This is a genomic window from Pantoea sp. SGAir0175, assembly GCF_043547855.1.
This window is the reverse complement of record NZ_CP028081.1, coordinates 980417-1095759: the sequence shown is the minus strand read 5'-3', so window position 1 is coordinate 1095759 and position 115343 is coordinate 980417. Positions and strand designations below refer to the sequence as shown.

Annotated in this window: 104 protein-coding genes, 7 tRNA genes, 3 rRNA genes, 1 other RNA gene, 1 pseudogene and 1 other annotated feature (2 of these 117 running past the window's edge); of the genes and pseudogenes, 45 read left to right on the top strand and 71 right to left on the bottom strand. The window is 55.7% G+C overall.

Translation table 11 applies throughout. The features are described 5' to 3' along the window. From lepA to rpoE, 5 genes are all read right to left on the bottom strand, one after another. Nucleotides 1-211 carry the 5' end (the start) of a translation elongation factor 4 gene (lepA, locus tag C1N56_RS04900; RefSeq protein WP_031279376.1) on the bottom strand. Its footprint begins 1589 nt before the window's first position, so 211 of the gene's 1800 nt are visible here — the first part of the coding sequence; the start codon lies at nt 209-211; its stop codon lies off the left edge, out of view. A gap of 218 nt (nt 212-429) precedes the next feature. Next, nucleotides 430-894, bottom strand: a complete 465-nt coding sequence (gene rseC / locus C1N56_RS04895; protein WP_394517192.1) for a SoxR-reducing system protein RseC — start codon at nt 892-894, stop codon at nt 430-432. Beyond that, nucleotides 891-1847, bottom strand: a complete 957-nt coding sequence (gene rseB, locus C1N56_RS04890; protein ID WP_394517191.1) for a sigma-E factor regulatory protein RseB — start codon at nt 1845-1847, stop codon at nt 891-893. Before rseB ends, rseC begins: the two co-directional genes overlap by 4 nt. Beyond that, entirely contained in the window at nt 1847-2503 is a 657-nt protein-coding gene (gene rseA / locus C1N56_RS04885) for an anti-sigma-E factor RseA (RefSeq protein ID WP_394517190.1), read from the bottom strand. The genes rseB and rseA overlap by 1 nt, the downstream gene beginning before the upstream one ends. A gap of 27 nt (nt 2504-2530) precedes the next feature. Further along, nucleotides 2531-3109, bottom strand: a complete 579-nt coding sequence (rpoE, locus tag C1N56_RS04880) for an RNA polymerase sigma factor RpoE (protein WP_010617748.1) — start codon at nt 3107-3109, stop codon at nt 2531-2533. A gap of 442 nt (nt 3110-3551) precedes the next feature. Here rpoE and nadB point away from each other — a divergent pair, with 442 nt between their 5' ends. Then, nucleotides 3552-5159 carry an L-aspartate oxidase gene (gene nadB / locus C1N56_RS04875; RefSeq protein WP_394517453.1) on the top strand — a complete coding sequence of 536 codons (1608 nt, stop codon included), beginning with the start codon at nt 3552-3554 and terminating at the stop codon, nt 5157-5159. Here nadB and C1N56_RS04870 read toward each other — a convergent pair. Further along, nucleotides 5156-5905: a tRNA(1)(Val) (adenine(37)-N(6))-methyltransferase TrmN gene (locus C1N56_RS04870; RefSeq protein ID WP_394517189.1), complete on the bottom strand. Its 750-nt coding sequence runs from the start codon at nt 5903-5905 to the stop codon at nt 5156-5158. The genes nadB and C1N56_RS04870 overlap by 4 nt on opposite strands. Nucleotides 5906-6042: 137 nt before the next feature. Here C1N56_RS04870 and srmB point away from each other — a divergent pair, with 137 nt between their 5' ends. Further along, nucleotides 6043-7371, top strand: coding sequence for an ATP-dependent RNA helicase SrmB (srmB, locus tag C1N56_RS04865; RefSeq protein WP_021506515.1), 1329 nt, complete (start codon nt 6043-6045; stop codon nt 7369-7371). Nucleotides 7372-7557: 186 nt separating this feature from the next. Here srmB and grcA read toward each other — a convergent pair whose 3' ends face one another. Beyond that, nucleotides 7558-7941, bottom strand: a complete 384-nt coding sequence (grcA, locus tag C1N56_RS04860) for an autonomous glycyl radical cofactor GrcA (protein WP_021506514.1) — start codon at nt 7939-7941, stop codon at nt 7558-7560. Between the two features lie 263 nt (nt 7942-8204). Between grcA and ung the strand changes: the two genes are divergently transcribed. Beyond that, complete coding sequence (ung, locus tag C1N56_RS04855) at nt 8205-8882, top strand: uracil-DNA glycosylase (protein ID WP_058775636.1); 678 nt, start codon at nt 8205-8207, stop codon at nt 8880-8882. Nucleotides 8883-8927: 45 nt separating this feature from the next. Here the strand turns inward: ung and grpE are convergent, their stop codons facing one another. Further along, nucleotides 8928-9506, bottom strand: a complete 579-nt coding sequence (gene grpE, locus C1N56_RS04850) for a nucleotide exchange factor GrpE (RefSeq protein WP_031279366.1) — start codon at nt 9504-9506, stop codon at nt 8928-8930. A gap of 122 nt (nt 9507-9628) precedes the next feature. Here grpE and nadK point away from each other — a divergent pair, with 122 nt between their 5' ends. The 3 genes from nadK (at nt 9629) to bamE (ending at nt 12786) form a co-directional block, all read left to right on the top strand. Beyond that, entirely contained in the window at nt 9629-10507 is an 879-nt protein-coding gene (gene nadK / locus C1N56_RS04845) for an NAD(+) kinase (RefSeq protein ID WP_058758272.1), read from the top strand. Between the two features lie 85 nt (nt 10508-10592). Beyond that, on the top strand, nt 10593-12254 hold the full coding sequence (recN, locus tag C1N56_RS04840) for a DNA repair protein RecN (RefSeq protein ID WP_394517188.1): 1662 nt from the start codon (nt 10593-10595) through the stop codon (nt 12252-12254). 184 nt (nt 12255-12438) lie between these two features. Continuing rightward, nucleotides 12439-12786, top strand: coding sequence for an outer membrane protein assembly factor BamE (bamE, locus tag C1N56_RS04835; RefSeq protein WP_021506509.1), 348 nt, complete (start codon nt 12439-12441; stop codon nt 12784-12786). A 51-nt stretch (nt 12787-12837) separates the two neighbouring features. On the opposite strand, the gene C1N56_RS04830 is transcribed toward bamE, so the two are convergent. Together C1N56_RS04830 and C1N56_RS04825 are read right to left on the bottom strand one after the other, a co-directional pair. Beyond that, a complete protein-coding gene (locus tag C1N56_RS04830; protein WP_021506508.1) occupies nt 12838-13128 on the bottom strand; it encodes an RnfH family protein in 291 nt (96 codons plus the stop codon). Further along, complete coding sequence (locus tag C1N56_RS04825; protein ID WP_021506507.1) at nt 13121-13555, bottom strand: type II toxin-antitoxin system RatA family toxin; 435 nt, start codon at nt 13553-13555, stop codon at nt 13121-13123. The genes C1N56_RS04830 and C1N56_RS04825 overlap by 8 nt, the downstream gene beginning before the upstream one ends. Nucleotides 13556-13714: 159 nt before the next feature. Here C1N56_RS04825 and smpB point away from each other — a divergent pair, with 159 nt between their 5' ends. From smpB to C1N56_RS04810, 3 genes are all read left to right on the top strand, one after another. After that, nucleotides 13715-14197, top strand: a complete 483-nt coding sequence (smpB, locus tag C1N56_RS04820) for an SsrA-binding protein SmpB (RefSeq protein ID WP_394517187.1) — start codon at nt 13715-13717, stop codon at nt 14195-14197. A gap of 43 nt (nt 14198-14240) precedes the next feature. Beyond that, nucleotides 14241-14605, top strand: a transfer-messenger RNA (tmRNA) gene (ssrA, locus tag C1N56_RS04815). 109 nt (nt 14606-14714) lie between these two features. Next, nucleotides 14715-15752, top strand: a complete 1038-nt coding sequence (locus tag C1N56_RS04810) for a hypothetical protein (RefSeq protein ID WP_394517186.1) — start codon at nt 14715-14717, stop codon at nt 15750-15752. Nucleotides 15753-16589: 837 nt separating this feature from the next. On the opposite strand, the gene C1N56_RS04805 is transcribed toward C1N56_RS04810, so the two are convergent. Beyond that, entirely contained in the window at nt 16590-16829 is a 240-nt protein-coding gene (locus C1N56_RS04805) for a hypothetical protein (RefSeq protein ID WP_394517185.1), read from the bottom strand. Here C1N56_RS04805 and C1N56_RS04800 point away from each other — a divergent pair. Continuing rightward, nucleotides 16822-18654, top strand: a complete 1833-nt coding sequence (locus C1N56_RS04800) for a primase-like DNA-binding domain-containing protein (RefSeq protein WP_394517184.1) — start codon at nt 16822-16824, stop codon at nt 18652-18654. The two genes, C1N56_RS04805 and C1N56_RS04800, sit on opposite strands and share 8 nt — an antisense overlap. 324 nt (nt 18655-18978) lie before the next feature. On the opposite strand, the gene C1N56_RS04795 is transcribed toward C1N56_RS04800, so the two are convergent. The 8 genes and pseudogenes from C1N56_RS04795 to C1N56_RS04760 all read right to left on the bottom strand — a co-directional run bounded on the left by C1N56_RS04795 (nt 18979) and on the right by C1N56_RS04760 (nt 25932). Further along, a complete protein-coding gene (locus C1N56_RS04795; protein WP_394517183.1) occupies nt 18979-20079 on the bottom strand; it encodes a hypothetical protein in 1101 nt (366 codons plus the stop codon). Between the two features lie 2 nt (nt 20080-20081). Continuing rightward, complete coding sequence (locus tag C1N56_RS04790) at nt 20082-21662, bottom strand: AAA family ATPase (RefSeq protein ID WP_394517182.1); 1581 nt, start codon at nt 21660-21662, stop codon at nt 20082-20084. A gap of 379 nt (nt 21663-22041) precedes the next feature. Next, entirely contained in the window at nt 22042-22299 is a 258-nt protein-coding gene (locus C1N56_RS04785; protein ID WP_394517181.1) for a hypothetical protein, read from the bottom strand. A 32-nt stretch (nt 22300-22331) separates the two neighbouring features. After that, a complete protein-coding gene (locus C1N56_RS04780) occupies nt 22332-23057 on the bottom strand; it encodes a toll/interleukin-1 receptor domain-containing protein (protein WP_394517180.1) in 726 nt (241 codons plus the stop codon). A gap of 606 nt (nt 23058-23663) precedes the next feature. Beyond that, on the bottom strand, nt 23664-23963 hold the full coding sequence (locus tag C1N56_RS04775) for a DUF1493 family protein (protein ID WP_394517179.1): 300 nt from the start codon (nt 23961-23963) through the stop codon (nt 23664-23666). After that, nucleotides 23960-24415, bottom strand: a pseudogene (locus tag C1N56_RS04770) (STM2901 family protein); the annotation flags it as partial. The pseudogene C1N56_RS04770 and the gene C1N56_RS04775, both read right to left, overlap by 4 nt. A gap of 264 nt (nt 24416-24679) precedes the next feature. After that, nucleotides 24680-25108, bottom strand: a complete 429-nt coding sequence (locus C1N56_RS04765; RefSeq protein WP_394517178.1) for a tautomerase family protein — start codon at nt 25106-25108, stop codon at nt 24680-24682. A gap of 68 nt (nt 25109-25176) precedes the next feature. After that, on the bottom strand, nt 25177-25932 hold the full coding sequence (locus C1N56_RS04760) for an SDR family NAD(P)-dependent oxidoreductase (RefSeq protein ID WP_394517177.1): 756 nt from the start codon (nt 25930-25932) through the stop codon (nt 25177-25179). Nucleotides 25933-26162: 230 nt separating this feature from the next. Between C1N56_RS04760 and C1N56_RS04755 the strand changes: the two genes are divergently transcribed. After that, a complete protein-coding gene (locus C1N56_RS04755; protein WP_394517452.1) occupies nt 26163-27077 on the top strand; it encodes an AraC family transcriptional regulator in 915 nt (304 codons plus the stop codon). Between the two features lie 105 nt (nt 27078-27182). On the opposite strand, the gene C1N56_RS04750 is transcribed toward C1N56_RS04755, so the two are convergent. Beyond that, nucleotides 27183-27572, bottom strand: a complete 390-nt coding sequence (locus tag C1N56_RS04750) for a hypothetical protein (RefSeq protein WP_127834463.1) — start codon at nt 27570-27572, stop codon at nt 27183-27185. A 448-nt stretch (nt 27573-28020) separates the two neighbouring features. Between C1N56_RS04750 and C1N56_RS04745 the strand changes: the two genes are divergently transcribed. From C1N56_RS04745 to C1N56_RS04730, 4 genes are all read left to right on the top strand, one after another. After that, the gene (locus tag C1N56_RS04745) at nt 28021-28374 is read left to right on the top strand and encodes a hypothetical protein (RefSeq protein ID WP_021506488.1); all 354 of its coding nucleotides are present in this window, start codon (nt 28021-28023) and stop codon (nt 28372-28374) included. A gap of 145 nt (nt 28375-28519) precedes the next feature. Continuing rightward, nucleotides 28520-28999, top strand: a complete 480-nt coding sequence (locus C1N56_RS04740; RefSeq protein ID WP_240656201.1) for a hypothetical protein — start codon at nt 28520-28522, stop codon at nt 28997-28999. A gap of 192 nt (nt 29000-29191) precedes the next feature. Beyond that, on the top strand, nt 29192-29377 hold the full coding sequence (locus tag C1N56_RS04735; RefSeq protein ID WP_127834464.1) for a YegP family protein: 186 nt from the start codon (nt 29192-29194) through the stop codon (nt 29375-29377). 214 nt (nt 29378-29591) lie between these two features. Then, complete coding sequence (locus C1N56_RS04730; RefSeq protein ID WP_031279356.1) at nt 29592-30248, top strand: epoxyqueuosine reductase QueH; 657 nt, start codon at nt 29592-29594, stop codon at nt 30246-30248. Between the two features lie 37 nt (nt 30249-30285). Here C1N56_RS04730 and C1N56_RS04725 read toward each other — a convergent pair whose 3' ends face one another. Both C1N56_RS04725 and mgtA read right to left on the bottom strand, forming a co-directional pair. After that, complete coding sequence (locus C1N56_RS04725; protein WP_058781696.1) at nt 30286-30963, bottom strand: SDR family oxidoreductase; 678 nt, start codon at nt 30961-30963, stop codon at nt 30286-30288. A gap of 159 nt (nt 30964-31122) precedes the next feature. Continuing rightward, a complete protein-coding gene (gene mgtA / locus C1N56_RS04720; protein WP_394517176.1) occupies nt 31123-33846 on the bottom strand; it encodes a magnesium-translocating P-type ATPase in 2724 nt (907 codons plus the stop codon). Nucleotides 33847-34597: 751 nt separating this feature from the next. Between mgtA and C1N56_RS04715 the strand changes: the two genes are divergently transcribed. The 6 genes from C1N56_RS04715 (at nt 34598) to speG (ending at nt 40188) form a co-directional block, all read left to right on the top strand. Beyond that, the gene (locus C1N56_RS04715) at nt 34598-36166 is read left to right on the top strand and encodes an ABC transporter substrate-binding protein (protein ID WP_058776471.1); all 1569 of its coding nucleotides are present in this window, start codon (nt 34598-34600) and stop codon (nt 36164-36166) included. Continuing rightward, nucleotides 36166-37218 carry an ABC transporter permease gene (locus C1N56_RS04710; protein WP_394517175.1) on the top strand — a complete coding sequence of 351 codons (1053 nt, stop codon included), beginning with the start codon at nt 36166-36168 and terminating at the stop codon, nt 37216-37218. The genes C1N56_RS04715 and C1N56_RS04710 overlap by 1 nt, the downstream gene beginning before the upstream one ends. Continuing rightward, nucleotides 37215-38072 carry an ABC transporter permease gene (locus C1N56_RS04705; RefSeq protein WP_031279350.1) on the top strand — a complete coding sequence of 286 codons (858 nt, stop codon included), beginning with the start codon at nt 37215-37217 and terminating at the stop codon, nt 38070-38072. The genes C1N56_RS04710 and C1N56_RS04705 overlap by 4 nt, the downstream gene beginning before the upstream one ends. Further along, nucleotides 38062-38895: an ABC transporter ATP-binding protein gene (locus tag C1N56_RS04700; protein ID WP_058781693.1), complete on the top strand. Its 834-nt coding sequence runs from the start codon at nt 38062-38064 to the stop codon at nt 38893-38895. The genes C1N56_RS04705 and C1N56_RS04700 overlap by 11 nt, the downstream gene beginning before the upstream one ends. After that, nucleotides 38888-39553 carry an ABC transporter ATP-binding protein gene (locus tag C1N56_RS04695; protein WP_021506479.1) on the top strand — a complete coding sequence of 222 codons (666 nt, stop codon included), beginning with the start codon at nt 38888-38890 and terminating at the stop codon, nt 39551-39553. Before C1N56_RS04700 ends, C1N56_RS04695 begins: the two co-directional genes overlap by 8 nt. A gap of 89 nt (nt 39554-39642) precedes the next feature. After that, entirely contained in the window at nt 39643-40188 is a 546-nt protein-coding gene (gene speG, locus C1N56_RS04690) for a spermidine N1-acetyltransferase (protein ID WP_021506478.1), read from the top strand. Between the two features lie 193 nt (nt 40189-40381). Here the strand turns inward: speG and C1N56_RS04685 are convergent, their stop codons facing one another. From C1N56_RS04685 to C1N56_RS04670, 4 genes are all read right to left on the bottom strand, one after another. Then, nucleotides 40382-40804, bottom strand: coding sequence for a hypothetical protein (locus C1N56_RS04685; RefSeq protein ID WP_058758247.1), 423 nt, complete (start codon nt 40802-40804; stop codon nt 40382-40384). 99 nt (nt 40805-40903) lie between these two features. Continuing rightward, entirely contained in the window at nt 40904-41836 is a 933-nt protein-coding gene (mmuM, locus tag C1N56_RS04680) for a homocysteine S-methyltransferase (RefSeq protein ID WP_394517451.1), read from the bottom strand. After that, entirely contained in the window at nt 41826-43241 is a 1416-nt protein-coding gene (gene mmuP / locus C1N56_RS04675) for an S-methylmethionine permease (protein ID WP_394517174.1), read from the bottom strand. Before mmuP ends, mmuM begins: the two co-directional genes overlap by 11 nt. A 133-nt stretch (nt 43242-43374) precedes the next feature. Then, the gene (locus tag C1N56_RS04670) at nt 43375-43713 is read right to left on the bottom strand and encodes a DUF2002 family protein (RefSeq protein ID WP_021506475.1); all 339 of its coding nucleotides are present in this window, start codon (nt 43711-43713) and stop codon (nt 43375-43377) included. A 149-nt stretch (nt 43714-43862) separates the two neighbouring features. On the opposite strand from C1N56_RS04670, the gene C1N56_RS04665 reads away from it, so the two are divergent. The 11 genes from C1N56_RS04665 (at nt 43863) to emrB (ending at nt 56427) form a co-directional block, all read left to right on the top strand. Beyond that, on the top strand, nt 43863-44180 hold the full coding sequence (locus tag C1N56_RS04665; RefSeq protein WP_150360891.1) for a DUF883 family protein: 318 nt from the start codon (nt 43863-43865) through the stop codon (nt 44178-44180). Between the two features lie 343 nt (nt 44181-44523). Next, nucleotides 44524-44766 carry a glutaredoxin-like protein NrdH gene (gene nrdH / locus C1N56_RS04660; protein ID WP_021506473.1) on the top strand — a complete coding sequence of 81 codons (243 nt, stop codon included), beginning with the start codon at nt 44524-44526 and terminating at the stop codon, nt 44764-44766. Between the two features lie 4 nt (nt 44767-44770). Then, nucleotides 44771-45175 (top strand): class Ib ribonucleoside-diphosphate reductase assembly flavoprotein NrdI, encoded by a 405-nt coding sequence (gene nrdI / locus C1N56_RS04655; RefSeq protein WP_021506472.1) that lies wholly within the window; start codon nt 44771-44773, stop codon nt 45173-45175. Between the two features lie 35 nt (nt 45176-45210). Further along, the gene (nrdE, locus tag C1N56_RS04650) at nt 45211-47292 is read left to right on the top strand and encodes a class 1b ribonucleoside-diphosphate reductase subunit alpha (RefSeq protein ID WP_233209844.1); all 2082 of its coding nucleotides are present in this window, start codon (nt 45211-45213) and stop codon (nt 47290-47292) included. An 8-nt stretch (nt 47293-47300) separates the two neighbouring features. Continuing rightward, nucleotides 47301-48260, top strand: coding sequence for a class 1b ribonucleoside-diphosphate reductase subunit beta (gene nrdF, locus C1N56_RS04645; protein ID WP_031279347.1), 960 nt, complete (start codon nt 47301-47303; stop codon nt 48258-48260). Between the two features lie 605 nt (nt 48261-48865). After that, nucleotides 48866-50062 (top strand): glycine betaine/L-proline ABC transporter ATP-binding protein ProV, encoded by a 1197-nt coding sequence (proV, locus tag C1N56_RS04640; protein ID WP_394517173.1) that lies wholly within the window; start codon nt 48866-48868, stop codon nt 50060-50062. Continuing rightward, nucleotides 50059-51249 (top strand): glycine betaine/L-proline ABC transporter permease ProW, encoded by a 1191-nt coding sequence (proW, locus tag C1N56_RS04635; protein WP_132464645.1) that lies wholly within the window; start codon nt 50059-50061, stop codon nt 51247-51249. The genes proV and proW overlap by 4 nt, the downstream gene beginning before the upstream one ends. A gap of 63 nt (nt 51250-51312) precedes the next feature. Further along, entirely contained in the window at nt 51313-52308 is a 996-nt protein-coding gene (gene proX / locus C1N56_RS04630) for a glycine betaine/L-proline ABC transporter substrate-binding protein ProX (protein ID WP_058770893.1), read from the top strand. Nucleotides 52309-53021: 713 nt separating this feature from the next. Then, on the top strand, nt 53022-53552 hold the full coding sequence (gene mprA / locus C1N56_RS04625) for a transcriptional repressor MprA (RefSeq protein ID WP_021506466.1): 531 nt from the start codon (nt 53022-53024) through the stop codon (nt 53550-53552). A 149-nt stretch (nt 53553-53701) separates the two neighbouring features. Next, nucleotides 53702-54874: a multidrug efflux MFS transporter periplasmic adaptor subunit EmrA gene (gene emrA, locus C1N56_RS04620; protein ID WP_058770894.1), complete on the top strand. Its 1173-nt coding sequence runs from the start codon at nt 53702-53704 to the stop codon at nt 54872-54874. 17 nt (nt 54875-54891) lie between these two features. Further along, a complete protein-coding gene (gene emrB / locus C1N56_RS04615) occupies nt 54892-56427 on the top strand; it encodes a multidrug efflux MFS transporter permease subunit EmrB (RefSeq protein WP_021506464.1) in 1536 nt (511 codons plus the stop codon). Nucleotides 56428-56469: 42 nt separating this feature from the next. On the opposite strand, the gene C1N56_RS04610 is transcribed toward emrB, so the two are convergent. Beyond that, on the bottom strand, nt 56470-57582 hold the full coding sequence (locus tag C1N56_RS04610; RefSeq protein ID WP_141496556.1) for a tRNA/rRNA methyltransferase: 1113 nt from the start codon (nt 57580-57582) through the stop codon (nt 56470-56472). Between the two features lie 156 nt (nt 57583-57738). On the opposite strand from C1N56_RS04610, the gene trxC reads away from it, so the two are divergent. The 5 genes from trxC to C1N56_RS04585 all read left to right on the top strand — a co-directional run bounded on the left by trxC (nt 57739) and on the right by C1N56_RS04585 (nt 63467). After that, nucleotides 57739-58158, top strand: coding sequence for a thioredoxin TrxC (trxC, locus tag C1N56_RS04605; protein WP_021313847.1), 420 nt, complete (start codon nt 57739-57741; stop codon nt 58156-58158). A 76-nt stretch (nt 58159-58234) separates the two neighbouring features. Further along, the gene (locus tag C1N56_RS04600) at nt 58235-58927 is read left to right on the top strand and encodes a tRNA-uridine aminocarboxypropyltransferase (protein ID WP_394517172.1); all 693 of its coding nucleotides are present in this window, start codon (nt 58235-58237) and stop codon (nt 58925-58927) included. Between the two features lie 86 nt (nt 58928-59013). Next, nucleotides 59014-61701 (top strand): bifunctional acetate--CoA ligase family protein/GNAT family N-acetyltransferase, encoded by a 2688-nt coding sequence (locus C1N56_RS04595; RefSeq protein WP_394517450.1) that lies wholly within the window; start codon nt 59014-59016, stop codon nt 61699-61701. Between the two features lie 83 nt (nt 61702-61784). Continuing rightward, nucleotides 61785-63143 (top strand): CDP-diacylglycerol--serine O-phosphatidyltransferase, encoded by a 1359-nt coding sequence (pssA, locus tag C1N56_RS04590; protein ID WP_193752257.1) that lies wholly within the window; start codon nt 61785-61787, stop codon nt 63141-63143. A gap of 3 nt (nt 63144-63146) precedes the next feature. Next, on the top strand, nt 63147-63467 hold the full coding sequence (locus C1N56_RS04585) for a YfiM family lipoprotein (protein WP_275028204.1): 321 nt from the start codon (nt 63147-63149) through the stop codon (nt 63465-63467). On the opposite strand, the gene C1N56_RS04580 is transcribed toward C1N56_RS04585, so the two are convergent. The 9 genes from C1N56_RS04580 to rluD all read right to left on the bottom strand — a co-directional run bounded on the left by C1N56_RS04580 (nt 63468) and on the right by rluD (nt 75192). Then, complete coding sequence (locus tag C1N56_RS04580; RefSeq protein WP_088516799.1) at nt 63468-64769, bottom strand: MFS family transporter; 1302 nt, start codon at nt 64767-64769, stop codon at nt 63468-63470. A 211-nt stretch (nt 64770-64980) separates the two neighbouring features. Beyond that, nucleotides 64981-65096 (bottom strand): 5S ribosomal RNA (gene rrf / locus C1N56_RS04575). Between the two features lie 197 nt (nt 65097-65293). Then, nucleotides 65294-68198: ribosomal RNA gene (locus tag C1N56_RS04570) — 23S ribosomal RNA — on the bottom strand. Between the two features lie 198 nt (nt 68199-68396). Further along, nucleotides 68397-68472: transfer RNA gene (locus C1N56_RS04565), tRNA-Ala, on the bottom strand. Nucleotides 68473-68621: 149 nt separating this feature from the next. Then, nucleotides 68622-68698: transfer RNA gene (locus tag C1N56_RS04560), tRNA-Ile, on the bottom strand. A 74-nt stretch (nt 68699-68772) separates the two neighbouring features. Further along, nucleotides 68773-70313 (bottom strand): 16S ribosomal RNA (locus C1N56_RS04555). Together the 16S, 23S and 5S rRNA genes with 2 tRNA genes alongside form the textbook arrangement of a ribosomal RNA operon. A gap of 474 nt (nt 70314-70787) precedes the next feature. Then, on the bottom strand, nt 70788-73361 hold the full coding sequence (gene clpB, locus C1N56_RS04550) for an ATP-dependent chaperone ClpB (RefSeq protein WP_021507314.1): 2574 nt from the start codon (nt 73359-73361) through the stop codon (nt 70788-70790). Between the two features lie 125 nt (nt 73362-73486). Continuing rightward, nucleotides 73487-74215 carry a purine nucleoside phosphorylase YfiH gene (gene yfiH, locus C1N56_RS04545; RefSeq protein WP_260642498.1) on the bottom strand — a complete coding sequence of 243 codons (729 nt, stop codon included), beginning with the start codon at nt 74213-74215 and terminating at the stop codon, nt 73487-73489. After that, a complete protein-coding gene (gene rluD / locus C1N56_RS04540; protein WP_132467020.1) occupies nt 74212-75192 on the bottom strand; it encodes a 23S rRNA pseudouridine(1911/1915/1917) synthase RluD in 981 nt (326 codons plus the stop codon). The genes yfiH and rluD overlap by 4 nt, the downstream gene beginning before the upstream one ends. Before the next feature lie 129 nt (nt 75193-75321). On the opposite strand from rluD, the gene bamD reads away from it, so the two are divergent. The 4 genes from bamD to pheA all read left to right on the top strand — a co-directional run bounded on the left by bamD (nt 75322) and on the right by pheA (nt 78064). Then, nucleotides 75322-76062, top strand: a complete 741-nt coding sequence (gene bamD, locus C1N56_RS04535; RefSeq protein WP_058759616.1) for an outer membrane protein assembly factor BamD — start codon at nt 75322-75324, stop codon at nt 76060-76062. A gap of 267 nt (nt 76063-76329) precedes the next feature. Next, nucleotides 76330-76656 carry a ribosome-associated translation inhibitor RaiA gene (gene raiA / locus C1N56_RS04530; protein WP_021507319.1) on the top strand — a complete coding sequence of 109 codons (327 nt, stop codon included), beginning with the start codon at nt 76330-76332 and terminating at the stop codon, nt 76654-76656. 97 nt (nt 76657-76753) lie between these two features. Next, nucleotides 76754-76878, top strand: a sequence feature (Phe leader region). Next, on the top strand, nt 76755-76802 hold the full coding sequence (pheL, locus tag C1N56_RS04525) for a pheA operon leader peptide PheL (RefSeq protein ID WP_121497579.1): 48 nt from the start codon (nt 76755-76757) through the stop codon (nt 76800-76802). It overlaps the preceding feature by 48 nt. A gap of 22 nt (nt 76879-76900) precedes the next feature. Continuing rightward, nucleotides 76901-78064 carry a bifunctional chorismate mutase/prephenate dehydratase gene (gene pheA, locus C1N56_RS04520; RefSeq protein WP_058776009.1) on the top strand — a complete coding sequence of 388 codons (1164 nt, stop codon included), beginning with the start codon at nt 76901-76903 and terminating at the stop codon, nt 78062-78064. A gap of 33 nt (nt 78065-78097) precedes the next feature. Here the strand turns inward: pheA and tyrA are convergent, their stop codons facing one another. Then, nucleotides 78098-79219: a bifunctional chorismate mutase/prephenate dehydrogenase gene (gene tyrA, locus C1N56_RS04515; protein WP_394517171.1), complete on the bottom strand. Its 1122-nt coding sequence runs from the start codon at nt 79217-79219 to the stop codon at nt 78098-78100. 6 nt (nt 79220-79225) lie between these two features. Further along, entirely contained in the window at nt 79226-80305 is a 1080-nt protein-coding gene (locus C1N56_RS04510; protein ID WP_021507322.1) for a 3-deoxy-7-phosphoheptulonate synthase, read from the bottom strand. A 303-nt stretch (nt 80306-80608) separates the two neighbouring features. Here C1N56_RS04510 and C1N56_RS04505 point away from each other — a divergent pair, with 303 nt between their 5' ends. Continuing rightward, a complete protein-coding gene (locus C1N56_RS04505; protein WP_394517170.1) occupies nt 80609-81130 on the top strand; it encodes a GNAT family N-acetyltransferase in 522 nt (173 codons plus the stop codon). A 57-nt stretch (nt 81131-81187) separates the two neighbouring features. Here the strand turns inward: C1N56_RS04505 and rplS are convergent, their stop codons facing one another. The 5 genes from rplS to ffh all read right to left on the bottom strand — a co-directional run bounded on the left by rplS (nt 81188) and on the right by ffh (nt 84700). Then, entirely contained in the window at nt 81188-81538 is a 351-nt protein-coding gene (rplS, locus tag C1N56_RS04500) for a 50S ribosomal protein L19 (protein WP_021507324.1), read from the bottom strand. Nucleotides 81539-81580: 42 nt separating this feature from the next. Further along, nucleotides 81581-82345, bottom strand: a complete 765-nt coding sequence (gene trmD, locus C1N56_RS04495; protein ID WP_021507325.1) for a tRNA (guanosine(37)-N1)-methyltransferase TrmD — start codon at nt 82343-82345, stop codon at nt 81581-81583. A 35-nt stretch (nt 82346-82380) separates the two neighbouring features. Continuing rightward, nucleotides 82381-82929, bottom strand: coding sequence for a ribosome maturation factor RimM (gene rimM / locus C1N56_RS04490; protein ID WP_021507326.1), 549 nt, complete (start codon nt 82927-82929; stop codon nt 82381-82383). Nucleotides 82930-82947: 18 nt separating this feature from the next. Beyond that, on the bottom strand, nt 82948-83196 hold the full coding sequence (rpsP, locus tag C1N56_RS04485; RefSeq protein ID WP_007893313.1) for a 30S ribosomal protein S16: 249 nt from the start codon (nt 83194-83196) through the stop codon (nt 82948-82950). A gap of 142 nt (nt 83197-83338) precedes the next feature. Further along, complete coding sequence (gene ffh, locus C1N56_RS04480; protein ID WP_021507327.1) at nt 83339-84700, bottom strand: signal recognition particle protein; 1362 nt, start codon at nt 84698-84700, stop codon at nt 83339-83341. A 166-nt stretch (nt 84701-84866) separates the two neighbouring features. Here ffh and C1N56_RS04475 point away from each other — a divergent pair, with 166 nt between their 5' ends. Both C1N56_RS04475 and C1N56_RS04470 read left to right on the top strand, forming a co-directional pair. Next, entirely contained in the window at nt 84867-85661 is a 795-nt protein-coding gene (locus C1N56_RS04475) for a cytochrome C assembly family protein (RefSeq protein WP_010617128.1), read from the top strand. A 13-nt stretch (nt 85662-85674) separates the two neighbouring features. Next, nucleotides 85675-86961: an HlyC/CorC family transporter gene (locus tag C1N56_RS04470; RefSeq protein WP_058759620.1), complete on the top strand. Its 1287-nt coding sequence runs from the start codon at nt 85675-85677 to the stop codon at nt 86959-86961. Nucleotides 86962-87018: 57 nt separating this feature from the next. On the opposite strand, the gene luxS is transcribed toward C1N56_RS04470, so the two are convergent. From luxS to mltB, 17 genes are all read right to left on the bottom strand, one after another. Beyond that, on the bottom strand, nt 87019-87534 hold the full coding sequence (luxS, locus tag C1N56_RS04465) for an S-ribosylhomocysteine lyase (RefSeq protein WP_010617126.1): 516 nt from the start codon (nt 87532-87534) through the stop codon (nt 87019-87021). Between the two features lie 150 nt (nt 87535-87684). Further along, complete coding sequence (gshA, locus tag C1N56_RS04460) at nt 87685-89289, bottom strand: glutamate--cysteine ligase (RefSeq protein ID WP_394517169.1); 1605 nt, start codon at nt 89287-89289, stop codon at nt 87685-87687. A gap of 31 nt (nt 89290-89320) precedes the next feature. Further along, nucleotides 89321-89749, bottom strand: coding sequence for a YqaA family protein (locus tag C1N56_RS04455; protein WP_021507330.1), 429 nt, complete (start codon nt 89747-89749; stop codon nt 89321-89323). Then, nucleotides 89746-90312, bottom strand: a complete 567-nt coding sequence (gene yqaB / locus C1N56_RS04450; RefSeq protein ID WP_058771641.1) for a fructose-1-phosphate/6-phosphogluconate phosphatase — start codon at nt 90310-90312, stop codon at nt 89746-89748. Before yqaB ends, C1N56_RS04455 begins: the two co-directional genes overlap by 4 nt. A 404-nt stretch (nt 90313-90716) precedes the next feature. Beyond that, a tRNA-Arg gene (locus tag C1N56_RS04445) sits at nt 90717-90793 on the bottom strand. 191 nt (nt 90794-90984) lie between these two features. Further along, a tRNA-Arg gene (locus tag C1N56_RS04440) sits at nt 90985-91061 on the bottom strand. Between the two features lie 192 nt (nt 91062-91253). Beyond that, nucleotides 91254-91330 (bottom strand) — tRNA-Arg (locus C1N56_RS04435). Nucleotides 91331-91429: 99 nt separating this feature from the next. Beyond that, nucleotides 91430-91506: transfer RNA gene (locus C1N56_RS04430), tRNA-Arg, on the bottom strand. 9 nt (nt 91507-91515) lie between these two features. After that, nucleotides 91516-91608 (bottom strand) — tRNA-Ser (locus tag C1N56_RS04425). A 307-nt stretch (nt 91609-91915) separates the two neighbouring features. Further along, nucleotides 91916-92101, bottom strand: coding sequence for a carbon storage regulator CsrA (gene csrA, locus C1N56_RS04420; RefSeq protein WP_058759760.1), 186 nt, complete (start codon nt 92099-92101; stop codon nt 91916-91918). A 249-nt stretch (nt 92102-92350) separates the two neighbouring features. Then, nucleotides 92351-94978 (bottom strand): alanine--tRNA ligase, encoded by a 2628-nt coding sequence (alaS, locus tag C1N56_RS04415; protein WP_215481437.1) that lies wholly within the window; start codon nt 94976-94978, stop codon nt 92351-92353. 135 nt (nt 94979-95113) lie between these two features. After that, on the bottom strand, nt 95114-95629 hold the full coding sequence (locus tag C1N56_RS04410) for a regulatory protein RecX (RefSeq protein ID WP_223815705.1): 516 nt from the start codon (nt 95627-95629) through the stop codon (nt 95114-95116). 107 nt (nt 95630-95736) lie between these two features. After that, the gene (gene recA / locus C1N56_RS04405) at nt 95737-96807 is read right to left on the bottom strand and encodes a recombinase RecA (protein WP_021507334.1); all 1071 of its coding nucleotides are present in this window, start codon (nt 96805-96807) and stop codon (nt 95737-95739) included. A gap of 93 nt (nt 96808-96900) precedes the next feature. After that, complete coding sequence (gene pncC, locus C1N56_RS04400; protein WP_058776003.1) at nt 96901-97395, bottom strand: nicotinamide-nucleotide amidase; 495 nt, start codon at nt 97393-97395, stop codon at nt 96901-96903. Nucleotides 97396-97497: 102 nt separating this feature from the next. Then, a complete protein-coding gene (gene tam / locus C1N56_RS04395) occupies nt 97498-98274 on the bottom strand; it encodes a trans-aconitate 2-methyltransferase (protein ID WP_394517168.1) in 777 nt (258 codons plus the stop codon). A 213-nt stretch (nt 98275-98487) separates the two neighbouring features. After that, nucleotides 98488-98823 (bottom strand): zinc ribbon domain-containing protein YjdM, encoded by a 336-nt coding sequence (locus C1N56_RS04390; RefSeq protein WP_021507336.1) that lies wholly within the window; start codon nt 98821-98823, stop codon nt 98488-98490. Nucleotides 98824-98909: 86 nt separating this feature from the next. Continuing rightward, nucleotides 98910-99992: a lytic murein transglycosylase B gene (gene mltB, locus C1N56_RS04385; RefSeq protein ID WP_127834480.1), complete on the bottom strand. Its 1083-nt coding sequence runs from the start codon at nt 99990-99992 to the stop codon at nt 98910-98912. A gap of 471 nt (nt 99993-100463) precedes the next feature. On the opposite strand from mltB, the gene mutS reads away from it, so the two are divergent. Continuing rightward, nucleotides 100464-103007, top strand: coding sequence for a DNA mismatch repair protein MutS (gene mutS, locus C1N56_RS04380; protein ID WP_262265115.1), 2544 nt, complete (start codon nt 100464-100466; stop codon nt 103005-103007). Nucleotides 103008-103102: 95 nt separating this feature from the next. Here the strand turns inward: mutS and rpoS are convergent, their stop codons facing one another. The 11 genes from rpoS to ispD form a co-directional block, all read right to left on the bottom strand. After that, nucleotides 103103-104095, bottom strand: a complete 993-nt coding sequence (gene rpoS / locus C1N56_RS04375) for an RNA polymerase sigma factor RpoS (protein WP_021507339.1) — start codon at nt 104093-104095, stop codon at nt 103103-103105. A 51-nt stretch (nt 104096-104146) separates the two neighbouring features. Beyond that, the gene (gene nlpD / locus C1N56_RS04370) at nt 104147-105271 is read right to left on the bottom strand and encodes a murein hydrolase activator NlpD (protein WP_058776000.1); all 1125 of its coding nucleotides are present in this window, start codon (nt 105269-105271) and stop codon (nt 104147-104149) included. 166 nt (nt 105272-105437) lie between these two features. Next, complete coding sequence (locus tag C1N56_RS04365; RefSeq protein ID WP_021507341.1) at nt 105438-106064, bottom strand: protein-L-isoaspartate(D-aspartate) O-methyltransferase; 627 nt, start codon at nt 106062-106064, stop codon at nt 105438-105440. A gap of 385 nt (nt 106065-106449) precedes the next feature. Then, nucleotides 106450-108294 carry a glycoside hydrolase family 9 protein gene (locus tag C1N56_RS04360; protein ID WP_394517167.1) on the bottom strand — a complete coding sequence of 615 codons (1845 nt, stop codon included), beginning with the start codon at nt 108292-108294 and terminating at the stop codon, nt 106450-106452. Between the two features lie 11 nt (nt 108295-108305). Next, a complete protein-coding gene (locus C1N56_RS04355; RefSeq protein WP_058775998.1) occupies nt 108306-109697 on the bottom strand; it encodes an OprD family outer membrane porin in 1392 nt (463 codons plus the stop codon). A 79-nt stretch (nt 109698-109776) separates the two neighbouring features. Then, the gene (locus C1N56_RS04350; RefSeq protein WP_394517166.1) at nt 109777-111144 is read right to left on the bottom strand and encodes a PTS transporter subunit EIIC; all 1368 of its coding nucleotides are present in this window, start codon (nt 111142-111144) and stop codon (nt 109777-109779) included. A 30-nt stretch (nt 111145-111174) separates the two neighbouring features. Further along, nucleotides 111175-112245, bottom strand: coding sequence for an SIS domain-containing protein (locus C1N56_RS04345; RefSeq protein WP_059010921.1), 1071 nt, complete (start codon nt 112243-112245; stop codon nt 111175-111177). 158 nt (nt 112246-112403) lie between these two features. Continuing rightward, on the bottom strand, nt 112404-113447 hold the full coding sequence (locus tag C1N56_RS04340) for a LacI family DNA-binding transcriptional regulator (protein WP_394517165.1): 1044 nt from the start codon (nt 113445-113447) through the stop codon (nt 112404-112406). A 15-nt stretch (nt 113448-113462) separates the two neighbouring features. After that, on the bottom strand, nt 113463-114506 hold the full coding sequence (gene truD, locus C1N56_RS04335) for a tRNA pseudouridine(13) synthase TruD (protein ID WP_394517164.1): 1044 nt from the start codon (nt 114504-114506) through the stop codon (nt 113463-113465). Then, nucleotides 114503-114985, bottom strand: a complete 483-nt coding sequence (ispF, locus tag C1N56_RS04330; RefSeq protein WP_394517449.1) for a 2-C-methyl-D-erythritol 2,4-cyclodiphosphate synthase — start codon at nt 114983-114985, stop codon at nt 114503-114505. Before ispF ends, truD begins: the two co-directional genes overlap by 4 nt. After that, a protein-coding gene (gene ispD, locus C1N56_RS04325) for a 2-C-methyl-D-erythritol 4-phosphate cytidylyltransferase (protein ID WP_021507349.1) crosses the window boundary here: on the bottom strand, nt 114985-115343 show its 3' portion. 358 nt of this gene lie beyond the right edge of the window; 359 of the gene's 717 nt are visible here — the last part of the coding sequence; the start codon falls outside the window, past its right edge; it ends in the stop codon at nt 114985-114987. Before ispD ends, ispF begins: the two co-directional genes overlap by 1 nt.

Sequence of the window (115343 nt, the reverse complement as noted above, 5' to 3'; positions counted from 1 at the left end):
AAGTTTCACCGTTTGGCGCGTGGTAATCGAGCGTAACGCTCTGCGCTTTAATGGTGATGCCGCGCTCGCGCTCAAGATCCATCGAATCCAGAACCTGCGCCGCCATCTCACGATCGCTCAGGCCACCGCAAATCTGAATCAAACGGTCAGAGAGCGTTGATTTGCCGTGGTCAATGTGAGCGATAATGGAGAAATTTCGTATGTGCTTCATTTATATGAATATCTTCACGTAGAAAATCAGTTGAAAACGTGAGCACAGACACATTCAGGCAAGTAAGCTTTACCCGGAACCCTGTCAGCCTCATTAATGACGACGCATATTACACTGTTAACGCCGCGCGTTAAAGAATGGAACTGCGGGGAATCGCAACAGAATTCAGCGATTAAGGCGAAATGAAAAGGCCGCGCAATACGCGGCCTGAACGGGGATCAACGGGGGTTTTCCACTCGTAGCGCATCAGGCGGGAGCGCAACGCTGAGAATCACCGGCTGGAACGCTTCGCGATCGCCAAACCGGCTGGAAACCCCTTTGGCAACAATAAAGCCGCCAACGCCCCCCAGCAGCGCACCGCAGGCCGCCGCGAGGTCGCTATGGAACAGCATCTGGAACAGGCCCGCGACCAGGAACAGACCAAACAGCGGCGTCATATACACCAGCAGCGCAGAACCGAGCAGGCTGCTTTCACGAATGCCCAGCTCAATGCGCTGGCCCGGCTGCAGCGGCTCCGGACTGGCGATGGTCATGACATGGGCGTTTTTCGGTCCCAGCTGGTTGAGCGCATGGCTGCCGCAGCCTTTGCGTGCTGAACAACTGTTGCAGGAGGTTTTCGCTTCCGAATGCAGGGTTGCAACGCCCTTTTCCCACGCCACCACGGTGGCCCATTCTCTCATCATTTTGTGGTACCTGAATCTATGCTGTCCGCGATACGTTTGGCGGTGTTCGGCGGCAATTCGCCCACCACGGTAATTTCACGATTATCGCGCACTTCGGTCTGCACCGTACGACGCCCAGTGCGCAATGACTGTGGCGAACTGCTTTTATCGGCAGGCGTGATGTTAATAGCGAAACTGAACAAGCCATCGCTGTACAAACGGGATTCCACGGTTTTGTTCATCTCCGGAATGTCACGCCGGCTTTGCGAAATCAGCTTCATGCCGGCCGGTAACCAGCCTGGCTGCCAGCTGAGCTGCACTTTGTCGCCTGCCGGTAACGACAGCGACGGCGGCAGATTGGCTTTTTCCAGCCCCTGCATCAGATTGCGCACGCCTTCATCGACGGCAAAACTGATGACGCGGAACTGCTCCAGCGTCTCGCCATCACGATCCAGCAAATCAATCCGCAGCGGCAGTTTGGTATCGACGTCCAGCCACACTACGTAGCTGTAGCGCGTGCCGTCACGCGACACGATGCGCACCACTTCGCACATCTGATCGGCCATGCGTGAGCGCCCTACCGGAATAAAATCGTAGGCATCGCCGAGGCGCGAGAAGTCAGCGAACATCAGCGCCGGCAGCGCATCAATAATGTGGTTGCCCGGCAGTGAGAACGGATCGAGACCCGGTTCGAAATAGCTGATGTCGTTGCCGCGCTGGATCACCTCACGGCGCGGTCCGTCCATCTGTAATAGCTGAGCGAACACGCGATTGTCGATGACCGCATGGCGGTAACGCAGGGATTCAATGCCCAGACGCGAGACATTGATATAGGCGAATTCGTAGTTGAGGTTCTGGCTGGCCTGCTCCATCTGCTGTAACAACGCCCCGGACGCAGATGTCTGCGCCGGGGCGGTAGATGACCAAAGCAGGCTGCCTGCCAGCAGGCTAACGGCACACCAAAGCTGCTTCATTACTGCTGTTGAGTTCCTAACGACTGAGTTCCGGGAACGTTAGCCTGCGCCTGTTGCGGCGCATTGCTTTCAAACTGCACCTGATCGGCATGCAGGCGGCGTTGCAGTTCGTAATCCTGCAGCATGGCATTCACGCGGCGACGCTGCTCCTGCACCTGCTGATTTGAGCTGTTGGTGTCAAAAGCATCAGACGGCACGCCCAGGCTGACCGGTGACGCTTTACCCATCATCGGTAAGGTATTAAAGGCTGGTGCATCCGACGTTTCCGTCGCGCTGCCCGCCGGTGAGCTGTTGTAGTGCTGCACACCGACGATCACCGCCAGCGACACACAGGCCGCCACACCGATCTGCGTGACCTGAGCAACCCAGCCGCCACCGCGACGCCAGAACGGCATTCTCTGCCAGCGCGACGGCTCCGGCTGTGCTTCCGGGATCAACGAAGTCACTTTGCGCACCGGCTCGTTTTCGATCGCGGCAGCAACGCGTGCGGAGATATCAAAATGCAGCACTTCGCCCACATCGCCCCGCAGGGTGTCGCGGATCAGATGGTAGCTCTCCCAGCTTTTTTGTAGATCTGCATCCTTCGATAACGACGCCAGCAGCTCGTTATCTAAAGTTTCACCATCCATTAAAGCGGAAAGTTTTTCTTTCTGCATGTTTTGGTACCCTTCCAGTAGCCGTTATCACTGACGTTGGATAAGCGGTTGAACTTTATTATCAATGGCTTCCCGGGCCCGGAAGATACGTGAACGTACGGTACCTACCGGACAATCCATGATGGCGGCGATCTCTTCGTAACTCAGACCATCCAGTTCCCGCAGGGTGATGGCCATACGCAGATCTTCAGGCAACGCCTCAATCGTCCGAAAAACAATTTGTTTCAGTTCGTCTGACAACATTAAGTTCTCAGGGTTCGAAATTTCTTTTAGCGCACCCGCACTTTCGAAATTTTCCGCGTCAATCGCGTCCACATCGCTGGACGGCGGCCGGCGCCCCTGAGCCACCAGATAATTCTTCGCGGTGTTGACCGCAATGCGGTACAGCCACGTGTAAAAGGCGCTATCACCCCGGAACGACTCCAGTGCGCGATACGCTTTAATGAAAGATTCCTGAACCACATCAGGCACATCGCCTGACGGGACATAACGTGAAACCAGGCTCGCCACTTTATGCTGGTATCGGATCACCAGTAAATTAAATGACTTTTGATCTCCTTTCTGAACCCGCTCAACGAGAACCTGATCCGTTAACTGCTCGCTCATCCGAGGTAATGTCTCCCCAAATCTCTTTTATGCGTAAGTGAACTGCCAGCACATCTCATTTATTGTGAGCAAGCATGCGCTTAGAGTCCCGTTCTGGCCTGAAGTTCACCACGACCTGATATTTTCTGTACCGGTGCCCTGACATCGTTGTTGTTGATGGTCTTTCAGTGTAGCGACTTACCGCACTGGTGGTGTCGTTGGCGGCACCGATAATCGCTGGCAGAGTACCCTATGACGCCGCATTTTTCACCTTTATTCCCTGAATTTTCAGCGTGTTTGGTATAAAAAACACTAATCGCTTATTTTCAGACATAACTTACTGAAATCGCATTACAATCTGATTATTGCGTCGAATTTTCCCGCGTTTTTTGTTCAAAATACTTCACACCAGCGGCGTCCGGGCTTATGCTCGGGGGACCTTTTGTTTAGTAAATTAAACATCATGAACCCCATTCCCGATCATAGCTGTGATGTACTGATTGTTGGCAGCGGCGCGGCCGGTTTATCTCTGGCGCTGCGGCTGGCACCGCATTATCAGGTAACGGTGCTGAGTAAAGCGCAGATTAGCGAAGGCTCCACGCTGTATGCACAGGGCGGGATTGCGGCGGTGTTTGATGAAAACGACAGCATTGAATCACACGTCGAAGATACGCTGATTGCCGGTGCAGGCCTGTGCGATCGCGAGACGGTCAATTTTATCGCCAGCAATGCGCGCCCGTGCGTACAGTGGCTGATCGATAACGGCGTAGCGTTTGATCGCGAGCCCCAGGATAACGGCAAGGCGCGCTATCACCTGACGCGCGAAGGCGGTCACAGCCATCGCCGTATCTTACACAGCGCCGACGCCACCGGGCGCGCGGTCGAAACCACGCTGGTCAGCCAGGCGCTCAGCAATCCCAATATTCGCGTTATTGAGCGCGCCAACGCGGTGGATTTAATCCTCTCCGATAAAATTGGCCTGCCCGGAACGCGGCGCGTGGTGGGCGCGTGGATCTGGAATCGCAATCGCGAACAGGTTGAAACCTGCCGCGCCCGCAGCGTGGTGCTGGCCACCGGCGGTGCGGCGAAGGTATATCAGTACACCACTAATCCGGATGTCGCTTCCGGCGACGGCATCGCGATGGCGTGGCGCGCCGGCTGCAGGGTGGCTAATCTGGAGTTCAATCAGTTTCACCCTACCTGCCTGTTTCATCCGCAGGCGCAAAACTTTTTGCTGACCGAAGCGCTGCGCGGCGAAGGTGCCTGGCTACTGCGCCCGGACGGTTCGCGCTTTATGCCGGATTTCGATGCGCGCGCCGAACTGGCACCGCGCGATATCGTGGCGCGCGCTATCGATCACGAAATGAAGCGCCTGGGCGTCGACTGCATGTATCTCGACATCAGCCATCAGCCGGCCAGCTTTGTGCGTGCCCACTTTCCGATGATCTATGACAAGCTGCTGACGTTTGGCCTCGATCTGACACAGCAGCCGATTCCGATTGTGCCCGCCGCGCATTACACCTGTGGCGGCGTGATGGTGGATCAGCATGGTCGCACCGATGTCGACGGGCTGTATGCGATTGGTGAGGTCAGCTACACCGGCCTGCACGGCGCTAACCGCATGGCATCAAACTCGCTGCTGGAGTGTCTGGTGTATGGCTGGTCGGCGGCCGAAGATATAGTGCGCCGTCTGCCGCAGATGCACGCCGTCGATCACCTGCCGGCGTGGGATGAAAGCCGCGTCGACGATGCCGATGAACGGGTGGTGATTCAGCACAACTGGCATGAGCTGCGGCTGTTAATGTGGGATTACATGGGCATCGTGCGTACCACCAAGCGGCTGGAGCGCGCCCTGCGTCGCATCACGCTGCTACAGCAGGAAATTGATGAATACTATGCGCATTTTCGCCTCTCCAATAATCTGCTGGAGCTGCGCAATCTGGTACAGGTGGCAGAGCTGATGGTGCGCTGTGCGCTGGCGCGCAAAGAGAGCCGCGGGCTGCACTTCACCCGCGACTACCCACATACGCTGCCCGAGGCACAGCCTACGGTACTGCAGCCGGTAGCCTAGCGGAACAGATAGAAATCGGTTACCAGGCTCAGCCAGTCCGCCGAATAGCTTTTATCTTCATCACGAATGGCGAGACGCTCCTGCACGAGTTCGCCTGCGGCAGGTGAAAAGCCCAGCACCAGCCGGTTCGGCGGTCGCTGCGCGTAAGGTGCCACATCATAGCGATAACGCAGATGCCAGCCTTCGGCACGCGCCAGTGCAATCAGGTTTTCGCCGGCATCCGCGGGCAGCACCACGCAAAACAGCCCCTCTTCTTCAATCAGCTGTGCCGCACAGCGCAGCAGGGTGGGATGATCAAGCGTTGCCGTGCTGCGCGCGGTATCGCGTTCGGCGCTGGCTGAGGCCATACCCGGGGTGAAAAACGGCGGATTGCTGACAATCAGCGAGTAGCGTTTTTCGGCCTGCTCACTCCAGCTGACGATGTCCTGCGCATGCACCGCGATGCGATGCGCCCACGGCGACGCGGCAACGTTCTCCTGCGCCTGCGCGGCGGCGCTGCGCTCCAGCTCGACGGCATCAATCCTGACATCATCCGGCGTGCGCTGCGCCAGCATCAGCGCAATCAGACCGCTGCCGCAGCCGATATCCAGTATGCGCCGTACGCCTGCCACCGGCGCCCAGGCGCCGAGCAGCACCCCATCGGTGCCGACCTTCATGGCACAGCGATCGTGCGCGACAAAAAATTGCTTAAACGTGAACCCATCTTTTCTTAACATCGCCCGCGCTGGCGGTTGCGGCTGAGACATACTTAACGACCATTGAATTTGCTCCTGCCGGAAGTGTAACGTGGTCGCGAAGTGAATTCACCTTCACCTGTGCAACACAAACAGATGAAGATTGTGGCTGAACTGTCTATAATCAGCGCCCCAAACTGAGGTAGACCATGACCGTAACCACATTCTCCGAACTCGAACTCGACGAAAGCCTGCTGGAAGCCCTGCAGGATAAAGGCTTCACGCGCCCGACTGCCATTCAGGCTGAGGCCATTCCTGCCGCGCTGGAAGGCCGTGACGTTCTGGGTTCGGCACCAACCGGAACGGGGAAAACCGCAGCCTACCTGCTGCCCGCTTTACAGCACCTGCTCGATTTCCCGCGTAAAAAATCAGGGCCGCCGCGCATTCTTATCCTCACGCCGACGCGTGAACTGGCGATGCAGGTTGCCGACCAGGCGCGCGAGCTGGCCAAACATACCCATCTCGATATCGCCACCATCACCGGCGGCGTGGCCTATATGAACCACGCGGAAGTGTTCAGTGAAAATCAGGACATCGTGGTCGCGACCACCGGCCGTCTGCTGCAGTACATCAAAGAAGAGAACTTTGACTGCCGCGCGGTAGAAACGCTGATTCTGGACGAAGCCGACCGCATGCTGGACATGGGCTTTGCGCAGGATATCGAGACCATTGCCGGTGAAACGCGCTGGCGCAAACAGACGCTGCTGTTCTCGGCCACGCTGGAAGGCGACAACATCAAAGATTTCGCCGAGCGCCTGCTGAACGATCCGGTAGCGATTGAAGCCGATCCAAGCAAAAGCGAGCGCAAAAAGATTCAGCAGTGGTATTACCGCGCCGACAACCTTGAGCACAAAACCAAACTGCTGGTGCATCTGCTTAAGCAGCCGGAAGTGAAGCGCGCCATCGTGTTCGTGCGCAAACGTGAGCGCCTGCATGAGCTGGTGACCTGGATGCACGAAGCCGGCCTGCGCAGCAGCTACCTCGAAGGCGAAATGGTACAGGCTAACCGTAACGAAGCGATCAAACGCCTGAATGACGGTCGCGTTAACGTGCTGGTCGCGACCGATGTCGCCGCGCGCGGTATCGACATTGATAACGTCACCCACGTCATCAACTATGACTTACCGCGCACCGCCGATGTTTATCTGCACCGCATTGGCCGTACCGGCCGCGCCGGACGCAAAGGTACCGCGATCTCGCTGGTAGAGGCACATGACCATCCGCTGCTGGGTAAAATCAGCCGCTACGTCAACGAGCCACTGAAATCGCGCGTAATCGATGAGCTGCGTCCGGAAACGCGTGCACCGAGTGCTAAAGTCACCGGTAAACCGTCGAAAAAGGCGCTTGAGAAGCGCAAAGAGAAGAAAGCGAAAGAAGAAGAGAAACCGCGCGTGAAGAAACGTCACCGCGATACTAAAAATATCGGTAAACGCCGCAAGCCAAGCGGCAGCAGCACACCGGAGAGCGGTGCGGAATAAAACAGCATCGCGGCAATTAAATCGCCTCCCTGAGGCGATTTTTTGCTTTCTGGCCTGCTGAAATCGCAGTTTCGCGGCGTAAAATCCCTCAGTCGGCCCTCTCCTCTCTTCAGGAAATAAAAAAAGCCGCGCCAGTAAGCACCGGCGCGGCTTGTATTGCTGTATGCGTTTTCGTCAGCCGATCAATTACAGGCTTTCGGTAAAGGTACGGGTGATAACGTCACGCTGCTGTTCTGGCGTAAGCGCGTTAAAGCGCACCGCATAGCCCGACACGCGAATGGTCAGCTGCGGATATTTTTCCGGATGCTTCACCGCATCTTCCAGCGTTTCACGGCGCAGCACGTTAACGTTGAGGTGCTGACCGCCTTCAACGCGCACCTGCGGTTTCTGCTCCAGTGGAATTTCACGGTAAGCAATCTCGCCAAGGTCGCTGACTGCAACAACCTGATCTTCCGTGAAATCGCCTTTTGCGCACAGGCAGCGGGCTTCGGCTTTCTCATTGTCCAGCAGCCAGAACGAATTCAGCAGCTGCGGATTTTGTGCCTGAGTAATTTGAATACCGGTAATCATAGAGGCCTCCAGGGCTTAGCGCTGCGTCAGGAGCACAGCGCGGTTCTTCGGGTTATGTGACGCTCTGGTATATCACCGCGCTGACCGGCTCGTTTTGACCTGTATCAATTTCGTCCGGCCAGAATTTTTGCCCCCACTCTAATAAATTGATTTATAATAATTTTTATCATTAACTTTTTCTGTAATTGTTCAACTTATTTTTACCCTTCTGCTGCCCCGCCGGACACGCTAAGCTAAAGACATCAATTTGCAGGGAGTCAATGATGGCTGAGAAGCTGACCTGGCACGATGTGCTGGCTGAAGAGAAAGAAAAACCTTACTTCGTGGAAACGCTGAAAGCGGTAGCCGAAGAGCGTGCGGCGGGCGTGACGGTCTATCCGCCGCAAAAGGACGTGTTCAACGCGTTCCGTCTCACCGAACTGGGCGATATTAAAGTGGTGATCCTCGGGCAGGATCCGTACCACGGCCCGAATCAGGCGCATGGCCTGGCGTTCTCGGTCCTGCCGGGCGTGGCCATTCCGCCGTCGCTGCTGAATATGTACAAAGAGCTGGAACAGGACATTCCTGGCTTTCAGCGCCCGCAGCACGGCTTTCTTGAAAGCTGGGCGAAACAGGGTGTGCTGCTGCTGAATACGGTGTTAACCGTGGAAGCCGGCAAAGCGCATTCGCACGCGCGTTTCGGCTGGGAAACCTTCACCGACAACGTGATCAGCGCCATCAACACCCATCGCGAAGGGGTGATTTTCCTGCTGTGGGGATCGCACGCACAGAAGAAAGGCAGCATCATTGATGCGCAGCGTCATCACGTATTGAAAGCACCGCATCCTTCGCCGCTATCGGCACATCGCGGCTTTTTTGGCTGTCAGCATTTTTCCAAAGCCAATGCGCTGCTGAGCCAGGCTGGCCAGACGCCCATCGACTGGACGCCGGTGCTGCCCTGAAAACAAAAACGGCCGCATCAGCGGCCGTTGTTGCACGGGAGCGGCTTAGCCTTTGGCTTTCGATACCGCAACCATCGCCGGACGCAGCAGGCGACCGTTGAGGGTGTAACCGCGCTGCATTACCATTAGCACGTGGTTTGGCGCCACTTCTTCAGACTCCATCATCGACATCGCCTGATGCACATCCGGGTTGAACGGCACATTAGTTTCGCCCACCACTTCCACGCCGAACTTGCGCACCGCACCCAGCAGTGATTTCAGCGTCAGCTCGATGCCTTCAATCATCGAAGCCAACTCGGTGTTCTCTTTATCCGCCACTTCCAGCGCGCGCTCCAGACTATCAATCACCGGCAGCAGTTCGTTGGCAAACTTTTCCAGCGCAAACTTGTGCGCTTTTTCCACGTCCATTTCGGCGCGGCGACGGATGTTTTCAATCTCAGCCTGCGCGCGCAGCTGGGCGTCACGCACGCCACCCTGCGCCTGCGCTAATTCCGCTTCCAGCTGGGCGATACGCTCATCACGCGGATCCACCTCAGTTGCTGTCTCCGCTTCCGGCTGCTGTTGTTCCTGTTGAATTTCGTCTGAGACTTGCTCGTTTGGGGTGTTCTGTTCTTTACTACTCATGAATTTCTCCGCGTTTTGCACATTCATCTCGCTGGTTGGCTTATTATGGGGATCAGTTTGACGGTTTCAAGTGAACCCATCACATTGCCTGGCCGTTTTGGCTTATGAGGAACACCCGCTAAATGAACAAACACTTTAACTGCATTGGGATCGTCGGCCATCCGCGCCACCCCACTGCGTTAACCACCCATGAAATGCTCTGGCGCTGGCTGACTGACAAAGGCTATGACGTGATCGTTGAACAGCAAATCGCCCGCGAGCTGAACCTGCAGGATGTGCGTACCGGCAGCCTGGCGGATATCGGCCAGTATGCCGATCTGGCGGTGGTGGTCGGCGGCGATGGCAACATGCTGGGCGCCGCGCGCGTGCTGGCTCGTTACGACATCAAAGTGATTGGCATCAACCGCGGCAACCTCGGCTTCCTGACAGATCTCGATCCGGATAACGCGCAGCAGCAGCTGGATGACGTGCTGCAGGGCGATTATTTCGTGGAAAGCCGCTTTTTGCTGGAAGCGCAGGTATGCAAAGAAGAGTGTTCGCCGCGCATCGGCAGCGCCATCAATGAAGTGGTGCTGCATCCGGGCAAAGTGGCGCACATGATTGAATTTGAAGTCTATATCGACGAAGTGTTCGCCTTTTCCCAGCGCTCGGACGGGCTGATTATCTCCACGCCAACCGGTTCAACCGCTTATTCGCTTTCGGCGGGCGGGCCGATTTTAACGCCGTCGCTCGATGCGATTGCGCTGGTGCCGATGTTCCCGCACACGCTGTCGGCGCGTCCGCTGGTGATCAACAGTAGCAGCACCATTCGCCTGCGTTTTTCCTCGCTGCGCAGCGACCTGGAGATCAGCTGCGACAGCCAGATCGCCCTGCCGATTCAGGAAGGGGAAGATGTGCTGATTCGCCGCAGCGCCAATCACCTCAATTTAATTCATCCCAAAAATTATAATTATTTTAATACTTTAAGCTCAAAACTCGGATGGTCAAAAAAATTATTCTGAAAAGGCCTGCCGGCTACTTTACTGGATAAAAAACCAGTTTATACTGTATGAAAAACCATATCTGTTTTTACATACAGGTGATTGTATGCTGGCACAACTGACCATCAGTAATTTTGCAATCGTTCGTGAACTGGAGATCGACTTTCATCGTGGCATGACAGCGATCACCGGCGAAACCGGCGCAGGGAAATCCATCGCGATTGATGCGCTGGGCCTGTGCCTTGGCGGCCGTGCTGAAGCAGACATGGTGCGTCAGGGGGCCAGCCGCGCGGATATCTGCGCACGCTTCCAGCTGAAAGCGTCACCCTCTGCCCAGCGCTGGCTGGTGGAGAACCAGCTCGACGACGGCAACGAATGTCTGTTGCGCCGCGTGATCAGTGCCGATGGCCGCTCACGTGGCTTTATCAACGGCACGTCCGTACCGCTGTCGCAACTGCGCGAACTCGGTCAGTTACTGATTCAAATCCACGGTCAGCATGCGCATCAGCTGCTGCTTAAAACCGATCATCAGAAACACCTGCTGGATGCCTACGCCGCGCACGACGATCGGCTGGCGGAGATGCGTCAGCACTATCAGCGCTGGCACCACAGCTGCCGCGCGCTGGCACAGCATCAGCAGCTGTCGCAGGAGCGTGAAGCCCGCCGCGAACTGCTGCAGTATCAGCTGAAAGAACTCAACGAGTTTGCGCCGCAGCCAGGCGAGTTTGAGCAGATTGATGAAGAGTACAAGCGCCTGGCGAACAGCGGTCAGCTGCTGTCCACCAGCCAGCAGGCGCTGCAAATTCTTGCCGACAGTGATGACACCAACCTGCAAAGCCTGCTCTACAGCGCGCGTAATATGCTGAGTGAGCTGGTCTCGCTGGACGATAAAGTCAGCGGCGTATTTAACCTGCTGGAAGAAGCCGCGATTCAGCTGAGTGAAGCCAGCGATGAGCTGCGCCACTACTGTGAACGGCTCGACCTCGATCCTAATCGCCTGTACGAGCTGGAGCAGCGTCTGTCGCGGCAGATAGCGCTGGCGCGCAAGCACCATGTTTCACCGGAAGCGCTGCCGGTGCTGTATCAGCAACTGCTGGATGAAGCGGAACAGCTGTCGCAGCAGGAGAGCGATCAGGAAAGCCTGCAGAGCAATGTCGTGGCTCATCATCAGGCTGCGCTGGCCTGTGCCGAAGCCCTGCATCAGCAGCGCGTTGCCTCGGCGCAGGAGCTGAGCCAGCTGATTACGCAAAGCATGCGCACCCTCGCCATGCCACACGGTGAGTTTGCCATCATGCTGGAATTCAATGCCGATCAGCTGACGGCCGAAGGTGCCAGCCGTATTGATTTCCGTGTCACCACCAACCCGGGCCAGCCGCTGCAGCCGCTGGGTAAAGTGGCCTCAGGAGGTGAGCTGTCACGTATTGCGCTGGCGATTCAGGTGATCACCGCACAGAAAATGGAAACTCCGGCGATGATTTTCGATGAGGTTGACGTCGGTATCAGTGGTCCGACGGCCGCTGTCGTTGGCCAGATGCTGCGCCAGTTGGGCGAATCGACTCAGGTAATGTGCGTAACTCACCTGCCGCAGGTCGCGGGCTGTGGTCATCAGCACTTCTTCGTCAGCAAAGAAACCGACGGTGCGATGACTGAAACCCACATGCAGCCGCTGGATAAGCGCGCGCGTCTGCAGGAACTGGCACGCCTGCTTGGCGGCAGCGAAGTTACACGCAACACGCTGGCGAACGCAAAAGAACTTTTAGCAGCCTGACACCGCACTTTTTTGCGGCCTGGTGGTCATATGCTTGCTCTGTAGAGGTTTCCAATAGCTCAAAGGTTTATTATCATCGGCAGTCATATCGCCATAATAAAGCCTGCCGTATGCAGAGTTCAGAATTCGATGGCAACAAAACTGCCTGATGAAAGGCGTTTGGCCCCAGAAAAGGAATGTATAGATGCGCTGTAAAACGCTGACTGCCGCGGCAGTGGTAATGTTGATGATGACCGCCGGATGTTCCACCCTTGAGCGCGTTGTGTATCGTCCGGATATCAATCAGGGGAATTACCTGGTCGCCAACGACGTTTCGAAGATTCACACCGGCATGACGCAGCAGCAGGTTGCCTACACGCTCGGTACGCCGATGATGCACGACCCGTTTGGCAGTAACGTCTGGTATTACGTGTTCCGTCAGGAGCCAGGTCATGAGAGCGTGAAGCAGCAGACGCTGACGCTGACCTTCGACAGCAACGGTACGCTGACGAACATCGATAACAAACCGCGCCTCACCGGCACTGAAGACTGAGTGAGCCGCAACAAAAAAGGCGCCTGAGCGCCTTTTTTAATGCCTGTAAACTTACTTTTTCGTTGCCGCGCGCTCTGCCCGCTGCCGGCGCATCTCTTTTGGATCGGCAATCAGCGGGCGATAAATCTCTACCCGATCGCCATCCTGCAGCGTATCGCTCAGCTTGACCGGACGGCTGAAAATGCCGACTTTGTTGCTGCTCAGGTCGATATCTTTGCGCAGCGTCAGCAGCCCGGATGCCTGAATCGCCTGCTCAACCGTGGCGCCCTCTTCCAGGCTTACCTCACGCAGATACTGTTTATCCGGTAGCGCGTACACCACTTCAACGCTGATGTCAGCCACGGTAAACCTCTTTGGCGCGCTGGGTAAACGCCTGCACCATGCTGTTGGCCAGCTCTTTGAAGATGCGTCCAAACGCCATCTCGACCAGCATGTTAGTGAATTCAAAGTCGAGGCTGAGCTCAACCTTGCAGGCATCGTCGCCGAGCGAGATAAATTTCCAGCCGCCGGTCAGCTTGCGGAACGGCCCATCGACCAGTTGCATATGAATGCTCTGGTTATCGGTCAGGGTGTTACGCGTGGTAAAGGTTTTACTGATGCCGGCTTTAGAAACATCCACCGCGGCGGTCATCTGGTTACCGCTGTTATCCAGCACGCGGCTGCCGGTACAGCCCGGAAGAAATTCAGGATAAGCATCCACATCATTCACGAGCCGGTACATCTGCTCAGCGCTATACGGGACCAGCGCTGAACGGCTAATCTGGGCCATAATGGTTCCTGTTGGTCACAAAACCGTTGAATTATACCATTTTAAGCTACTAAACAAAAATTCACGCCTTTGCCAGCTGTGCTAAAATAGTGTGTTTTTTACCGCCCCGCAGGACAGGGGATGCGCCCACAGACTGAGTGATGTAGACTACGCCGCACTATGACAAAGAAAAAAGCTCACAAAACCGGTTCAGCCACTATTGCCCTCAACAAACGCGCTCGCCATGAATACTTCATTGAAGAAGAGTTCGAGGCCGGCATGGCGTTGCAAGGATGGGAAGTCAAATCACTGCGCGCCGGTAAAGCCAACATCAGCGACAGCTATATTTTGCTGCGCGATGGCGAAGCCTATCTGTTCGGTTCCACTTTTCAGCCGCTGGCGGTGGCATCAAGCCACGTGGTGTGCGATCCCACCCGCAACCGCAAGCTGCTGTTGAACCAGCGTGAACTGGACTCCCTGTACGGCCGTGTTAACCGCGAAGGTTACACCGTGGTTGCGCTGTCGCTGTACTGGAAAAACGCCTGGGCCAAACTGAAGATCGGTGTGGCACGCGGTAAGAAAGAACATGACAAGCGCGCGGACATTAAAGATCGCGAGTGGAAGATGGACAAAGCACGAATTATGAAGAATGCCAGTCGTTAACCACTGGAATCTTTTATAATTTTTTGCTAGAGTAGGAAGTCTTGGGGCTGATTCTGGATTCGACGGGATTCGCGAAACCCAAGGTGCATGCCGAGGTGCGGTAGGCCTCGCTAAAAAACCGCAAAAAAATAGTCGCAAACGACGAAAACTACGCTTTAGCAGCTTAATAACCTGCTTAGAGCCCTCTCTCCCTAGCCTCCGCTCTTAGGACGGGGATCAAGAGAGGTCAAACCTAAAAGAGATCGCGTGGATGCCCTGCCTGGGGTTGAAGCGTTAAAACTAATCAGGCTAGTTTGTTAGTGGCGTGTCTGTCCGCAGCTGGCAAGCGAATGTAAAGACCAGACTAAGCATGTAGTACCGAGGATGTAGGAATTTCGGACGCGGGTTCAACTCCCGCCAGCTCCACCAAACAAATCAAAGGGTTACGTTCACGCGTGACCCTTTTTCTTTTTCTGTGGCGGCAAAATGACGACAGTAAAAGTCTCTGCAAATCGTATACGGTTGGGATGGGTAAACCATGAGCAAAGTTGCGGCCAAAAAATTAGATGCGGAAAAGCTTTACGAAAACGCAATCGTGTCAATCCAACTTGGCATTGAAGACTTCAAATTATCGCAGGCTTCGGCAGAGGCAGGCGGTAATCCCAATCGCGCATTATCATCGGTCCGCAATCTATACGCAGGATTGTTATTGCTGTTTAAATATAAGATAGCAACATGCGTTGATTCTGAGGAGTTAGCATATGAACTCATTCACAATCCTCCCCGCGATGTACTTCCTCAGCCAGATGGTAAAGGCGGAGTTATTTGGCTGCCTGACGGTAAATTTCAGAAAACTACAATTGATGTTCCTAAAATTGAAGAGCGTTTTAAAAGCTTTAAAATTGATGTTAATTGGGAAGCCGTAAGAAAAATTCAAGAATGTAGAAACCATTTGGAGCATCTACATCCTAATAACACACTTGGCGAAGTTGCAGAATTTGTTGCAGACTTATTCCCTGTCTTAGGTGACTTTATAATTAATGAGCTCGATAAATTCCCAAAATCCGTTTTAGGCCCGGCATGGGAAATAATGTTAGAGCATAATAAATTTTTCACTGAACAGCTTAACGCCAGTAGATTATCTTGGGATTATGCTGATATCCCCGATGGTATGAAAGAGTATTTGCTAGAATGTAACTGCTCTGAATGCGGCTCAAAACTTTTGACTGCTCGAATAGATGACATTGAATCCGGCTTAACCGTTTCAGATGATGAGCAGAAATTTAATTATATATGTGCAGCTTGCGGAGATGTAGATTTAATTGCCCCGTTATTATTCTCTGCTTTTGAAAACGAGTTCTTCTATTGGCCACCTGATGGCGGTGAACCCACTTATGAGAATTGCTGGAACTGTGGGCATGATACTTTTGTAATAGGCGAACAAGCATGTAGATGGTGTGCGTCGTCGTTGGATTATACTGAATGCAATGGGTGCGATGCTACGCTCAATCAAGACGACCAAGATAACGGCGGATATTGTGGCTATTGTAACTATAGGATGTTTAAAGACGATTAGTTTTTATCGACACGAAACTGACTTCAGATCATAAATATCTGAAAAAGCCGTCCACTATGATTTATTTTTGAGAGTTAATTTTATGCAAATGGATTTCATTCTGTGTTGCTTGCATAACTTGCCGGTTAAGCTCATTCCAAAATCACACGCCATGCCAAAGAACTTGCCTATCGACCGAATATATCACATTGCTTAATAATTAATTTTCACCTGCACTCACAAACGCATAAACTGGGCCGCTTAGCTAATCCACCCGCCATCTTGCCACACTCTTTTATAGCTTAGGCTCTGTCTATAATAACAGCCATTGAATTAGTTGATTTTTCAGTTAGTTCATACTCACGGATTTAGCCGCAACCCTTGCCCCGCCTGCGCTCGTTGTCTACGAGTCGCTCGCACAAACGATCCCGCGCAGATCCGCCAACATCACACAAAGTTATTAAAACTCATCAAATACAATCACTTAACGAATTCGTTAGATCCTATTTAGATCCTTAAAACTGAAAATTACTGAAAATATTTTCAACGATTTCAGTTAGTAAAATCCGGCAGGAAGCCAGCAGCAATGCGGCCCGGCGCGTCGGTTTGTAGAAAAATAAAACTGAAAAATTTTCCTGATGCAAAACCCGCAGGCGGGTGCGGTGTAGCGCCGATTTTGTCTGCGAAGCATTTATTTTGCCGGGGGCTGTGGCGCAGCCAGCGCCACGCTGTGCTTACGATCTCTTTGCGGTATGGCCCGTGCAATGGCTGCGCCTGAGCGTGGCGCTGCGTGCGTTCTGTGCGGTCTGGTGAAGGGCAATAAAAAACCCGCTGCGGTAGCGGGTTCGGGATGGCGGCTTACTGGCCGATGACAGGGGAATATTTGGTATTAAGCGCGGCGGCCTGCTGCCCGCTCTGGGCAATGGCGGCGCTGTTGGTCGGCTGTCCGGTGTCCGGGTGCGTATGGCTGGCCAGCTGATTTGCAAGCTGCTCAACAAGCGCCACGGTATCGAGCATCAGCTGGGCTACGTTGATTTGTGCTGACCCAATCCACACCACCGGCGCGATAATCTCCTGACGCGTTCCGGCTATGCTCATCCCGCTGACCGGCGAAGACGGCACGGCGGTTAACGTGCAGCTCATCAGCGCCGCAGGCGACAAGCGCACCCTGCCCGGCGGCCAGGTGAAAGGCACGTACTGGCTGGCAGGCGAGCCGGACGGCAAAACGCTGTGGCTCACCGAAGGGTACGCCACCGGCCTGACCGTGCACCGGCTGACCGGGCAGGCGGTATACGTGGCGCTGAGTGCCAACAACCTGCCCGCTCTGGCAAAGCGGCTGCGTGAGTCATACCCCGGTGCGCTGATGATGATTGCCGCCGACCGTGACGACAACGGCACCGGCCAGTTAAAGGCAGAGGAAGCGGCGAAAGCCTGTAGCGGTAAAGCCGCCCTGCCGCCGGTTGCGCGTGACTGGAACGACGTATGGCAGGTGCAGGGTGATATCGCCACGCAGGCGCAGCTCACCACCTTCACCCAGCCGCAGCCACTCAGCCCGTTTGAATCCGTCAGCGAGGCTGACCTGAAAGCCATGAGCGCCAGCCAAAAAGCCGAGCTGCTGGTCGCCCACTACGCGGAGGCGCTGGCCGTGCCGCCGGTCGGAGAGGAAATCTGCCGCTATGAAAACGGCGCATGGCAGGTGATGGAGGCGAAGACGCTGCGCCGGGAAATCGCCGCGCTGTTTCAGAAGGTGCGCGCACCGTTTTCCGCCGCCGGTATCGGCAGCGTGCTGGACACGCTCAAGCTGATGGTGCCGCAGATGGGGAAACCGTCCCGCCGCCTGATTGGCTTCCGTAACGGCGTGTTTGATACCGCCACCGGCACGTTCAGCCCGCACCGCCGCGAGCACTGGCTGCGCACGGTGAACAGCGTGGACTACACCGCCCCGCGTCCGGGTGAAAATCTCGCAGACCACGCCCCTGCTTTCTGGCGCTGGTTAACGCGGGCCGCCGGACACAGTCACGACAAGCAGGAGCGCATTCTCGCGGCGTTATTTATGGTGCTGGCAAACCGCTATGACTGGCAGATGTTCCTTGAGGTCACCGGCCCCGGCGGCAGCGGCAAGAGCGTGATGGCCGCAATAGCCACTCTGCTGGCCGGAAAAGACAACACCACGTCCGCCACCATCGACACGCTGGAATCTTCCCGCGAGCGCGCCAGCGTGGTGGGTTTCTCTCTGATTATCCTGCCAGACCAGGAGAAATGGAGCGGCGACGGCGCGGGCATCAAGGCGATTACCGGCGGCGATGCCGTGGCAATCGACCCGAAATACCGTGACGCCTATTCAACGCACATTCCGGCGGTAATTCTGGCGGTGAACAACAATCCGATGCGTTTCAGCGATCGCAGCGGCGGCGTGTCACGTCGCCGGGTAATCCTGACGTTCCCGGAAGTGATACCGGCAAAAGAGCGTGACCCGCAGCTACTGGACAAAATCAGCACCGAGCTGGCAGTCATCGTTCGTCACCTCATGCAGCGCTTTGCTTCACCTGACGAAGCGCGCGAGCTCTTGCAGGCGCAGCAATCATCCGGGGAAGCGCTGGAGATAAAGCGACAGGCCGATCCGCTGGTCGATTTCTGCGGCTACCTGATGCCGTTGAGCACGCCGAATGGACTATTTATCGGCAACGCCAACATTCGCCCGATAAACCCGAAGCGCTATCTCTATCATGCTTATCTGTCATTTATGGAATCGCGCGGCCATCAGCATCCGCTCAGCCTGACTGCTTTCGGCCAGGCAGTGCCGCAGACGCTGAAAGAGTACGAGCGCGTGCTGCTCAAGCGCCGAACGAACAATGGCATACAAACTAATCTCACGCTAAATGAGGACAGTGAGGCAGATTGGTTACCAGCATGCAGTGCGTGATAATCCACTACTTATAAACCGGCTCAGGCCGGTTTTCTTTATTTAGCGCAATTAAAAAGTCAGCAGACGTCCGCTAAGAGCGTAACCGGAAGTACAGAATCGTTCTGACTACCGGGGGATGTCTTTCAAAAATCGCCGTTTGTCAAGCGATGGGGAGCAGATCTTAGCCTAGCTCTGTTTTCAGGGGACGGTCAGTCATATGAAACAAAATCTTTAAAAAACCATTTTTAGAGTGAGAGAAACTAAAAAGTCACCTAGGAATTTAACCGATAAATGCCAACAGAGCGAAAAACCATATTGGCATCGAAATTTTCAATTTTTTAACTAAGATGTTCTTGCTTGCTTATTTAAAGCGCAACCCCAGCTAAAAATTTCCTTGCCTATGGTAAACCAATCATCATATAGGTCATCTTTGATGAAACTACGCAATTTACGTGGGGAAGTTTCTTCTAATTCTTCAATAATATGAGATAATAGCCTATCGCCAAATCCTTCTACAACTTTACAAGGCTCTCGACATTCACACTCTAACCGAGTTACGCATCTATTCTTGGGGATTCCATTAACTCTTGGGATTATATTTTTCCAGTATTCAATCCTTAGTTTCTCATCAATCTCCGCTGCTGCATTTACCTCCAATCCCTTTTTATGATCCAAATATTTTTTTGCAGTTACATCAACATCAAATACTCTTAAAAATGAATCATAGACAGCCACATGAGCTCTGTTAATTTTACCACTTTCCAGTGCCTTATTTATTAATTCCATAGGGATGAGCGATTCAGCCTCATGCATTTCTAAAACGAAATGATGTGAGAATTTTTTATCAGCAACACCATTGAATGCTAAACTTGTATCTCCTTTTGCTCCATATGGATGTTTTTTATCACTATCTAAAATGCATAAGCACATTTTATTATTACGAATCAGTTCATCATAATTTCTTTTAGTGCCAGAACCACCACCATTTCTGAATTCTAAATTTATCACTAGGCCATTAGCATCAACTTCATTTTTGTAAAAATCACCTATAAATTTATAGAAATTACAGTCCATTAAATCTTCACATAAAAAATTGGCTCTCTGTACCGATTCACTATCTATAAAAAAACCATAGCCTAATCTACGAGGCCCACCTTCCTGTTTGTTCAAGTCAGTCTGCTGTAAATTCAGATCGATCTCTATATAAGTACTAAGTTTTTCCGAAATTGTACGCAACTCTCGGTAATTAGTTAATAAATATTCAGCCAGGTTCCTGACCCTTCTGGAAAATACACCCGAAGATACAACGGCCTGAAACAACTCTTTATTTGCCAAAATTATATGTTTTTTCTCTAAATGTGAATTAAAGAGATTGGTAAGAGCTATTTCTAGATGCTCGTTATCTTCTAAATCATCTTGGAAATTTATTAATTTTAATAACATGATCATTTACCTGAGAAAAAGCCAATTGGCCAATTGATGAAGTAACCCTCTTCATCAAATTCCGCTGTTTTAACTGTGGTTCCTTCAGATCCATTTTTCTCAAAGAAAACAATATTCACATCATCCTTACTAATCTCCCCACTTTCAATATAGTCACCAAAAGCGTCTATCATTGCTTGGCTATGTGTCTCGAAAATAATCTGTATATTATTGTTAGTTTTAGACGCTAACTTAATAGTATTTGCAAATAGATATGCCAATTGTGTCTGATATGCTGGATGAAGATGTAACTCAGGTTGCTCAATTACAAAAATAGATGCTTTACCTTTGGATGAGCTATTATCCTTTGTCTCCAACCAGATAGACATTACAATTGGTAAAACCTGCGAAAAACCGAATCCCATATCACTGATATTATGTTCTTTGTCATCATTATCTGTTTTGATCTTGATAGCATAATGAGAGCCCACTTCTTGAACATAAACGATAAAGCCCAAATTTTCATGAGTCCATTTCTGGAATAATCGTAACTCAGATTCACCAAATGAATTGAGTATCATTGCTACATTCGAACCGGTGTGGTCCATTTCCTCAACTTGCAGATCCTGAAAACGATAGTAACGTTCGGTGGTTGCTCTGATTGGGTAAAGATATTTAACAGATAGAAAGCTTTCTGCAAGATTACTATTAAGCATAACAGCTATTTCGTTGTAGCCTTTCAACAAAATAAATGGAAGGATTGCATCCAATATTTCTTCGCGTTTATTTTCAAGGTTATTAATAAAAACAGAGTGCCCAGAAAAAGAATCTAGCAATGTATAATATAATCTATCTTTAGCATAAGACTTAATGTCCAATAAGCCTTTGATTATGTTTTTTTTGGTTGCTCTTGCACTAAAATACCCTCTAATAACATCTGCGGCTTTTTCACAAACACGCTGATTTAATTCTTTTTCGGACTTATATCCAACTGATCTACTATACATCCTGCCGCTATTTTCTAAAAAATAGTAAGACGGCCAGTGTTCATTCATGTCCTTACGCTTCTTATCCACGCCTTCAAAATATACAGTTGGAAAAAATTTATCTTCTGAACTATAGATTGACAGGGGGATTTCATAAGAGATACTTTTAGATGTTAACTTCAGAACAACATTATCTTGCTCAGAGGGTAAAACGGAAACTTTAATATCCCCAACAGAAAAACTTACCTCCCGCATAATAGTTTTTCTATCGACTGAATCAAGTTTCAAATCAACGACAAAATTTAGCATGGGAAAGTCTGGCAAGTGACGTTGCTTTCTATAATATAAATCTAGAGACAAACCGAAGCTTAGCTCAATATTGCCATCGACTTCATTCGTCAAAGCCTCATGATAGTCACCATAATCTGCATACTTCCCATACCACAAAATTGGTCCTGTTGTATCTTCTTGAAATGACTGTCTTAGCAGAGGAAACAAACGAATCATCGAACTTTTACCGCTACTATTTCTTCCTAACAGCACTGTGATAGGTTTTAAGTCAATGGATGTTTTGTTTTTTATGCTTTTTAGATTCTTAACGCCGATCGAAGTTAGCATGCGAGTCCTTTAGCTCAAGAAATTTTAGTTAAATTTTCACAACGGTTTTATTATAATAATATTAACTGATATACATTCAACAACTTTTTTGCTTCTTCTCTTGAAGACTATTTCCTGAAAGGTAGTTCTGAGAACCTTGCAGTGTATGCCTAACCTGCTCCCATTTTTTCACGCAGACTGCAGTTCGTTGCTTTAGCTTTTGGCGCAAAGCTGCCCTAAGCCAGTCCCAGCATTCCGCTTTGAGCGAAGAGCGGACTTAACAGCCCAAAGCAAAGCAGTCTTTCATTATGACTCTATTACGGACAGCGAAATGTCGTTAGTCGCTATGCTTTTGTTATCTTAGAATATGTCCACAAATGTAATTGAATAATTTCAAATTTTAGAATGGTATATCATCCCACTCAACGTCTTGATTACTATTTCCTATAACTAACTTTTGAATTTTAAATTTACTTAACATCGCGTTAAGACTTGCTAAGAATTCCTTCGACTCGATAAGACGTTTATTTTCGGAAACTTGTTGTTTAAGGTTTTCTAAAATATCTGGGGGAACTCCATTTAGGGATTTGAATATTTTAATTTTTTCAATGGCTTCCTCTTCAGAGATTGCATTCGAGATAGCGCCAGAAAGCGCCATAAGTATCTTATTTTTGGTTTTAGGCGATTTTACTAATGTTTCAAATATAGCTTCAGCAACTTCTCCAATTTTTTCCCCTGAGCCTGAATTCCTTGATATTTACCTATGAATCCATATGGGTCAAGCCCTTTACGGATAGGAATTATTAGAATATCGCGCCCCACCGCGACTCCAACTTCTTGATCACACCATTTACTTTCTTGAAAACCCGGCATCAATATAGCTGCTAAAGCATCCATAGTTCTTAGGCCGGATTCAATCTCATTTTGCCATTCTTTTGTTGGTTCAATGTCTTCATGTGCTACAAAACTAGATATCGCAAATTTTCTTAACGCAGTTTGGAGATGGGATGTTTGAACTTTAAAGGATGCTAAATGACTCAAGAACAATCTAAAATTCCCGGGTTTCCAGAAACCAACCTCCACTTCTCTCACTGAATTTACATCAATTGGCATATCTATAATGCCCAACTCACCAGCTATTGTGAAAATAATGGCATCATCAACTTTAGCAAGCATGTCTTTTGCGTAAGATCTTTTACTGTTATGTGGATAGTTATCTTGCGTCGGAACTCCATGCCCCCGGAAGTACGTATCGATATCCGAAAATGTCATCCTTGATTGTAGCTTTATGCTAATATTATCTAAAAATTCTATCTTTTGCAGACCATTCATAGATTTTGCTCTTCCCAAAAGGTTACTTCTCTTTAATTTAAATTCGGTTTCTTTAGGAATCAATACCAGAAGTAAAACCAGCAATGTCCGCTCCTGGGAAAAGCTGATCATTGACAGCAGAAGTGCCTGATGACTTCACATCACACATACTAGCTTCAGTCGGTTTTTGATGTGATCAGTCAAGATGATCACCCCAAGTGCACACTAGTATACATCCAGCCTCAAACCATTCACTATCTAACCAAATGAATTTAATAACTAAAAATCAAAAGTGAACAGTGTGAACACTTTTCTCTAAAATCATTTTATTTTGGATTTTGCGGTGAGCATTCGATATCCTAGCGCAGCCGTTCCGGGGTATGAGATCCAATAATTGGTACACGTTTAGGTACACGATACAAAGTTGAATTAGTTAAAAGTTTTTAATTTCATAAAGTTGCACAGCCTGTTCAGATTCCGCCAGCGCTTCACATATGGAAGCGATTCGCAAGCTGCGCATCGACTCACTGCAATCAGTTCAACTTGGCCTGGTCTGCTCTGCTCTGCTCTGCTCTGCTCTGCTCTGCTCTGCTCTGCTCTGCTCTGCTCTGCTCTGCTTTTTTCGATCGAATCCCCAACCCACCGCTAAGTCAGTTGGCAATTCTGCATTTTCAATCCAAGGCTCATATCAACGAAGCGCCTAGAGATGCATCAATCATCCAGCCATCGCCCGGCTTCCGCAGAATCGATCAGGAGCTGAACTGTAAGTGGCTTGTGCGGTTCGCTGAAATCATCTGGAAAGTATCGCTGAAAATTAATTGATTTGGGTTCAATGCCAAACCTTTCAGAATACCTTTCAAGTAGCTCATAGGCATCAAGAGGATCCATACGAAAATCTTTATTCAAATCAGTAAAATGCTTTAAAGGATAACGTCGAAAGGTAAAAAGGCTTCTACCATTGTACTCGGCCAGAAGTGAATAAACTGCCTGCTCAATATCCTGCCGTACCATATCTTATCTTCCTCTGTGACAATGTGATTGTAACGTACCATAGACTGATAACCTATTTGCGCCACATCGCCCGCCAGGATCACCCAGCCAACCACAGGAATAGCACGCCCTACAAACGTCGAAAGCTTTGATGTCATTATTCTTTTAACTTCAAAAGGATTTGCGGGATTTTGAATCCAGGTAGGTAAGCGGAAAGGGAGCCGAATATCCCTAAGCAGTTTCCTTGAATACTTTGAGGCATAACTTGTGCCGGGCGTAGCATTACCCAGCTTGCCTCTGACGGTGATAGTGTTCTGACCGCTATAAATTGCTGCTGCTGCCAGAACATCCTTCGCGCCAGTGAAATGTTCTGCGGTTACGTCTACCATAATCCAGAAGAATAATTCCCCCGCACTGAGATTTGTTAGTCCACCATAAAAGTACGTTCCATTTAGCTGTTCGGTGGTATCCATTACCTTCTCCTTTCGCTTTATACGAGTCAAATCTTAAACCCAGGGCCGGGCAATTACCATTCCTGTTTCATTCTATTCCTTACCTTCTTATGCTCTGCCGATTGTCAACTCAGCCAGCTTAGCTCAGGTAATCACATCTGATATTGATGTACATCTTTCCTTCAGGATGCGTAAGTAACATTAGACATACTCAATAGCCGCAACACTGTAATCTTCACACCATTCCCTGATAGTTTTCCCGCCCCCCTATCAAAACTATTTCCTTCAAATCGCCGCAGCGTTTTCATCGCTGGCGCGAAGCGCTGCCAGATCGGCCTGCTGACCGAATATGCCCCAGTTTGCTTCTTCGATTTCCTGTATCACCACATAGACAGGCGCGACAGAAGAGCCTGACGGACGACGATCCAGAATTGCAGTTGCTCCCTCGATCAGCTTCTTCTTTGCTTCCTCATCCAGGCCACCTTTGATGACATATATCTGAAGGGACACAACCGGCAACCATGCGGGTTTGTCTCCCATAAAAACGGCATCAGAAGAGTATTCGGCAAAGTAGGTCCATACCGTACTACGAACCAGCGGGGAGTCTGGCAGCGCCTCGCAATCAAGTCCTAACTGTGTCAAATCTCTGGCAATCTGTTGACGCTCAGCGGCATCAAAGGTGCCTGCTGGCGCATGAATGATCATTTTAGGCATCAAATACCTCTCATTGCATCAGGGGAACAAGATGGATTCCGCACCGGGCGGAATCCATCATCGGGCAACTAAATGGACTGCCCACCGGAGACTTCAATGCGCTGACCGGTGACCCAGCGGTTGTCCGGACCCAGCAGGCTGGCAATCATCGGACCGATGTCATCTGGCAGGCCCACGCGACCCAGTGCGGTCATGCCAGCAAACGCCTGGTTGTAATCGGGGATGTCACGCACCGCGCCACCCAGGAAGTCGGTCTCAATCGCTCCCGGGGCCACGGTATTCACAGTGATGCCGCGGCTGCCCAGTTCTTTCGCCATATACACGGAGAGTATTTCAACGGCGCCCTTGGCAGCCGAGTAGGCCGAGAAACCCGGGAACGACACGCGGGTCAGCCCCGAAGAGAAGTTGGCGATGCGTCCGCCATCAACCAGCAGCGGCAGCAGCGACTGCGTCAGAAAAAACACTCCTTTGACGTGTACGTTAAATAACGCGTCGAACTGCTCTTCCGTGGTTGCGCTAAAGTCGGCCATTTCCCCATGCCCGGCGTTGTTGATCAGATGGTCGAACGTTTCGCGTCCCCAGTCACCTTTCAGGATATTGCGCACGGCGGCGACGAAACCCGGGAAGGACGATACGTTGCTGGTGTCCAGTTGCAACGCAACTGCCTTACGGCCAAGCGCCTGAATGTCATTCACCACAGCATCCGCCGCCTCTTTACCAGTACGATAAGTCACGATGACATCACCACCATGGCGGGCAATGCTCAGTGCGGTATTACGGCCAAGACCCCGGCTGGCGCCAGTTACAAGAGAAAGGGTTGTCATGAAATATCTCCTCAATAATGGGAGAGTGATTCTAACAATCGGCAGGCTTACAATGTTGCCCAATAATTTTTAATTATTGCCTGATTATTTTTATATTTTTATTCGACGCCGTATTTACTAGAATAACTGCACCATAAATTTTTATTTTATTGCCTGATAATATGAAAAAGCATGAGCACTCGTATGAGCAACGCCCTGCAGGGGACGATGAGTTTCACTCTGCCGGGAGGATGGCGTCTTTGCTGCAGGCGGCAAGGCATTATGCTGATGAACACCACAACGGAGCAGGCGTTGCTGCAACGCCAGTTGATGGTGTATTCATTCTGCGCGAGACCGCGCCTACCGCATTGCAATTCGCTATCACTAAACCGTTGATCGCAATGGTGCTGCAAGGCAGTAAACGCGTGACCATGGGCACTGATCGTTTTGATTTTGGCGCGGGGGAATGCCTGCTGATCACCATGGACGTGCCAACCGTGAGTCAGGTTATCAGCGCCAGTGCCGACACCCCTTATTATTCTCTGGTCGTGGAACTGGATGCGGCGGTGATTAGTGAACTGATGGCAAACATGGTCGGGCTGGAGGCGGCAACGGATTTGCCCGTAAGCATTGATCAGATCGAAGAAGATGTGGCAGAAGCCGCTTTGCGCCTGCTGAACATGCTCAGCAGACCGCGCGCGCTCGCCGTGCTGGGCAGCCAGTTGGTGCGGGAATTACATTACTGGCTATTGTCAGGACGGCACGGCAGCGCGCTGCGCGCCCTCGGCAGCACTGACAGCCATGCCCGGCGGATTGCGCGGGCAGTCGCGATCATTCGGGCCAATTATGCACAACCGCTGCGCATGAAAACCCTCGCTGATGCCGCCGGTATGAGCCTCTCGGTGTTTCATACGCATTTCCGCCATGTCACCACGCTCACCCCGCTGCAATTCCAGAAACAACTGCGCCTGCTTGAAGCGCGGAGACTGATGCTGACGGAAGGGACAGCGATCGGTATTGCTGCTAATGGGGTGGGATATGAGAGCGTGACGCAGTTTACCCGTGAATATTCACGGCTGTTTGGTTCACCGCCAGCCCGGAATATTCGGGAAACCCGCGCACTTGAGCGTTCAGTCCTGTCGGGTGAGCCCGCGTGGCGCAGTTGATTTTTCGCACAATACTTTGTCAACGTTCACGGTTAACGACGTCTCAAACAGGCAATAAGTTGTTCGAGTCTGTCGTTTCCGAAGAGGGGGTTACAAGAAGGATTTTTAAAAAAAACTTCTAATATACAGATTAACCAGCTTCACTTGGGTAAAGAGTCCTAACTTATTTTTCCTGGCCGTGTAAATGAAATGCACTACAGCAGCAATACCTATCACGCCAAAAAACAATCCAGCCCCTTCTGTTTCACCGACAAAACAAAAAGCCGCCGTTAAAAAGATCAGCATATAAAGATAAATGACGACAACTGAAGACACATCATTGGATAAGATCGCGATGACTGAACGCAGGTTAAATTCTGAGGTGATTTTCATTGGATAAACCGAATTTATCTCTTTATAACCGGCTCTGAAACTAAGTAACTCAGCCTTGTTAAAATCATCGCCCCGGATTTTTGATTGAATCTTCCTCAACTTCTTGTTGGTTTTTTCATCCATAATTCTTACCTCCCTGGCCTGACTCAGATAGACATTATAATGACCTTGTCTGCATTATTTGAAGCTTTGAGTCAATCAACCCACTGCTCAGGGCTTCTGTAATCTCAATCAAAGACCTGCCTGATCGGCTATGGCGAGATTCCAGTTGTCTTTTACGGCTTACTACAGTACCTGCACAAAAAATCGCACGACGTTTTAGGCTTGCGTTGCTGCCCCGCCTTTTCTCTAGCCGACTATTGCATTTAGCACACATCGTTTCTTTATCCTCTGCGCTGCGCCAGCATTGCGCATGGCTGGTCCCTACGGCACACGGCTGCGCACTTATGCCAGAAACGCCCACAGAAACGGTACGATTCACTTACAGTTTATTCCTAATGCCCTGCGTTGCGCTCTGTGCCACTCTTAACTACGCTCATAACACTTATGATGCTTAATGAGGGACTATATTATGAAAAAGACGATTATTGCGTTATCCGCCATTCTTCTGACTTCTACGGCGTTTGCCGCCACACACGCAACCGATGAAACCGTCGCTGACGCCAAAGCGGGCGCCAATACGGCGAAAGAGAAACTGCATCAGGCGCAGCATCAGGGTGAAGAGCAGCAGCTCAAAGCCAAACATGCTGCCGAAGGTAAAAGCGATAGCCTGACCAGCAAAGCGAGCGAAAACTCGCAGAAAGCCTGGAACAGCACCAAAGAAGGTACTGAAAAAGGTTGGGACGCCACCAAAGAAGGCGCGCAGAAAGGCTGGAACAAAACCAAAGAAGGTGCCAGCGATCTGAAGAAGAAAGTCTCTGAGTAATTTCTTCTGATGTAGACAGCGACTGCTCTGCATTCATTTGATTAAAAAACGCCTGGTGCACTGCATCAGGCGTTTTTTACATCATAAGCATATTAATCCGCAGCGAACTTAGTTAAATTTCATTCGCAGGAGCTGCTCTCGCGGCATGGCAAATGGGATGGATTTGGCGCTGATGCAAATAGTTAATGACGTCTCTTTGGTTGAGGTGCAACACGCAACGGACCGCGAACAGGCGGAATCAGAGGTATTACTCAGCGGTAGTTCTACCGGCATAATCATCCCCGGAAAAATCCTTGAGGCAGCAGTCAAAGTTACTGATAACCGCTATGTGCTGTTTGTCACGGATGACGTGCTCTACGAGGAATCACTAACGATTGTGCTGATTGATTCCTCTCAGGGCATTCAGGAAATTGTCACTATTGGCAATGAGTATAACTCCGGCACATTTGAGCAATTGCACATCAGTGACCATTCACTTCAGTTTCGTTTTATCGGTGATTATATCTGGAGCCTGACACTGGAAGAATCACCGAAATTCCAGCTGCCATTTTTCAGCGATCCGAAAGGGGTCTCCCGCAGTAAAGCATTTACCCGATTCATGAACATCACGGCTTTACCCGCGTGATAAACACGAATTCATTATCCCCAAAAGGCCGCGATGCGGCCTTTTTTGTGCCTGCCAGCAACCGGATTAATACAAAACGCTGCGATCCCGCTCCTGGATTCGGGCAAATTCCTAATCAGTGATTGATTAATAAGCAGGCTGCGCGAATAGTAAGCGAACCGGCCATCGGGTGCCGGCACAAGGAGAAAGCACATGGGATATTACGTACTGAGAAAAAGTGATACAGCATCGTCGCAGAAATACTGGTTTGTGCTTAAAGCCAGCAACGGCGAAACCATCGCCACCAGCGAGATGTACAGCTCTAAACAGGCGGCGGAAAACGGCATCCGCTCGGTGCAGCAGAACGGTGCGTCAACCACCATTCACGACGAGACCTGACCTCGCGCAGCCTGCGCAGTGATGCGCGAAAGTGGGTCATTGACCCTGCAAGCGGCGCAATGTATTACGCGATCAATTGCGCCGCTAATCATTCCCGGCGAGCGGGTACCACGCAGTACCACAGGCCCCCCACCCTCAAACGCCACCGGCGCTTTGCATCGGCCGGCCTTTGACCCTACACTTGCCGCATCGCCCTTAACCATTAATTAACTTTATGTCCGATACATTTCAACGCCAGCCGCTGCCCTTGCCGAATGGCCATAATAAAGTGCTGCTGCACTCCTGCTGTGCTCCCTGCTCGGGAGAAGTGATGGAGGCGATGCTGGCCTCCGGCATCGATTACACCATTTTCTTCTACAACCCGAACATCCATCCGCTGAAAGAGTACGAGCTGCGCAAAGAGGAGAACATCCGCTTTGCCGAGCAGTTTGGCGTGCCTTTTGTTGATGCCGATTACGACAAAGACAACTGGTTTGAGCGCGCGCGTGGCATGGAGTGGGAGCCGGAGCGCGGCGTGCGCTGCACCATGTGTTTCGACATGCGCTTCGAGCGCACCGCGCTGTACGCGCATGAACACGGCTTCCCGGTGATCACCAGTTCACTCGGCATTTCGCGCTGGAAGAATATGCAGCAAATCAACGACTGCGGCGTACGCGCGGCGGCGCGCTATCCGGATATGCTGTACTGGGAGTTTAACTGGCGTAAAGGTGGCGGTTCGTCGCGCATGATTGAGATCAGCAAGCGCGAGCGTTTCTACCAGCAGGAGTATTGCGGCTGCATCTATTCGCTGCGCGATACCAACCGCCACCGCGTAGCAAGCGGTCGCGAACGTATCGAAATCGGCGTGCAGTACTATTCGCCGGATGAGTAAGAAAAAAACCTGCTGGCGCTAACCAGCAGGCTAAGCATTACCAGTTCAGCAGCTGGCCGCGGTAATCCACGTAATGATGGCCGCCACGCCCGCTAAACTGCTGCAGCTGCGTGACCATGCCCTGCGCACTCTCGGTGACGGTGATATCCGCCCCCTCACCGCCCATGTCGGTTTTTACCCAGCCCGGATGCAGTGACAGCAAGGTGCTGCCCTGCTGGTGCATCTGCGTCGCCAGCGCGCGGCTCAGCATATTCAGCGCCGCTTTGCTGGCTGAGTAGAACGGCATCGCCGCGTCACGGTTCTCGTTGAGGCTGGCGAGACGCGACGTGGTCAGGCCCAGCACGCTCTGTTTATCGCGCAGCAGCGGCAGCAGGCTCTCCGCCAGGCGCACCGGCGCCACCGCATTGGTGAAGAACAGCTCGCTGAGCTGCGCATCGTCCACGTCGCGCAGCTGCGATGCGTGCGGACCGAGAATCCCGGCGTTAATCAGGATGCAATCAAAGGGTGCGTCGCCGAGCTGCCGGACTAGCGCGTCACGCTGCGCGCCATCGGTGATATCCAGCGCCAGCCACTGCAATTGCGGATGCTGAAACGAAACCGCCGTAGAACGGTAGGTGGCGGTCACCTGCCAGCCCGCCTGCAGCAGTTGCTGCACCACGGCCAGGCCAATGCCTTTTGACGCCCCAATAATCAATGCTCGCTGTTGTTGGCTCATCTGTCTCTCGCTGGTTGGTGTGCCACGAAAAAGGGCAGGATACCCTGCCCTGTTGTCCTTACCGGAACACTAACGTTAGCACGACGATGACCACCATAATTATCAGCAGGTGGCACACCGTTTTATCCAGGTTGCGTTGCTTCATCGCGCCTCCTGCACTCAGAACCACTGGCCAAAGCGCTTGATGTACAGCGTTTTCATGCCCTGCGCCACCAGGCAGTAGCCGAGCAGCGTGGCCAGCAGCCACGGGAAATAGCTCCATGGCAGCGGCACCAGGCCGACCATCGCGCCGAGCGGCGAGAACGGCAGCAGAATGCCGGCAATCATTACGCAGGCGGTGGTCAGCAGCACCGGCAGCGCCGCGCGGCTCTGGATAAACGGAATCTTGCGCGTGCGCAGCATGTGCACCACCAGCGTCTGCGACAGCAGCCCTTCCACAAACCAGCCGGACTGGAACAGTGACTGCATCGCTGGGGTATTCGCCGCGAACACGTACCACATCAGCGCAAAAGTGGTGATGTCAAAAATTGACGACGTTGGCCCAATCCACAGCATAAAGCGTTTGATGTTGCGCGCGTCCCATTTGCGTGGTTTGCGCAGGAACTCGCGATCCATTTTGTCCCACGGCAGCGCCAGCTGTGACAGATCGTACATCAGGTTCTGAATCAGCAGGTGAATCGCCAGCATCGGCAGGAACGGGATGAACGCGCTCGCCACCAGCACTGAGAACACATTGCCGAAGTTGGAACTGGCGGTCATGTTCAGGTACTTGATGATGTTGCCGAACGTCTCGCGCCCCTTCATCACGCCCTCTTCCAGCACCATTAAATCCTTTTCCAGCAGGATGATGTCAGAAGACTCTTTGGCGATGTCCGCCGCGCTGTCGACCGAGATCCCCACATCGGCGTCACGCAGCGCCGGCGCATCATTGATGCCGTCACCGAGAAAACCCACCGTGTGGCCCTGCTGCTGCAGCGCACGCAGAATGCGTGACTTCTGCAGCGGCGTCAGTTTGGCAAACACCGAGCTGTGCGCCGCGGCCTGCGCCAGCTGCTCATCGCTCATCGCAGCAATCGCCTCGCCGGTGAGGATCTCGCCACAGTCGATGCCCACCTGCTGGCAGATGCGCGCCGTCACTACCGGATTATCGCCGGTCAGCACTTTGACCGTTACGCCGTTCTCGTTAAGCGCGGTAATCGCCTTCGCCGCGCTTTCCTTCGGCGGATCGAGGAAGGTCAGCAGCCCTTCAATGGTCAGTCCCTGCTCATCCGCGACGCTGAGCGCCTGTTGCAGGCCCGGCTCCGCCAGCGCGCGGCTGGCCACCAGCAGCACGCGGAAGCCCTGCTGATTGTACTGATGCGCCAGCGCCAGCAGCTCCGCGCGACGGGTTTCATTGAGCGGCTGAATCAGTTTGCCTTCGCGTTCGGCGCTGGCAATGCTCAGCATCTCCTCGACCGCGCCCTTACAGATCAGCATCTGCTGGTTGAGGCGGCGGTCACGCACCACCACTGAAACGCGACGACGCACAAAATCAAACGGCAGCTCATCCACTTTGCTGTAGTAGTCGCTCATGTCCGCGCTGATGCGTCCTTTGCCGTAACGCAGGATGGCGCGGTCCATCAGGTTAGGCGTGCCGCTCTGGTAATGGCTGTTGAGCCAGCTCAGCATCAGGACGCGCGAGTTCTCTACCCCGGCACAGTCGAGATGGTGCTCGAGGATAATGTTGTCCTGCGTCAGCGTGCCGGTTTTATCGGTACACAGAATGTCCATGGCGCCGAGGTTCTGGATCGCGTTCAGGCGTTTGACGATCACTTTTCGGCGCGACATGGCAATCGCCCCTTTGGCCAGATTCGAGCTGACAATCATCGGCAGCATTTCCGGCGTCAGTCCCACCGCCACCGCCAGCGCGAACAGCGAAGCATCCAGCCAGTCGCCTTTGGTCAGGCCGTTAATCAGCAGCACCACCGGCACCATCACCAGCATGAAGCGAATCAGCAGCCAGCTGACGCTGTTCACGCCGCGATCGAAAGCGGTTTGTGTGCGGTTACCGACAATCGATTTCGCCAGGCTGCCGAAGTAAGTTTCCCCGCCGGTGGCCACCACCACCGCTTTGGCGCTGCCGCTGGAGACGTTGGTGCCCATCAGGCATACGCTGCCCAGTTCCAGCAGCGACGCATCTTTGTCACTGGCGCTGGCCTGCTTGCTGGCCACGTGGCCGGTGACGTCATATTTCTCCACCGGCAATGATTCGCCGGTCAGAATTGCCTGGCTGATAAACAGATCGCGTGAGTCGAGCAGCCGCACATCGGCTGGCACCAGATCGCCCGCCGACAGATAGATGATGTCGCCAGGCACCAGGCTGGTGATATCCACTTCCTGTTTCTGCGGCGCCTGCTGCGCCGATTCCCGGCGCAGTACGGTGGCGGTGGTGCGCACCATCGATTTCAGCGCCTGTGCCGCTTTGTTGGTGCGGAACTCCTGCCAGAAGCGGAGCAAACCGCTGAGCGTTACCATCGTCACAATGATGATGACACCGGTCAGATCGGTCTCCTCGCCATGGCGCAGCGGCATCCAGTAGTCGGTGAAAAAGCTCACCAGCGCCAGCGCCAGCAGCACATAGATGAACGGATTATTGAAAGCCTGGATCAGCTGCACCAGCGCCGGTGGCGCTTTATCATGCTCCACCTGATTGCGACCATAAATCTGCAGCCGCGCTTCCGCTTCGCGTTCCAGCAGTCCCAGCGCATCGCTGCGCAGGCGCAGCAGCGTTTCGTCGGCGGTAAAAGCGGCTTCATCTTCAATCAGATAGCGTGCGGTTTTCTGACGTGCCGGGCGCACGGTGTTCCAGGCTTTTTTTTCCTGGTTGAGTTTCATGTCAGTCATGATGACATTCCTCGTTTATTTTTTTACGGCAATAACGGTCCCTGTGCGCCAGGCGCACAAGTTGAAAGTATTAATTGTCACGGCGTGACCGGATTAAATTAAAAATAACCTGTCGGGAATTTCCATATTACCTCCCGGAAATAATGGGCGAAGAAAGTCGCTCGCTGAATAACGAGTGAAATAACATAATCCTGGATAACGCTGCGCGCAGCAGCAGCCTGAAGCGGCTTAACGCGCAGGGAAGCTCAGCACGCTGAAGATCAGCGCGCGCATCGAGGCGGAGGGAAAAGTGCGTTTAAAATCATGTGCATGATGCTATTCCCACGGGCATCAGCCCGCTGTGGTGTCATTATCAGGGAACAATCATCAGAAACAGGTGAGGATTGCTGCCCGCCATGTTGGCAAGCAGCGACAAAAGAATTCGCGCGTCAGCTTGCCTTGTATTGCCATCGATAAGGGTGACTGTCCAACTGAATTCTCCTGTGTGAAGTTGCGGCTATTATAGGAGGGCGAAAAGCGAAGTAAAGTTAATTATTCCGGGGTTCAGGTTGATTTAATTTTCGTTGCGATTTGGTTGATAAAGCGTGCGGATATAAGGTGCGCCAGATTAATCCGATCGCATTGCGCCCTCTTGCTTATAACTGAAGCGCACCGCTTAGAACCTTACGGCATATGCATAGCCATAAATTGACTATTCTTCACTGTAGCGCTCTCGTAAACTCGCGTTACTTTTTTAAGGCAAGGAAACAACATGAAAAAAATTATTCCCTCACTGCTGGCGCTGTCGCTGGTAGCCGCCTTCTCTGCGCAGGCCGCCACGCCGAAAGATACGCTGGTGATTGCGCAGTCTACGGATGATGCGGACAGCTTTGATCCGGCCCAGGGCTTTGAACTGACCACGGTGCAAGCGTTCACTAACATTTATCAGCGCCTGGTGCAGTCCGATCCGGCCAATCCAACCGATCTTAAGCCAACGCTGGCCACGTCGTGGCAGCCGGGCAGCGATAACCGCAGCCTGACGTTTGCGCTGCGCAAAGACGCGAAGTTTGCCAGCGGTAATCCGCTGCGCCCGGAAGATGTCATCTTCTCGCTGGGCCGCGTGGTGAAACTCAACCTCGATCCGTCCTTTATTCTGACCCAGCTCGGCTGGAACAAAGACAACGTCGACAGCTTCCTGAAAAAGGTCGATGAAGACCACGTACAGATTAGCTGGAGCGCCAACGTCAGCCCGGCCTATGTGCTGAGCCTGCTGTCCGCGCCGGTCTCCTCGATCGTTGATGAAAAAACCGCGCAGGCCAACGCCAAAAACGGTGATTTCGGCCACGCGTGGCTCGGCACCCACTCAGCCGGCAGCGGCCCGTTCCAGATTCGCAAAGTGGTGCTGCATGAAGCGATACTGCTCAGCGCCAACCCGACCTCACCGGCCGGTGCACCGAAGCTGAAAAACATTCTGATCAAAAACGTGCCGGAGCCGGCAGCGCGCCGTCTGCTGCTGGAACAGGGCGATGTCGATATCGCGCGTAACCTCGGTGCTGACCAGATCGCTGCGCTGAAGGGCAAAGCCGGCGTGAAGACCGAAGCGATTCCAATGGCGTCGCTCTACTACATTCAGTTCAACGTCGGTGCCAATCCCGTACTGAAGAACCCGGCGCTGTGGGAAGCGGCACGTTACCTGTTCGACTATAAAGGTATCGCCAATGACCTGCTGAAAGGCCAGTTTGAAGTGCACCAGACCTTCCTGCCGAAGGGTTTCCTCGGTGCGCTGAACGACACGCCTTACAGCTACGATCCAGAGAAAGCCAAAGCGATTCTGCAGAAGGCCGGCCTGACCAACGTCAGCTTTAAGCTCTCCACCAGCAATCAGCCGCCGTACCTTGATATCGCGCAGGCGCTGCAGGGCAGCTTCGCCAAAGGCGGCGTGAAGGTGGAAGTGCAGCCGGGCTTAAGCTCTGAAGTCTCCACCCGCGTGAAGGCGCATCAGTATGAAGCTACGCTCAACGCCTGGGGCGCGGATTATTTCGACCCGAACACCAACGCTGCGTCCTTCGCATACAATCCGGAAGATGGCAGCAAAACCATTGCTTACCGTTCAGACTGGCACATCCCGGAGCTGAGCAAACAGACGCTGGCGGCGACGGCCGAAGCCGACAGCAATAAGCGCGTTGCGCTTTATCAGGCGATGCAGCGCGAAGTGCTGAAGAACTCGCCGTACGTGATTGGCCTGCAGGCGCGTAACCTGATTGCGCTGCGCGACAATCTGCAGGGCTATGTGCAGGGGATCAACCCGGACATGGTGTATTACGCGCAGGTTTCGAAGTAATGGCAGCGTCAGCGTCATCGGCCGGGTTCGCCCGGCCACTCTGGCAGCGCTTCAGCCGCCTCGTCACCAGCCTGCTGTCGCTGCTGGTGACGCTGGTGGGTTTGTTAGCGTTTACTTTCATGCTGTCGCACCTGTCGCCAGTCGACCCGGTGCAGCAAATCGCCGGCGATCACGCCAGCGAAGCCACCTATACTCAGGTGCGTCACGACCTGGGGCTGGATCAGCCGGTACTGGTACAGTTCTGGCGTTATATCAGCCAGCTGGCGCAGGGCAATCTCGGCCTGTCGCATCTCACCAAGCAGCCGGTCAGCGCCGACCTGATGCGCACCTTCCCCGCCACGCTTGAGCTGGCGACCTGTTCGATGATTTTCGCTGCAGTGTTCGGCGTGACACTCGCACTGCTGGCGGCGTGGAAACCGGGCAGCGTCATCGATAACGTGGCGCGCTTTATCTCGCTGCTGGGCTACTCGGTGCCGGTGTTCTGGCTCGGCCTGCTGGGCCTGCTGCTGTTCTACGCCGTGCTGCACTGGTCCGCCGGTCCGGGCCAGCTGGATGATATCTGGATCTATACCCTCGAACCAAAGACCGGCTTTGTACTGATTGATAGCTGGCTCTCCGGCGATGCGGAAATGTTTCGCAACGCGATTGCCCATCTGTGGCTGCCGGTGGTGATTCTCGGCCTGCTGGCGATGGCAGGCATTACGCGCCTGCTGCGCGCGGCGCTGCTGGAAGAGAGCAGCAAAGAGTATGTGGTGCTGGCGCGCGCGAAAGGCGCTGGCCGGGCGCGCATTCTGCTGCGTCATATTTTCCCCAACGTGCTGGGCACGCTGATCACCGTTATCGCCCTCTCCTACGCTACGCTGCTGGAAGGGTCCGTGCTGACGGAAACCGTATTCGCCTGGCCGGGCGTCGGTCGCTACATGACCAACGCGCTGTTTTCCGCGGATGTTCCGGCGATTCTCGGCGCTACGTTGCTGATTGGCAGCTGCTTTATCCTGCTCAATGCCGTGGCCGACGCCCTCACCTGGTTAACCGATCCGAGAACCCGATGACTCAACAACTTCATGAACTGGAAACCGTGCGCCCGCGCCGGCGCCGGGCGCGTATTACTTCGCTGACCATCGGCCTGACGCTGGTGATCGTGCTGGTGGCCATGGCGCTGCTGGCGCCGCTGCTGGCGCCGTTTGATCCTAACGCGCAGGTGATTGAACAGCGTCTGCTGGCACCGTCGGCGCTGCACTGGTTCGGCACCGACGGCTTCGGCCGCGATTTATTGTCGCGCGTGATTTACGGCGCACGTCCGACGCTGCTGCTGGTGTCGCTGATCCTGGTGCTGACCATCCCGGTTGGCTTGTTAGTCGGCATCACTGCCGGCTACGTCGGCGGCTGGACCGAACGCGTGCTGATGCGCATCACCGATATTTTCCTGTCGCTGCCCAACCTGGTGATTGCGCTGGCGCTGGTGGCGATGCTGGGCCCGGGCCTGATGAACGGCGCGCTGGCACTGGCGCTCACCAGCTGGCCGCCGTTTGCCCGACAGGCACGCGCGGAAACCCTGGCATTGCGCCGCAGCGATTACCTCGCCGCCGCGCGCATGCAGGGTATTACCGGCCTGCGCCTGATGTTTGGCCACATTCTGCCGCTCTGCCTGCCGACCGCCGTAGTGCGTGCCGCGCTGAGCCTCGGCGGGATTATTCTTTCTGCCGCCGGGCTGGGCTTCCTCGGCATGGGCGTACAGCCGCCAACCGCCGAATGGGGCTCGATGGTAGCAGAAGGCAGTAAAGTGATTTTCGACCAATGGTGGGTGGCGGCAGCGCCCGGCGCAGCCATTCTGTTCGCCAGCCTGGCGTTTAACCTGACAGGCGACGGCCTGCGTGACCGACTGGATACCCGCCATGCCAAATGATCTGTTAATTGATGCGCAGGGGCTGACGATTCGCAGCCACGACGCGCTGCTGGTGGATAACATCAGCTTTACCCTTGGCCGCGAACGCGTGGCGCTGGTCGGTGAATCCGGCTCGGGCAAATCCCTGACCGCGCGTGCGCTGATGGGCCTGCTGTCGCCCGCGCTGCAGCTGCAGGCTGATCGGCTGCAGGTGGCGGGCGCAGACGCCCTGCACCTGCGCGAGCGCGACTGGATCGGCCTGCGCGGCGGCAAAGTGGCGATGGTCATGCAGGACCCGAAATACGCGCTCAACCCGACGCGCACCATTGGCTGGCAGGTTGAAGAGCCGCTGGTGCTGCACCGCAAGCTGAGCCGCGCCGAGCGTAAAGAGAAAGTGTGCGAGATGCTGGACGCGGTGGGCCTGCCCGATCCGCGCCAGCTGATGAAGCGCTATCCGCATCAGCTCTCCGGCGGCATGGGCCAGCGCGTGATGCTGGCGATCGCGCTGATTACCGATCCCGATCTGCTGATTGCCGATGAGCCGACCTCGGCGCTCGATCACGCCATGCGCGATCAGGTGCTGGCGTTGATTCGTCGCCTGGTGGAGCAGCGCAATATGGGCCTGCTGCTGATCAGTCACGATCTGCAACAGGTCTCCGAGCACTGTCAGCGGGTGATGGTGATGTACAAAGGCCGCCTGCTGGACACCCTGCCGGCGGCGCAGCTGTCGGACGCCAGCCATCCTTATACCCGCACGCTGTGGGCCTGCCGTCCGGGGAAAGCCACGCACGGCGAACGCCTGCCGGTGCTGGATCGCGCGGCGCTGGAGAAGATGCATGATTGAATTAGCCAACCTGAGCGTCTCGCACAAACAGGGTTATGAACTGCGCACCGTGGTGCACGATGTGAACCTGCAGGTGGCGGCCGGCGAGTGTTTCGGCCTGGTGGGGCCTTCCGGCTGCGGTAAATCCTCGCTGCTGTGGGTAATGGCCGGACTGAATCCGCACTGGCGCGGCCAGATGACGCTGGCGAATACCGCCGTGCAGCCAGGCAAACCCTTTACCGGCCAGCTGCGGCGTGATGTGCAGATGGTGTTTCAGGATCCCTACGCTTCGCTGCATCCGCGCCACCGGCTGCGCCGCACGCTGGCGGAACCGCTTAAGCTGCTGCGACGCGATAACATCGACGATCGCATCAACGCGGGCTTCCGCCATGTCGGGCTGGATCCGGCGCTGGCGGATCGCTATCCGCATCAGCTGTCCGGCGGACAGCGTCAGCGTGTCGCCATCGTGCGCGCCCTGCTGCTGGAGCCTAAGATCCTGCTGCTGGATGAGCCGACGTCGGCGCTGGATATGTCTGTGCAGGCCGAGATCCTGAATCTGCTTAACGATCTGAAACAGAATGATGGCCTGACGATGGTGCTGGTCAGCCACGATCCTGACGTAATCGATCATATGTGCGATCGCGCCGCGCGCATGGCGCAGGGCCGGATTGTTGGTTAGCATGGCATGAGCGCAACGCGGCGCGGTTTATCCCGAAGGTAGAGTGCGCCGCTGCCCAACAGCCATTCAGTCATCTAAAGGAACACCGTATGACGGTAAAATTACGTCCGCTGGAGCGGGAAGATCTGCACTTTGTCCATCAGCTGGATAACAATGCCAGCGTGATGCGCTACTGGTTTGAAGAGCCGTACGAAGCGTTTGTGGAGCTTTCTGACCTGTATGACAAGCACATCCACGATCAGACCGAGCGGCGCTTTGTGGTGGAACACGACGGGCAAAAAGCCGGGCTGGTCGAGCTGGTGGAGATCAACCACGTGCATCGCCGGGCGGAGTTTCAGATCATCATCGACCCGGCGCATCAGGGCAAGGGCTTAGCCAGCAGAGCGGCAAAGCTGGCGATGGATTACGGCTTTTCGGTGCTCAATCTCTACAAGCTGTATCTGATTGTCGATCAGGAGAACGAGAAGGCGATTCATATCTACACCAAGCTCGGTTTCGAGGTGGAAGGCGTGCTGAAGCACGAGTTTTTCATCAACGGCGAGTACCGCAACACCATCCGCATGTGCATTTTCCAGCAGCAGTACCTGGCGCAGCATAAATCCGGTAATGCGATGGTGAAACCTACCGCGCAATAAGTCAGTGCCCGTTATGAAACGGTGCGCCTGAAGGCGCACCCTACGAAAAACGATGAAACGCACCACGTGAGTGTGGTTCAGGTCTGTAGGGTCGCGATTTATGGCGACCTGGCGTTGTCTCGGCAATATGAATGCGAAGGCCCATCTGCCTGTAGGGTCGCCATTCATGGCGACCAGGCATCATGACAACGCGTTATCCGCCGCGCGCGCCGACCACGTTGAGATGCGGCTGCGGGTGCGCTGGCTTCAGGTCATACATACCGCCATAAAACGGATCGACCACCAGCCAGCCGGGGAAACCGAGCAGCGGAATATTGCCCAGCACGTACCACAGGTTGGCACTGGCTTCGATGGGCAGCGTCAGCGGCACGTAGCCCGGACTTTCCAGCATCACCTGATAATGTTTCTTACCGAAATAGGTGCCATTGGATTTCGCCAGATCCACCGTCTGCGGCGTATAGCCCTGCGCCACCGCGCGGCCAGTTTCATCCTGCACGGTGAAACGCGCGCCCTGCGGCACAGAGTCAATTTTTACCGGTTGCGTTTCGGTGCCAACAATGGTGGCACAGCCGCTCAGCAGCAGCGCACAGGCGGGAAGAAGATGTCGCAGGTTCATAGCAGGTCCGCTTCAGAATCAGAAAGGACAGTCTAAACTGCCCTCTCTGCCTTTTCACCCGCCTCAATCGCGCTATCAGTGGCGCTTTTCTGCGCTTTATTACGGTTGACAACAGGCGGCAATCGCCGCGATATCCTGCGGCGTGGTGCGACAGCAGCCGCCAATCAGCCGTGCGCCCGCCTGTTGCCACTCGGGGAACTTATCGTGCAGCGTGCAGCCAGACGGCGCCGAGTGCCAGCTTTTGCTGACCGCATCATACTGCTCGCCGGAGTTAGGATAGACCAGCAGCGGCTTGTCCGTCAGCGCCTGTAGCGTTTGCAGCGCCGGCGTCACGCTCTCCAGCGCCACGCAGTTGAGGCCGACAGCGACCACCTGCGGCGCGGCATTGATGACTTCCGCCACCTTGCTCAGCGGCGTGCCGTCACTCAGGTGTTGCGCATCGCGCAGCGTGAAGGAGAACCACGCGCTGCTGTGCGGAAACTCCGCCAGCAGGCTAATCAGCGCCTGAATTTCACCAAACGACGGCAGCGTTTCACACGCCAGCAAATCCACGCCCGCCTCCAGCAGCGCCGCCACGCGCGGACGGTGGAAATCTTTCATTTCAGCAGCCGGCAAGGCGTAGTCGCCGCGATACTCGGCGCCGTTGGCCAGATAAGCGCCATAAGGACCGACCGATCCGGCCACCAGCAGCGGTGCCTGGCTGCCAGAGGCGGCACGGTAATCGTCACGCGCGCGCTGGGCCAGCGTCACGCTCTGGCGAATCAGCGCGCTGGCCTGGCCGCTATCCAGTCCACGGGCGGCGAAGCCCAGCGGCGTCGCCTGATAGCTGGCGGTGATCGCCACGTTAGCGCCGGCGGCGAAGTAGTCATAGTGCACCTGATAAATAAGCTCAGGATTTTCCATCAGCACTTTGGCTGACCACAGCGTATCAGCCAGATCACAGCCGCGCGCCTCCAGCTCTGTCGCCAGCGCGCCATCCAGAATCAGGGTATCAGTGTGGGTCAGGGCCGCAGCGATGGGGTTACGCGACATCATCGGTCTCCTTAGCGTTGAAAGCGTGTTGGCGTTTTTGCGTCAGATAATAAGCAGCGTAGCAGAACAGTACAAAAGGAATGCCGCACCATAGCGCGATGCGCTGTGACGGGTCAAAGGCCAGCCCGATGCACGCCAGCAGACACAGGGTAAATCCGAGGATCGGCACCAGCGGATAGAACGGCGCGCGGTACGCCAACTGCTGCGGCGCATTGCCCGCCTGCAGATAGCGGCGACGGAACATGTAGTGTGAGGCGCAAATGCTCAGCCACACCGCCACCACGGCAAAGCCGGAAATCGCTGACAGCGCCACAAACACCGTATCCGGGGCGATCACGCTGGAAAACAGCGCCAGCAGGCCGCCGAGCATACTCACGGTGATGGCCAGCTGCGGAATGCCGCGCCGGTTGACCCGGGCAAAGCAACGCGGCAGCGTGTTTTCATTGGCCAGCGACCACAGCATCCGTCCCGAGGCGTACAGTCCGGAGTTCGCCGCTGACAGGATCGCGGTAAGGATCACGAAGTTGAAAATATCCGCCGCGTACGGGATGCCGATCTTTTCGAACACCAGTACGAACGGACTTCTAACGATGCCCGCCTGATCCATCGGGATCAGCGCGGCCAGCACAAAGACCGTGCCGATAAAGAAGATGATCAGACGCGCCACGGTGGTGCGAATCGCCAGCGGCAGCGCTTTCTGCGGCTGCTCGGTTTCACCCGCCGCAATGCCGATGAGCTCGGTCCCGGAGAAGGCAAAATTCACCGCCACCATGGTCATCAGAATCGGCAGCGTGCCGTGCGGCAGCCAGCCGGAAGCGGTCAGGTTATGTAATCCCGGCGCCGCGCTGCCGTCCTTCATCGAGATGAACCCCAGCATCGCCGCCGCGCCCAGCACGATAAAGGCAATGATGGTGATCACTTTGATGATGGAGAACCAGAACTCTCCTTCGGCAAAGAAGCGCGTCGAGACACTATTCAGCAGATAGATGGCGACACAGAACACCAGGCACCACAGCCACACCGGCACCGTCGGGAACCAGTACTGCATGCAGAAACCGGCGGCGGTGAGGCTGGAGCCGAGCGCCACCGTCCAGGTGAGCCAGTAGAGCCAGGCCACGGTGTAACCGGTCGCCGGACTGAGGTAGCGCGCGGCGTAGACGTGAAACGCGCCGGTTTCCGGCATCGCTACCGCCAGTTCGCCAAGACACACCATCACCAGCCATACCACCAGCGCACCAATCAGATAGGCCAGCAGCGTGCCCGCTGCGCCGGTGGTGGAGATGATGTAGCCGGTGTTGAAAAACAGCCCGGTGCCAATCACGCCGCCGAGCGACAGCATCACCAGATGCCGCACCTTCATGCTGCGCTTGAAGTTTGCCTGCGAAGGCGTCGGTTCAGTTTGCATTCTTTATATCCATATGGACGTCTAAACTTCTATATGGACACAGAGTTATACGCATCCGCGCGGCAATTTGCAACGTGGGAAAAGGTAAGGATTGGGAAAGCGTGTGCGGCCCCGCCGCGACGGGGCACACCAGTCAGGCGCCGAAGACGCCCTGCAGATAACGCTCAAGCGCCATGCGCGAGCTAAAACCGTGGGGAATACCGTAGTGCTCCTGCGAATCTCCCATCAGGTAGAGAGGGAACTGCGTGTAGTGGTCGCAGGTTTTCATCTCTGATGCGGGTTCAGCGAAATGCTGACTTTTTTCTTTCAGGGTGGGATGAATGATCAACGCTGTGCGCCCCATGCGGGCTTCGCGATTCACATAGACGTAGTTTTCGCCACGGCGATAACCATAAGTTTTGGGTGTCAGGACGTCCATTTCGAATCCTGCTTTTTCCAGTACGCGCGCTACCTCATCCGGACGTAAATACATGCTTGCTCCTCTCTTCTCACAGCCCCGCAACCTTACATCAGCACGACAGCACAGGACATTCGGAATTTCCCTAAAGCCTGGCACACGGCTGCGTTTAGTCACGTTTCGTCTACACTTAGTATTACGTTTTAAGTCAAAGGGAGCGAAAAATGTTTAATCGAACCAGCAAAAACGATGACATTGATATCAATCAGGATGTAAACGAACTGGCCGATTCGCTTGAAGCCTTACTGAAATCTTACGGCAGCGAAGCCAAAGATGAAGTGGATAGCGCACGCAGCCAGGCGCAGGCCCTGCTGAAACAGACGCGCGCTAAACTCAACGGCAGTGGCAACCGCGTGACTCAGGCCGCGCGCGATGCGGGTTATCAGGTGGATGCCTACGTGCATGACAAACCGTGGTACGGCGTGGGCGTCGGTGCCGCCGTCGGTCTGGTGCTGGGCGCACTGCTGATGACACGCCGCTAAATCGCTAAAAATCATCAGGAGCCTCGCGCATGCGGGGCTTTTTTTTTGCGCGTCACTCCGCATTAGCGCGCCGGTGCGGCGGCTGTCAGCTGGTTAAAATTGCCGCAAAACCCTTTACAAAAATTTTTTCCCTGCGCCAGGGCGCATCATCGCTGGCATTCGCCCTAATCTGACTGCTTAAATCACAAAACCCTATATCTGGTGGGCTTGACCACCAATACCACTACATCTAGTATTCAACACATCAACTCGCTACCAGATGTCAGCAGGGACGACGTTCGCAGCAAAAGGGTTTTTGCTTCGTATCTCGCAACCTGACCACAACCAGAGGGAAATACGAATCATGCGCATTATTATTTACACTAAGAGCCAGTGTGTCCAGTGTGACGCGACCAAAAATGCCATGGATCGCAGTGGCATCGACTACCAGCTGATTAACCTCGATAGCCAGCCGGAAGCCATCGATCAGCTCAAATCGCTTGGCTATCGCCAGGTGCCCGTGGTGATGACGCACAACGACCACTGGAGCGGCTTCCGTCCCGACAAAATCGCCGGCCTGCGCCAGCTCGCTGCCGTCGGGGGATAAAGCGATGTTTCCACTGGTCTATTTTTCCAGCCAGTCGGAAAACACGCACCGGTTTATCACCCGTCTCGGCCTGCCTGCGCGGCGTATTCCGCTCGACGCCACGCAGCGCCTGCACATCGACCAGCCCTACATTTTAGTGGTGCCGAGCTACGGCGGCGGCAGCGCGCGTGGAGCAGTGCCGAAACAGGTGATTCAGTTCCTTAATGATGACGCCAACCGGCGCGGTATTCGCGGTGTGATTGCTGCGGGCAATCGCAACTTTGGCGCGGGCTTCTGCCTGGCGGGCGACATCATTGCGCAGAAATGTCAGGTTCCCTATCTCTACCGCTTTGAGCTGATGGGAACCGCCGACGATATTGCCCATGTTAAAGCGGGAGTGACCCAATTTTGGCAACGACAGACACCCTGAACAGCACACAGCTGGACTACCACGCGCTCAACGCGATGCTGAACCTGTATGACGCCGAAGGCCGCATCCAGTTCAGCAAAGATCATGAAGCCACACGCCAGTTTTTCTTGCAGCACGTCCAGCCCAACAGCGTGCCATTCGACTCGCACGGCGAGCGTCTGCGCTATCTGGTGGCCGAAGGCTATTATGAAGCCGGGGTGCTGAACCAGTACGATTTCGCCTTCCTGTGCCAGCTGCACGAAGAGGCTGACGCCTGGGGCTTCCGTTTTCACACCTTCCTCGGTGCGTGGAAGTTTTATACCAGCTACACGCTGAAAACCTTCGACGGCAAACGCTATCTGGAAACCTTTGAGCAGCGCGCCTGTATGGTGGCGCTGACGCTGGCGCGCGGTAATGAAACGCTGGCGCGGGAACTGCTGGCCGAGATGCTGAGCGGTCGCTTCCAGCCGGCTACGCCCACCTTCCTAAACTGCGGTAAACAGCAGCGTGGCGAGCTGGTCTCCTGCTTCCTGCTGCGCATTGAAGACAATATGGAGTCGATTGGCCGCGCGGTTAATTCGGCGCTGCAGCTGTCGAAGCGCGGTGGCGGCGTGGCGTTTCTGCTCTCCAACCTGCGTGAATCCGGCGCGCCGATCAAGCGCATTGAAAATCAGTCGTCCGGCGTAATTCCGGTGATGAAGATGCTGGAAGATGCGTTCTCCTACGCCAATCAGCTTGGTGCGCGTCAAGGCGCGGGCGCGGTGTGGCTGAATGCGCACCATCCGGATATCCTGCGCTTCCTCGATACCAAACGTGAAAACGCTGACGAGAAGATCCGCATCAAAACGCTGTCGCTCGGCGTGGTGATTCCGGATATCACCTTCCAGCTGGCCAAAGAGAACCGCGATATGGCGCTGTTTTCGCCTTACGACGTTGAGCGTATTTATGGCAAGGCGTTTGCTGATATCAGCATCAGCGAGTACTACGAGGCGATGCTGGCCGACGATCGCATCCGTAAAACCTTCATCAAGCCACGCGACTTCTTCCAGACGCTGGCGGAAATTCAGTTTGAGTCCGGCTATCCCTACATCATGTATGAGGACAGCGTGAACCGCAGCAACCCGATTGCCGGTCGCATCAACATGAGTAACCTGTGTTCAGAGATCCTGCAGGTTAACAGCGCCAGCGAGTATCACGACGACCTGAGCTATCGCCGCGTCGGCAAAGATATCTCCTGTAACCTCGGCTCCCTGAATATCGCCCACGCCATGGATTCGCGTAATCTGGCGCAAACCGTGGAAGTGGCGGTGCGCGCGCTGACGGCGGTTTCCGAGATGAGTGACATCACCTCCGTGCCGTCGGTGGCGGAAGGCAATCGCCGTTCGCACGCTATCGGTCTCGGGCAGATGAACCTGCACGGCTATCTGGCGCGTGAAGGCATGGCTTACGGTTCGCCAGAGGCGCTGGATTTCACCAACCTCTATTTCTACTGCGTGACGTATCACGCCCTGCGCACCTCTAACCTGCTGGCGCAGGAGCGCGGTGCGAGCTTTGACGGCTTTGCGCAGTCGCAGTACGCCAGCGGTGCCTATTTCGATAAATATACCCAACACAGCTGGCAGCCGCGTACTGCCCGGGTGGCGCAGATTTTTGCCGATGCCGGCATCGCCCTGCCCGACCAGGCGGACTGGCAGGCGCTGCGTGCGTCGGTGATGCAGCACGGTTTGTATAACCAGAACCTGCAGGCGATTCCGCCGACCGGTTCCATCTCTTACATCAACCACGCCACGTCGAGCATCCACCCGATTGTGTCGCGCATTGAGATCCGTAAAGAGGGCAAAACCGGCCGCGTGTATTACCCGGCTCCGTTTATGACCAATGACAACCTTGAGCTGTATCAGGATGCTTACCAGATTGGTCCCGAAGCGATTATTGATACTTACGCCGAAGCCACCCGGCACGTCGATCAGGGACTGTCGCTGACGCTGTTTTTCCGCGATGACGTCACGACGCGCGATATCAACAAAGCGCAGATCTACGCCTGGAAGAAAGGCATCAAAACCCTCTATTACATTCGACTGCGTCAGATGGCGCTACAAGGCACGGAGGTACAGGGCTGCGTTTCCTGTGCACTGTGATGATGACTATGCAACTTAAACAGATTCAGGCGATTAACTGGAACCGCATCCAGGACGAGAAAGATCTCGAAGTGTGGAACCGCCTTACCAGCAACTTCTGGCTGCCGGAGAAGGTGCCGCTGTCCAACGATCTGCCAGCATGGCAGTCGCTCGACCCGCAGCAGCAGCAGCTGACGATTCGGGTGTTTACCGGTCTGACGCTGCTCGACACCATCCAGAACGTCATTGGCGCACCAGGACTGATGGAAGATGCGCTGACGCCGCACGAAGAGGCGGTGCTGTCGAACATCAGCTTTATGGAAGCGGTTCACGCGCGCTCTTACAGTTCGATCTTCTCCACGCTGTGTAACACCGCCGACGTGGATGCCGCCTACCGCTGGAGTGAGGAGAATGCCGCCCTGCAGAACAAGGCGAAAATCGTGCTGGATCACTACCGCGCCAGCGATCCGCTGAAGAAGAAAATCGCCAGCGTGTTTCTGGAATCGTTCCTGTTTTACTCGGGCTTCTGGCTGCCGATGTACTGGTCAAGCCGCGGCAAGCTGACCAACACCGCCGATCTGATTCGGCTGATTATCCGTGATGAAGCGGTGCACGGTTATTACATCGGCTATAAGTACCAGAAAGCGCTGGAAACCGTTGACGACGCGCGCCGCGCTGAGCTGCAGCAGTTCGCCATCGATTTACTGCTGGCGCTGTATGAAAACGAGGTGGTGTACACCGAAGCGCTGTATGCCGACGTGGGCTGGGCTGAAGAGGTGAAAACCTTCCTGCATTACAATGCCAACAAGGCGCTGATGAACCTGGGTTACGAAGCGCTGTTCCCGGCGGAGTTGACGGCGGTGAATCCGGCGATTCTGTCGGCGCTGTCGCCCAACGCCGATGAAAACCACGATTTCTTTTCGGGTTCCGGTTCATCCTATGTGATGGGCAAAGCGGTTGAAACCGAAGACGAGGACTGGAATTTTTAGTCGCGTGCGGTGCACGGTAAGGGGTGCACATTGCACCGTAAGCGGTGCGCATCAATGCGCACCCTACGGTTGGGTTAATCATGTCGCCTGAAATGCCCCCAGTGGTTAGGTTGATGCATCTGTAGGGTCGGCGTTCATGCCGACCGGAACGCGCCCCGGCGGTTATATTGATGATGCCTCCACAGGGTCGGCATTTATGCCGACCTGGTTAATTTCATGCCGATTCCACCACGATCTGATCATTCATTTTTCTCTCCTGCATTCCCGCCGTCCCCCCGAAATAACGTTAATTCCGCGCGTGATTATTTTACTTATTTAGCGCCATTCATCGCCGGAATATTTCGCCTGACTAAGCGTGATTTATCCGCCTTCCGGCAATAATTCTGGCCGGAACCGGTTTAATTTCACAAAAAACTCAGAAAAAATTTATCCCGTCTCATCCCTTGCAGGCACTGGAATTAGCCACTATCGCGCCATACGTGTCACGCCAGATATTTCCGTCAAGGGTTGTCAGATAATCTCACTATGCTACGGTATAGGCGCTTAAATTTACGCAGGGTACAACAAGAAATAGTCAGACATTTAACCAGGAATTTCATTACTGCATGGCAATTAAACTCGAAGTAAAGAATTTATATAAGGTATTTGGCGATCATCCCGAAAAGGCATTTAAGCTGATTGAAAAAGGCGAGAGTAAAGAGAGTATTCTGGCGAAAACCGGCCTCTCACTCGGCGTCAAAAATGCCAGTCTGGCCATTGAAGAAGGCGAGATCTTTGTCATCATGGGGCTGTCCGGCTCCGGCAAGTCCACTATGGTTCGCCTTCTCAATCGTCTGATCGAGCCGACACGCGGCCAGGTGATTATTGATGGCGTCGATATTGCCAAAATATCCGACGCAGAATTGCGTGATGTGCGCAGAAATAAAATCAGCATGGTATTCCAGTCATTCGCACTGATGCCGCACATGACGGTGCTAAATAATACCGCGTTCGGCATGGAATTAGCTGGCGTGGCGCTGCAGGAGCGGCAGGAAAAAGCGCTCGACGCGCTGCGTCAGGTCGGGCTGGGAAATTATGCTCACGCCTGGCCCGATGAACTCTCCGGCGGAATGCGTCAGCGTGTTGGATTAGCCCGCGCACTGGCGATTAATCCGGATATATTGCTAATGGACGAAGCTTTTTCCGCACTTGATCCATTAATTCGCACGGAAATGCAGGATGAACTGGTAAAACTGCAGGCGAAACATCAGCGCACCATCGTGTTTATTTCCCACGATCTGGATGAAGCGATGCGTATTGGCGACCGCATCGCCATCATGCAGGGCGGCGAAGTGGTGCAGGTCGGCACACCGGATGAAATCCTCAATAATCCGGCCAACGATTATGTGCGCACCTTCTTCCGCGGCGTGGATATCAGTCACGTCTTCAGCGCCAAAGATATCGCCCGCCGCAGCGCCGGCGCGCTGATTCGTAAGGCCGCCGGTTTCGGTCCGCGGTCGGCGATCAAACTGCTGCAGGATGAAGACCGCGAATATGGCTACGTGCTGGAGAAACAGAAATTCATCGGCGTCGTCTCCACTGACTCGCTGAAAGCGGCACTCGCCGCAGGTGAAGGGCTGGATAACGCGCTGCTCGACGCACCGCTGGCGGTTCCTGCCGATACCTCGCTTAACGATTTGCTCTCTCACGTCGCGCAGGCGCCCTGTGCGGTGCCGGTGATCGGCGAAGATCAGCAGTACGTCGGTATCATTTCCAAAAGCACGCTGTTACGCGCTTTAGATCGTGAAGGAGCCCAGCCATGAGTGCACAAAACGCCAATCCATGGGAAAGCGCCAGCCAGACCAGCGCACCACCCGCCACCAGCAACGCCGCCGCAGCCAGCAGCGATCCGTGGTCCGCGACAGGTAGCAGCACACCGGCTGACAGTAGCACCAGCGCCGCCGATGCCTGGGGCAACGCCGCCGGCAGTACATCGGATGCCGCCAGCAGTGGTGGACACGATGCCGTCAGCAGCGCCGCCAGCAGCAGCGACTGGCTGAGTAGCGCACCGGCCGCGGCGCCGGAGCACTTCAGCCTGCTGGATCCGTTCCACACCACGCTGATTCCGCTGGATCGCTGGGTCACCGAAGGCATCGACTGGGTAGTTACCCACTTCCGCCCGCTGTTTCAGGGCATTCGCGTGCCGGTGGATTATATCCTCAGCGCTTTCCAGCAACTGCTGATGGGTCTGCCTGCGCCGGTAGCGATCATCGTGTTCGCACTGATTGCCTGGCAGATTGCCAGCCCGGCGATGGGCCTCGCCACGCTGATATCGCTTGTGCTGATTGGCATGATCGGTGCCTGGTCCCAGGCGATGGTGACGCTGGCGCTGGTCCTCACCGCCCTGCTGTTCTGCGTACTGATTGGCCTGCCGCTTGGCATCTGGCTGGCGCGCAGTGAGCGCGCGGCGCGCATCGTGCGGCCCCTGCTGGATGCGATGCAAACCACGCCGGCGTTCGTCTATCTGGTGCCCATCGTCATGCTGTTTGGTATCGGCAACGTGCCGGGCGTGGTGGTGACGATTATCTTTGCCCTGCCGCCGGTGGTACGTCTCACCATACTCGGCATCAAGCAGGTGCCGGCTGACCTGATCGAAGCCAGTGAATCTTTCGGTGCCAGCCCGCGCCAGATGCTGTTCAAGGTCCAGCTGCCGCTGGCGATGCCGACCATTATGGCTGGCGTCAATCAGACGCTGATGCTGGCGCTATCGATGGTGGTCATCGCCTCGATGATTGCCGTTGGCGGTCTGGGCCAGATGGTGCTGCGCGGTATTGGCCGTCTCGATATGGGGCTCGCCAGCGTGGGCGGCGTCGGTATCGTCATCCTCGCCATCATTCTCGACCGCCTGACGCAGTCAGTAGGTCGCGACAGCCGCAGCCGTGGCAGCCGCCACTGGTACAGCAGCGGGCCGCTGGGTTTGTTGCTGCGTCCATTCAGTAAAAAAGCCTGATTTCTTTGGGCGGCCCGCTGCGGTCGCCCGTCTCCGACGTCACACGTAAAATAAGGAATGACTATGCGCAAGACAGCTCTATTCGCCGCCGTCCTGACCACGGTTGCCGCGACGCACGTGTCCGCCGCCGACCTTCCGGGCAAAGGCATTACCGTTAAACCGGCTCAGAGTACCATTTCCGAAGAGACCTTTCAGACGCTGCTGGTGAGCCGCGCGCTGGAGAAGCTCGGCTACACCGTTGAGAAGCCGAGTGAAGTGGATTACAACGTGGCTTACACCACCATTGCCGGCGGTGATGCCACGTTTATCGCCACCAACTGGCAACCGCTGCATGACGACATGTACAAAGCCGCCGGCGGTGATAATAAATTTTATCGCCAGGGCACCTACGTCAGCGGTGCCGCGCAGGGTTACCTGATCGACAAGAAAACCGCCGATCAGTATCACATCACCAACATTGAGCAGCTGAAAGATCCAAAGCTGGCCAAACTGTTTGATACCAATGGCGATGGCAAAGCAGACCTGACCGGCTGTACGCCAGGCTGGGGCTGTGAAGCGGTGATTAACCATCAGATCGAGGCCTACAAACTGAGCGATACCGTGGTACACAACCAGGGTAACTACTCGGCGATGATTGCCGACACCATTACGCGCTTCAAACAGGGTAAACCGATTCTCTATTACACCTGGACGCCATACTGGGTCAGCGACGTACTGAAGCCGGGTAAAGATGTGGTGTGGCTGCAGGTGCCGTTCTCCTCACTGCCAGGCGCGCAGAGCAAAGTGGATACCAGACTGGCTAACGGCGCCAACTATGGCTTCCCGGTGAACACCATGCATATCGTGGCCAACAAAGCCTGGGCGGAGAAGAATCCGGCGGCGGCAAAACTGTTTGCTGAAATGAAGCTGCCGATTGGCGACATCAATGCCGAGAACGCCGCGATGCATGCCGGTCACGCCTCAGAAGCGGACATCAACGGCCACGTTGACGGCTGGATCAAAGCTCATCAGGCGGAATTTGATAAATGGGTCAGCGACGCCATGGCGGCGGCGAAATAAACCCGTGCGGCACCCCGTCTCAGCCACGTGGTGCCGTCATTTTCCGCCCTCCCGCCCCGTCAGTAAGCGAAGCGTGCGCTATAGCGCACTGGTACGTCCTGTTAATTAACACAACATTGAAATAATTTTTTGGGTTACTATTACCCACATATGATTATTTACCCGCTTTTCCCACCAGCTATGTCTCCTTTCCACCGCCCGCATCGGGTCGGCCGCGCCAGGATGAGTCTGCGTTATCGCAGGTATTCACCCTGCCACGTGCCGGTTATACGGCAGACGACGAACGGAATTCATCACGCCGCTGGTGCTGGCGCGTTACCCGGACTAACCGGTGCCTTGTCGATTAACCCATTGATTTACTCCGGCAAAGCCGGCCGGGAAAAGTGTTTAGAAAACGTAAAGATCAATGCAAAGTGGTGAGCGATACTGTTCATTAATGATTGGCTTTGTTATGGTTAGCCACACAGTTATTCACCTAAGTTATTTTTACTCGCGAAATTATTCAATCCACTGAAGGTTTCGCTTAGCGAATTGATGACGATGGCGGCTTTGTCTGCAAAGCGGCTGGTCAGGGCGCAGAGCCCAGGGTTATGGACCGACCTGGAACGCCAGGTGCTGACAGTGTGACGGTGCAAACAATCACAGGCGGAAAATATGACTACGCTTAATCTGTCACCCTCATTATTATATTTGTTGCAACTAAGAGGTTTTTAATGGAAAGCTCGTTTACTCCCATTGAGCAGATGCTAAACATCCGTGCTAATCGCCACAAAGATTTTCCGCTGCAGGAGATCATCCTGACCCGTCTGTGCATGCACATGCAGGGTAAGCTGCTGGATAATCGCAACAAAATGTTGAAGGCGCAGGGAATTAACGAAACTTTATTCATGGCGCTGATTACGCTGGACGCGCAGGAAAACCAGAGCATTCAGCCTTCTGAGCTGAGCTCGGCGCTGGGTTCTTCCCGCACCAACGCGACGCGTATCGCTGATGAACTGGAAAAGCGCGGCTGGATCGAGCGTCGTGAGAGCGACAACGATCGCCGTTGCCTGCACCTGCACCTGACGGAAAAAGGTAACGAATTCTTACGTCAGCTGCTGCCACCACAGCATCAGAGCCTGCAGTATCTGTGGTCCTCGCTGACCGATACCGAGCAGGAGCAGCTGGAAGCCATCACGCGTAAGTTACTTAACCGTCTCGATAAAATGGACGAAGATCAGGTTATCGCTTCCCTGTCGCGTTAATAGCAAGAACTGCGACACAATCACCCACCGAAATCGCTATTTTAATCCCCTTTTATCCGGCCAGCGTTGCAAACGCTGGCTTTTTCGACTCGGGCGACCGTGTTGATGGATCAACACATCCCGACTAAATGGCAAACGTGGAGAACGACATGAGTGCGACAGCGGAAGCTCAAAGCCCGCAACAGCCCGCGAACAAAAAGAAGAAGCGCAAAGGTGCGCTGATCCTGCTGGCTATCGTGTTTATCGTGATTGGTGTGGGTTATCTGGCTTACTGGTATCTGGTGCTGCGCCACTTCCAGGAAACCGATGACGCCTACGTGGCAGGCAACCAGGTGCAGGTGATGGCCCAGGTTTCCGGCAGCGTGAATAAAGTGTGGTTCGAGGATACGGATCGGGTGAAAAAAGGCGACATTCTGGTGTCGCTGGATAAAACCGATGCGCAGCAGGCATTCGAGAAAGCGCAGACCGCGCTGGCCACCAGCGTGCGCCAGACGCACCAGCTGATGATCAACGGCAAACAGTATCAGGCCACCATCAAGCTGCAACAGACCGCGCTGGATCAGGCCGAATCCGACCTGAAACGTCGTGAGCCGCTCGGTGCCGCCAATCTGATTGGTCGCGAAGAGCTGCAGCACGCGCGTGATGCCGTGGCCACGGCGAAAGCCCAGCTGGACGTGGCGATTCAGCAGTACAACGCGAACCAGGCGATGATTCTGAATACCGACCTCGAAAATCAGCCGGCGGTAAAACAGAGCGCTGCTGAGCTGCGCGATGCCTGGCTGGCGCTGCAGCGCACCGACATCCGCAGCCCGATGGACGGCTATGTCTCGCGTCGCAGCGTGCAGGTCGGTTCACAGATCTCCACCAGCACACCGCTGCTGGCGGTGGTGCCGGCTACCAACCTGTGGGTTGACGCCAACTTTAAAGAGACGCAGCTGGCAGGCGTGCGCATCGGTCAGCCCGCCACGGTAATCAGTGATATCTACGGCGATGATGTGGAGTATCACGGCAAAGTGGTTGGTCTGGATATGGGCACCGGTAGCGCCTTCTCGCTGCTGCCAGCGCAGAACGCCACCGGTAACTGGATCAAAGTGGTACAGCGTCTGCCGGTGCGTATCGAACTCGATCCGCAGCAAGTGGCGCAACATCCGCTGCGTATCGGCCTGTCCACGCTGGTGAAAGTAGATACCCAGAACAAAGATGGCGCCGCGCTGGCCAGCAATGTCCGCACCCAGGCCGCGTATGAAAGTAACGCGCTGGCAATCGACCTTGCGCCGGTTAACCAGCTGATCGCTGACATTGTCCGTGCCAACGCGCAATAACCTCGCGGGAGGCTGTTATGGCACAAAAGCCGCTTGAAGGTGCGCCGTTAGTTCTGATGACCATCGCCCTGTCGCTGGCGACGTTCATGCAGGTACTCGACTCCACCATCGCTAACGTGGCGATCCCGACCATCGCCGGTAACCTCGGGGCGTCCAACTCGCAGGGCACCTGGGTGATCACCTCGTTCGGGGTGGCGAATGCCATCTCGATCCCGATCACCGGCTGGCTGGCAAAGCGCGTCGGTGAAGTGAAGCTGTTCACCTGGTCGACCATTCTGTTCGCGCTGGCCTCATGGGCGTGCGGCATGTCCGAAAGCCTGGAGATGCTGATCTTCTTCCGCGTGATTCAGGGCGTGGTGGCCGGTCCGCTGATTCCGCTGTCGCAAAGTTTGCTGCTGAACAACTACCCGCCGGCCAAGCGCAGCGTGGCGCTGTCGCTGTGGGCGATGACGGTGATCGTTGCGCCGATCTGCGGTCCGATTCTCGGCGGCTGGATCAGCGATAACTATCACTGGGGCTGGATCTTCTTCATCAACGTGCCAATTGGCGTGGTGGTGGTGATGCTGACGCTGCAAACCCTGCGCGGGCGCGAAACCAAAACTGAGATCCGCCCGATCGATATGGTCGGTCTGGTGCTGCTGGTGGTGGGGATTGGTTCTCTGCAGGTGATGCTTGACCGCGGTAAAGAACTCGACTGGTTTGGCTCAACCGAAATCATCGTGCTGACGGTGGTCGCGGTGGTGTCGCTGGCCGTGCTGCTGGTGTGGGAGCTGACCGACGATCACCCGATTGTCGATTTGTCGCTGTTTAAGAAGCGAAATTTCACCATCGGCTGTCTGTCGATCAGTCTGGCTTACATGCTGTACTTCGGATCGATCGTCCTGCTGCCGCAGTTGCTCCAGGAGGTATACGGCTATACCGCCACCTGGGCTGGACTGGCATCGGCGCCGGTGGGGATCATTCCGGTGATTCTGTCGCCGATCATTGGTCGCTTCGCCCATAAGCTGGACATGCGAAGGCTGGTGACCTTTAGTTTTATCATGTACGCGGTGTGCTTCTACTGGCGTGCGTATACGTTTGAGCCGGGGATGGATTTCGGTGCCTCCGCGTGGCCGCAGTTTATCCAGGGGTTCGCGGTGGCCTGCTTCTTTATGCCGCTGACCACCATTACGCTGTCCGGTCTGCCGCCGGAGCGTATGGCGGCGGCCTCCAGCCTGTCGAACTTTGTGCGTACGCTGGCGGGTTCAATCGGAACGTCAATCACCACCACCATGTGGACAGACCGCGAATCGATGCACCACAGCTACCTGTCGGAGTCGGTTAATCCATTCAATCCGAATTCGCAGCAAATGTATGACCAGCTGCAAAGCATGGGCATGACGCAACAGCAGGCGTCGGCTTATATCGCCCAGCAAATTACTAATCAGGGCCTGATTATCTCGGCTAACGAGATCTTCTGGGCATCGGCGGGGGTGTTTTTGGTCCTGCTGGTTCTGGTGTGGTTTGCCCGTCCGCCGTTTGGCGCAGGCGGTGGCGGCGGTGGCGCGCACTGAGTGACAGAAACAAAAACGGGCCACAGCGGCCCGTTTTTTTATTTATGCGTTCTGACGCCACCATTCGGCGAGCAGGATACCGGTCGCGACCGAGACGTTGAGGCTTTCAACGTTGCCGGTACCGCCAATCGACAGGCTGATATCGCCCTGCTGAAATGCGCTGTCTGACAGACCTTCACGCTCCTGACCCAGCACCAGTACCATTTTGGCTGGCAGCGCCGCCTGCGCCAGTGGCGTACCGGCGTGGCTGGATGTGGTCACAATGGTGTAACCGGCTTTGCGGAACGCTTCCAGACCCGCAGCAAAGCTTTCGCCGCTGATCGCCTGAACGTGCTCTGCACCACCTTCAGCCGTGCGGACTGCGGCACCCGACTCCAGCAGTGAGGCATCATTGACCAGCAAACCTTTGACGCCAAAGTGCGCGCAGCTGCGCATGATACCGCCAAGGTTGTGCGGGTTGCTGACATCTTCCAGCGCCAGTACGCAATCTTTGCTCTGCGCCTGCTGCAGCCATTCCGCCACCGGCATGCCCATGCGCTTCTTAATAATGAAGCACACGCCGCCGTGGTGTTCAGTCCCGGACGCTTTCGCCAGCTCGGCGTCGTCCACCACGTGATAGGCTTTGCGGTTTGCTGCCAGCCAGCGCAGGGTTTCGCGGAAGCGCGGCGTGACGCTTTGCACGAACCAGGCACGGACGATGCTTTCGGGACGGCTCTGGAACAGCGCCTGGCAGGCGTTTTCGCCATACACGCGCGTCTCTTCCTGACGCTGACGGCGAATCAGTTCCGGGTCGATAACCGGCTTGCTGCTGGCCGCTTCGTCACCCGCATCCGCTTCAGCGGCGACAGGCGGACGTGACACGGTGCGCCACGGTGAATCACTGAAGCCACGATCGTCCCGATCGCTGCGACGACCGCGCGCGCTATCGTCACGCGGACCACGCGAACGCCCGGCATCATCGCCACGGGCGGTGCGCGGACGACCGCTCTCTTCATTATTACGGGTGCTGCGAGGACCAGAGCGACGATTCTCTTCCTGGCGCGCAGCAGGACGGCCGCCTTTGCCGGTACGGGGATTTGGCTTCTGACCGCCCTCCTCATCACGTACGTACATCACTTTTACCTTGCCGCTTTTGCCTTTAAATTCGTCGTTCATCTGTTCCTCCAGCATTGAGAGCGCGAAGATTACCTGATGTGTCGGCGCTTAGCTATCAACTATTGAACCTATTGCTTAATCCAGATTGAGCATAGCATTCAACCTTTTCATAATGTTCACCAATCCTAAGATTTACAGGTCCGGTTTGAGGTGACGATGAATACTGTATGTGCCTCCTGTCAGGCAACTAACCGCGTTCCAGAAGAACGTCTGGCCGACGGAGCCAAATGCGGTCGCTGCGGCGATGCGCTGTTTAGCGGTGAAGTGGTGAATGCCACGGCGGCCACGCTGGATAAATACCTGCAGGACGATCTGCCGGTCGTGGTCGACTTCTGGGCGCCATGGTGCGGCCCATGCGTGAACTTCGCGCCGGTGTTTAAAGACGTCGCCGACGAGCGGCGCGGCAAAGTGCGCTTCGTGAAAGTGAACACTGAGGCGGAACCTGCGCTCAGCACGCGTTTTCGCATCCGCAGCATCCCAACCATTATGCTGTTCAAAAACGGTGAGATGGTGGACATGCTGAACGGTGCGATGCCGAAAGCGCCATTCAACGAATGGCTCGACGAATCACTCTAATCCCCCAGGGCCAGCCACGCGCTGGCCTTGTTTTTGCCCTTCTATTACACTGGCGTTTTTCCCTGTCCGCGATGCTATGTCTGAAAATGCCGTTCTGCGCCTGCGTGCGCAGCGTTTAGCGCGTGCCACGCGCCCGTTTCTCGCCCGAGGCAACCGCGTGCTGCGCTGTCAGCGCTGCCTGCTGCCACATAAAAACTGTCTGTGCGCGACCCTGCAGCCGCAACAGGCGCGCAGCCGGTTTTGCCTGGTGATGTTTGATACTGAACCAATGAAACCCAGTAATACCGGCCGGCTGATTGCCGACATTCTGCCGGAAACCCAGGCCTTTGGCTGGTCACGCACCGAACCCGACGCCGCGCTGCTGGCGGCGGTGCAGACGGCGGATTATCAGCCGATGGTGGTGTTTCCCGGTGCCTACGCCGATGCCGATCGCCAGGTGCTGACCACGCCACCCACCGGCGGCAAACCCCCGCTATTTATTATGCTCGACGGTACCTGGACCGAAGCGCGCAAAATGTTCCGCAAAAGCCCGTGGCTGGATAGCTTTCCGGTGATGTCACTGGATGTGGCGACACCGTCGCGCTACACGCTGCGCGAAGCCCATGCGCCGGGCCAGCACTGCACCGCCGAAGTGGCCGCCGCGCTGCTGGAACAGGCAGGTGATATCCCGGCGGCGCAGGCGTTGCAGCAACACTTCGAACGCTTTCGTCAGGCCTATCTGGCCGGCAAACCCCACCATCCGATACACGCGCAAGCAGATAATTTCTGAAGCTGGCTCGCAGCCTGACATCGACAAATCGGCAACCGGCGCAAAAGCGTTTACAATCATGCCAATCCCGAGAGCAGGAGCGAATGATGAGCCAACGTGGACTGGAAGCGCTGTTACGACCGAAATCAATTGCGGTGCTGGGTGCGTCGGTAAAACCGGGCCGCGCTGGCTATCTGATGATGCGCAACCTGCTGGCGGGCGGCTTTGGCGGTCCGGTGTTGCCGGTCACGCCCAAATACAAGGCGGTCAGCGGCGTGCTGGCCTGGCCGGACGTGGCCAGCCTGCCTTTCGCCCCCGACCTGGCGATTATCTGCACCCACGCCAGACGCAACCTGGAACTGTTACAGCAGCTGGGAGAAAAAGGCTGTAAAGCCTGTATTATTCTCTCCGCCCCGGCCAGCCAGCTGGAGGCGCTGAAAGCCTGTGCCAGCCAGTGGCAGATGCGCCTGCTGGGCCCCAACAGTCTGGGCCTGTTAGCCCCCTGGCAGGGGCTGAATGCCAGCTTCTCACCGGTACCGATTGCGAAAGGACGCATCGCCTTTATTTCGCAATCGGCGGCGGTTTCCAACACCATTCTCGACTGGGCGCAACAGCGCAACCTGGGCTTTTCGTGGTTTATCGCCCTGGGCGACAGCCTGGATATTGATGTCGACGACCTGCTGGATTTTCTTGCACGCGATGGCAAAACCAGCGCCATTTTGCTCTACCTGGAACACCTGAGCGACGCCCGGCGCTTCGTTTCTGCCTCGCGTAGCGCAGCGCGTAATAAACCGATTCTGGTGATCAAAAGCGGTCGCAGCCATCAGGCACAGGCGATGATCGGCACCGCCAGCGGGCTGGATGCCGCCTGGGATGCCGCCATTCAGCGCGCCGGTCTGCTGCGCGTGCAGGACACGCATGAGCTGTTTTCCGCCGTGGAGTCGCTCAGCCACATGCGCCCGCTGCGCGGTGAGCGCCTGATGATTATCAGCAACGGCGCAGCCCCGGCAGCGCTGGCGCTGGATGAACTCTATGCGCGTAACGGCAAGCTGGCGACGCTGGATGAGCCCACGCTGCAGGCGCTGGCGGCCCTGCTGCCGGAGGGCATCGGGCGCGGTAATCCGCTGGATTTGAAAGATCATGCGACGCCCGCGCTGTACGTGGCCTGCGTAACACAGTTGCTCGACAGCCATGAACTGGATGCGCTGATGATCATCCATTCACCCAGCGCCGTCTCTCCGGCCAGTGAAACCGCCGCGCAGATTATTGCGGCGGTGGCCGCGCATCCGCGGGGTAAGCAGGTGACGCTGCTGACCAACTGGTGCGGCGAACACTCTTCGCAGGAAGCCCGCCGCGCATTCACCCAGGCCGGCATTCCGACCTGGCGCACGCCAGAAGGCACGGTGACGGCATTTATGCACCAGGTTGAGTATCGGCGTAACCAGAAACAGCTACGCGAAACGCCAGCGCTGCCGCTGGGCCTGACGCAAAACAGCGCCGAGGCACATCAGCTGCTGCAACAGGCACTGGATAGCGGCATTACCACGCTGGATACGCACGAGGTGCAGCCCATACTGCAGGCTTACGGGCTGGCGACGCTGCCAACCTGGATCGCCAGCGACAGCCAGTCTGCCGCTAAGATTGCCGACCAGATTGGTTATCCGGTGGCGCTCAAGCTACGCTCGCCAGATATTGCGCATAAGTCGGATGTACAGGGCGTGATGCTCTATCTGCGCAGCGCGGCAGAAGTTGAACAGGCAGCAGACGCCATCTTCGATCGCGTGCGTGAAACGCATCCGCAGGCGCGCATTGACGGCCTGCTGGTGCAAAGTATGGCGAACCGCGCCGGTGCACAGGAGTTGCGGGTGGTGGTTGAGCATGACCCGCTGTTTGGCCCGATCATCATGCTGGGCGAAGGCGGTGTGGAGTGGCAGCCGGACAAGCAGGCCGCCGTGGCGTTGCCGCCGCTGAATATGACGCTGGCGCGCTATCTGGTGATTCAGGCACTGAAGAGCGGCAAAGTGCGCAGCCGCAGTGCACTGCGACCGCTGGACATCACCGGTCTCAGTCAGCTGCTGGTGCAGGTATCAAACCTGGTGGTCGACTGTCCGGTGATTCAGCGGCTGGATATTCACCCGCTGCTGGCATCCGCCAATACTTTTACCCTGCTGGACGTGACGCTGCAGCTGGCTCCGTTTCATGGCGACAGTGAGGCGCGGCTGGCGATTCGCCCCTATCCGCACCATCTGGAAGAGCAGGTGCAGCTTAAAGATGGCCAGCGCTGCCTGTTTCGCCCGATTCTGCCGGAGGATGAACCGCAGCTACGTGCCTTCATCGCTCAGGTCACCAAAGAAGACCTTTACTATCGCTACTTCAGTGAAATCAATGAGTTTACCCACGACGATTTGGCGAACATGACGCAGATCGATTACGACCGGGAGATGGCGATTGTCGCAGTACGCCAGCATAACGGTGCCGATGAGATTATCGGCGTAACGCGCGCCATCTCCGATGCTGACAATATCGACGCAGAATTTTCGGTATTGGTGCGTTCCGACCTCAAGGGTCTGGGCATGGGCAGGCGGCTGCTGGAAAAGATGATCCGCTATACGCGCGATCACGGCCTGCAACAATTGAACGGTATCACCATGCCGCACAATACCGGCATGATTACCCTGGCGCGAAAACTCAATTTTCGTGTGAATATTCAACTGGATGATGGCATTGTCAGCCTGAATTTACCGCTGGCTGACACCGGTGACCTGGCTGTAGAGAAAGGTAAAAATCCTCCTTAACCGGCCGGTTGATGTTATTATTTACCGTTAGGATCATGATTTGATGGCAAAAGGCCATACAATGAACAGAGAAGAAGTGCACTGTGATGTTGTCTAAATTCAAACGCAATAAACACCAACAACACCTCGCACAGCTGCCTAAACTGTCACAGTCCGTGTCGGATGTGACCACGCTTTACTCGCCCGCCGAGTTTCGTGAAACCCTGCTGACGAAAATTGCTACGGCAGAAAAACGCATCTGCATCGCCGCGCTGTATCTGGAAAATGATGACGGCGGGCGCAGCATCATGCAGGCGCTGTATGCAGCCCGTCAGGCGCGCCCGGAACTGGATGTCAGCATTCTGGTGGACTGGCATCGTGCGCAGCGCGGCCGTATCGGTGCCGCGCGCGGCCTGACGAATGCCGACTGGTATTGCGAAATGGCGGCGCAGCATCCCGATATCGCGATTCCGGTGTATGGCATTCCGGTGAACACCCGTGAAGCGCTGGGTGTGCTGCATCTGAAAGGCTTTATCATTGACGATACGCTGCTCTACAGCGGTGCCAGCCTGAACGATGTTTATCTGCATCAGCATGACAAATACCGTTATGACCGTTATCAGCTGATCCGAAATCCGCAGCTGGCGGACACCATGTTTCAGTGGATTGGTGAGAATCTCAAACATTCTGAGGCCGTTAACCGTCTCGACCAGGCCGAACGTCCCTCCAGCCCGGAAATCAAGAATGAAACCCGCCAGTTTCGTCAGGAGCTGCGCAGCTTCAACTATCAGTTTACCGGTGATGCCGGCAACGAATCACTGGCCGTCACGCCGCTGGTCGGGCTGGGTAAACGTAGCCTGCTGAACAAAACCATCTTCCATTTAATGCCCTGCGCCGAGCGTAAGCTCACGCTGTGCACGCCGTACTTTAACCTGCCAGCCATTCTGGTGCGCAATCTGATCCAGCTGCTGCGTCAGGGCAAAGAGGTCGAGATCATCGTCGGCGATAAAACCGCCAACGATTTCTACATTCCGCCACACGAGCCGTTCAAGATTATCGGTGCGCTGCCCTATCTGTATGAAATCAACCTGCGTCGCTTCCTCAGCCGGTTGCAGTATTACGTCAATAACGGCCAGCTGACGGTACGTTTGTGGAAAGATGGCGACAACAGTTATCACCTGAAAGGCATCTGGGTTGATGACGAGTGGATGATGATCACCGGTAATAACCTCAATCCGCGCGCCTGGCGACTCGATCTGGAAAATGCGGTGCTGATTCACGATCCGCTCAACCAGCTGGCAGAGCAGCGCGATAAGGAACTGACGCTGATCCGTCAGCACACCACGGTGGTGAAACATTTCCGCGAGCTGGAGAGCATCTCTGATTATCCGGCTAAGGTGCGTAAGCTGATTCGCCGTCTGCGTCGCATCCGTATCGATCGCCTTATTAGCCGTCTGCTGTAGCCGATGCGTGCGCTCATCCTCTGTGCGGGATTACTGTGTAGCGGATGTGCGCATGTGGCGCAGGACAGCTGGACCGGCCAGGATAAAGCACAACACTTTTTCTCCTCTGCCGCTCTGGCTGCCGCTGGCAGTGAGATCTCTCAGCATCAACATCAGGGGCGCGGGCAAAATCTGCGCTTCGGCCTGCTCTTTTCGCTAAGCTTCGGCGTGGCCAAAGAAGCCTGGGACAGCCGCCCTGCCGGGAGCGGCTGGAGCTGGAAAGATCTCAGCTGGGATGTCGCCGGTGCGGCCAGCGGCATTGCCCTGTGGAACCTGAGCCAGTAATCACAGTGCAATCCCCTTCCCTTTGCGGTGCAGCATCAGTGATATCAGAAATGCCAGCGCGCCCATTGCCGATACATACCAGAAGAAGGTGGTTTCGATGCCGTGCTTCTTCAGCAACAGCGCCACGTATTCGGCCGAACCACCAAAGATAGCGTTAGCTACCGCATAGGAAAGCCCCACGCCGAGCGCCCGCACTTCCGGCGGGAACATCTCCGCTTTAAGGATGCCGCTAATGGCGGTGTAGAAACTGGTAATAATCAGCGCCAGCATCACCAGCACGAACGCCAGCCCGCTACTTTGCACATTCTGCAGCAACATCAAAATCGGCACGGTACAGATAGCCGCGCCAGCGCCAAAGATCATCATTGATGCCCGCCGGCCAATCTTATCTGATAGCGCGCCCACAATCGGCTGAATCAGCATGAATACCAGCAGCGCGCCGGTCATCAACGCACTGGCGCTACGCGCATCCATACCCGCCGTGTTCACCAGATATTTCTGCATGTAGGTTGTGAAGGTATAGAAGCTCAGCGATCCGCCGGCGGTAAAGCCAAGCACCATCAGGAAGGCGCGCGAATGGTTACGCAGCAGGCCAAGGATGCTGCCGGCATCGCGATGTTCCCGGTGCTTTTTCTCGGAGGTTTCATTCAGTGAGCGACGCAACCACAGAGCGACCACGGCCAGAACCGCGCCAAGAAAGAACGGGATACGCCAGCCCCAGCTGCGCAGCGCTTCATCACTGAGGATTTGTTGCAGCACCACGACCGTCAGCACGGCTAACAGCTGACCGCCAATCAGTGTGACGTACTGGAACGACGCGTAGAAGCCTTTGCGCCCTTCCAGTGCCACCTCACTCATGTAGGTAGCGCTGGTACCATATTCACCGCCCACCGATAAGCCCTGAAACATGCGCGCCAGCAGTAAAATCACCGGTGCCGCAATGCCTATTTCGCCATAGCCGGGTAAACAGGCGATGACCAGAGAACCAAAACACATCATGCATACCGAGATCAACATCGAGCTTTTTCGGCCGTGGCGGTCCGCAATGTAGCCGAATAGCCAGCCACCGATGGGACGCATTAAGAAGCCCGCCGCAAACACGCCGGCCGTTTGCAGCAGTTGGGTAGTGGTGTCGCCGGCCGGGAAAAATACATGGGCAAAATAGAGCGAAAAGAACGAATAGACGTAGAAATCAAACCATTCGACCAGATTGCCGGACGACGCGCCGACAATGGCCCAGATGCGTTGTTTACTGACGGCTGCCGCTTCCGGCTGGGCCGAGTTTTGTTGTAAGTCGGTCATCTTTTACCTCATTTCCTTGCGAAGAACATCGCTAAAGCAATGAGTAAAGCATCTGAGGACGGCGCGGGGGGATTCGTGCCCGTTCAGGATGACAAAATGTGACAGAGCTGGAGTTTTAGGGAGAGATTTTGCAAGGGGTGAAGTGGATTTAGCGATCGCCAGACGTAAAAAAGCCCCGGACTCTCGTCCGGGGCTTTTTTACTGGTTTGATGCCTGGCAGTTCCCTACTCTCGCATGGGGAGGCCCCACACTACCATCGGCGCTACGGCGTTTCACTTCTGAGTTCGGCATGGGGTCAGGTGGGACCACCGCGCTGTTGCCGCCAGGCAAATTCTGTTTTCGTCCGCGTCTTTCGCGCTCTGACTGCGTTGGCCCCGCTCGCGCCGCTCAGTCACATACTTCTGTATGCTCCTTCCCGTCGTCTCGCGTGCCGCCCTGTCACAGCACAAAATCCACTGGACGTAATCCGGTGAACAAAGCTGAAAATTTTTCGGTCTCTCGGACCAAAACGCCTCTGGCGTTGTAAGGTTAAGCCTCACGGGTCATTAGTACCGGTTAGCTCAACGCATCGCTGCGCTTACACACCCGGCCTATCAACGTCGTCGTCTTCAACGTCCCTTCAGGACCCTTAAAGGGTCAGGGAGAACTCATCTCGGGGCAAGTTTCGTGCTTAGATGCTTTCAGCACTTATCTCTTCCGCACTTAGCTACCGGGCAGTGCCATTGGCATGACAACCCGAACACCAGCGGTGCGTTCACTCCGGTCCTCTCGTACTAGGAGCAACCCCCCTCAATTCTCCAGCGCCCACGGCAGATAGGGACCGAACTGTCTCACGACGTTCTAAACCCAGCTCGCGTACCACTTTAAACGGCGAACAGCCGTACCCTTGGGACCTACTTCAGCCCCAGGATGTGATGAGCCGACATCGAGGTGCCAAACACCGCCGTCGATATGAACTCTTGGGCGGTATCAGCCTGTTATCCCCGGAGTACCTTTTATCCGTTGAGCGATGGCCCTTCCATTCAGAACCACCGGATCACTATGACCTGCTTTCGCACCTGCTCGAGCCGTCACTCTCGCAGTCAAGCTGGCTTATGCCATTGCACTAACCTCCTGATGTCCGACCAGGATTAGCCAACCTTCGTGCTCCTCCGTTACGCTTTGGGAGGAGACCGCCCCAGTCAAACTACCCACCAGACACTGTCCGCAGCCCGGATTACGGGCCTACGTTAGAACATCAAACATTAAAGGGTGGTATTTCAAGGTTGGCTCCACGCAGACTGGCGTCCGCGCTTCAAAGCCTCCCACCTATCCTACACATCAAGGCTCAATGTTCAGTGTCAAGCTATAGTAAAGGTTCACGGGGTCTTTCCGTCTTGCCGCGGGTACACTGCATCTTCACAGCGATTTCAATTTCACTGAGTCTCGGGTGGAGACAGCCTGGCCATCATTACGCCATTCGTGCAGGTCGGAACTTACCCGACAAGGAATTTCGCTACCTTAGGACCGTTATAGTTACGGCCGCCGTTTACCGGGGCTTCGATCAAGAGCTTCTCCTTGCGGATAACCCCATCAATTAACCTTCCGGCACCGGGCAGGCGTCACACCGTATACGTCCACTTTCGTGTTTGCACAGTGCTGTGTTTTTAATAAACAGTTGCAGCCAGCTGGTATCTTCGACTGGCCTCGGCTCCGGGAGCAAGTCCCTTCACCTACGCGCCAGCGTGCCTTCTCCCGAAGTTACGGCACCATTTTGCCTAGTTCCTTCACCCGAGTTCTCTCAAGCGCCTTGGTATTCTCTACCTGACCACCTGTGTCGGTTTGGGGTACGATTTCGTGTTACCTGGAGCTTAGAGGCTTTTCCTGGAAGCAGGGCATCAGTTACTTCACCGCCGTAGCGGCTCGTCATCACGCCTCAGTGTTAAAGAAGACCGGATTTGCCTGGTCTTCACACCTGCACGCTTAAACCGGGACAACCGTCGCCCGGATAACCTAGCCTTCTCCGTCCCCCCTTCGCAGTAACACCAAGTACAGGAATATTAACCTGTTTCCCATCGACTACGCTTTTCAGCCTCGCCTTAGGGGTCGACTCACCCTGCCCCGATTAACGTTGGACAGGAACCCTTGGTCTTCCGGCGAGCGGGCTTTTCACCCGCTTTATCGTTACTTATGTCAGCATTCGCACTTCTGATACCTCCAGCGTGCCTCACAGCACACCTTCAGCGGCTTACAGAACGCTCCCCTACCCAACAACGCCTAAGCGTCGCTGCCGCAGCTTCGGTGCATGGTTTAGCCCCGTTACATCTTCCGCGCAGGCCGACTCGACCAGTGAGCTATTACGCTTTCTTTAAATGATGGCTGCTTCTAAGCCAACATCCTGGCTGTCTGTGCCTTCCCACATCGTTTCCCACTTAACCATGACTTTGGGACCTTAGCTGGCGGTCTGGGTTGTTTCCCTCTTCACGACGGACGTTAGCACCCGCCGTGTGTCTCCCGTGATAACATTCTCCGGTATTCGCAGTTTGCATCGGGTTGGTAAGCCGGGATGGCCCCCTAGCCGAAACAGTGCTCTACCCCCGGAGATGAGTTCACGAGGCGCTACCTAAATAGCTTTCGGGGAGAACCAGCTATCTCCCGGTTTGATTGGCCTTTCACCCCCAGCCACAAGTCATCCGCTAATTTTTCAACATTAGTCGGTTCGGTCCTCCAGTTAGTGTTACCCAACCTTCAACCTGCCCATGGCTAGATCACCGGGTTTCGGGTCTATACCCTGCAACTTAACGCCCAATTAAGACTCGGTTTCCCTTCGGCTCCCCTATGCGGTTAACCTTGCTACAGAATATAAGTCGCTGACCCATTATACAAAAGGTACGCAGTCACCTAACAAGTAGGCTCCCACTGCTTGTACGTACACGGTTTCAGGTTCTGTTTCACTCCCCTCGCCGGGGTTCTTTTCGCCTTTCCCTCACGGTACTGGTTCACTATCGGTCAGTCAGGAGTATTTAGCCTTGGAGGATGGTCCCCCCATGTTCAGACAGGATACCACGTGTCCCGCCCTACTCGTCGGACTCACAGCTCATGCATCTTCGTGTACGGGGCTGTCACCCGGTATCGCGCGACTTTCCAGACGCTTCCACTGATGCACAAGCTGATTCAGGTCCTGGGCTGCTCCCCGTTCGCTCGCCGCTACTGGGGGAATCTCGGTTGATTTCTTTTCCTCGGGGTACTTAGATGTTTCAGTTCCCCCGGTTCGCCTCGTTAACCTATGTATTCAGTTAACGATAATGCACAAGTGCATTGGGTTTCCCCATTCGGACATCGACGGCTGTAGCGGTTCATATCACCTTACCGTCGCTTTTCGCAGATTAGCACGTCCTTCATCGCCTCTGACTGCCAGGGCATCCACCGTGTACGCTTAGTCGCTTAACCTCACAACCCACAGGCGTTTTGCAACGCTGCGGACTGCAAGCATTTGAGAGACTCGAACGCATCGTGATTCATTTCTTATTACGGAGAAATGAAGCGACGCGTCGTTTCAAATTTTCAGCTTGTTCCGGATTGTTAAAGAGCAAATACTTCGCAGCACACCGTCGCCGGTATACTCTGAAGTAAGTTTCAGTACTGTAATGGTGGAGCTAAGCGGGATCGAACCGCTGACCTCCTGCGTGCAAGGCAGGCGCTCTCCCAGCTGAGCTATAGCCCCATACAGTCACTGCAGAGACCATCTACTACCACTCACCAGGAGTCACGTTTCTCACACGGGAAATGTGATTTCGTCTCAGGCAAGGCATGTTTTCGCGAAGCATAGTGAACTATGCGAGCCGGAAACATAACGCGGCATGAGAAGAAATCTGGTAGGCCTGAGTGGACTTGAACCACCGACCTCACCCTTATCAGGGGTGCGCTCTAACCACCTGAGCTACAAGCCTGTAGAGGTTTTTTCTGCTCGTTACTTTTCTATCAGACAATCTGTGTGAGCACTTCGCGGGAAGGTATCTTCAGGTAAGGAGGTGATCCAACCGCAGGTTCCCCTACGGTTACCTTGTTACGACTTCACCCCAGTCATGAATCACAAAGTGGTAAGCGCCCTCCCGAAGGTTAAGCTACCTACTTCTTTTGCAACCCACTCCCATGGTGTGACGGGCGGTGTGTACAAGGCCCGGGAACGTATTCACCGTAGCATTCTGATCTACGATTACTAGCGATTCCGACTTCATGGAGTCGAGTTGCAGACTCCAATCCGGACTACGACGCACTTTATGAGGTCCGCTTGCTCTCGCGAGGTCGCTTCTCTTTGTATGCGCCATTGTAGCACGTGTGTAGCCCTGGCCGTAAGGGCCATGATGACTTGACGTCATCCCCACCTTCCTCCGGTTTATCACCGGCAGTCTCCTTTGAGTTCCCGGCCGAGCCGCTGGCAACAAAGGATAAGGGTTGCGCTCGTTGCGGGACTTAACCCAACATTTCACAACACGAGCTGACGACAGCCATGCAGCACCTGTCTCAGAGTTCCCGAAGGCACCAAAGCATCTCTGCTAAGTTCTCTGGATGTCAAGGCCAGGTAAGGTTCTTCGCGTTGCATCGAATTAAACCACATGCTCCACCGCTTGTGCGGGCCCCCGTCAATTCATTTGAGTTTTAACCTTGCGGCCGTACTCCCCAGGCGGTCGACTTAACGCGTTAGCTCCGGAAGCCACGCCTCAAGGGCACAACCTCCAAGTCGACATCGTTTACGGCGTGGACTACCAGGGTATCTAATCCTGTTTGCTCCCCACGCTTTCGCACCTGAGCGTCAGTCTTCGTCCAGGGGGCCGCCTTCGCCACCGGTATTCCTCCAGATCTCTACGCATTTCACCGCTACACCTGGAATTCTACCCCCTCTACGAGACTCAAGCCTGCCAGTTTCAAATGCAGTTCCCAGGTTAAGCCCGGGGATTTCACATCTGACTTAACAGACCGCCTGCGTGCGCTTTACGCCCAGTAATTCCGATTAACGCTTGCACCCTCCGTATTACCGCGGCTGCTGGCACGGAGTTAGCCGGTGCTTCTTCTGCGGGTAACGTCAATCGGCGAGGTTATTAACCTCACCGCCTTCCTCCCCGCTGAAAGTACTTTACAACCCGAAGGCCTTCTTCATACACGCGGCATGGCTGCATCAGGCTTGCGCCCATTGTGCAATATTCCCCACTGCTGCCTCCCGTAGGAGTCTGGACCGTGTCTCAGTTCCAGTGTGGCTGGTCATCCTCTCAGACCAGCTAGGGATCGTCGCCTAGGTGAGCCATTACCCCACCTACTAGCTAATCCCATCTGGGCACATCCGATGGTGTGAGGCCCGAAGGTCCCCCACTTTGGTCTTGCGACGTTATGCGGTATTAGCTACCGTTTCCAGTAGTTATCCCCCTCCATCGGGCAGTTTCCCAGACATTACTCACCCGTCCGCCACTCGCCACCCAAAGAGCAAGCTCTTCTGTGCTGCCGTTCGACTTGCATGTGTTAGGCCTGCCGCCAGCGTTCAATCTGAGCCATGATCAAACTCTTCAATTTAAAGTTTGATTTGCTGCAACGAGTGCAGCGATGCTCTGTGAATTAAACTTCGTAATGAATTACGTGTTCACTCAGCAAAGACTTGATATTTTTTAAAGCCCGTAGGCTTGTGATATCAATCCTGCGAGTGCCCACACAGATTGTCTGATAAATTGTTAAAGAGCGGTGCGACGCGGCGTTCGGCCTGCTGTCGCGAGGTGGCGTATATTACGCTTTCCTCCTTCAGAGTCAAACACTTTTTTCAGCGTTTTTCTCCGGCGGGGTGAATCACTTCACGCCCTGCTGAGCCGCCTGCGTTGCCGCTTTGCCGTCTCAGTGGTGGCGCATTATAGGGACTTCGTTTCGCCTGACAAGCGCTAATTTGCAGTTTTTGCGCGACCGCTCACTTTCCAGGCAACACGTTGCAAAAACCAGCTGATTCTTGCGAAACAGCATAAAAAAACGGGCCCTGAGGCCCGTTTTTGTCACGTTGCGTTATTGATGTGCGACGATGGCGTCGTCCTGCACATCCATTTCGATGGTTTTTCCCGGAACCAGCGCGCCAGACAAAATCTTCTGCGCCAGCGGGTTTTCAATCTGCTGCTGAATAGCCCGTTTCAATGGCCGCGCGCCGTAAACCGGATCGTAACCATTTTCGCCCAGCAGTTTCAGCGCCGCGTCGGAAATGTGCAGCTGATAACCGCGCTCTTCCAGACGCTGATACAGCCGCTGCAGCTGAATCTGCGCAATTGAGGCAATATGTTTTTCACCCAGCGGATGGAATACCACCACCTCATCAATACGGTTGATGAACTCCGGACGGAAATGGTGTCCGACGACCGTCATCACCACATCTTTCATTTCCGCGTAATCAAGCGCGCCGAAACGTTCCTGAATCAGATCCGAACCGAGGTTAGATGTCATGATCACCACGGTATTGCGGAAGTCCACGGTGCGCCCCTGACCATCGGTCAGACGCCCGTCATCCAGTACCTGCAGCAGAATGTTGAACACATCCGGATGCGCTTTTTCCACCTCATCCAGCAAAATCACCGAGTAAGGGCGACGACGCACCGCCTCTGTCAGGTAACCGCCCTCTTCATAACCGACGTAGCCTGGAGGTGCCCCGACCAGACGCGACACTGAATGTTTCTCCATGAATTCAGACATATCGATACGCACCATCGCGTCGTCGCTATCGAACAGGAAATTAGCCAGCGCCTTACACAGCTCGGTTTTACCTACACCGGTCGGTCCAAGGAACAGGAACGATCCGATTGGCCGGTTCGGGTCAGACAAACCGGCGCGGCTACGGCGAATGGCGTTCGATACTGCTTCAACCGCTTCGTCCTGACCGATAACCCGGGCATGCAGCTCCTGCTCCATCCGCAACAGTTTATCGCGCTCGCCTTCCATCATGCGGGCCACCGGAATACCGGTCCAGCGCGCCAGCACATCGGCGATCTCGACATCCGTTACGCGGTTGCGTAACAGCTTCATGGTTTTACCTTCAGCCTGCGTGGCGCTTGCCAGCTGTTTTTCCAGCTCCGGAATTTTGCCGTACTGCAGTTCCGACATCTGGCCAAGGTCACCCACACGCCGTGCCTGCTCCATAGCCAGACGCGCCTGCTCCAGCTCGGCTTTGATGTTTTGCGTGCCGGTCAGCGAGGCTTTTTCCGCTTTCCACTCTTCTTCGAGCTCAGCATATTCGCGCTCTTTCTGATCCAGCTCGCTTTCCAGCATCTCCAGACGCTTAACGCTGGCATCATCCGATTCTTTCTTCAGCGCCTGCTGCTCCAGTTTGAGCTGGATGATACGCCGTTCGAGACGATCGAGCGGTTCCGGTTTGGAGTCAATCTGCAAACGAATACTCGACGCCGCCTCATCAATCAGGTCAATGGCTTTATCCGGCAACTGGCGATCGGCAATATAGCGATGCGACAATGTTGCCGCAGCGACAATAGCCGGATCGGTAATTTGCACATGGTGATGCAGCTCATAACGCTCTTTCAGGCCACGCAGAATGGCGATGGTGTCTTCCACGCTCGGTTCGGCGACGAACACTTTCTGGAAGCGGCGCTCCAGCGCGGCATCTTTCTCAATGTACTGGCGATATTCATCCAGCGTGGTGGCACCCACGCAGTGCAGTTCACCGCGCGCCAGCGCCGGCTTCAGCATGTTGCCGGCATCCATCGCGCCGTCTGCTTTACCGGCGCCGACCATGGTATGCAGTTCATCGATAAACAGAATGACGTTGCCTTCCTGCTTCGCGAGGTCATTCAGTACGCCTTTCAGGCGCTCTTCAAACTCGCCGCGATATTTCGCACCGGCCACCAGCGCGCCCATATCCAGCGCCAGAACGCGCCGGCCTTTCAGCCCTTCCGGCACTTCGCCGTTAATGATGCGCTGTGCCAGCCCTTCAACGATGGCGGTTTTACCGACGCCCGGTTCACCGATGAGCACCGGGTTATTTTTGGTTCGGCGCTGCAATACCTGAATGGTGCGGCGAATCTCTTCGTCACGCCCGATAACCGGATCTAACTTGCCGAGCTCAGCGCGCTCCGTCAGATCGATGGTGTATTTTTTCAAAGCCTGGCGCTGATCTTCAGCCCCCTGATCGTTCACGTTTTCCCCTCCCCGCAGTTGCTCGATGGCCTTAGCGAGTTTGTCCGCCGTGGCACCGGCAGACTTCAGTAAGTCCGCCAGCGAGCCGCGCGATTCGAGGGCCGCCAGAACAAATAATTCAGATGAAATAAAGTTGTCGCCGCGCTTTTGCGCCAGCTTGTCACACAGATTCAGTACCCGGACCAAATCCGCTGATGGCTGAACGTCGCCGTCGGTCCCTTCGACCTGCGGCAAACGATTGATGGCTTGTTCGATGCTGGTACGCAGGTTAGCGACATCCGCTCCCGCCGCGCTGAGCAGCGGACGTACCGATCCACCCTCCTGGTTGAGCAGCGCGCTCATCAGGTGCAGGGGTTCGATGAATTGATTATCGTGTCCCAGAGCAAGGGACTGTGCATCGGCAAGGGCCAACTGGAATTTGTTGGTAAGACGATCCAGACGCATGATTCCTCCCATTACAGGTCAAAATGCTACTGGAGATTAAATGAGGTCATCCCTCAAATTTTCAAGGTTAATGACCTGAGTTGTGAGCAAAAAATACGCTTACTGGATCGTCTTGCGGCGTAAGGTTATCTCAGCCAAATCAAAGTTGCCATACGCCCGGTGATTCCGTCGCGTCGGAAGGAGAAAAAATCGGCGCTTTCCTGATAGGTACAGCGCTTCTCAGCCGTGACAGATTGCACGCCAGCGGCCTGCAGACGCTGGGTTGCCAGCAGCCAGATATCGGCAAAATATTTCTCACCGGCCGGGCGAAAAGCCGCATCGGCAGCGGCATCCTGCGCCAGGAACGCACTGCGCACCTCGGCCCCCACTTCAAATGCCTGCGGACCAATCGCCGGACCGAGCCAGGCATGAACCTCGCTCGCCGGGCAGTGAAACTGTGCCAGCGTTTGCTCCAGCACTCCATGACACAACCCGCGCCAGCCGGCATGTACCGCGGCAACTTCGCTGCCATCATGGCTGCAAAACAGCACCGGCAGGCAGTCGGCGGTCATCACTGCACACACCACGCCACTTTCCCGCGTTATCGCCGCATCGGCTCGCGGCAGGGACGCAGCCGCCGGCAGACGCGCCACCGTCTGGCCGTGCACCTGCTCCAGCCACTGCGGCATCGCCGGTAGCGCCAGCTGCTCTGCCACGCGCTGACGATTGTGCATCACGCAATCCGCCTCGTCCCCGACGTGCGCGCCGAGGTTGAGGGAATCCCATGGCGCCGCGCTAACGCCGCCGTGCCGCGTGGTCGAATAAGCCTGCACGCGCGCCGGCGCCGGCCACTGCGGCACGATCCAGTCACTCATAGCCAGTCCAGCTGATCGCGGAACTCGTCGGTATCGGCTTTCAGTGCATCAATCAGATCCACCATGTCCTGCGGCAATGGCGCGTGCCACTCCATCTCAATCCCGGTGATCGGATGATAAAGACGCAGCATAGTGGCGTGCAGCGCCTGGCGGTCAAAACCGCGCAGCGTACTGATGAAAGCCTCAGAAGCGCCCTTTGGCGGACGCGGACGACCACCGTACAGCGGATCGCCCACCAGCGGATGGTTAATGTGCGCCATGTGCACGCGAATCTGGTGAGTACGGCCGGTTTCCAGGCGCAGGCGTAAACGCGTATGAGCGCGGAAATGCTCCATGATGCGATAGTGGGTTGTCGCTGGCTTGCCCATCGGATGCACTGCCATGTGGGTACGCTTGGTAGAGTGACGCGCCATCGGCTCATTCACCGTACCGCCGGCGGTCATGGTGCCAATCGCCACCGCTTCATATTCGCGGGTGATTTCACGCAGCTGCAGCGTTTCAACCAGATGCGTCTGCGCCGGTACCGTTTTGGCCACTACCATCAGTCCGGTGGTGTCTTTATCCAGACGGTGCACGATGCCGGCGCGCGGCACGTCGGCAATCGCCGGATAGTGATAAAGCAGCGCATTCAGCACCGTGCCGTCCGGATTACCGGCGCCAGGGTGGACCACTAAGTCGCGCGGTTTGTTGATCACCAGGATGTGGTCATCTTCATAAACGATATCCAGCGGAATATTTTGCGCTTCCCAGCGCTGCTCCTCTTCGATCTCGGCATCAATCGCCACCCGCTCACCGCCGAGTACTTTCTCTTTCGGTTTATCGATGATGGTGCCGTTGACGCTGACCCGACGCTCAAGGATCCACTCTTTTATGCGGGAACGTGAATAATCAGGGAACAATTCCGCCAAAGTCTGATCTAAGCGTTGTCCAAGCTGTGCTTCGGACACCGTTGCGGTGAGTTGAACTTGTTGTGCCATATACAGCTTCTTCGTTAACGTTGGGTTTTCACGGCGATGCCGTTTAATATAATGTGCTATCGTACTGGTCATTACCGGGAGCTATACGGACAGCTTCCGCCATAACACTTTGAGGATAATCATTTCGTCATGACGCGTATGAAACATCTGGTGGCTGCTGCCACACTGAGCCTGAGCCTGGCACTGGTGGGCTGTTCCGGCTCATCGGACCCGGTCCCGGACAGCCCGCCGTCTGAAATTTACGCCACAGCGCAGCAAAAGCTGCAGGACGGTAACTTTAAAGCGGCGATTAAGCAACTGGAAGCGCTGGATAACCGTTATCCGTTTGGTCCTTACTCGCAGCAAGTGCAGCTGGATTTGATCTACGCGTACTACAAAAATGCCGATCTGCCACTGGCGCAAGCCGCCATTTCCCGCTTTATGCGCCTGAACCCGACACACCCTAACATTGATTACGTGATCTATATGAAGGGCCTGACGGACATGGCACTGGATGATTCCGCGCTGCAGGGCTTCTTCGGGATCGATCGTTCCGACCGCGATCCTACGCATGCGCGTGATGCATTCCGTGACTTCTCTCAGCTACTGCGCGGCTATCCGAACAGCCAGTACGCGGCAGATGCGCAGAAACGTCTGACGTTCCTGAAAGATCGCCTGGCGAAGTATGAGCTCTCCGTGGCGCAATTCTATACCAAGCGCGGTGCCTATGTCGCCGTTGTTAATCGGGTTGAAGGTATGATGCGCGATTATCCGGACACCCAGGCCACGCGTGACGCGCTGCCATTGATGGAAAATGCCTATCGCCAGCTGCAGCTGACGACGGAAGCCGACAAAGTTGCGAAAATCATTGCGGCGAATAGCGCGTCCTGATTTTCGTGCCATTAAAAAAGCAGCCGCTGTGGCTGCTTTTTTTTGGTCAGAAAACCGTCTGAAGCGGATTTTTCCGCTACGGTTAACTCATCAATCTTGCCCCTATCCCCGCTGTGCATCAAGCTTTTTTCGCCCTTTTCCCGGCCTTTCTCACAATTCGCTGGCATTGACAAAAAGTGACATTCCAATGTGATACAGATCACACATTTTCCTGATTTGCGCGGTATGCTGGTCCTACCCAGACGGAAATGACAGAGAGGTTTAACTATGATTCTGAACATTACCAGCAAACAAATGGAAATCACTGCGGCAATCCGCAACCATGTCGAAGACCGTCTCGCCAAGCTGGAAAAATGGCAAACCCACCTGATAAATCCGCACATTGTGTTATCGAAAGAGCCGAAAGAATTTGTGGCCGATGCCACCATTAACACGCCAAACGGCACGCTGGTCGCCAGCGCGAAACACGATGATATGTATACGGCCATCAATGACCTGATCGCCAAGCTGGAGCGCCAGCTAAATAAAGCACAGCACAAGCCTGAAGCACGGCGCGCCACCAGCAGTGTTAAAGATTTCACCCCTGCCGGGTAATTTATCGCTTTTCAGCAACGCGCCTGCGGGCGCGTTTTTTATTGACAGCTTTTAAGCTGTGCGGTTACTCTCAGTTCACTTTATTGCCGGAATTGATCATGAAACTGCTGCCGTTCTTCTTCGCATTCTTTTTTACCTTCCCCTGATTGGGAGGCGATTCGTCGTGTGAAAATGAATGCGAAGACGAACAACAAAGCCTCCCAACCGGGAGGCTTTTTTATTGGACATTTTACAGGTGAGCCCTATGAATCCCGAGAATCCGCTGCTGGCGTTACGCGATAAGATCAGCGCCGTCGATGCCAGGCTGTTAACGCTGCTGGCTGAACGGCGCGCGCTGGCCGTTGAGGTAGCGCAGGCCAAGCTGGCCACCCATCGCCCGATTCGTGACGTCGAGCGCGAACGCGCCCTGCTGGAAAATCTCATCGCGCTGGGTAAAAAACATCAACTGGATGCGCACTACATCACGCGCCTGTTTCAGTTAGTGATTGAGGATTCGGTGCTGACCCAGCAGGCGCTGCTGCAGAAAAACCTGAATCATCCACATGCGCACGCGCCGCGCATCGCCTTCCTCGGCCCAAAAGGCTCCTATTCGCACCTTGCCGCCCGTAAATACGCCACGCGCCACTTCGATTCGATGGTGGAAATGGGGTGTCTGAAATTCCACGACATCATTCAGCAGGTTGAAAGCGGTCAGGCGGATTACGCGGTGATGCCGATTGAGAACACCAGCTCCGGCTCGATCAATGACGTGTACGATCTGCTGCAGCAAACGTCGCTGTCGATCGTCGGCGAGCTGACCATTCCTATCGAACACTGCGTGCTGGTTAGCGGTAATACCGATTTGCAGCAGATTGAAACGGTGTATAGCCATCCGCAGCCGTTCCAGCAGTGCAGCCAGTTCATCAACCGCTTCCCGCAGTGGAAAATCGAATACACCGAAAGCACGGCGGCGGCGATGGAGAAGGTAGCCGCGATGAACTCGCCGCGCGTGGCCGCGCTGGGCAGTGAAGCTGGCGGTGAGCTGTATGGCCTGCAGGTGCTGGAGCGCAACCTGGCGAATCAGCAGCAGAACCATACCCGCTTCATTGTGCTCGCGCGTAAACCGATTGAAGTCTCCAGCCAGGTGCCGGCCAAAACCACGCTGATTATGGCGACGGGCCAGCAGGCCGGCGCGCTGGTTGAAGCACTGCTGGTGTTGCGTAATCACAATCTGATCATGAGCAAGCTGGAAAACCGGCCAATCAACGGTAACCCGTGGGAAGAGATGTTTTACATTGATGTGCAGGGCAATCTGCAGTCGGAGAACATGCAACAGGCGCTGGAAGAACTGCGCGCGCTCACGCGTTCACTGAAGGTATTAGGCTGTTATCCCGGTGAGAACGTGGTACCGGTAGAACCGCGTCTGTAAAACAAAAAGGCATCCTCGCGGATGCCTTAATCATTACTGGCGACTGTCGTTGGCGGAGCGCAGCATGCTGCGGCTCTCGACAAGGAAGCGTTTCGCGTAGTCACCAAACCAGTGTTCCACACGCTCAAAGCTGTCGATGAACGCCTGTTTATCGCCCTGCTCCAGCAGCGTGATGGCTTCACCAAAACGCTGATAGTAGCGTTTAATCAGCGCCAGATTACTTTCCGACGACATGATAATGTCGGCGTACAGCTGCGGGTCCTGCGCAAACAGCCGTCCCACCATCGCCAGTTCGAGGCGATAGATAGGCGAGGACAGCGCCAGCAGTTGATCCAGATTGACGTTCTCTTCCGCCAGATGCAAACCATAAGCGAAGGTGGCGAAGTGGCGCAGCGCCTGAATGAACGCCATGTTTTGATCGTGCTCAACCGCACTGATGCGGTGTAAGCGCGCGCCCCACACCTGAATCTGCTCCAGGAACCACTGATAGGCTTCCGGCTGACGGCCATCGCACCATACCACCACCTGCTTCGCCAGGCTGCCGCTGTCCGGACCGAACATCGGATGCAGTCCCAGTACCGGGCCGCTGTGCGCCGCCAGCATCGCCTGCAGCGGACGGTTCTTCACCGACGCCAGATCCACCAGAATGCAGTCATCAGGCAGCGCTGGCAGATCGGCAATGATCTGTTCGGTCAGATGGATCGGCACGCTGATGATCACCATGCCCGCATCGTGCAGCAGTTCATCCGCGCGCGGCCAGTCATCTTTATCAAGAATACGCACCTGATAGCCGGAGAGCGTCAGCATCTTCTCGAACAGACGTCCCATCTGACCGCCGCCGCCGACAATCACCACCGGACGCAGTTCAGGACACAGCGTTTTGAAGCCTTTGTCATTTTCATGCGCATAGGATTCACGCATCAGACGACGCAGTACATCTTCGATCAGGTCCGGCGACACGCCGAGCGCTTCCGCTTCCTGACGACGCGACGCCAGCATACTGGCCTCGCGCTCAGGCACATAAATCGGTAAACCGTAGCGGCTTTTGACTTCGCCGACTTCGGCCACCAGCGCCAGTCGTTTCGCCAGCAGCCCCAGCAGGGCTTTATCTACTTCATCAATTTGATCGCGCAGCGCGGTCAGTTCAGCCACCATGACTCATTACACCTCGTGTGACAGACGCGCCGACAGCACTCCCTGCAGATCCCGATGGATTTCACGCAGCAAAGTTTCAGTGGTTTCCCAGTTGATGCAGGCATCAGTGACGGAAACACCGTACTTCATCTCGCTACGCGGTTGCTCAGAAGACTGGTTGCCTTCGTGAATATTACTTTCCAGCATCAGGCCAATGATGGAGCGGTTTCCATCTTTAATCTGCGCGATAGCCGATTCGGCTACGCCAGGCTGACGGCGATAGTCTTTGTTAGAATTGCCATGGCTGCAATCTATCATTAAGGCCGGACGCAGTCCCGCTTTCAGCATCTCTTTTTCGCACTGCGCGACATCTTCCGGGCCGTAGTTTGGCGCTTTCCCGCCGCGCAGAATCACGTGACCGTCCGGGTTGCCCTGAGTTTGCAGCAGGCACACCTGACCGGCCTGGTTAATGCCGACAAAGCGGTGCGGCATCGCGGCGGCGCGCATGGCGTTGATCGCGGTGCCGAGGCTGCCATCGGTGCCGTTTTTAAAGCCTACCGGCATCGACAGGCCAGACGCCATTTCACGGTGCGTCTGCGATTCTGTGGTACGCGCCCCAATCGCCGACCAGCTAAACAGATCGCCGAGGTATTGCGGGCTATTTGGGTCGAGTGCTTCGGTGGCCAGCGGCAGGCCCATCTCCACAAGATTGACCAGCAGCTGACGCGCAATGTGCAGGCCGGCTTCCATATCAAACGAGTTGTTCATGTAAGGATCGTTGATTAACCCTTTCCAGCCGACGGTGGTACGGGGTTTTTCAAAATAGACGCGCATAACGATATACAGTTGATCCTTCAACTGTGCAGAGAGTGTTTGTAACTGACGAGCGTAATCCAGTGCGGCTTCGGTATCGTGGATCGAGCAGGGACCGCACACCACCAGCAGACGCGGATCGCGACCCGCGATGATATCCGCGATGGTCTGGCGGGAAGCGGCAATTTGCGCTTCCTGCGCCGCAGTAAGCGGGAACTTCGCTTTCAGTTCCTGTGGCGTAATTAAAATCTGTTCGTCGGCGATATGCACATTGTTCAGCGCGTCTTTTTGCATGATGGCGATCCTTTTTCACTCGTTATGCGGTTTTACGATCCTCACTGAGGATGACGCTTACTTTACCACAGCATGTAAATCATGCAATCCATGCATGTACACTTTTATTACCACCCTCTTTCAAACCAAAAAATAAAAGTTAATTAAAATATATAAATCAATAAGTTAACAACCTTAAAACCTGTAAGATCCATCAAACGCAAATGTAAAGTTATAATTACATTCATCTGACCAGGTCAGATGTTTTTTCCTTACGATATCGTTAACATGCTGTTATCCATTTAATTAATTCAGGATCGCTCTATGTCCATCCATGAAGTCGCGCTGCGTCCCTTTACTCTGCAGGATGCCGAAGCGTTTACGCATGCCGTTAATCAGTCTCTGGACAGCCTGCAGCCGTTGATGGTATGGGCACATGCGGATTACAGCGTTGATGAAGCCGTCAGCTGGATCAACTTCACCCATCTGCAGCGTCAAAAGGGTGAAGCTGAAGAGTTCGCGATTGTCGATGGCAACGATCGGTTGCTGGGCGGTGCTGGCTTACGTTATGCGCGTCAGCCCGGTGAGTTCAGCGCGCTGGGCTACTGGGTTCGCAGTGAGGCGCAACAACAGGGCGTTGCCCGCCGGGCGGTGGCACAGCTGGTGAATCTGGCGTTCGCCCAGCCACATATTGCTGTGCTGGAAATTCTTGCTGCAGAAGAGAATCACGCAAGCCGCGCTGTGGCCCTGCGCAGCGGCTTCTCGTTTGTGGATTACCGCTACGGGTTGATTGTGCTGGAGAGCGGGCCGGTCAACACGGCGATCTATCACCTCAGACGCCCATAAAAAAAGGGGCTGGCCTTATGGCCAACCCCTTGTTTGCTATTAACTTTGGGATGTCGCTTACGCGCCAAGACGCTCTTTGATACGAGCTGACTTACCGGTACGCTCACGCAGGTAGTACAGTTTGGCTTTACGCACAGCACCACGACGTTTGACAGTGATGCTGTCAATTACCGGAGAGTGAGTCTGGAAGACACGCTCAACGCCTTCGCCGTTAGAAATCTTGCGAACAGTGAATGCAGAGTGCAGACCGCGGTTACGAATAGCGATAACCACGCCCTCGAATGCCTGCAGACGTTTCTTAGAACCTTCAACGACCCATACTTTCACTTCCACGGAATCACCCGGACGGAAGGAAGGTACGTCCTGTTTCATCTGCTCTTGTTCAAGTTGCTTGATAATGTTGCTCATAATTAAATCTCTTATCCTGGGTAAACTGATAGTCAGGGAAGATTACTCTTCCACCTCATCGTTTTGTTGCTGCTGATGTTCCCGCTGGAACTCACTTAGCAACCTTGCTTGCTCTTCAGTCAGAGCCAGGTTTTCCAGAAGTTCAGGTCTTCTTAGCCAGGTACGGCCCAGCGACTGTTTCAGGCGCCAGCGGCGAATATCGGCATGGTTGCCCGACAGCAGAACTGGCGGAACCTCCATCCCTTCTAACACTTCAGGTCGGGTATAGTGCGGGCAATCCAGCAAACCTTCCGAGAACGAATCCTCATCGGCTGACGCCTGTTTCCCCAGCACGCCAGGAATAAACCGGGCGACCGAGTCAATTAACGTCATCGCTGGCAGCTCACCGCCACTGAGCACGTAATCACCGATTGACCATTCTTCATCAATCTCAGTGTGAATCACACGCTCATCTATCCCTTCATAACGACCGCAAACCAGAATTAACTTCTGGCTGGTCGCCAGTTCGCAAACGCCTTGCTGGTCAAGTTTGCGACCCTGAGGTGAAAGATAAATCACCTTAGCGCCTTCTCCCGCCGCCGCTTTCGCTGCGTGGATAGCATCCCGTAAGGGTTGCACCATCATCAACATACCCGGTCCGCCGCCGTAAGGACGATCGTCCACGGTACGGTGCCGGTCGTGCGTGAAGTCACGTGGACTCCAGCTCTCTATGTTGAGCAGGCCATTTTTTACTGCCCGGCCAGTTACCCCGTACTCGGTAATAGCGCGAAACATCTCTGGAAACAGGCTAATAACACCAATCCACATCGCGTTCGCCGTTACGTTACCGGATTGTCCGGAGATCAAAAACCAGGATCCCAGTCTACTTCAATGGTGCCAGTAGCGAGATCGACTTTCTTGATAACCTGTTCATCAAGAAACGGTATTAACCGCTCCTGTACACCGAATGCATCTTTCAGGTTTGCCTTTACGACGAGAACGTCGTTCGAGCCGGTCTCCATCAAATCAATGACTTTGCCCATCTCGTAGCCGTCGAGGTTTACCACTTTGCAACCCATCAGGTCTTTCCAGTAGTAATCGCCCTCTTCCAGCGCCGGCAGCTGCGTGGAGTCAACCGTAATTTCGCAATTGGTCAACTGTGCTGCAGCGTCCCGATCGTCAATGCCTTTGACTTTGATGATCAGGTCCTGATTGTGGTGCTTCCAACCCTCAAGCTCTACCTGCTGCCATTGACCGGCGCGCTGGATAAACCAGGGTTGATAGTCGAAGATGCTTTCAGCGTCTTCAGTGGAGGAAAACACTTTGAGCCAACCCCGAATTCCGTAAGCGGCACCCATTTTGCCCAGAATGATTGGGTTAACGGGAGGCTGTGCGGCAGGTTTACTGCTCATGCTCACCACCGTGACAGATTAAGCTGCTTTTTTTGCTTCTTTGATCAGCGCGTTAACGCGATCAGAAAGCGTTGCGCCCTGGCCAACCCAGTGCTCAATACGATCCAGATCCAGACGCAGACCTTCAGCCTGACCAGAAGCGATCGGGTTGAAGAAACCTACGCGCTCGATGAAACGACCGTTGCGAGCATTGCGGCTGTCAGTGACGACGACCTGATAGAACGGACGCTTTTTAGCGCCGTGACGTGCCAAACGAATGGTTACCATAACATCCTCTTTAGTTAATAAAACAACCGGGCCCCATCGAGGAACGGGGCCCGGGTGCAATATAAAAAGCCCGAAAATTTTACTCATTTTGGCGCAAAAAGCAACCTGAGTGTCTCACTTTTCTGGTTCGGGCTGTGTCGCCTTAGCGGCCGGGGAATCCTGGCGGCATCATGCCTTTCATGCCACGCATCATTTTGGCCATGCCGCCCTTCTTCATTTTCTTCATCATGCGCTGCATATCATCAAACTGCTTCAGCAGCCGGTTGACGTCCTGCACCTGCATACCGGAACCGGTAGCGATACGGCGCTTGCGCGAACCTTTGATGATCTCTGGCTTCTCACGCTCTTTGCGCGTCATCGAATTGATGATGGCTTCCATGCGCACCAGCACTTTGTCATCCATCTGCGATTTAACGTTATCCGGCAGCTGGCCCATGCCCGGCAGTTTGCCCATCAGGCTGGCCATGCCGCCCATGTTGCGCATCTGCTTAAGCTGCTCCAGGAAGTCGTTGAGATCAAAGCCGTCGCCGGTTTTCAGCTTCTTCGCCAGCTTTTCCGCCTGCTCGCGGTCAACTTTGCTCTCGATATCTTCAATCAGCGACAGCACGTCGCCCATGCCGAGAATGCGCGATGCGATACGGTCCGGATAGAACGCTTCCAGCGCATCGGTCTTCTCGCCCATCCCCATAAATTTGATCGGTTTGCCGGTGATGTGACGAATCGACAGCGCCGCACCGCCGCGCGCATCGCCGTCGACCTTGGTCAGGATCACACCGGTGAGCGGCAGCGCTTCGTTGAACGCTTTCGCGGTATTGGCGGCATCCTGACCGGTCATGGCATCGACGACAAACAGCGTTTCAACCGGATTGATCGCGGCGTGCACCTGTTTGATCTCATCCATCATCGCTTCGTCAACGTGCAGACGGCCGGCGGTATCCACCAGCAGCACGTCATAGAACTGCAGACGGGCTTCTTTCAGCGCGTTGTTAACGATATCCACCGGCTTCTGGCTGAGGTCGGACGGACAGAAATCCACGCCAACCTGCTGCGCCAGGGTTTCCAGCTGTTTGATCGCCGCCGGGCGGTAGACGTCCGCAGACACCACCAGCACCTTTTTCTTGTGCTTTTCGCGCAGGAATTTACCGAGCTTACCGACGCTGGTGGTTTTACCGGCACCCTGCAGGCCCGCCATCAGCACCACGGCCGGCGGCTGAGCATTAAGGTTCAGCGCGTTATTTTCGGCCCCCATCGCCGCAACCAGTTCGTTGCGCACGATTTTGATAAACTCCTGACCCGGCGTCAGGCTTTTGTTTACATCCTGACCTACCGCGGCTTCTTTCACGCGGTTGATGAAATCGCGCACTACCGGCAGCGCAACGTCGGCCTCCAGCAGCGCCATACGCACTTCGCGCAGCGTATCTTTGATGTTGTCTTCGGTCAGCCTTCCGCGGCCACTGATATTGCGCAGGGTTTGCGACAAACGATCGGTTAAATTATCAAACATGCTCTCTCACTTAATAGCGTAGCGAGGCCGCCAGGGCGACACAATGCGGCGGATTATAACACGAAGCCAGGCCGATCTCTGCAATTGACCGTGAGATCGTTTGGAGCCTGCTGCCGCTGGCGCTATACTGCTTTTTTCCTTATCTGACCGACACCTGAAAGGATCTATGTTCGTTTTCGCGATCGTGGCGCTGTTCGCCTACTCTCTCAGTCTTGCATTGATCATTCCGAGCCTGCTGAAACGCAACAGCGGCTGGCGGCGTTTTGCCGTGTTATCCGCCTGCGTGGCGCTGATTGCCCATGCGGTAGCGCTGCAGCAACGCATATTTGCCGTCGATAATGGACAAAACCTTAGCCTGCTGAATATTGGTTCGCTGGTCAGTTTGCTCATCTGCGCCATCATGACTATCGTCGCGTCGCGCAATCGCGGCTGGCTGCTGCTGCCGATTGTTTACAGTTTTGCGCTGATCAATCTGGCCTTCGCCACCTTTGTGCCAAACGCCTTTATCACCCATCTTGAGACCACGCCTGGCATGATGGTGCACATCGGTCTGTCGCTGTTTGCCTATGCCACGCTGATCATCGCGGCGCTGTATGCGCTGCAGCTGGCGTGGATCGACTATCAGTTAAAGAACAAAAAGCTGACGTTCACCCAGGATATGCCGCCGCTGCTCAGCATTGAGCGTAAGATGTTCCACATCACGCAGATAGGCGTGGTATTGCTGACGCTGGTGTTGTGCACCGGCCTGTTCTTTATGAATAACCTGTTCAGCCCGGAAAACATTGATAAAGCGGTGCTGTCGATTATCGCCTGGTTTGTCTACATCGTGCTGCTGTGGGGCCACTATCATGAAGGCTGGCGCGGTCGCCGTGTGGTGTGGTTCAACTGCGGCGGTGCGCTGCTGCTGACCATGGCCTATTTCGGCAGCCGCGTTCTGCAGCACCTGCTCACCTCTCACTAAAGGAATTTTTGCGTTGGAACATGTTTCAACCACCACGCTCATTATCACGCTGATCATTATGGTGCTGGTCTCGGCCTACTTCTCGGGTTCCGAGACCGGCATGATGACGCTCAACCGTTACAAACTGCGCCACAAAGCCAAAAGCGGCAACCGCAGCGCGCGTCGCGTTGAGAAACTGCTGCGCCGTCCCGACCGTCTGATTAGCCTGGTGCTGATCGGCAACAACCTCGTGAATATCCTCGCCTCGGCGCTCGGCACCATTGTCGGTATGCGCCTGTACGGCGATGCCGGCGTAGCCATCGCCACCGGCGTGCTGACCTTCGTGGTGCTGGTGTTTGCCGAAGTGCTGCCTAAAACCGTCGCGGCGCTCTATCCGGAAAAAGTTGCGTATCCCAGCAGTTTTCTGCTGGCGCCGCTGCAGTACGTGATGCTGCCGCTGGTGTGGCTGCTCAATACCATTACCCGCATTCTGATGCGCATGGTGGGCATCAAGACCGAAGGGTCGATTAACTCCGCTCTCAGCAAAGAAGAGCTGCGCACCATCGTGTATGAATCCCGCTCGCTGATGTCGCGCCGCAACCAGGACATGCTGCTATCGGTGCTGGACCTTGAGAAGGTCAACGTTGACGACATCATGGTGCCGCGCAATGAGATCGTCGGCATCAATATCAACGATGAGTGGAAGTCGATCGAGCGTCAGCTCAGCAACTCACCGCATGGCCGTATTGTGCTGTTCCGCGACTCACTGGACGATAGCGTCGGCATGCTGCGCGTGCGCGAAGCGTGGCGCATGATGGCCGGGAAAAAAGAGTTCAATAAAGAGCGACTGCTGCGCGCTGCCGATGAAATCTACTACGTGCCGGAAGGAACGCCTCTTAACGTGCAGCTGGTAAAATTCCAGCGCAATAAAAAGAAAGTGGGGCTGGTTATCGATGAGTACGGCGACATCAAAGGACTGGTTACCATCGAAGATATTCTGGAAGAGATCGTCGGCGACTTTACCACCTCCATGTCACCGTCACTGGCCGAAGAAGTGATGCCGCAAAACGACGGTTCGGTACTGATTGAAGGCAGCGCCAACGTGCGGGAAATCAATAAGGCCTTCAACTGGACGCTGCCGGAAGAGGAAGCGCGCACCATCAACGGTATGCTGCTGGAAGCGCTGGAAGAGATCCCGCAGATGGACACGCAAGTACAGGTTGGCCATTACGACATTGATATTCTTGATGTGCAGGACAACATGGTGAAGCAGGTGCGCATTACGCCGCATCAGCCGCTGAAAGCGTCCATCGGTTCCTGAGACGATAAAAACAAAACGCCGCGATAATCGCGGCGTTTTTTATGGCAGAAGCGGCAACTAGAGTTGCAGCTCTTTCAGCTTTTCAGCCGGCAGCTTCAGATCCTCATTGCGGTTAACGCCAATGTCGTGCGCCAGCACGTTGCGCGCAATCTGCTGCGCTTCGTCCAGCGAGTGCAGCTTGTAGCTGCCGCACTGGTATTCGTTCAGTTCCGGAATCTGGTTCTGATCTTTTACCTTCAGCACATCTTCCATCGCGCCTTTCCACGCTTTTGCCACGCGCTGCTCGTCTGGCGTACCAATCAGGCTCATGTAAAAGCCGGTGCGGCAGCCCATCGGTGAGATATCGACGATTTCCACGCCGTCACCGTTGAGGTGGTTACGCATGAAGCCCGCGAACAGGTGCTCCAGCGTGTGGATGCCGCGTTCGGTCAGGATGTCGATGTTCGGACGGCAGAAACGCAGATCGAAAACGGTGATGGTATCGCCATGCGGAGTGTTCATGGTCTTCGCCACGCGTACCGCTGGCGCGCCCATGATGGTGTGATCAACAGTAAAACTATCCAGTAGTGGCATACGTCACCTCCTGTTTTGAGATTTTTTTTAAAACGATGAAACTTTTCTGTTCGCCCAACGTCTGAATATATGAAAGACGCGCATTTGTTATCATCATCCCTGACAACAGAGATGTTAATTTAGGCCACAGTGATGTGGCCATTTTCTTTTCTAGCCTTCGCGACCTGCCAGATAGCTGGCAAAATCCAGTGTATCACTCTGCTCCAGCTGCTGCTGTTTCATCACCGACTCCTGCGCCTGACGGCTAAAATCGGCTTCGGTGAGAATTTCCAGCGGCTCTTCGCACAGCAGATGACGATACTGCTCGGCCAGCGCCACGCCGGCTCCGGTCAGCCCCTGCTCTTTAATGGCTTGCAGAATGCGCGCCGAATAGGTTAGCTCAGGATCGTCAAACGACGCTACCAGTTGATCGCAAACCTGTTGATATTGCGTGCTGCCGTCGTTGCTATCCAGCACTTCAGCCACCCGGCGCAGATCGGCAAACAGCGCTTTACCGACATCAACCAGCAGATGTTCCGTATCACTGCAGCCCACGCCGATCACCTGACCCGGCTTGCGCCCTTCCAGCACCACGCGGTTCCAGTTTTTCCGGCTGCACAGCAGCTCATCTGCGCTCATCTCCGGCGCATCGGCCAGCGTACACCAAATCAGGAACAGGTCGAGGAAGCGCGCCTGATCGGCGTCCACACCGATGGCAGAGAACGGGTTGATGTCCAGCGAACGCACTTCAATGTACTCAATGCCGCCGCGCAGCAGCGCATCGGACGGCGCCTCACCCGAGCGGGTCACGCGTTTCGGACGAATCGGTGCGTACAGTTCGTTCTCGATTTGCAGCACGTTGGTATTGAGCTGCAGCCAGTTGCCTTCCGCGTCTTTGGTGCCCATCGCCGCATATTCGGCAGACGGCGTTTTGATCGCCGCTTTCAGCGCAGCGACATACCCTTCCAGCGAGTTGAAGGTAATGCCCAGCCCGCTTTGTGATTTATTGGTGTAACCCAGATCGCTCAGGCGCAGCGACGTGGCATACGGCAGCCACAATGTTCCTTCGCCGTTGGTTTCGAACGGCAGCTTACTTTCCCGTCCCTGCAGGAAGGAAGAGCAGATGGCTGGCGAAGCGCCAAACAGATAAGGAATCACCCAGCCGTAGCGATAGTAGTTGCGAATCAGGCGCAGATAGCCGGCCGAGATGGTCTCTTTGCCGCTCTCCGCGTCTTTGACATCCGCCCACTCCTGCCAGAACGACAGCGGCAGCGAGAAGTTATAGTGCACGCCAGAAATAATCTGCATCAGCGCGCTGTAACGGTTTTTCAGCCCCTGACGATACAGGGTTTTCATTTTGCCGATATTGGAGCTGCCGTACTGCGCCAGCTCAATGTTGTCCACATCTTCAACATAGCCCGGCATACTGAACGGCCACATACGCTCGTCGCCCAACTCGCGCGCCACGTGACGGTGGATGTCGCGCAGAAACGCCAGGGAGCGATCGATGTTCTGATCCACCGGGGTGATGAACTCCAGCAGCGTTTCAGCAAAATCGGTGGTAATCCAGTCGTGCTTCAGCGCTGAACCCAGCGATTCAGGGTGGCCAGTAGTAGCCAGATGACCATTCGGCTGGACGCGGAGTGTTTCACGTTCAATGCCACGGCCGATACCCTTTAACGCGTCGGGATGCGCTTCCAGCCAGGAGAGCGCTTTTGATACGTCCGGGATCACATTAACCTCCCGCTGTGTGAATAATTTATTTTTGTTCAGCATAATGTTAACCGTAGCCTCGAATCTGTGCGAATCAATGCCACCATTGCATACCTTGTAAAGTGGCGGTCGCGATAACGATATAACGCAGCGTTTTACCCAGGGCGAGAAACAGCACGCAGGGCAGCCAGGAGAAGCGCAACCACCCTGCGAGCACGCAGAGTAAATCGCCCACCACTGGCAGCCAGCTAAACAGCAGCGCTGCGGGTCCCCATCGTTGTAGCCACGTCATTGCTGTGTCGTGCCATCGCCCCTGCCCTGTTGCTGGCATCAGGCGACCAAGAAGAATGTTGGTCAGGCCGCCCAGCGTGTTTCCCACTGATGCAGCCAGTAACAATCCATAGACCGACCCTTTCTGGGCGATCAATAACGCAATCAGCACCGCTTCTGAGCTGCCCGGAAGCAGCGTTGCACTCAGAAAGCTACTGCCGAATAACGATCCATACGTCAGAAATTCATTCACAGTAAACGGACATCAACCACATCCATGCCCGCCGCTTTAGCCGCCTGCACGCCAAAGTCAGCATCCTCGAATACCACGCAGCGCGCAGGCGCAACGCCCATCAGCTCTGCACAGCGTAAGAAGGTATCAGGCTGCGGCTTATGACGCTGGACATCGTCCGCGCCGACTACCGCATCAAACAGATGATAAACGTTGAGCGCTTCCAGCAGCGCTTTGGCTAAGCTGTGTTCGCTGCCGGTGCCAACCGCCATCGGACGGCGACCGTGATAGGCTTTGACCACCTGCATCAGCGGCAGCGGACGCACGTCTTCCAGCAGCATCGCTTTCAATGCCGCCGTTTTCTCTGCCGCCAGCTGATGCGGATCGTGCTGTGCCTGATTCTGTTCCAGAATGTAGCGGGCCAGTTGCCAGGTGGGTGCCCCGTTGAATGCCACCATCTTTGCTTCGTCCATGGTGAAACCATAGCGGCTCAGCACCTGCTGCCAGGCTTTTCGATGTGTCGGCTCGGTATCAAGAATGGTGCCGTCCATATCGAAAATCAGGGCGTCATAGTGGTCGTACATTGTGACTCCATTAACACCACAAAATGAGCCATTACTTTAGCGTAATGCGCTCAGGTTGTCGCCAGGCAGGCTTAACCGCAAATGCTTTGAAAGCATTAGTAATTTTCGTTTTCAGAATAAGGTCAGAGCGCGCGACCGGCGATAAATGGCGGTAAATGCAGTGATTTTTTGATGGAGACGGCGCGTGAGAAAATCTTTCGGAATGCGGATGTTGAATCGGGTCAGGAATCAAGCGGAACAGCGCACAAGGGCAGTTTGCTTTTTATTTGATGGTGTATCCAGGAGGATGATTCGGCTGGCGCCTCACCCTGCGGGCCGTTGCTGAAGCAACGTTATCCTCCTTAGTACGTCCTGAACGATTATCGCATCATGACACACTGAGGCACTTTCCATCTCGGAGAAGATGGTGCATCCAGGAGGATTCGAACCTCCGACCGCTCGGTTCGTAGCCGAGTACTCTATCCAGCTGAGCTATGGATGCATTGAGAGATTTTCTTACGATGGACTAACTGAAATCAATCCGGGAATGATACAAGAATGGTGCATCCAGGAGGATTATTCGGCTTGCGCCTCACCCTACGGGCCGTTGCTAAAGCAACGTTATCCTCCTTAGCACGTCCTGAACGATTATCGCATCATGACACACTGAGGCACTTTCCATCTCGGAGAAGATGGTGCATCCAGGAGGATTCGAACCTCCGACCGCTCGGTTCGTAGCCGAGTACTCTATCCAGCTGAGCTATGGATGCATTGAGAGATTTTCTTACGATGGACTAACTGAAATCAACCTGGGAATGATACAAAGAATGGTGCATCCAGGAGGATTATTCGGCTTGCGCCTCACCCTACGGGCCGTTGCTAAAGCAACGTTATCCTCCTTAGCACGTCCTGAACGATTATCGCATCATGACACACTGAGGCACTTTCCATCTCGGAGAAGATGGTGCATCCAGGAGGATTCGAACCTCCGACCGCTCGGTTCGTAGCCGAGTACTCTATCCAGCTGAGCTATGGATGCATTAAATGATTCTTGTACAACGCAGGGTGCTAACAACTCACCATGAAAGGAACTACTCGTTCACTCTTACTACTCTGAAGTAAATACCATATCCGAAGATGGTGCATCCAGGAGGATTCGAACCTCCGACCGCTCGGTTCGTAGCCGAGTACTCTATCCAGCTGAGCTATGGATGCATCGGAAAATGGCGGTGAGGCGGGGATTCGAACCCCGGATGCAGCTTTTGACCGCATACTCCCTTAGCAGGGGAGCGCCTTCAGCCTCTCGGCCACCTCACCTTACGCGTTCTTGCGAACCGTGCTTTTGAACTTTGTTTCCGCTCATCGGCACTGCGTGGCGCACATATTACTTTCCCGGACTTATAAGTCAAACAATTTTTCCCGACTTTTTACCGATTCAGGTTTGATTGCGCAAATGACGTGCAATCCGCATGTTTTGCCGACAAAAAGAGTGATTTATCAACAGTAAAAGCGTGCGGCAGCCGACATAATTCGCGGAAAAATCAGGAGAGCGTGAACGGATAAAAACAACGACGGGAGGAAGAGAAGCGGTAGCGCCTCGCCACATAGCGAGGCACTGAATACGTTATTGAGGTGTAATCTGTGTTTTTTCAGCCTGGATGCGCTGATAGATCTCTTCACGGTGAACCGACACTTCTTTTGGCGCGTTTACGCCTATGCGGACCTGGTTACCCTTAACACCCAGCACCGTTACAGTTACCTCATCACCAATCATGAGGGTTTCACCAACTCGACGAGTTAGAATAAGCATTCTTTGCTCCTTGAAAGATTAAAAGAGTCGGGCCTGTTCGGTCTCCCGGCCATATCCATCATATAACGCTGAACAATGCCTATGACAAATACACCATTGTGTTCTGCCATGCCAATACATTCTGCTGATAGTTAGTTTAGCCGAAATACACTACATCAACCGGACTTTGTCATTACCTGGTGCACACCGCGTTAAAAAGCGCCGAAACAGATGTTCCTGGCGCTCTTCACGATGCTTAATTTTATTTCGTTACAGCCGGTTACTCACCCACTCCGGCACGCCAGCCAGCGCGCCAGAAAGTGCCTGGGCGTCGGTTCCGCCAGCCTGCGCCAGGTCCGGACGCCCGCCGCCTTTACCGCCGACCTGCGCAGCCAGTTCGCCAATCAGCTCACCGGCCTTCACCCGATCGGTCAGATCTTTGGTGACGCCAGCAATCAGCGACACCTTACCTTCTGCAACGGTTGCCAGTACGATGACAGCAGAACCAAGCTGATTTTTCAGATCGTCCACCATCGTGCGCAGCATTTTTGGCTCGACATTGCTGAGTTCGCTTACCAGCAGTTTCGCGCCCTTCACCTCAACCGCTTTGCTACTCAGTGAAGCGCTTTCCTGCGCCGCTTGCTGATCGCGTAGCTGTTGCAGCTCTTTCTCCAGCGCACGCACATTTTCTACCAGTCCGCGCACTTTCTCGTTCAGATTACTGTGGTTGGCTTTCACCACCTGAGCAATATCGGTTAGCTGATCGCTCTGCGCGTGCAGTTGTGCAATCGCGGCTTCACCGGTCACCGCTTCGATACGGCGAATACCCGCCGCCGTGCCGGCTTCGCCCTGAATGCGGAACAGGCCGATGTCACCGGTGCGGGCCGCGTGCGTACCGCCACACAGCTCAATGGAGTATTCGCCCATACTGACCACGCGCACACGCTGATCGTACTTCTCACCGAACAGCGCGGTGGCGCCCAGCGCTTTCGCCTCTTCCAGGTCCATCACGTTAGTGGTGATAGGCAGGTTGCGGCGAATCTGGGCGTTAACGATATCCTCAACCGCACGAATCTGCTGCGGCTTCATGGCTTCGCCGTGTGAGAAGTCAAAACGCAGGTACTTGTCGTTGTTAAGCGAGCCTTTCTGGCCAACGTGATCGCCCAGCACTTCGCGCAACGCTTCGTGCATCAGATGCGTCGCTGAGTGGTTAAGGATGATGCGCGAACGACGTACTTCATCGACCTGCGCCTGCAGGCGATCGCCCACCCGCAGCTGACCCTGGCGTAGCTTACCGATATGACCAAAGGCTTTGCCATATTTTTGCGTATCCTGCACGCTAAATTCAGCATTTTGCCCGGTCAGAACGCCGGTATCACCCACCTGGCCGCCAGACTCACCGTAGAACGGGGTCTGATCCAGAATCACCACCGCATCCTGCCCGGCTGTGACCTGCTCAACCTGCTGGCCGTCCACAAACAGCGCCTGCACCGTCGCCTCGAGCGAGAGGTGGTCGTAACCTTTGAATTGAGTCGGCGTATCAAAGCGGATAACCGTGTTGTAATCGGTACCGAAGCCGCTGGCTTCACGCGCACGCTGACGCTGCTGCTCCATCGCCGCTTCAAAGCCCGCTTCGTCAATCTTCAGATTGCGCTCACGGCATACGTCAGCAGTCAGGTCCGCCGGGAAGCCAAAGGTGTCATACAGACGGAAAACCGTTTCGCCGTCGAGGGTGTCGCCTTTCAGCTTCGCCAGCTCGTCGTCCAGCAGTGCCAGGCCACGCTCCAGCGTTTTAGCAAACTGCTCTTCTTCATTTTTCAGGGCGTTCTCAACGTGCTTCTGCTGACGTTTGAGGTCCTCACCTGCTGCGCCCATCACCTCGATCAGCGGAGCCACCAGTTTGTAGAAGAACGCTTCTTTCGCGCCCAGCATGTTGCCATGACGCACCGCGCGACGAATGATGCGGCGCAGCACATAGCCACGGTTTTCATTCGACGGGATGACACCATCGGCAATCAGGAAGGCACATGAACGGATGTGGTCGGCGATCACGCGCAGTGATTTGTTGTTCAGATCGGTGGCGCCGGTTACCTGCGCCACCGCGTTAATCAGCTTCGCGAACAGATCGATTTCATAGTTGGAGTTCACATGCTGCAGTACCGCGGCGATACGCTCAAGGCCCATACCGGTATCCACCGACGGTTTCGGCAGTGGCTGCATGGTGCCGTCGGCCTGACGGTTGAACTGCATAAACACGATGTTCCAGATTTCGATATAGCGATCGCCATCTTCTTCCGGACTGCCCGGAGGGCCGCCCCAGATATGGTCGCCGTGATCGTAGAAGATTTCGGTGCACGGACCGCAAGGGCCGGTGTCACCCATCTGCCAGAAGTTGTCAGAGGCGTAAGCACCGCCTTTATTATCGCCAATGCGGATAATACGTTCGCGCGGTACGCCGATGTCATTGGCCCAGATTTCAAAGGCTTCGTCATCGGTTTCGTATACGGTTACCCACAGACGCTCTTTCGGCAGCTTAAACCACTGCTCGCCCGTCAGCAGTTCCCAGGCGTAGGCAATGGCTTCTTTCTTGAAGTAGTCGCCAAAGCTGAAGTTGCCCAGCATTTCAAAGAAGGTGTGGTGACGCGCGGTGTAGCCGACGTTTTCCAGGTCATTGTGCTTACCGCCGGCACGCACGCAGCGCTGCGACGTGGTGGCACGCGAATAATCGCGCTTGTCCTGACCAAGGAAAACGTCTTTAAATTGCACCATGCCGGCGTTAGTAAACAGCAACGTCGGATCGTTGTTTGGTACGAGGGAGCTGCTGGCTACAACCTGATGTCCCTTGCTATGAAAAAAGTCGAGAAACGCTTGACGGATCTCAGCAGTGCTCTTGCTCATAAAATTCCTGGAATCACGCTAACGAACGTTCCCTTTCGCTGGCAAACCGCATGCGCCCGGCCCGCCACTGACTGAGGAACAAAAAGTGGGAATAAGATAAATTTTCTTCAATGGGAAGTAAAATCCCATCGCCTTTCAGTCGTCAATATTTCTGAAAATCGCCTGAATGTCTTCCATCATAAAGCCTTTCGACATCAGAAAGCGCTGGACTTTGCTTTTTTCCGCCCAGCTTTGCGGCAGCGGTTCGCCGAATTTACGTTTAGCGACCTCGGCCGCGCACTGGCTCCAGTCAACCTCGCTATCGAACAGCGCCTGGTTGATCTCATCACGGTCGATGCCTTTTTGCTGCAGCTCCATGCGCACCCGCTGTGGACCATAGCCTTTGCGCGCGCGACTCTGAATAAAGCGTTCGGTAAAACGCTGGTCGTTGAGCCAGCCATTCTCCTGACACCAGTCGAGCACTTTCTCCAGCAGCGCTTCCGGTATCGGCTGGCTCTCCTGTTGCTGTAGCCAGGCCGCACGCTGATTGTTCAGCTGCAGTTTGCGTTTCAGCTCGTCGCGGCTATGGTCGCGCTGCGACAAAATACGCATGGCACGATCGAGTACCCGGGAAAAGGTTGGCTCCGGAGCCTGTGATGAGGTCGATGACATAGGATTACCTTGTTGTGACTGTTGCGCAGGGTAAAGCAAGAAGGCAGAGAGGAAAAGCACGGGCGGGAAAAAGCAAAACGGGAGCATTGCTGCTCCCGTGGGTATGGTTAGAAATCTTCGTTGGTTTCGCTGGCTTCTTCGTATTTATCAGCCGCGCTATCCGCTGTCGCCGCTTCCGCCGTTGCACCGGTCAGCAGCATGTCACGCAGCTTAACGTCGAGCTCATTGGCAATCGCCGGGTTCTCTTTGAGGAAGTTGGTAGCGTTCGCTTTACCCTGGCCGATTTTATCGCCGTTGTAGCTGTACCACGCACCGGCTTTTTCCACCAGTTTGTGCTTCACGCCGAGATCAACCAGCTCGCCGAAGGTGTTGATGCCTTCACCGTACATGATCTGGAACTCAGCCTGCTTAAACGGTGCTGCCACTTTGTTCTTCACCACTTTAACGCGGGTTTCGCTCCCCACCACTTCGTCGCCCTCTTTAATGGCGCCGATACGGCGGATATCCAGACGCACAGAGGCGTAGAATTTCAGGGCGTTACCACCGGTGGTGGTTTCCGGGTTACCGAACATCACACCAATCTTCATACGAATCTGGTTGATGAAGATCAGCAGCGTGTTGGACTGCTTAAGGTTACCCGCCAGCTTACGCATCGCCTGGCTCATCATACGCGCAGCCAGACCCATGTGCGAATCACCGATTTCACCTTCGATTTCCGCTTTCGGCGTCAGCGCCGCCACGGAGTCAACGATGATCACGTCTACCGCACCCGAACGGGCCAGCGCATCACAGATCTCCAGCGCCTGCTCACCGGTATCCGGCTGCGAACACAGCAGGTTATCAATGTCGACGCCCAGTTTCTTGGCGTATACCGGATCCAGCGCGTGTTCGGCATCGATAAAGGCACAGGTTTTGCCTTTACGCTGCGCAGCAGCAATGACCTGCAGGGTCAGCGTGGTTTTACCGGAGGACTCAGGTCCGTAGATCTCAACGATACGGCCCATTGGCAGGCCACCCGCGCCCAGCGCGATGTCCAGCGACAGGGAGCCGGTAGAGATGGTTTCAACATCCATCGAGCGGTCTTCACCCAGGCGCATGATGGAGCCTTTACCAAATTGTTTCTCAATCTGGCCCAGCGCGGCAGCTAAAGCCTTCTGTTTGTTCTCGTCAATCGCCATTTCCACTCCTAATCATGCCGGGTGAGCAGGCACCGTGTATGCCTGCTCGTTCTGTTGCCGCTAATTATACTGTATAGTCATACAGTATCAAGTTTAATTTGTCAGAAATTCATCCAGCAGCGCCTGCAGCGCCCAGCTGACCGACTGACGCCGGACAGCATCGCGATCGCCGGCAAACTGCTGGCGCTGCGCCAGCACGCGGCCCTCCGGACCCGCCAGCGCAAACCAGACGGTACCGACCGGCTTTTCAGCCGTGCCGCCATCCGGTCCGGCGATGCCGCTCACCGCAATACCGTAGCCAGCGCCGGCCGCGGCACAGGCGCCGGTCACCATTTCGCGTACCGTTTGCTCACTGACGGCACCGTGCTGCGCCAGCGTCGCCGCCTGCACGCCAACCATCTGCTGCTTGGCCTCATTGCTGTAGGTAACAAAGCCGCGCTCAAACCAGGCCGAACTGCCGCTGATATCAGTAAACACTTTGGCAATCCAGCCGCCGGTACAGGACTCCGCCGCCGTCACCGTCGCCTGACGATGCCTGAGCTGTTCGCCAATACGGCGGCTGAGCTGCTGAAGTTGTTCGTCGTTCATCGCCTTCTCCTGTTGTGGCGCTTCACGTTAGCAGTAAATGGTGCGGCGACAAGCCCTTTTCAACCGCCGCCGTCGCATTTTGCGCACTGCGTTCCGGCAGGGTCAGCGCGTTTTCACCGCCACCATAAATAAACGCGGGAAGGCCAGCAAAACCTGTCCATTACTGCGCGTCGGGTAAGCGGGCAGCAGCGCCTGATGATAGTCGTGTAAAAAGTCCGCCTGCTGCGCCTCATCCAGCGCGGCAAGGAATGGACGCAACCCGGTGGCACGCAGCCAGCTGATGATCGCCTGCGCATCCGCCATCGGATGATAGTAAGTGGTGCGCCAGATATCGACCTGACAGCCTGCATCGCCTAATAAATCATAGTAGCGATCGCTGCTCAGCAGGCGTTTGCGCTCTGCCGCCTGAGGCGAAATATGCCCCTGCCAGCGTGAGCTGGCGGCTACCTCACGCATCAGACGATGCGACGGCTCCTGCAGGTTATCCGGCATTTGCACCGCCAGTGCACCGCCCGGTGCCAGCTGGTTTACCAGATGCGGCAACAAGGTTTCGTGGTCGGTCAGCCATTGCAGTGACGCGTTGGCATAAATGACCTGTTGCGGCTGCTCAGGCTGCCAGCTGCGGATATCGGCCTGAAGAAAATCACAGTCCGGCAGGCGTTGCCGCGCCTGTTCCAGCATCGCCTCAGAGCTGTCGATGCCGGTGATGTGCGCCTGCGGCCAGGCCTGCGCCAGCAGTTCCGTGCTGTTGCCCGGGCCACATCCCAGGTCCGTAGCAAAGCGCACCTCGTTGACGGGAATACGCGCCAGCAACTCCTGTGCCGGACGCGTACGCTCAGATTCAAACTGACGATACAGCTGGGGATTCCAGTCTTGCATAGCAACGCTCCTGTCTGTGTGGAAGAGTCACACACTACCTGTTTTGCTGCGCGAGGCGCGAAGAGAAAAGTGCGGTTGCCGTAAAAGTGTGGATGGCGCAGCGGAGTCAGGTGCTGCAGGCTCAGGCGTGGTGATAGCGCGCACGGGCGCGGGTGTCATTACTTCCGCATCCTGCGGGGAAAAGCAACAGGACGGCGCATGGCCGTCCTGCAATTAGTTCTTTTTCACAAACTCAGATTTGAGTTTCATCGGACCGAAGCCGTCGATTTTGCAATCGATATTGTGGTCACCTTCAACCAGACGGATGCTTTTCACTTTAGTGCCGATTTTCAGGGTGGAAGAGCTGCCTTTCACCTTGAGATCTTTCACTACGGTTACGCTATCGCCATCTGCCAGCAGGTTACCGTTGGCATCGCGCACCACCAGCCCTTCGCTGCTGTCATCCGCGCTGGCGGACCAGATATGGCCGCAGGAGGGGCAGTTCAGGTTTTCACCCTCCTGCCAGGTGTAATCTGCCTGGCAGGCCGGGCAGGCAGGTAAAGTCGTCATACATATTCCTCAGTGGTCGGTATGCGATGAAGAAGGCACCGCAAAACGGGCGCCATCTTATACCCTCATACTTTATAAGGACAGGATTAAAGCATGTTGCCCTGACGCGCCTGGGCGACCGCCTGCCCCAGCTGCCATACCGCCATGGCATAGTGCGTGCTGTGGTTGTAGCGCGTAATCACGTAGAAATTAGGCAGACCGTACCAGTATTGATAGCTGGTGCCGAGATCCAGCCGCAGCAGGCTGACCTGGCTGTTGCCATCCAGCGAACCCTGCGGTGCCAGACCGCTGGCAGCCAGCGTATTCACTGAATAAGAGGTTTTGAAACCGTTCTCCAGCGCCGGTGCCTGACCGCTGGCGGGCACGGCGACGTTTTCACCGGAACGCCAGCCGTGCGCTTTAAAGTAGTTGGCAACGCTGCCGATGGCATCCACCGGATCCCACAGATTGATATGGCCGTCGCCGTTAAAATCGACCGCATACTGCTTATAGGAGGACGGCATAAACTGGCCGTAGCCCATGGCACCGGCGAAAGAGCCGCGCAGATCCAGCGGATCGTCCTGCTCGGTGCGCGCCATCAGCAGGAAGGTTTCCAGCTCGCTGCTGAAGTAAGCGGCACGGCGCGGATAGCTAAACGAGAGCGTCGCCAGCGCATCCAGCAGACGGGTTTTGCCCATCACCCGCCCCCAGCGTGTTTCCACCCCGATAATCCCGACGATGATCTCCGGCGGTACGCCATACACCTGCTGGGCGCGCTGCAGCGCATCCTGATATTGATTCCAGAAGGCGACGCCGTTCTGCACGTTATCCGGGGTGATGAATTTATTGCGATAGCGAATCCACGCGCCGTTCGGCCCGGTCGGCGGCGTATAGCTCGGCGCCTGCTGATCCATCAGGCGCAGCACGTAATCCAGTCGCTTCGCCTGGCCAATGACCGCATGCAGCTGGTCGCGGTTGAAACCGTGCTTCGCCACCATCTGATCGATAAATTGTTCTGCCGCCGGATTACCGGCAAAGTCGCCAAACATCGGCTGAATGGCGTGAGAAGGTTCCAGTAAAAACCCTCCTTTCGGTGCAGGCACAACGGCGGATTGCTGCTGAGGGGCAGGCTTACTGCTGCAGGCAGCAAGCAAACAAATAAGCGGAAGAAGAGCAACCTTAAAACGCATCGGATATCCATAAGCCAGATGAAACACGAATGCTCATGGTAATCGTTCAACGAAGCGACTTACAGAGCAATGTCGTAAATTTACGCCCGTGGTGATTCTGCAGTTATGACCAGCCATATCTCTGCTCAGGTAATGAAAACGCCGCAGAGGTAAGGGGTGCACTGACCGAACTGACACTCACCTGTAGCGCGGCAGCGGCAGCGCCCGGCCGCGCTAAGCGCCGAATTTGCGTGCTGGCTCCACAGTTTTCCCCGCCGCGTAAAATTTGCTTTTTACCGCCTGTCGCAATTTGATAAGGTCGCCAGCCAGAAACATCGGCTGGCGGATGAAGCGGGCTGCGCAAAAATGCTAACATCTGCCCTTTCGTTATCCGCCAGTGTGATAACCATCCATCCCCGGCTGCCCCTGTCCAGCCAGCGGAAATCAAAAGAGTGAATCCTGAGTGAGAATGAGATGAAAGGAGCAGAGCAAATGGACTTCAGTGGCCACACCCCCATGATGCAGCAATACCTGCGCCTGAAGGCCGATCATCCTGACATCCTGCTGTTTTATCGCATGGGCGATTTCTATGAGCTGTTCTACGACGATGCCAGACGCGCATCGCAGCTGCTGGAGATCTCGCTGACTAAGCGCGGTGCGTCCGCCGGTGAACCGATCCCGATGGCCGGCGTGCCCTATCATGCCGTTGAGGGCTATCTGGCGAAGCTGGTGCAGCTGGGCGAATCGGTGGCGATCTGCGAGCAGATTGGCGATCCGGCACTCAGCAAAGGTCCGGTTGAGCGTAAAGTGGTGCGCATTGTAACGCCCGGCACCATCAGTGATGAAGCGTTACTGCAGGAGCGCCAGGATAACCTGCTGGCAGCCATCTTCCAGAGCCAGCGCGGTTTTGGCTATGCCACGCTGGATATCAGCTCCGGGCGTTTCCGCCTTAGCGAGCCGGGCGATGTCGAGACCATGGCGGCTGAACTGCAGCGCACCAATCCGGCAGAGTTGCTCTATCCAGAGGATTTGCAGGCCATGACGCTGATCGATCAGCGCCGCGGGCTGCGGCGGCGTCCGCTGTGGGAATTCGAAATCGACACCGCACGTCAGCAGTTAAACCTGCAGTTTGGCACGCGCGATCTCAGCGGCTTTGGCGTCGAGCAGGCGCATCTGGCGCTGCGCGCGGCGGGCTGTCTGCTGCAGTATGTGAAAGATACGCAGCGCACCTCGCTGCCGCATATCCGTTCGCTGAGTATGGAGCGCCAGCAGGACAGTGTCATCATGGATGCGGCCACCCGGCGCAATCTGGAAATCACCCAGAATCTGGCGGGCGGCAGCGAAAATACGCTCGCGGCGGTGCTGGATAAAACCGTCACGCCGATGGGTAGCCGCATGCTGAAGCGCTGGCTGCATATGCCGCTGCGCGACGTGGCCACCATCACGCGCCGCCAGGAATCAATTGCCGAACTGCAGTCGCTGAGCGAAGAACTGCAACCGGTGCTGCGCCAGGTGGGCGATCTGGAGCGTATTCTGGCGCGTCTGGCGCTGCGCACCGCACGTCCACGCGATCTGGCACGCATGCGTCATGCCTTCCAGCAATTACCAGAACTCAATACCCAGTTAGCGGACGTGGCCGCGCCCCATCTCAACGCGCTGCGCGATCGGATGGGGGATTTCAGCGAACTGCGCGAACTGCTGGAAAGCGCCATTATCGAATCGCCGCCGGTGCTGGTGCGCGACGGTGGTGTTATCGCGCCCGGCTATAACGCCGAGCTGGACGAGTGGCGCGCGCTGGCCGACGGCGCCAGCGACTATCTTGACCGCCTGGAGATTCGCGAGCGCGAAAAACTGGGGCTGGATACGCTGAAGGTTGGCTTCAACGCTGTGCACGGCTATTACATTCAGGTCAGCCGCGGACAGAGCCATCTGGTGCCTATCCATTACGTCCGCCGCCAGACGCTGAAAAATGCTGAGCGCTATATCATTCCCGAACTGAAAGAGTACGAAGACAAGGTTCTCACGTCGAAAGGCAAAGCGCTGGCGCTGGAAAAGAGCCTGTATGACGAGCTGTTCGATCGCCTGCTGCCGCACCTCGACGCGCTGCAGCAGAGCGCCGCGGCGCTGGCAGAACTGGACGTACTGGCCAACCTGGCCGAACGCGCCTGGACGCTCAACTACTGCCGCCCGGTGCTGCAGGAGAAAGCCGGGATTCGCATCACCGCCGGTCGCCATCCGGTGGTGGAACAGGTGCTGAAAGAGCCGTTCATTGCCAACCCGCTGTCGCTCTCAATGCAGCGTCGCATGCTGATCATTACCGGCCCCAACATGGGCGGTAAGAGTACTTACATGCGGCAGACGGCCCTGATTGCACTGATGGCCTGGATCGGCAGCTATGTGCCAGCGGAAGAGACGGTGATCGGCCCCATCGATCGCATCTTTACCCGTGTCGGTGCCGCCGACGATCTCGCCTCCGGTCGCTCTACCTTTATGGTCGAGATGACCGAGACCGCCAACATTCTGCATAACGCCACCGAAAACAGCCTGGTGCTGATGGACGAAATCGGCCGCGGGACGTCCACTTATGATGGCCTGTCGCTCGCCTGGGCCTGTGCCGAAAGCCTGGCGAATCGCATCAAAGCCATGACGCTGTTTGCTACCCACTACTTCGAGCTCACGACCCTGCCGGAGAAAATGGAAGGCGTGGTGAATGTGCATCTTGATGCGGTGGAACACGGTGACACCATCGCCTTTATGCACAGCGTGCAGGATGGCGCCGCGAGCAAGAGCTACGGCCTGGCCGTAGCAGCACTGGCCGGTGTGCCAAAAGAGGTGATTAAGCGTGCGCGCCACAAGCTAAAAGAGCTGGAAGCGCTGTCGGGCAGTTCTGCCGGCTCAACGGTGGAAGGCTCACAGCTGCCGCTGCTGGTGGCGGAAACCTCGCCGGCAGTGGAGGCGCTGGAAGCGCTCGACCCGGACAGCCTGACGCCCAAACAGGCGCTGGAGTGGATTTACCGTCTGAAAACCCTGATGTAACCTGCCACCGGCGCGTGCACGGCGCGCGCCGACCTGAATGTCAGACATAAAAAAACGGTGACCTTGTGGTCACCGTTTTTATTGCCAGCTACGGCTTATTCGCGGAACAGTGCTTCGATATTCAGACCCTGCGTCTGCAGAATTTCGCGCAGACGACGCAGACCTTCAACCTGAATCTGACGGACACGCTCACGGGTTAAACCGATTTCGCGGCCCACATCTTCCAGCGTTGCCGCTTCATAGCCTAACAGGCCGAAACGACGCGCCAGCACTTCACGCTGCTTGGCATTGAGTTCAAACAACCACTTAACGATGCTCTGTTTCATATCATCGTCCTGCGTGGTGTCTTCCGGACCGTTGTCTTTCTCATCGGCCAGGATATCCAGCAGCGCTTTCTCGGAATCACCGCCTAACGGCGTATCAACCGACGTAATGCGCTCGTTGAGACGCAACATACGGCTTACGTCATCAACTGGCTTGTCCAGCTGCTCGGCGATCTCTTCCGCACTCGGCTCATGGTCCAGCTTGTGCGACAGTTCACGCGCGGTACGCAGGTAAACGTTCAGTTCTTTAACAATGTGAATCGGCAGACGAATAGTACGGGTTTGGTTCATGATAGCCCGTTCAATGGTCTGACGAATCCACCAGGTGGCATAGGTTGAGAAGCGGAACCCGCGTTCCGGGTCAAACTTCTCTACGGCGCGAATCAGGCCGAGATTACCCTCTTCAATCAGATCCAGCAGCGCCAGACCACGATTGCTATAACGACGGGCAATCTTTACCACCAGGCGTAAGTTACTTTCGATCATGCGACGACGAGAAGGAATGTCACCGCGTAATGCGCGACGGGCGAAGAACACCTCTTCTTCCGCCGTTAACAGTGGTGAATAACCAATCTCGCCGAGGTAAAGCTGCGTCGCATCCAGAACGCGTTGCGTCGCACCCTGTGACAGCAACTCTTCTTCAGCTACTTCATTATCACCAGGTTCGTTCTCAACGAGAGCCTTCTCATCAAAAACCTCAGCTCCGTTCTCCTCGAATTCCGCATCATCGTGTAACTCATTAACTTTCAGCGTATTCTGGCTCATAAGCGGCTCCTACCCGTGATCCAAGGGCAGAACACCTAAGGTTCTGCCGGATTATCGCTGCGGTAAATAACGCAACGGGTTTACGGATTTCCCCTTGTAACGAATTTCAAAGTGCAATCTTACTGAACTGGTTCCGGTGCTACCCATGGTAGCGATTTTTTGCCCCGCCTTAACTTCCTGTTGTTCCCGGACCAGCATGGTATCGTTGTGGGCGTAGGCACTCAGGTAATCATCGTTGTGTTTGATGATGATTAAATTACCGTACCCGCGGAGCGCGTTGCCTGCGTATACCACTCTTCCTGATGCAGTGGCGACGACAGGTTGTCCACGCGACCCGGCGATATCGATCCCTTTGTTTCCGCCTTCCGCAGCGGAGAAGTTATCGATGATCTTCCCATCAGTCGGCCAACGCCAGCTTCCCACTGGTGTTGTGCTATTAGTTGTGCTGCTAACTGTGGGCGGTGCGGTAACCGGAGCTGTGGTCGTTGCCACATTATTTGCCCCTTTCGACGGCAGCATTTTCCCGCCTGTCGAACCCGAATCATCAGAATACGTAATAACAGGTTGCTGTGCAACAGGGGTGGATTTAATTTGCGTCTGATTCGATGCCACCGGAACGCCGCCCTGCGTGGCATCCGCTGCGGTTATCGCGTTACCACCGGTGATGGTCTGACCGTTACCGTTACCCACCTGTAACGTCTGCCCGGCGCTCAGGCTATAGGGCGCCGCGATATTATTGCGCTGTGCCAGATCGCGGAAATCATTGCCGGTAATCCAGGCAATATAGAACAGCGTATCGCCTCGCTTAACGGTGTAGGTTTCACCGCCGTAGCTGCCTTTAGGAATATTCCCATAATTGCGATTGTACACAATACGACCATTTTCGGTGGTCACATTATTATTGCCACTAACCATTCCACCCGCAGGCGCGGCTGATGGTGTACCACCGCTTAACATTCCACCACGCGGCATCGCCGGCACGGTGCTGTTCTGCGCGGCGATCATGCCGCCGCCTGTGGTGGGAGCAGCAGCCATACCGCTATCGCCGCTGTTGCTGCCAATCTGGCTGATGGGGGCTTGTGTGTTGTCGCCAGAGCTACAGCCTGCCAGCCAAAAACCGACCAGTGAAAGTGCCGCCAGACGGCGTAATTGAAATACTGTGCTTCCCGTGCTCATTGATCCCCCGTGATGGCAATCCTGGATAAAACTGTGTGTCGACGTTGACCGCATGATTCACTATCTGTGCCGTCAAAAACGCGCTTTCGCATTGATTAACAAGGATAGTAACAATATCAACTGCGCCATGCCATGTAACGATTGTGAAGAAATACGTAAGATGGCTTTATGCCAGATCGCCCTGAACCAGCGGCACAAAGCGCACCGGCTCAATCGTTTCTTCAATGATTTCACCACCCTGACGACGCAGGCGCTTAAGTACCTGCTGGTCCTCACCCACCGGCAGCACCATTTTGCCGCCTTCTCCCAGTTGCGCTATCAGCGCAGTCGGAATTTCTGGCGGTGCGGCAGTCACAATAATGGCATCAAACGGCCCCCGCGCGGCCCAGCCCTGCCAGCCGTCGCCGTGGCGTGTGGAAATGTTATGCAGATCGAGCTGCTTCAGGCGGCGTTTCGCCTGCCACTGCAGCCCTTTGATGCGTTCAACCGAGTAAACGTGGTTAACCAGATGCGCGAGAATGGCGGTCTGATAACCCGAACCGGTGCCAATTTCCAGCACGCGCGAGGTCGGGTTCAGCTCCAGCAGCGCCGTCATGCGCGCCACCATATAAGGCTGAGAAATGGTCTGGCCGTTGCCAATTGGCAGCGCCACATTTTCCCAGGCTTTATGTTCAAAAGCCTCGTCGATAAAGCGTTCTCGCGGGACATCAGCGATGGCTTTCAGCAGATGCTCATCGTGAATACCCTGCGTGCGCAGTTGGGCCAGAAGCGTTTCGATGCGCCGGTTTACCATGCCGGATTCACCTCAGCCTGGTACAGCCCGTCGCCTGCCCTCTTCCGCGCCGCGCCGGCGCCAGGATCAACCTGTCGTAATGTCTTCACGCCAGGGAACACGCCAATGCCGGGAGTCTGAATTCCATCATCGTTGCTGAGCCGTATCCGCATCTGATTCTGACCTTTTTCATTAACCGGTCCACCGACCGCCGCGCCCGTTTTGCGCCTTCAGCGGCGCAAGCGGTCCTGCGCTGGCGGCACAAGGATGTTTGCATTCTAGCGGTGAGGCGCGGGAAGTGGTAGGCGTAAATCACGCAACCGTCGGCAGTTGTCGCAACAATAAGCAGTCAAACGCAATGGCACCCAGTAAAAAGCCCGGCGAAAAGCCGGGCTGATTTATCACCTCAGTGACGATCCGGTAAGCTCACCGCATACAGATACCAGGCCGAGTGCGGCAGCCAGCCTTCCGCCCAGCGCCAGTCGTCATCCTTCCGTGTGACCGCATAACCTTCATCAAAGGCGATGCCGTCCGCCACCTGATTCGACGCGCCGGTGATGCCGTTAACGATACCGCCCGGCAGCGTGGTGTATTTCCACGAGTTGAAGAACAGATAGCTGATGTGGCGATAGCCGCTGCCGGTCAGCATGCTGACGTCGTACGGATTATGACCGAGGATCCAGTTGAGCTGATCCCAGGCATAGCTCTGCAGCTGCTGCGTAAAGGCTTTATCGTCCGCGAACAGCGGCATCGCCTGACGGGCGGCGGCGGCCAGCGAGGCGATACGCGCGTTTTCGCCCTGCCACCACGGCGCAGCTTCGCTGTCGTGCGGGAAGAAGAAGCTGGTGCGCTTCACGCCGTCTTTCAGCTGAATCAGCTGGCGCGCATAGCCAAACGGGTTATTGCTCTCTTTAGTCACCGCCAGCTCAAAGCCCAGCGAGCGTTTTATCGTCTGGCGGATGTTCGCCTGCTGCGCCTGCGGCGCGATACGCGCGTACTCCAGCAGCGCAATCACCGGCAGACCGGCATCGGACGGATGGAAGAACGGACGTTTTTCGCCGTCGGCACGCCAGTAGTCATGCCAGTTATCCAGCGACGTCAGTCGCGCCATCAGGCTCTCCGCGCGCTGCTGCGCCGCAGCCAGATAGACCGCTTTTTGCGAGGCACGATACAGTTCGGTAGCGGCCAGTAGCGCGGTGTAATCATCCACGATGTTCTCTTTACCGTCGTTCACCATGCGCAGGTTATTTTTCTGCAGGAAGGCAAAGGCATCTTCTGCGGTTTGCAGATATTGCTGCCGCGTGAAGTTGCCGTCATTCTCCATGGTGCTGGCCAGCGCCAGCGCGGCAATTGACATGCCGGCACCGGAGCGGAAGCTGGCCTGCCACGCCAGCGGGCCGACCGCCTCCTCTTCAACAATGGTGGAATCGGACTCCTTCTCTTTGATCTGCGTGCGCCAGTTGGGATTGGCGATCACCCGGTCCTGAGCCAGCTTCTCTTTGCCCGGCGACGAGATCGCCTGGAAGAAGGATTCACCCGGCCGCTTCATGCGCACCAGGAAATCGGCACCGTACAGCCCTTCGTCGAGCATGCGCCGGCGATACTCGTCAAAGTTCGGGTTATCACGCGCCCCGAGATTTTGATAACCGCGCAATAAACTCCACGCCACCAGCGGCGCCTGCTGCGGATTGAAATAAGAGGTCAGATTCTGGTGCGACAGGTGCACGCCGTAATCGCCGGTGGCGTCATACCAGCCGCCGTGGACGTCAACCGTACCGCTGCCGGTGCCTGGTGGCAGCGGCAGTTTGCGGTCCGCCTTATCGAACAGGCCGGTGACGCGCTGGCTTTTGAAGTAAGCAATTACATCGGACAGCGTATAGCGCTCAAGCAGATCGGCACCAATAATGAACGGCCCGGAGCGCACATCGCCGTCGCTGCTGGTAGTTTGCAGCACGTAACGGCCCGGCGTTTGCCAGCCGGAGAAATCGGCACGATAGAAGGTGCGATCTCCCCAGCCCGGCACATCACCCTGCGGCTGCAGCGTGCCGCTCAGCACCGCTTTATTGGTCTCATTATCCAGCAGGGTAAATTTCACCGGCGGTTTAGCGCGCGAGTCGCCGGTCAGTTGTACGATGGCGTTTTTCGGCGCGGCAACATCGTAGCCGACCTGATTGATTAAAACATGGGTTTCGGCGTGCGCCAGCCCGGCCAGTAACAGCGCTGCGGTCAGCGCGGAGAAGCGAATCCTCATGGTCATCATCCTTAGTGTCGTGAGTGATTGAACAGGCTAAAAGGGGCAATCATCATGAATTTGACGTCCTTTTCATCCTGGAAAACGTTGCCATAGCCGCCGCCCCAGCTGGGGTTATCGCTATGATTGTTGTAGGCGGTGAGATGCAGCTTAAATACCGTGTCTTTGGCCCAGCCGGACTGCACCTGCCACACCAGATCGCCATTGATGGCGGTTTCCGTCAGGCGCTGCTGCTGCGACCAGTCGCCGCCGCGCGCCGGTTTACCGTCCCAGCCCCAGGCGAACGAGCCACCGATGCTGACGCCCGGCCAGACGATGTCGCTGAGATCGATCATCAGGCCTGCAAACAGCGCTTTTTCGCCGTCGGCGTTGAAGTCAGAGCGCGAATCCCACCACATATCGATGCGGCCCGCGGAGTTGGGATAGATCGGCGTCATCGCCACGGTGTAGTAACCCTGTTTACCCGGTGCGTGTACCGCGCTGCCCTCGAGCCGGAACTGGTAGCGATCCCACTGGTACGCCAGCGTCAGGCCCTGCTGCCAGGCAAACTCATCGTAAACATCATGGCGACCGGTACGATCCTGTGAGCCGTAGAACTGCCAGCTGACGCTGAACGGGTTATCCCACAGCGTGGTCTGGCGTGCCGCTTTGGCGAAATATTTGTCGAGATAATGCGGAGATTCCCCCCACGCCAGCTCCAGCGTGTTGCCGTTTTTGAAGTCATACTTCGCGCCCAGCGAGTGCAGATAAGGAATGCGTGTTTGCCGGTCGATTTCGCGAAACTCGTACATTTTGCGATACCACGGTGCTTTGTACTTGTTGGCGCCCATCCACGACAGCGACAGCGCGCCGGCAGCGCCATAGTCATAGACCGCCCCGACTTCCACGCCCTGGTAGGTGCCGGGCAGAAATCCCCATTGGGTGCCAAGCAGCGTCTGACCGCTCGGCTGGATATAACCGGCCCGCAGCCAGTAGTCGCCGGCTTTGAGTTTCAGCGCGGCACGGTAGAGATCCAGCCCGTTACGTTCGCCGACGCCACGGTCTTCCCACATCGAAGGCCCGTGACTGAAGCTGATCTCGTTGGGATGCGCCGGGCTGCCTTCAAACAGATCCCAGGTGGCGAAGGCCGCCACATCAATGCCTACGGTATCGGCCAGATAGCCGGACTGATAATCGAGCGCGCCGGTCAGCGTGCTGTGATGCAGGTTGGTCTGATAGTGCTGATAGTGCGCGCTGTGCGGATCGAGATCTTTACGCTCACGGTGGCGCTGCCAGTAATAGACGGTGCCCTCCAGCGTGCTGTCTTCAACAAATCCTTCCGCCAGCGCCGGCGGTGCCGCGCCCAGCATCAGGGTGGCCAGCGGCAGCAGCGCTGCCTTGTTTCTCCTGGTGAATGTGTTCATGACCTTTCCTTAAGGTGCACGCGGCCCTGCGAAGCAGCCGCATGCGATTTCCCTGTTTTGGTGTTAACGAATCAGCGCATCAGGCGCCGGTTTTATTCACGCTGCGCAGCGTCCAGCGGCCGTAAATCAGCGTCAGAATGAATGGGGTGAGGAAAGCCACGGCAATTGCCGCCACTTCATAGATCATCTTCGACTCAGGGCCTTCGAACAGGCCGAGTTCAAACACGTTCAGCACCGGCAGGAAACTGTAGGTTTTCACCTGCAGCAGCCCGGTGATGCCACCGCCGAGCGCCGCGCCGATGCAGCCGAAGATAAACAGCATGCGGTACTTGAGATTGACGCCGTACAGCGCCGGTTCGGTGATGCCAAAGAACGCTGACAGCGACGCCGAGATTGCAATCTGCCGGTCGCGCAGGCTGCGGGCGATGAAGATCGCGCCGGTAACCGCGCCAAACTGCCCCATCACCGCCGACATAAACATCGCCATGATGGTGTCATAGCCCTGCACCTGAATATTGATCAGCGCCAGCGGGATGATGCCCCAGTGGACGCCAAACACCACGAACAGCTGACCTATGCCCGCCAGCAGCGCGCCGGAGATCATCGGGCTAAGCTGATAGAGCCAGCTGTAGCCGCTGGCGATGCCGACGCCAACGTAATCTGCCAGCGGGCCAATCACCGTGAACACCACAAAACCGCAAATCAGCAGCGACAGGCACGGCACAAACACCAGCGCTGCCACCTCGGGGATCCACTGTTTCAGTTGGCGCTCAACCTTGCTCAGCAGCAGTACCGCCAGAATCGCCGGAATCACCGCGCCGCCGTAAATCTTCAGGCTGATGCTCAGGCCGAACAGCGCAAAGTGCGCCGGCAGATCCGGCTGGGTGAGCGGAAACACCATCGCCGCCGTCAGCGCCAGCGCGGTGAAACGGCTGGCACCGAAACGGTCTGCCGCGGTAACCGCAATAAACAGCGGCAGAAAGACAAACACGCCGCTGGCCAGCGCGTTGAACATGGCGAACAGCAGGTCATCGTCCGCCACCCAGCCCTGCGTCTGCAGCAGCACCATGATGCCTTTGATCACCCCGATGCCGGCCAGTACGCCAATGTAGGGCGTGAAGATAGCGCCCAGCGTGGCCAGCATTTTGCCCGCAACGCCGCGCTCGTCTTTGCCGGGCTTCACCGGCTCGGCCACCGGCGCTGCGCCCTGCTGCATCGCCTGATACAGCTGTTCGACCTGCGGCCCGACCACAATCTGCAGCTGTCCGGACGCGTTCACCACGCGGATGACGCCCGGCAGGCTACTGATGGCCGGCATATCGACACTGGCCAGATCGTTTATCGTCAGCCGCAGTCGCGTGGCGCAGTGTGAAATATGGCTGATATTATCGTCGCCGCCGACCTGTTCCCTGATGGCCTGCGCCAGCTTCACGTAATCGAGTTTCATTGTTGTTATCCTTATGGCTCGCGCCCGGCGTTAGTCGTAATCACCCGGTTTGGTTTTGCTCTTCATCGCCACGCCAAAATCAGTAAATATGCGCTGCGGCAGATTGTTGCCTTTGGCTTCAGCGATGTGATGCGCGAGGATCTGGAACGGAATCACCATCAGCAGCGGCGCTATCCATTCGCTGACCTCCACGCCGAGCGCCAGCGTGCGCGCATCATCGCTCTCCCCGAGACACAGACTCCAGACGTGCGGCGTCACGCGCTGCTCATACTGGCGCAGCAGCTGCAGGCGTTCGCGCACCGGCGCCTCGACATCGATAAAGAACAGCCGGTGCTGCGGATTGATTTCGAAATAGGGGCCGTGCATGAACGCTTCCAGTTCAATGCCCTGCGACGGCACGCGCACCGTTTCGCTGAATTTGGTCTCCATCTCTTTGATCACGCCAATCGCCGGACCAAAGCCAATCGAGATAAAGCGTGGCGCCGCAGTAAGATCGTCCTGCCAGCGCTGCCAGAAGCGCTCGGTGCGGGCGATGATGTCCGGAATCGCGTCGACGCCGCGCTGCAGTTGCGCCAGCGCCTGCTGCTCCTGTTCTGCGCTGAGGCGACCGCTGTGGCGCGCGCTGTGCACGCCAATCAGCATCAGCGTCAGGATCGTGGCGACATAGCCTTTAGTGACATACCCGACGCGCTCTTCGCCGTTCATGATGTCTACGGCGTGATCCACCGCCTGCGCCAGCGGACTGGTGATTTTGCTGGTGATGCCCCAGGTTGCCACGCCGTGCTGTTTTTTCAGCGCGTCAATCGCCGCCAGCGTCGAAGTGCTCTCGCCGCTCTGTGAAATCGCGATCACCAGATCGGTCGCCGGATCCCACTGCTCGTAGTGCTGAAAATGGAACGGCTCCTGCACGCTGATGCGTACGCCGGTCAGTTGCTCAACGTAATATTTGGCGCTGAGCGCGGCGTTGATGCTGGAGCCGGTGGCCAGAATCAGCACTGTTTTTGCCTTGCCCAGCACCGGTAATCCCTGCGGATAGCACGCCAGCAGATGGCTCAGCACCTCGGGTTGCTGGTGGATGTAGGTCATCATGGTGGGTTTCATTACCGCTCCTTAAACTGTTTTCCCGCCAACCTGAAAACGTTTTCAGGTTGTGCGCCAACTTATTTAATGGCGCATATTAAGTCAACGTGAGGATCGTGAAATTGCGATCGCGCTAACAAAGCGCAACGAAAGCAAGTAGAACGTTTAAGGGGAGAAGATCAGGCGGATTCGCCGGGGATCAATACCGGCTTTAGCGGTGCGCTGCAGCGCGCGTGCGGGCTTAAGCTGCCGTCCAGCTGCGCCATCATCATGGTGATAATGTTTTGCCCCAGTTGTGGATTCTGGTGATCGACGCTGGTCAGGCGCGGGATAAAATACTCGCTGCCGGGGAAGCGCTCGCAGCTGATGACCGCGACCTGCTCAGGCACATTAATGCCGCGATCGCGTAGCGCGCGGATCGCGCCCATCGCCACGCGATCGTTGATTGCCACCAGCGCCTGCGGTTGCTCAGCCTGCTGCCACAGCGTATCAATCGCCTGATAGCCGTGTTCAGGATAGAAGTTATTCAGGCAGATCCAGCTGTCGCGCGGCGTAATGCCGGCCTGCTGCAGCGTGGCGTGGAAATGACTGACGCGCTCGCGCGTCACCCACACTTTGCGCGAACCGCCAATAAACGCGATATCGCGCAGGCCGCGCGCCAGCAGGTGATTTACCGCCAGTCCGACGCAGTGCTGCTGGTCGCGCATCACGCACGGCCAGCGGCCAGCAGGATGCGGCTGCCCCACCACCACTACCGCCATTTTGTCCATCAGCGATTCCAGCAGCGTCAGGTAGTTGGCCGGAATCGGCGCATAGTCGCTGTGGCCGCCGAGCACGATCACCCCATCGATCTGGCTATCGATAATCGACTGAAAAATCGCGCTTTCGTCATCGTCGTGCTGAGGGCTACGGTTGGCCGACTGGGTATCGTACAGGGTGATTTTGTAACCGATGGCCAGACAGGCCTGCTGAATCTGCGCCACCAGCGTGACGAAGTAAGGGTTAGTGATGTCAGAGACGATCACCGCGAGCGTATAGCTCTGGCGCGATATCATGCCGCGCGCCATCAGGTTGGGGCTGAACTGATGCTCGGCGATCACCTGCTCCACCCGCGTGCGGGTTTTTTCCGACACCCACGCATGCTTGTTAAGCACGCGCGAGACGGTAGTGATCGACACACCGGCGAGTACGGCAATATCCTTGATGGTGAGATTTTTGCTCATCGTCGCCGGGTTCGCTTATTCGTCGCCGAGCGGGGCCGCTGCGCCGTTGCTCAGCAGCTCACGCACTACGCTGGTGGCAAAACTGCCGGCCGGCAGCCAGAACTGCAGCTCGAGCGTGACGTCATCCCACCAGTTCCACTGCAGATCTTTCGGCACCACCAGCATGGCGCGCCGCGCGGCATCAACGCGTTCACGCTCCAGCAGACCCAGCAGATCGGCCGCGCCCGCCAGTTGCTGCTGTTCAAACGCCAGCGTTTCGCCCTGGGTGCCCGGCTCGCCGCGCCCGGCCAGCGGTGCGGTAATGCGCAGCTCGTGGTTATCCACACGCTGCTGCAGCGCAGGTAACTCGTCCGCCTGGGCAACAAACCAGCTGCCGCGCCCGCTGAGCTGCAGCGCATCGCCGGGCTGCACGCGATCCAGCGCACCGTCACGCTGCAGGCGCGCGCTGGTCAGCTGATTGAACAGCTGGCTGCGCGCCGCCGACAGCAGAATGCCTTTCATACTGCGGTCGCGTGGACGGAATTTCTCGTTTGCCCACAGCCGCGCCTGCGTCAGGTTATTGCCGCCGCGGCCAAAGCGCTGTTCGCCAAAGTAGTTGGGCACGCCCTGCTGCTGAATCCGCTGCAGCCGCGATTCCACCTGCGCGCGATCGGACACCTGACGTACCACCAGACGAAACGCATTGCCCGCCAGCGCGCCGGTGCGCAGTTTACGCTTGTGGCGAATCACCTGCAGGATCTCCACGCCTTCCAGCTTGAAGCCGGCAAGGTTGGGCATCGCCGTGCCCGGCACGCGGAAGCACAGCGTCTGCTCGGTGACCGCGTGGCGATCTTTCATGCCGGCATAGCTGAGATCGCGCTGATGTACGCCGAGAAATTTGGCGATCGCTTCGGCGACAAAACGCGTGTTGCAGCCAATTTTGCGGATGCGCACCAGCAGCTGCTCGCCTTCGCCATCATAGGGATAGCCGAGATCTTCAATCACCACGAAATCTTCGGGACTGGCTTTGATCACCCCGGTAGCAGCGGGCACGCCGTGCAGGTAGAGCAGCTCACTCATGCCCGATCGGCCTTCACCAGCAGCGCCACGGCTTCGCAGGCAATGCCTTCACCGCGACCGGTGAAGCCCAGCTTCTCGGTGGTGGTGGCTTTGACGTTGACATCATCCATGTGGCAACCGAGATCTTCGGCGATGTTGACGCGCATCTGCGGCACGTGCGGCAGCATTTTCGGTGCCTGAGCGATGATGGTGACATCGACGTTGCCGATGTGGTAGCCCTTCTGCTGGATGCGACGCCAGGCTTCGCGCAGCAAACCGCGGCTGTCGGCGCCTTTGAATGCCGGATCGGTGTCCGGGAACAGTTTGCCGATGTCGCCCATCGCCACCGCGCCCAGCAGCGCGTCGGTCAGCGCATGCAGCGCCACATCGCCGTCGGAATGCGCAATAAAGCCCTGTTCGAAGGGAATACGCACCCCGCCAATCACCAGCGGGCCTTCGCCGCCAAACGCGTGCACGTCAAAACCGTGACCGATACGCATCATGCGTGCTCCTTTAACTGAATCTGAGTGAGATAGAAGGCCGCCAGCGCCAGATCTTCCGGCCGCGTTACCTTAATATTGTCGCTGCGTCCGCTGACCAGCTCAGGATGATAACCGCAATATTCCAGTGCCGAGGCTTCATCGGTGATGGTCGCGCCTTCATTGAGCGCGCGCGTCAGGCAGGCGGTCAGCAGCGCATGCGGGAAAAACTGCGGCGTCAGCGCATGCCATAAGTCATCGCGTTCAACGGTATGCGCAATGGCACCTTTGCCGGGCTCCGCGCGCTTCATGGTGTCGCGCACCGGTGCCGCCAGAATCGCGCCGACTTTGCTGTGCTCACGCACCGCCAGCAAACGCG

Bases quoted from the DNA above. Each gene is read 5' to 3' on its own strand.
- rseC (WP_394517192.1), bottom strand. From the start codon at position 894: ATGATGAGAGAATGGGCCACCGTGGTGGCGTGGGAAAAGGGCGTTGCA.
- rseB (WP_394517191.1), bottom strand. From the start codon at position 1,847: ATGAAGCAGCTTTGGTGTGCCGTTAGCCTGCTGGCAGGCAGCCTGCTT.
- rseA (WP_394517190.1), bottom strand. From the start codon at position 2,503: ATGCAGAAAGAAAAACTTTCCGCTTTAATGGATGGTGAAACTTTAGAT.
- rpoE (WP_010617748.1), bottom strand. From the start codon at position 3,109: ATGAGCGAGCAGTTAACGGATCAGGTTCTCGTTGAGCGGGTTCAGAAA.
- nadB (WP_394517453.1), top strand. From the start codon at position 3,552: ATGAACCCCATTCCCGATCATAGCTGTGATGTACTGATTGTTGGCAGC.
- C1N56_RS04870 (WP_394517189.1), bottom strand. From the start codon at position 5,905: ATGTCTCAGCCGCAACCGCCAGCGCGGGCGATGTTAAGAAAAGATGGG.
- srmB (WP_021506515.1), top strand. From the start codon at position 6,043: ATGACCGTAACCACATTCTCCGAACTCGAACTCGACGAAAGCCTGCTG.
- grcA (WP_021506514.1), bottom strand. From the start codon at position 7,941: ATGATTACCGGTATTCAAATTACTCAGGCACAAAATCCGCAGCTGCTG.
- ung (WP_058775636.1), top strand. From the start codon at position 8,205: ATGGCTGAGAAGCTGACCTGGCACGATGTGCTGGCTGAAGAGAAAGAA.
- grpE (WP_031279366.1), bottom strand. From the start codon at position 9,506: ATGAGTAGTAAAGAACAGAACACCCCAAACGAGCAAGTCTCAGACGAA.
- nadK (WP_058758272.1), top strand. From the start codon at position 9,629: ATGAACAAACACTTTAACTGCATTGGGATCGTCGGCCATCCGCGCCAC.
- recN (WP_394517188.1), top strand. From the start codon at position 10,593: ATGCTGGCACAACTGACCATCAGTAATTTTGCAATCGTTCGTGAACTG.
- bamE (WP_021506509.1), top strand. From the start codon at position 12,439: ATGCGCTGTAAAACGCTGACTGCCGCGGCAGTGGTAATGTTGATGATG.
- C1N56_RS04825 (WP_021506507.1), bottom strand. From the start codon at position 13,555: ATGGCCCAGATTAGCCGTTCAGCGCTGGTCCCGTATAGCGCTGAGCAG.
- smpB (WP_394517187.1), top strand. From the start codon at position 13,715: ATGACAAAGAAAAAAGCTCACAAAACCGGTTCAGCCACTATTGCCCTC.
- C1N56_RS04810 (WP_394517186.1), top strand. From the start codon at position 14,715: ATGAGCAAAGTTGCGGCCAAAAAATTAGATGCGGAAAAGCTTTACGAA.
- C1N56_RS04800 (WP_394517184.1), top strand. From the start codon at position 16,822: ATGCTCATCCCGCTGACCGGCGAAGACGGCACGGCGGTTAACGTGCAG.
- C1N56_RS04805 (WP_394517185.1), bottom strand. From the start codon at position 16,829: ATGAGCATAGCCGGAACGCGTCAGGAGATTATCGCGCCGGTGGTGTGG.
- C1N56_RS04795 (WP_394517183.1), bottom strand. From the start codon at position 20,079: ATGTTATTAAAATTAATAAATTTCCAAGATGATTTAGAAGATAACGAG.
- C1N56_RS04790 (WP_394517182.1), bottom strand. From the start codon at position 21,662: ATGCTAACTTCGATCGGCGTTAAGAATCTAAAAAGCATAAAAAACAAA.
- C1N56_RS04785 (WP_394517181.1), bottom strand. From the start codon at position 22,299: ATGGCGCTTTCTGGCGCTATCTCGAATGCAATCTCTGAAGAGGAAGCC.
- C1N56_RS04775 (WP_394517179.1), bottom strand. From the start codon at position 23,963: ATGGTACGGCAGGATATTGAGCAGGCAGTTTATTCACTTCTGGCCGAG.
- C1N56_RS04765 (WP_394517178.1), bottom strand. From the start codon at position 25,108: ATGCCTAAAATGATCATTCATGCGCCAGCAGGCACCTTTGATGCCGCT.
- C1N56_RS04760 (WP_394517177.1), bottom strand. From the start codon at position 25,932: ATGACAACCCTTTCTCTTGTAACTGGCGCCAGCCGGGGTCTTGGCCGT.
- C1N56_RS04755 (WP_394517452.1), top strand. From the start codon at position 26,163: ATGGCGTCTTTGCTGCAGGCGGCAAGGCATTATGCTGATGAACACCAC.
- C1N56_RS04750 (WP_127834463.1), bottom strand. From the start codon at position 27,572: ATGGATGAAAAAACCAACAAGAAGTTGAGGAAGATTCAATCAAAAATC.
- C1N56_RS04745 (WP_021506488.1), top strand. From the start codon at position 28,021: ATGAAAAAGACGATTATTGCGTTATCCGCCATTCTTCTGACTTCTACG.
- C1N56_RS04740 (WP_240656201.1), top strand. From the start codon at position 28,520: ATGGCAAATGGGATGGATTTGGCGCTGATGCAAATAGTTAATGACGTC.
- C1N56_RS04735 (WP_127834464.1), top strand. From the start codon at position 29,192: ATGGGATATTACGTACTGAGAAAAAGTGATACAGCATCGTCGCAGAAA.
- C1N56_RS04730 (WP_031279356.1), top strand. From the start codon at position 29,592: ATGTCCGATACATTTCAACGCCAGCCGCTGCCCTTGCCGAATGGCCAT.
- C1N56_RS04725 (WP_058781696.1), bottom strand. From the start codon at position 30,963: ATGAGCCAACAACAGCGAGCATTGATTATTGGGGCGTCAAAAGGCATT.
- mgtA (WP_394517176.1), bottom strand. From the start codon at position 33,846: ATGACTGACATGAAACTCAACCAGGAAAAAAAAGCCTGGAACACCGTG.
- C1N56_RS04715 (WP_058776471.1), top strand. From the start codon at position 34,598: ATGAAAAAAATTATTCCCTCACTGCTGGCGCTGTCGCTGGTAGCCGCC.
- C1N56_RS04710 (WP_394517175.1), top strand. From the start codon at position 36,166: ATGGCAGCGTCAGCGTCATCGGCCGGGTTCGCCCGGCCACTCTGGCAG.
- C1N56_RS04705 (WP_031279350.1), top strand. From the start codon at position 37,215: ATGACTCAACAACTTCATGAACTGGAAACCGTGCGCCCGCGCCGGCGC.
- C1N56_RS04700 (WP_058781693.1), top strand. From the start codon at position 38,062: ATGCCAAATGATCTGTTAATTGATGCGCAGGGGCTGACGATTCGCAGC.
- C1N56_RS04695 (WP_021506479.1), top strand. From the start codon at position 38,888: ATGATTGAATTAGCCAACCTGAGCGTCTCGCACAAACAGGGTTATGAA.
- speG (WP_021506478.1), top strand. From the start codon at position 39,643: ATGACGGTAAAATTACGTCCGCTGGAGCGGGAAGATCTGCACTTTGTC.
- C1N56_RS04685 (WP_058758247.1), bottom strand. From the start codon at position 40,804: ATGAACCTGCGACATCTTCTTCCCGCCTGTGCGCTGCTGCTGAGCGGC.
- mmuM (WP_394517451.1), bottom strand. From the start codon at position 41,836: ATGTCGCGTAACCCCATCGCTGCGGCCCTGACCCACACTGATACCCTG.
- mmuP (WP_394517174.1), bottom strand. From the start codon at position 43,241: ATGCAAACTGAACCGACGCCTTCGCAGGCAAACTTCAAGCGCAGCATG.
- C1N56_RS04670 (WP_021506475.1), bottom strand. From the start codon at position 43,713: ATGTATTTACGTCCGGATGAGGTAGCGCGCGTACTGGAAAAAGCAGGA.
- C1N56_RS04665 (WP_150360891.1), top strand. From the start codon at position 43,863: ATGTTTAATCGAACCAGCAAAAACGATGACATTGATATCAATCAGGAT.
- nrdH (WP_021506473.1), top strand. From the start codon at position 44,524: ATGCGCATTATTATTTACACTAAGAGCCAGTGTGTCCAGTGTGACGCG.
- nrdI (WP_021506472.1), top strand. From the start codon at position 44,771: ATGTTTCCACTGGTCTATTTTTCCAGCCAGTCGGAAAACACGCACCGG.
- nrdE (WP_233209844.1), top strand. From the start codon at position 45,211: ATGCTGAACCTGTATGACGCCGAAGGCCGCATCCAGTTCAGCAAAGAT.
- nrdF (WP_031279347.1), top strand. From the start codon at position 47,301: ATGCAACTTAAACAGATTCAGGCGATTAACTGGAACCGCATCCAGGAC.
- proV (WP_394517173.1), top strand. From the start codon at position 48,866: ATGGCAATTAAACTCGAAGTAAAGAATTTATATAAGGTATTTGGCGAT.
- proW (WP_132464645.1), top strand. From the start codon at position 50,059: ATGAGTGCACAAAACGCCAATCCATGGGAAAGCGCCAGCCAGACCAGC.
- proX (WP_058770893.1), top strand. From the start codon at position 51,313: ATGCGCAAGACAGCTCTATTCGCCGCCGTCCTGACCACGGTTGCCGCG.
- mprA (WP_021506466.1), top strand. From the start codon at position 53,022: ATGGAAAGCTCGTTTACTCCCATTGAGCAGATGCTAAACATCCGTGCT.
- emrA (WP_058770894.1), top strand. From the start codon at position 53,702: ATGAGTGCGACAGCGGAAGCTCAAAGCCCGCAACAGCCCGCGAACAAA.
- emrB (WP_021506464.1), top strand. From the start codon at position 54,892: ATGGCACAAAAGCCGCTTGAAGGTGCGCCGTTAGTTCTGATGACCATC.
- C1N56_RS04610 (WP_141496556.1), bottom strand. From the start codon at position 57,582: ATGAACGACGAATTTAAAGGCAAAAGCGGCAAGGTAAAAGTGATGTAC.
- trxC (WP_021313847.1), top strand. From the start codon at position 57,739: ATGAATACTGTATGTGCCTCCTGTCAGGCAACTAACCGCGTTCCAGAA.
- C1N56_RS04600 (WP_394517172.1), top strand. From the start codon at position 58,235: ATGTCTGAAAATGCCGTTCTGCGCCTGCGTGCGCAGCGTTTAGCGCGT.
- C1N56_RS04595 (WP_394517450.1), top strand. From the start codon at position 59,014: ATGAGCCAACGTGGACTGGAAGCGCTGTTACGACCGAAATCAATTGCG.
- C1N56_RS04585 (WP_275028204.1), top strand. From the start codon at position 63,147: ATGCGTGCGCTCATCCTCTGTGCGGGATTACTGTGTAGCGGATGTGCG.
- C1N56_RS04580 (WP_088516799.1), bottom strand. From the start codon at position 64,769: ATGACCGACTTACAACAAAACTCGGCCCAGCCGGAAGCGGCAGCCGTC.
- clpB (WP_021507314.1), bottom strand. From the start codon at position 73,361: ATGCGTCTGGATCGTCTTACCAACAAATTCCAGTTGGCCCTTGCCGAT.
- yfiH (WP_260642498.1), bottom strand. From the start codon at position 74,215: ATGAGTGACTGGATCGTGCCGCAGTGGCCGGCGCCGGCGCGCGTGCAG.
- rluD (WP_132467020.1), bottom strand. From the start codon at position 75,192: ATGGCACAACAAGTTCAACTCACCGCAACGGTGTCCGAAGCACAGCTT.
- bamD (WP_058759616.1), top strand. From the start codon at position 75,322: ATGACGCGTATGAAACATCTGGTGGCTGCTGCCACACTGAGCCTGAGC.
- raiA (WP_021507319.1), top strand. From the start codon at position 76,330: ATGATTCTGAACATTACCAGCAAACAAATGGAAATCACTGCGGCAATC.
- pheA (WP_058776009.1), top strand. From the start codon at position 76,901: ATGAATCCCGAGAATCCGCTGCTGGCGTTACGCGATAAGATCAGCGCC.
- tyrA (WP_394517171.1), bottom strand. From the start codon at position 79,219: ATGGTGGCTGAACTGACCGCGCTGCGCGATCAAATTGATGAAGTAGAT.
- C1N56_RS04510 (WP_021507322.1), bottom strand. From the start codon at position 80,305: ATGCAAAAAGACGCGCTGAACAATGTGCATATCGCCGACGAACAGATT.
- C1N56_RS04505 (WP_394517170.1), top strand. From the start codon at position 80,609: ATGTCCATCCATGAAGTCGCGCTGCGTCCCTTTACTCTGCAGGATGCC.
- rplS (WP_021507324.1), bottom strand. From the start codon at position 81,538: ATGAGCAACATTATCAAGCAACTTGAACAAGAGCAGATGAAACAGGAC.
- trmD (WP_021507325.1), bottom strand. From the start codon at position 82,345: ATGTGGATTGGTGTTATTAGCCTGTTTCCAGAGATGTTTCGCGCTATT.
- rimM (WP_021507326.1), bottom strand. From the start codon at position 82,929: ATGAGCAGTAAACCTGCCGCACAGCCTCCCGTTAACCCAATCATTCTG.
- rpsP (WP_007893313.1), bottom strand. From the start codon at position 83,196: ATGGTAACCATTCGTTTGGCACGTCACGGCGCTAAAAAGCGTCCGTTC.
- ffh (WP_021507327.1), bottom strand. From the start codon at position 84,700: ATGTTTGATAATTTAACCGATCGTTTGTCGCAAACCCTGCGCAATATC.
- C1N56_RS04475 (WP_010617128.1), top strand. From the start codon at position 84,867: ATGTTCGTTTTCGCGATCGTGGCGCTGTTCGCCTACTCTCTCAGTCTT.
- luxS (WP_010617126.1), bottom strand. From the start codon at position 87,534: ATGCCACTACTGGATAGTTTTACTGTTGATCACACCATCATGGGCGCG.
- gshA (WP_394517169.1), bottom strand. From the start codon at position 89,289: ATGCTGAACAAAAATAAATTATTCACACAGCGGGAGGTTAATGTGATC.
- yqaB (WP_058771641.1), bottom strand. From the start codon at position 90,312: ATGTACGACCACTATGACGCCCTGATTTTCGATATGGACGGCACCATT.
- csrA (WP_058759760.1), bottom strand. From the start codon at position 92,101: ATGCTTATTCTAACTCGTCGAGTTGGTGAAACCCTCATGATTGGTGAT.
- alaS (WP_215481437.1), bottom strand. From the start codon at position 94,978: ATGAGCAAGAGCACTGCTGAGATCCGTCAAGCGTTTCTCGACTTTTTT.
- C1N56_RS04410 (WP_223815705.1), bottom strand. From the start codon at position 95,629: ATGTCATCGACCTCATCACAGGCTCCGGAGCCAACCTTTTCCCGGGTA.
- recA (WP_021507334.1), bottom strand. From the start codon at position 96,807: ATGGCGATTGACGAGAACAAACAGAAGGCTTTAGCTGCCGCGCTGGGC.
- pncC (WP_058776003.1), bottom strand. From the start codon at position 97,395: ATGAACGACGAACAACTTCAGCAGCTCAGCCGCCGTATTGGCGAACAG.
- tam (WP_394517168.1), bottom strand. From the start codon at position 98,274: ATGCAAGACTGGAATCCCCAGCTGTATCGTCAGTTTGAATCTGAGCGT.
- C1N56_RS04390 (WP_021507336.1), bottom strand. From the start codon at position 98,823: ATGACGACTTTACCTGCCTGCCCGGCCTGCCAGGCAGATTACACCTGG.
- mltB (WP_127834480.1), bottom strand. From the start codon at position 99,992: ATGCGTTTTAAGGTTGCTCTTCTTCCGCTTATTTGTTTGCTTGCTGCC.
- mutS (WP_262265115.1), top strand. From the start codon at position 100,464: ATGGACTTCAGTGGCCACACCCCCATGATGCAGCAATACCTGCGCCTG.
- rpoS (WP_021507339.1), bottom strand. From the start codon at position 104,095: ATGAGCCAGAATACGCTGAAAGTTAATGAGTTACACGATGATGCGGAA.
- nlpD (WP_058776000.1), bottom strand. From the start codon at position 105,271: ATGAGCACGGGAAGCACAGTATTTCAATTACGCCGTCTGGCGGCACTT.
- C1N56_RS04365 (WP_021507341.1), bottom strand. From the start codon at position 106,064: ATGGTAAACCGGCGCATCGAAACGCTTCTGGCCCAACTGCGCACGCAG.
- C1N56_RS04360 (WP_394517167.1), bottom strand. From the start codon at position 108,294: ATGAGGATTCGCTTCTCCGCGCTGACCGCAGCGCTGTTACTGGCCGGG.
- C1N56_RS04355 (WP_058775998.1), bottom strand. From the start codon at position 109,697: ATGAACACATTCACCAGGAGAAACAAGGCAGCGCTGCTGCCGCTGGCC.
- C1N56_RS04350 (WP_394517166.1), bottom strand. From the start codon at position 111,144: ATGAAACTCGATTACGTGAAGCTGGCGCAGGCCATCAGGGAACAGGTC.
- C1N56_RS04345 (WP_059010921.1), bottom strand. From the start codon at position 112,245: ATGAAACCCACCATGATGACCTACATCCACCAGCAACCCGAGGTGCTG.
- C1N56_RS04340 (WP_394517165.1), bottom strand. From the start codon at position 113,447: ATGAGCAAAAATCTCACCATCAAGGATATTGCCGTACTCGCCGGTGTG.
- truD (WP_394517164.1), bottom strand. From the start codon at position 114,506: ATGAGTGAGCTGCTCTACCTGCACGGCGTGCCCGCTGCTACCGGGGTG.
- ispF (WP_394517449.1), bottom strand. From the start codon at position 114,985: ATGCGTATCGGTCACGGTTTTGACGTGCACGCGTTTGGCGGCGAAGGC.